This window comes from Caldalkalibacillus salinus, assembly GCF_016745835.1.
GTDB lineage: Bacteria > Bacillota > Bacilli > Caldalkalibacillales > JCM-10596 > Caldalkalibacillus_A > Caldalkalibacillus_A salinus.
On sequence record NZ_JAERVL010000007.1, the window covers coordinates 1 to 115,343 of the forward strand.

Sequence of the window (115,343 nt, forward strand, 5' to 3'; positions counted from 1 at the left end):
ACGTATGGATTTGATCTTCTGCTATATTGATTGTTGGAACAAAACTATTTTTTAGTTTCGAATCTTAGTTCCAAAATATCTCCTTTTTGAGTCTACAATTCTTTATAAACACCTTGGATATGCTTCAGCACTTCCACTTTTGTGTTTCTACATAGTGATAACATGCTTGTAAATCACTTGCTCTCCACTCGAAAGGATTCTCCACACGAATTCACGAGTTTCACCATTTTCATTTCGTGTAGTAATAATAAAAGTTTTATCTCCTATATATTCTACATTTGTTATGTTTTCTACCTTTTCTACAAAGGTCGATTCAAACATATCTTCTTCACTCATAAAAAAAATAGACTTTTCTTTCACAATTTCTTCAGCATTAAAGTAATAGTATAAATTAAATGGACCTGTTAACAAGATGCATGTCATAATTAATGCCATTGCTAAACCGATATAAAAAAATGACTTCACGTTCAATTCCTCCTATAATTTATAAATAATAAGTGTGGCCTACTTTTATAATCCAGTGTATAATACAAGGAATCAAAAACCAATGTGGTCTGTTGATTCCTTGTATTTTTCCACTGACGAATCCTCATTTAACTTTCCATATATAAGAAGTTCTTATGATATGATGGATTGTGAAACTTAACAGGGGAGCGGTAAACAGTTATGTGGAAGAATAAAAAAAGTGTTTTTATAATCTTGATTCTTTTTCTGTTAATCGTAATAATGGTTTTTTCCCCTACAATAATAGCGCAATTTAATAAGTATTTATTAGACCGTAACAAAGAAGTTGTAACTGAAACTAAAATCGTAACCACCGAAGAGTTTTTAACAATCACTTACGAACAAATGAAATTAGCACAGCAACTAGAGTCCTCAAAAAAATACTCCATGGTGGCTGAAGAAGTAAGAGATGGTTACGATAAAACGAGTAAGACTTACTACTTTTTAGATACTCATCCAGAGATTGAGAAAGTCAAGATTGAGTTATCGATTACGAAATATCATAATAATGGTGAAACAATTAAATTTATCAATGATAAAGGTCATATTATAGAAGTGTATTCAAAAGATGAATGGAAAATATACAAAGAGAGTCAGTAATTTAAAAAGAAAAGCCAGCCCTCATTGGAGCTGGCTTTTACCTATTTGCGTTCACAGAACGCTGTGCAAGTATGACTTATTCAGCTTGAGATAGATATTCATCTGGGTTAACCGCCACGCCATCTTCTCTCACTTCAAAGTGAACGTGGATACCTAAATCTTGATGAAATACGTTACGCCCTGCAGAACCAAGCAGGTCTCCTTGGTGTACTTCGTCACCCTCGGCGACTTGTAGATCTTCAAGGCTTTGATAGACAGTGACGAGCCCGTTATCATGCTCAACCTCTACATAATGACCGACAAGGGGGTCTTTGTCTGCTGCAACGACGGTGCCTGATAGAGCGGCAATCACATCAAAGCTTTCTTCATCAGATCTGGAAATACTGATGCCTTGGCTAGGATAGTACGTGCGATCATACTCTACCATCGCATTGCTTTGCTCCTCTTCAGACGCATCGTCTTCATAGAAATTAAGCACGACTTGTACTTCCTCATCCTGTGCCACCGGCCAGATCATCTCTTCTTGCTCAGACGCAACCGGTACGGCGTCTTCATCACCTTGATAGACTTGGTCTACATCTTCTTCCTGACCCGCTTCATAGTCTACGCTATCCTCAAATCCTAGCTCTTCACTATCAATGGCATAGTCATTGGGGTTCTGATACCATGTGATAAGAGCAAGGATAAGGGCTGCAGCTGCTAGGTAAACGGCTGGGAAGAACCATTTTCTGCGCAACATCTTTTTCCATCCTGAGGAAGTGGTTTTTACTTCTTCAGGATGCTGTTTGTTTTGTTCATCTTTCATTTTCATCACCTCAGCAACCATTCTTGCCAGTTTCATAGACTTTATACATGCTGAGGTAAAAATTTATTATGCCCAAACAAGGCGTCTTTATCCATAAAAAACGCCCTGTTTCTATTCGTTTTCTGTGTTTTGATTGGAAGCGATCCATTGCCTATAATCTTCAATGGCAATATTCTCATAGTAGTACTGCACAATTTCCTCGGCCGTATGCCCCTCAGCGGCCATACCGTTTGCCCCCCACTGGCTCATACCTACCCCATGGCCATATCCTGTGGTCTGTATGACAGCTGATTGATTGACGATGGATATGTCAAAATGAGAAGAGTCTAGTTCTAGTAACTCTCTTATTTCTTTACCTGTGAACGTCTGATCTCCGATGGCCACTTCACTTACTCTGTTCCCTGCCGTTCTGGAGACCACTTCCATAACCGGCTGATCTGAACTAGCGGGTACACTTATAGTCGTGTTCAGCTTGTCTTGTAATGCTTCTATGCTCATTGTGGTTTCGTTCTTATAGTGAGGAGATTCGGTATCCCAAGGGCTTTCGACACTTCTAAGATAAGGGATTTCTGCACCCCAATAGTCTTCAGAGTTCTCCGTGTAGCCATTACTGGTTGAGAAAAATGTTGCATTGATCGGGTGTCCTTGAAATGTGAGCACCAGCCCCATCGTGGCGTTTACGGCTTCGTTAATACGGCTAATTTTTCGCTCATATTCAATCCCCCAACGTGCTCGAAGTTCCTCTTCATTTTGAAATACTTGGTGCTTTATCGTGTCTGTGACCACAGACCCCTCCGGTACATCTGAGAAGTCTTTCTCCACTAAACGCCGGATAATATACGTTCGAGCGGCTAACGCTTGCGCTTTTAATGCTTCGAGCTCAAAATCTGTGGGCATTTCGGACGCCACTACCCCACGAATGTACGCTTCAAGTGGGACTTTTTCAATGTCACCTGTTTCTGTTCTATACACGGACACCATAATAACAGGCGCATTCCCCTGTTTAGCAATGGCTAGGGGAACATGTTGTTGCTCTTGAACTTGTCCAGCGCCTTTGGGCATGAATTGTACAATAACAGCGGGTACGATCAGTAGACAAAGGACTAGAACGGACGCGAGAAAAGTGATCGGTCGAATCATGGTTTATTCACTCCTATAGATATGATGTCATTTAGAACGGACAACCCTGTATGTTCCCATCCTATGACACCCGTGGCGTGAATATGATAGATTCCAAGTAAAACAGGTATTAATCTAAATCTGCTTCGTGAGCGGCTTCAAGTTCAAACAGGCGAACGTTCATCTCATGACGACTAATATCCATGTCGCTAAGTTGTTCTGGCTCTTCACCACAAAATTTAAAATATACTGTTTTGTTTCATTTGTATTAACACCAAAACCCAGTCTTGGACTTTATTTTTCAAAGACAATAAGTTAATAAGTATTTATTTCTCCTTTAAACGTCTTTTTTTGTTACTAAAACACTTATATGTTATTCTTGAATAGTAGAATATTTTCCTCGTTATACAAATACTAGGAGTGGTTATCAGTGATGAAAAACCCTTGGAAAATCGCTTTTTTTAGTTTATCCGGTGTATTTATACTCGTTATGGCAATAATGCTCTCTTTTATCAATGATATTGGACCTGGGAATCTTAAGTTGATACTCTCTTTAGATAAAACCGATCATGACTATCTCATCCCGATGCATACATTGAATACAACCGATAAACGAATCGTACCAATAGAGGTAACACCTGAAGGACATAGAATTTACCTAACCGATATAACACGTAGCACAGATGTTCAAAAACTTTTGAAGGAACGCTTAGAAAAGGAAGGTTGGACATTTACTCGACAAGAAGGATCATCCTATTTTTTTGATAAAGGGAAGGAACAAACAATTGTAGGGACTTATATATGGAATAGTGATTACGTTAGAATCTCCATTCCTAACAATGTCGTAAATATTGCGGGTTGATAAATTTGTTTCTTGTATATATGGCATACTCGACCGGAGGATCTGGTTTAATTCTTTCAGGAACCGTTTTAATAGATGTTACCCAAACGTGAGAACAACCTACGACATCAGCTTCAAGTTGTCACTCTCGATGATATAGTTACATAATCTATAACTCTTTTTTTGAAACTTTATGCCCCTCACCATACTCCTCCATTTGTTTTAATAGGTTTTTCATTAGACAACGATGTTAACTATGTATCGAATATATTCCAACAGAATCTGCATCCAGCCCTTCTTGTTACAAAGTTCGCCCATTAGTTGAAAAACTTAAAAGTATCTTTCACATCCGCTCATGTCCATTTAAGAGATGCGACCTCAAAAAATAGGCCCACCGTTAACGGAGGGCCTAAGCGTTTTTATGAAACTTTGCTTTTAAATAAGATTAAGCGAATGACGCTTGGGACATATTGATACTGTTGACTTTCTCATCTACAATTTCTCCTGCTTCATTCATGCGATCGAGCTGTGCACCGACTTTAACCAATTTGTGTACGATGTTGTCATACCCGCGATCTATGTGATGCACGGCCCCTATTTCTGTTTGGCCTTCTGCTACTAATCCGGCTAATATGAGCGCTGCACCCGCACGAAGATCCGTTGCAGAAACTTTCGCTCCTTTGAACGTGGTGTTCCCTTTGACAAAAGCTGAGCGCCCCTCAATCTTGATGCTGGCGTTCATGCGTTTGAATTCTTCAACGTGCATAAAACGGTTTTCAAATACCGTCTCTGTAATGACACCTGCGTCATTCGAGACGCACAACAGCGCCATCATTTGAGCTTGTAAATCTGTAGGGAAACCAGGATAAGGTAACGTTTTAACATCAACTGATTTGAGCTTTCGGTTACGCCCATCAACGGTAATGCCGTCCTCTAATTCTTGAACGTCAACGCCCATCTCGGTCAGTTTAGCGACAAGTGGGTATAGATGTTGAGAAATTGCCCCATCCACCTGGAGTTTGCTCTTCGTCATCGCTGCAGCGATCATATAAGTGCCAGCTTCTATTCTATCCGGTATAACGGCATGACGCGTCCCACACAGTTCCTGGACACCCTCGATTCTAATCGTACCAGTGCCTGCACCTCTTACGTTAGAACCCATAGCGTTGAGGTAATTCGCTAAATCTACAATTTCAGGTTCCTCAGCCGCATTTTCAATGACCGTTGTACCCTCTGCTAAGGTTGCAGCCATCATAATGTTTTCAGTGGCACCGACACTCGGAATGTCGAGATACACTTTTGCCCCTTTGAGACGTCCTTTTCTTTTCACTTCAACAAAGCCGTTGCCGACTGTGACTTCTCCACCAAGGGCTTCGAAGCCTTTGAGGTGCTGGTCTATGGGACGTGAACCGATGGCACAACCGCCTGGTAAAGCCACTTTTGCTCTTCCCTCTCGTGCTAAAAGGGAACCCATCACAAGTACAGACGCACGCATCTTACGCACATACTCATAAGGAGCTTCTGTGGAAACATCTTCGGACGCATTGATGGTTAAGTTTCCATCCTGATACGACGCTTTAATATTGAGATAGCGCAAAACCTCGATGATGGTAAAAACATCATCAAGCGCTGGAACTTCTTCTATTACACTTGTTCCTTTTGATCCTAATATGGATGCAGCAATTACAGGTAAAACAGCATTTTTTGCACCACTTACTTTTATTTTACCCGATAACTGCCGGCCACCATGGACAATAATTTTATCCAATGGATTCCCCTCCGCCTCATGTTCTCGTTAATGTTCCTGTAGGATCAGCGGATAACCTATCGTGACAAACGTTTGATCTTCTAATGTGTTTTGACGTGCAGACATTTGTATATTGAATTGACTATCGTCAGTCATTTGAACACGATTCTCCCATGTTGGAATATATCCTGTTTGACTTAGAAAGTTCTCATCCGTCACAATTTGTTTTTCATACCCTTGCCATTCTGTCATCCACTGACCGAATATATTTTGCTCGATAGCTTGCCTAAAAAAAGCATTCGTTGATTGTGCATGCCAAGTGATAAATTGTTCAGGCTCTTGAATAAATGACTGGAACCATTGCTCCAGTTCAACATACTCTTCGGCCCATGCTTGATCCATGACCGTAACACGGTCAGAACTAGACCAAGTGTAAATAATTTTCGTCTGATGATGACTTTTTTGGGGGTCGTTGATTAAATTAATTTTATGGGTCGTACCGTTGACTTCTTTTTCCCAGCTTTTCAGTTCAGTTATTTGCTCTGGATGCTCTTGATGTGTCAACTGTTCCTCTTTATCCAAGGTAAACGAGGAGTCTGTCGCCTGTAATGCTTGCTCTAATTGTGTGACAGTTTCCGTATCCGTACTGCCTCTCCAAACCACTTTCCAATCAGTCAAGTGAAGGTCATGATGAAGATTAATCATGCTGTCTACTTGCTGTACAACATCGACTGTCCCTAACAGATTGTCCTCATCCTCTGGAGAACCTTCATATTCAGGATGACTTGTATCCATGGTCTGCGCTACTGTCATTATATGCGGCATACTTGTCCATTGCGCTATCGTTGGATAAAGAAATAAACAAAAAATAATGGCTATTCCCGCTATGATTTCACCCTTGCTCTTAACCATAATCTCCTCACTCCCAAATGTTTATATTCCCAGTTTCTCCAGCCCGGGAGTGAGGCATACTTGTGAAATTATAACTATTCTCGACACTTATTGACCTAAAATATGTATCCTAATCGTGATGTCCAATCTATGTAAGCAATAAAGAACTGTGCCACACCATGGCCGATCCATACGGCCAAAAGCACATGTAGAATTTTTGCTTGGGCATTACTTACACTTGTGAGGAAGAGGTCAAATCTTACCGTTTGTAAAGCCCACCAACTTACGACGATTAACACGATGGTGAGCACCATATTTAACAGTGCCGTGAACCCGATTGAAGCCATTGATTCTTCCATAGGTACATCCCCTCATCATCATTTTACCGATTTCGACAAAATTTTTCAATTTCCTTTAAATGGACTTCTCCATTTTAGATGACAGTTCATACAAAAGTCCTAACTCTAAAGAGTTAGGACTAATCTTTATCATATGATATTCATACCCGATTGACAAGCACTAGCGGAAAATATCATAAATATTGAAGTTGGAGGCAAAGAAATCAAGCGCATAGGAAGGAAACACACCCAATAATAGTGTCCCAAACGTGCATAACACGATCACCGTTCCAATACCGTACGTTGTATTAAGTGACGTCTCACTCCCCGCTCGGAGATACATTTGACGTATAACCCCGAAATAATAATAGTAGGAAATGACGCTTCCAAGAACCATGACGGTCGCCAGCCACCAGTTTCCTGCATCCAAGGATCCTAGAAAGATATAAAACTTACCAAAGAACCCGGCTGTAACTGGAAGGCCAGCCAAAGAAATGAGAAAGATGGACATCGTCACAGCTTGAAAAGGCGAACGATGATACAAACCAGCGAAACCAGACAATTCTTCTGTTCCTGTGTCTTGAGACACGGCCTGTATAATCGCAAAAGCACCGATGTTCATAAAAAGGTAGGCCACGAGATAAAACAACATCATGTCTAGCATATACGGACTAAAGACGGCAAAAGGAACGAGAATGTAACCGGCCTGTGCCACACTGGAATAAGCAAACATACGCTTCACATTGGTCTGTCTGAGTGCAATCACATTACCTACTATAATGGTAATCGCAGCAATGATGCCGATAAATACTGTCGTCTGAGAAAAAACCATAATCTGACCACTCGCTGGGTCATATATATTAAAGCTGATCAGGAAAAAGCGCAAAATAAAGGCAAAGCCTGCTGCTTTTGAGACCACGGACAAGAACGCTGTAATGGGCGTTGGGGCCCCCTGGTAGACATCAGGCGTCCACATATGAAACGGAATGACGGCGATCTTGAAAGCCAAACCGACAAACGTTAGGAAAAAGGCAAAAAAGATGACGAGATCGTAACCTTGTTGCAAAGCAATAGGCAAGCGCTCAGCAACGACGTATAAGTTCGTCGTGCCCGTAAGTCCATAGACAAAAGACAAACCGTATAACGTTATAGCAGTTGCGATCCCACCGTTGACAACGTATTTAAAAGCTGATTCGTTTGACTGTAACCGTTTCTTTCTCATGCCAACTAAGATATAGGTGGATAAGGACAACAGTTCTAGACCGATAAACATGGTAATCATATCGGCTGAAGAAGCCAAAATCATGGCTCCCAACACTGCAGTCAAAATTAAGTAATAGTACTCTGCTTCGTGAGGCGTGTCTTTCTTTTTAATGTAATCCAGTGACAATAGGAAGACGAGCGCTGCACCCACAAGGAATATCAATTTAAAACCAATGGCGAACCCGTCTAACCGAAAAGTCTCATATAAAATATGCTGAATCGGTTCATTTATATTTTTGATTACAAAGAGGAGGGCAACACCGATACCCGCTAAGCCGAGCCATGCGATGATTTTCCGATCCACTTTATCCTTGAGGAATAAGTCTAATAACGACAAAAATGTGGCAACACCAAGGATGATAAATTCTGGCATCATGATCCCCCAAGGATAACTGAGTAAAGTTTCTAAATCCATTTGTTACCCCCCTATCCTTGCTAGAAATATTTGTATAGAAAGATCCAAGGTTTCACTAAGAACGCTTGGGTAAACCCCGATAAGCACAATAAAGCCTAGTAATATCGCCATCGGAACAACTTCAAATCCTCTGGCATCACTCAGGTGTGCCCACTCTTCTTTTGCCGGCCCAAAGGTGGTATTCAGAACGGCTCGTAGCAGGTAAACGGCCGTTAGAATAATCCCTAAGACACCAATAGCAGCCACGACTGGGTAGGTATTAAACAGGCCGAGGAACGATAGGAATTCACTGATAAAGCCGCTCATACCAGGCAAGCCTAAATTGGCCATGGCCCCAGCGAGAAAGACGCCACAAACAAAAGGCATATTTTTGGCTAGGCCCCCTAAATCACTGATCATGGACGTCTCAGTTCGCTCATAAATCACGCCGATGATAAAGAAGAGCAGTGATGAGATGAGGCCGTGTGAAATCACCTGAAATATGGCCCCCTGTAGACCCGAATAGTTTAAAGCGGCGATACCTAATAAGACGATCCCCATATGTGAAACGGATGAATAAGCTAGCACCTTTTTCAAATCGTTTTGTACAAAAGCCAGCACAGCTCCATACAGGATGTTAACCACACCTAATATGGCCAGGATATAGGCCACACGTTCAAACTGTTCTGGGAAGACGCCAATCCCCAAGCGGATTAAACCATATGCGCCTAATTTTAGTAAGATCCCTGAGTGAATCATGACAATAGCCGGAGGCGCCTCCACATGCACCTTCAACATCCACGAATGAAGCGGAAAGATCGGAAGCTTCACTGCAAATGCAAAGAGCAAAGCGACAAAAATGAAAAAGATGACATCTCCCGGTGGGATCGCGTATGGCCACCCACTCACACTTTGAGAGGTAAGTTGACTCACCATCACCTCTAATGCAGGTATATTTAACGTGTCCGTGATTGCGAACAGGGCGACAAATGCGATGAGCATAACCGCGGAGCCTATACCGTTATATATGAGAAACGTGTTGGCCGCACTTTCTCTATTCAGGTATCCCCATATGGCGATCAAGAAGAACATTGGGATAATGGTGAGCTCAAAGAAAATGAAGAATAGAAACAGGTTCTTGGCCATGAACACACCAAACATTCCGACCTGTAATAGGAAAAACAGAATGAAGTACGCTTTCCACCGTTTTTTGATATAAATGGAAGCCACAGCAGAGAGTGTCCCTACCACCGCTGTCAGTAGGATGAGTGATACGGACAAGCCGTCTACTCCTAACTCATAGTTGATTTGTAAGCTTTGCTGTTCCATAGACGGCATTTGTAGTTCAATCCAACTGACCTCTTCCTCGAACTGGTAACCTTGATCATTAAAGTCAAAGGCACCGAAAAGATACAACGACAAGCTCAATGGGATCAGTGTGATGACAATAGCAATCGCTTTCATCAAACCCGCTTTTTGTTTTTGAACCAAGGCAAGCACTAAAATGCCAAGTAAAGGGGAGAACGCAATAAGTGATAGTAAATGATCTTCAATAAAAGTCATCATAAGCCTGCTGCACCCCCAGTGACTATAAATGCAATAATGAGTAGGATCAATCCTAGAACAACAGTGAACCCGTACGTCTGCACTTGACCGTTTTGTAATCGTGCACCCCACTGCCCTAGTCCATTAATGAGAGCTGATACACTGTTGACGATTCCCTCGACAATGTATTTATCGAAGAATTTTAGGATAAGACCGAAGCCCTGCAACCCTCGTGTAAACGTGTAATGATACGCTTCATCAATGTAATACTTGTGGTATAACGTCTGATAGAGGGGGGTTGTTGCCTCTGCTATTGCCTTCGGTTGTACCGTTTTCTTTGCGTACATCAGGTAAGCTAATCCAATGCCACCTAGCGCCACAGCGATAGCTAAAAACATGATCCAACCGGGTCCTTCAGCCGGCATCCCGTAATTTGGCGCCGGTCCGGTCACGAGCCATTGTCCTAGATAGGTGCCAAACCAATGTGTATGAGCAAAACCAGATATGACAGCCAAAACCCCGAGTACCACCATTGGTAAAGTCATCACCACTGGGGACTCTTTTGCTTTGTTTATTTTTTGTAGCCTAGATTCCCCTCTAAATACAAGGAAGAACAGCCTGAACATATAAAAAGCGGTGAAAAACGCTGCGATTACGGCCACTGCAAACAGTCCGTAGCGTCCGTCTGCCCAAACGGCAAGCAGTATCTCTTCTTTAGAGAAAAAACCTGCAAATGGCGGAATGCCTGCGATGGCTAAGCAGCCAACAAGAAACAATGGCCACGTGATCTTCATGCGTTTGTATAAACCGCCCATATCTCTGATATCCTGCGTATGCACAGCGTGGATGACGCTTCCCGCGGCCAGGAAGAGTAAGGCTTTGAAAAAAGCATGTGTCATGAGATGAAAGACACCGGCAACATATCCCGCCGCACCTAGTGCTAACATCATAAAGCCGAGCTGAGACACTGTCGAATAGGCCAACACCCTTTTCACGTCGTTCTGCACAAGTCCGATTGAAGCGGCAAAGATAGCTGTAAAGGCGCCCACATAAGCCACTACATCAAGAGCCACAGGCGACGCTGCGAATAAAGGAAATAACAACGCGACGAGGTAAACACCAGCCGCTACCATTGTTGCAGCATGGATCAACGCACTGACAGGTGTCGGTCCTTCCATTGCGTCTGGTAACCAAGTATGTAAGGGAAACTGTCCCGACTTTCCAATCGCGCCTACGAATATCAGAATGGACACCAGCGTGATGAATCCACCTTCAAGTTGATTGGCCTCTAAGGCAGCAAAAACAACGGAAAGGTCAAAGCTCCCGACCTGCCAGAACAATAAAATAATACCGACTAAAAGCCCAATATCCCCAATTCTAGTCATGATAAAGGCTTTTTTGGCCGCCGCTCGTGCTTCCGGTTTATAGAAGTAGAAGCCCACGAGTAAAAAGGAGCAGACACCCACTAATTCCCAAAAGATATATATTTGTAATAAGTTAGGGGATAAAACGAGACCGAGCATTGAAAAGGTGAACAATGCAAGATAAGCATAAAAGACGGAAATTCGGTCGTCGCCTTCCATATATCCTCGTGCGTACACATGAACAAGCAAGCTCACGAGGGTAACGATAAACAACATTAAAGCGTTTAAAGGTGTCACTTCAAAACCCATGGTGACCAAGCGATCGCCTATTGCTAACCAATCCATGAGGACACTTGGATTCTCTTCAATACGTAACCTCTCTATTAAAGTCATTGTCGCCAAAAGGAATGACCCTACCATAAAGGTAATCCCTAACCACGCTGAGCCTTCCTTCAGCTGTCGACCGAAGGCAACAAGCAGGATAAAGGCGATAAGCGGAAAGAGAGGTATAAGCCAGGCATTTTCCATCATTCTTCTTACCTCCTATCGCTTCAACAAGTTCATTTCATCAACATTCACTGTTGTTCTGTTGCGGTATAAAGCTATGAGTATCGCTAATCCTACTGCTACCTCAGCCGCAGCAACTGAAATGGTGAATACAGTAAAGACTTGGCCAGTGATATCTGGATATAACCCTAATTTGGCAAAAGCCACGAGGTTAATGTTTACTGCATTCAACATTAACTCAATACAGATGAGGACAATAACAGCATTGCGCTTAGTGAGGGCACCGTATAGGCCAATACTGAACAATATAGCGGCCACACTTAAATACGTCCCTAAAGGTATGCTAGTCATGGGTTTCACCTTCTTTGACTTCAGGGTCTCGCCTAGCTAATATAATTGCACCAACTAAGGCTACAAGTAAGACAACGGATGTGAGTTCAAAAGGGATGACATATTTAGTGAATAGTTGGATTCCAATATTCTGTGTGTTGTCTTGATACAGTTCAGTGGCTTGTGGCTGCCAGTTAATGGTATTGACCACTCGGAGCGTAATGACAAAAAAGATAGCTACCCCCACACCGACGAATAACTTGTGCTTTGAATGTCTCGCTTCGTCTTGGTCATCATGTTTGGTCAGCATGATACCGAACAACATAATAATGGAGACGGCCCCACCGTAGATTAAGACTTGGGCAAAAGCGATAAACTCAGCATGCAACAGGATGTAAATACCCGCAATACCTATAAATGTAAAAGCAAGGGCCACAACCATATGCACAACCTTTGTCAAATTCATCATAAGTACTGCTCCACCTAGCGTGAAGAGAGCGAGAACAAAGAACGCTACCAATTCACCGGTCACGGTTTGTTCACCTCTCTTGTGCTCTCAGTATTTTCATGTAACCATTCAAGGTCTTTGAACAGTTCATCACGACTGTAAGTTGATAACTCAAAGTTATTGGACATCACGATCGCTTCTGTCGGGCAGACTTCTGTACACAAATCGCATAAAATGCAGATTTCAAAATTAATGTCATACGTATCAATTATCTTTTTCTTATTATTCGGGTCAGGGTGTGGTTTGCCTGTGAGTTGGATACAATCCGTAGGACAAACGGCCGCACATTGGTTACATACGATACACTTCTCTGGATAGAAATGCTGGATACCGCGAAAACGGTCGGGCATTTCCATTGGCTCGTCTGGATATGAATAGGTCACTTTCTTTTTTGCTAAGTTTTTGAGGGTGAACCCTAACCCTTTGACTAATCCTAGCATAGGATCACTTCCTTTTTTAGAAGAATAGTTCTTTTAGAATTGCTGTGATAAAAACATTCGCTAAGGCCAAAGGTAATAATACTTTCCAGCCGAACTCCATGAGATGGTCTGCCCGTAAACGTGGAAACGAAGCGCGTATCCAAAACATGAAGAATACGACCATAGAAAATTTGAGTAAGAACCACACCACACCCGGAATGGCACTCAGGATAGGTAATGCAAACGGGGGATGCCAGCCACCTAAGAACAAGACGGTCATCAGTGAAGCCATCGCAAACAGGTAGACATACTCTGCTAACATGAAGAAAGCAAAACGAAACCCACTATATTCCACATGATAGCCTGCGACAAGCTCTGATTCGGCCTCCGGTAAATCAAATGGGGTACGGTTGAGCTCAGCAACAGAGGCGATAAGGAATATCACGAACGCCAACGGCTGCAATAAGATAAACCAAGCATAGTCCGCTTGGGCATCAACAATCGTGATGAGATTAAGGCTACCGGAGATTAAGATGATCCCGATCACAGACATGACAAGCGGGATTTCATATGAGATCATCTGCGCAACAGCACGCATCCCCCCAAGTAGCGCATACTTGTTATTAGAAGCCCAGCCCCCCATGATGACACCAAACGTCGTCAATCCAGATATAGCGATATAATACAAGAGTCCGATCCCTATATCAGAAAAGTAGAGTCTATCCGTAAAGGGAATGACCACGATAACCATAAAAGACGGCACAAAGGCGATGACGGGTGCCATGATAAACAACGTTCGATCCGCTTTCTTGGGGATGACGTCTTCTTTTAAGAGTAATTTTAAAACGTCCGCTACGGTCTGAAGCAAGCCAAAAGGTCCACCGACTCTGTTTGGACCCGTTCTGACTTGCATAAAGCCGATCACCTTACGTTCTGCTAGAATGGCGAACGTGACAAAACCTAGCACAATACCCAAGACAGCAGCTGCTAGACCTAGAAAGGTGAGGAAGTTTAACCACGACGGAGTGGCGTACAGTAACTCTTCTATCATTTAGCCATCAACCTCCCCAAGCACAATGTCGATGCCGCCTAGTATAGTAATAAGATTGGCAATATTTTGCCCCTGTAACAATTGCGGTAACGCCTGGAGGTTATAGAAGGAGGGGCGGCGGAACTTTAAGCGATAGGGCTGTGGTTTGCCTTTACTATGAATATAGCAACCTATTTCTCCTCTAGGAGATTCTATTCTTACGTAGGTCTCACCAGCTGGCGGTTTAATGATTCTAGGCACTTTACCCATGATCTTGCCACCTTCAGGAAACTGTTCAATGGCTTGCTCTAGTATCCTTAGTGATTGGCGAATTTCTTCCATACGCACTAAATATCGTCCATAAGCATCCCCTGAAGTCTCAGTAGGGACATCAAAATCAAAGCGATCATAAATAGAATAAGGTTCATCCTTACGCAAATCCCACTTGACCCCTGTACACCGTAGATTGGCGCCACTTAAGGAGTGTTGAACGGCAAAATCAGCGTCATATGTACCCACGTCTTTGACCCGTGTGAGAAAGATCTCGTTACCTGTTACGAGGTCATGATATCCTTCTAACTGTTCTCTCATATACGGGATGAAATCCTGAACCTTCTCAATCCATCCCTCAGGTGCATCCCACTTCACACCGCCTACGCGCATGTAGTTAAATGTTAGCCTCGCACCGCAGAGCTCATTGATCAGGTTAATGATCATTTCTCTCTCTCGGAATGCATACAGAAAGGGACTCATCGCACCAATATCTAATAAATATGTGCCAAACCAAACTAAATGACTGGCCACTCGACTTAATTCCATGGCAATCACTCTAAGATACTCCGCACGTTCTGGAATGTCTGTACCCATCATCGTCTCTACGGCATGACAAATAACATAATTCCCTGTCATAGCGGACAAATAGTCCATACGATCTGTATACGGAATAATTTGCGTATAATTCAAGTCTTCAGCCAGCTTTTCCGTCCCACGATGTAAATAGCCAATGACGGGAGTGGCCTCTTTGATAATTTCTCCATCTATTTTGAGCACCACGCGGAAAACACCGTGTGTACTCGGGTGTTGAGGACCCACATTCAGTAGCATTTCTTCTGTTCTGATCATTCCTCTACACCTCCTCGTCAAATTGTTCGTAATCTTTGCGTAGAGGATACCCCACCCAGTCATCCGTTAGTAAAATGCGAGTGAGGTTCGGATGGCCTTCAAAGTGAATTCCGAGCAGGTCATACGCTTCACGCTCAGGCCAATTCGCTCCGGCCCAAATAGGTGTCACGGAAGGAATCGTTGGATGATCTCGATCTATACGCACCTTCACTGCAAGGGCATGCTTGGCTTTGTATGAATAGAAATAATAGTAGACTTCCATATGGTCTTCAAAGTCGCTGCCGTGTAATTCAGATAAATAGTCGAATGAAAGCTGTTCATTATGCTTTAGAAACTGAGCCACTTCTGACCAGTGTTCTCCTTCTATCACAAGCGTTGGAACGTCTTTGGCCAGTTCATTAATATAGGATTCCGAAATGACTTGCTTACCTATATTGTCCTCTATGACCTTCACGTACTGATCAAGAACGGGCTGGTTCTTGGAAGGCTCTTGAGGTTTTTCCTCCTCCTGATCACCTTTGGCTCGCTTTGCTTTAGCTGCAGCTGCCGCCTTCGCTTTGGCTATGGCTGCCGCTTTTGCCTTGGCGTCGTCTCCCTCTGTGCTGTCTTCTCCTTTTTCTCGGGCTGCCTTCGCCTTCGCTGCTGCGGCCGCGTTTGCTTTCGCTTTAGCCTTTGCTGCAGCTGCCGCGTTAGCCTTGTCGTCATCTCCCTCTGTGCTGCGATCTTCTCCTTTTTCTCGGGCTGCCGTCGCCTTCGCTGCTGCGGCCGCTTTTGCTTTCGCTTTAGCCTTTGCTGCAGCTGCCGCTTTCGCCTTGTCGTCATCTCCCTCTGTGCTGCTATCTTCTCCTTTTTCTCGGGCTGCCGTCGCCTTCGCTGCTGCGGCCGCGTTTGCTTTCGCTTTAGCCTTTGCTGCTGCTGCCGCTTTTGCCTTCGCGTCTTCTCCCTCTGTGCTGCTATCTTCTCGTTTTTCTCGGGCTGCCTTCGCCGTCGCTGCTGCGGCCGCTTTTGCGTTGGCTTTAGCCTTTGCTGCAGCTGCCGCGTTTGCCTTGGCGTCGTCTCCCTCGGTGCTCTCTTCTCCTTTTTCTCGGGCTGCCGTCGCCTTCGCTGCTGCGGCCGCGTTTGCTTTCGCTTTAGCCTTTGCTGCTGCTGCCGCTTTTGCCTTCGCGTCTTCTCCCTCTGTGCTGCTATCTTCTCGTTTTTCTCGGGCTGCCTTCGCCGTCGCTGCTGCGGCCGCTTTTGCTTTCGCTTTAGCCTTTGCTGCAGCTGCCGCCTTTGCCTTGGCGTCATCTCCCTCTGTGCTGCTATCTTCTCCTTTTTCTCGGGCTGCCTTCGCCGTCGCTGCTGCGGCCGCTTTTGCGTTTGCTTTCGCGTTAGCCTTTGCTGCAGCTGCCGCGTTTGCCTTAGCGTCATCTCCCTCTGTGCTGCGATCTTCTCCTTCTTCTCGGGCTGCCTTCGCCTACGCTGCTGCGGCCGCTTTTGCGTTTGCTTTCGCGTTAGCCTTTGCTGCAGCTGCCGCGTTTGCCTTAGCGTCATCTCCCTCTGTGCTGCGATCTTCTCCTTCTTCTCGGGCTGCCTTCGCCTACGCTGCTGCGGCCGCTTTTGCGTTTGCTTTCGCGTTAGCCTTTGCTGCAGCTGCCGCTTTTGCCTTAGCGTCATCTCCCTCTGTGCTGCTATCTTCTCCTTCTTCTCGGGCTGCCTTCGCCTTCGCTGCTGCGGCCGCTTGTGCTTTTGCTTTCGCTTTAGCCTTTGCTGCAGCTGCCGCGTTTGCCTTAGCGTCATCTCCCTCTGTGCTGCGATCTTCTCCTTCTTCTCGGGCTGCCTTCGCCTACGCTGCTGCGGCCGCTTTTGCTTTTGCTTTCGCTTTAGCCTTTGCTGCAGCTGCCGCTTTCGCTTTGGCTGCTGCTTTGGCTTTCTCAGCAGCTAGGCGCTTTTCCTCCGCTGTGGGGGCTGATTGTTCGCCACGGGATTGATCTTTAGATTCTTCGTTTTGTGAGTCCTTATTTTGATCTTTGTTTTCTTCACTCACTGATTCGTCACCCGCTTTCCGGTCTTCGCCTCATAACGGATCTTGTGCTGGAGTTTATTGATGCCATATATGAGTGCTGCAGGATTCGGAGGACATCCTGGTATGTATACATCAACAGGGACAATTTGGTCGACCCCTTTTACGACGGCGTAAGATTTAATATACGGACCTCCTGCTGTGGCACAAACGCCCATCGCAATCACATACTTAGGTTCGGGCATCTGATCATAGAGTCGACGTAGGATCGGGGCCATCTTCTTTGTGACCGTACCGGCCACAATCATACAGTCTGAGTGTCTTGGTGACGTGCGGAAAATGGTACCAAAACGATCTAGATCGTAATGCGAAGCGCCAGTCCCCATCATTTCAATGGCACAACAAGCTAACCCGAAGGTCATTGGCCAGATCGAGTTACTTCGTGCCCATGCTTTCACTTGTTCTAAAGTCGTGAAGAATACATTGCGTTGCATTTCTTCTTGTTCTTCTGGTGTCATACTTTCTAGCTTTAAATCCATTTTAACACCTTCTTCTTCCAGGCATAGATGAGTCCAACGAGTAATAAAACGACAAAAATGAGCATTTCAATAAGAGCAAATAATCCCAGATGTTCATACGCAACTGCCCATGGGTATAAAAAGACGGTTTCTACGTCAAAGATAACAAATAATAGGGCAATAATATAATAGCGCACATTGAAACGGACCCAACTATGTCCAATTGGGTCTATTCCACTTTCGTAAGTGGTTTGTTTCTCGTTACTGGGACGGTGTGGTCGCAAAAAGCGGCCTACAGTGAGCGCAGCTACAGGTAGAAAGACACCTAATATAAGGAAGGCCGCAACTGCCAGATAGTTGTTCTGATAAAGGTTAAGTAGATCCATCCCGATCCCCTCCAGCGTTGTTATAGCTTGTATTAAAACGCTTTCTCAAGTGTCTAAAAAAATATGTTATTTCCTATTTAGAATCCTTATCAATTATATCAAATGTCCATAATTGTGTCTAACATATGAAACGGCGTACCGACGCTCTTTTACATGACATGATCACCCTCATGCTTCCATTATTTTCCTATTCCTCTAAAATGCCCCCGGGATCTGTTCCAATAATCTTCTCATAATAACATCTTGTAAGAGTTAAACTAGAGAATGTTGGCCATCATTTTGTCTTCTTCAAAAAGACTATTCCGATTTCTCAGATGTATGAGTATGATTCATCATTTTTTTGTAACAATTACAATGACATTTTAGTGGCGTTATTAGAAATGTCCATGTTATGATATTCTCTCGAATTCTTGCCCCTGCTCAAGGGGCAGTCACAATGACGCACTGGAGGTAAACAAACATGACAGAAAATCGAAGGTTTATAGATAAATTACGGGATATTGGTCCTGCTGCGATAGTCACTGCAGCTTTCATTGGGCCAGGTACCGTTACCACAGCTTCGAGAACAGGCGCTAGTTTCGGATTCACGCTATTATGGGCCCTGTTATTTTCTATTATTGCCACTATCATCCTGCAGGAAATGAGCTCAAGACTCGGTATCGTTGCCCGTAAGCAACTAGGGGAAGCCATCCGTGAACAGTTCCAAAATCCGATCCTTAGAGTTCTGACGATCTTATTAATTATTTCGGCTGTCACGATCGGGAGTGCAGCTTATGAAACGGGAAACATCCTCGGTGGTGCACTTGGGCTTGCTGCCATAACGGGCATGTCTGTGAATACGTGGGGGCCTATCATTGGCATTACAGCTGGTCTCCTACTCTTTTTCGGCTCTTATAAGTTTATTGAAAAGGTTTTTGTTGTTTTAGTGACTCTGATGAGCATTGTCTTTGTCATTACGGCTATTGTTATTCGCCCGGATTTTAGTGCCATATTAAGCGGAACTTTTGTGCCATCCATTCCTGATGGTGCCATTTTGTTTGCTATTGCCCTCATTGGGACAACCGTTGTACCCTACAACTTATTTCTACACAGCTCAACTGTACAAGAGCGTTGGAATGGTCCTGAAGGATTGAAACAATCAAGATTCGATACAGTTTTTACCATTCTATTAGGCGGCTTGATTTCAATGGCGATCGTCGTGACAGCTGCTGTTGCTTTTCCATTAGGTACCGACCTGTCTGATGCAGGAGAAATGGCCAAGCAGTTAGAGCCTGTATTAGGTTCATGGGCCACTTACTTCTTTGCTTTAGGTTTACTCTCAGCAGGGATTACGTCTTGTATTTCAGCACCGCTTGCTGCTGCATACGCTACGGCTGGAGCACTAGGTTGGGAGAGAAATTTAAAATCTACTCGCTTTAGAGCGGTGTGGGGTAGTATTATCTTAATAGGGGTTATTTTTTCAGGAATCGGTTATAACCCCACCGAAGTGATTCTCTTTGCTCAATATGCAAACGGGTTGCTTTTACCAGTCATTGCTATATTCCTCTTGTATGTCATGAACAATAAAACGTTACTTGGGGAGTATGTTAATCGCTTTTGGACGAACTTAATCGGTGGGATTATCGTATTAGTGACCATTTTATTAGCGCTTCGTTCTTTCGGTGTTCTTGACTTCCTATTTGGATAATGGAGTTGGTGCTTATTGTTAGATCTTAAGTTTAAACCTCTTGGTGATCATGGGGTCTCTGTTATATTCGGTCATCACATCAGCCAAAGGGTCAGTGTTCACATTCGTCGTCTTAAGGACACTTTGGAGCACAGGCATGAGTTGCCCATCTTAGAGTGTGTACCCGGGTATACGACGCTCGCTATCTATTATGATGCAACCCGATGGGATTACGAGTCGTGCGTTCAGATGATTCGTGAACTTTCATCAGACGCTTACGATCAAACGGATATTCAACCTGAGGTGATTGAAATACCTGTCTTGTATGACCCCGAGGTCGGACCAGATTTGATAGAAGTCGCTCGTCATCACCAATTGTCCGTCGAAGATGTGATACACATCCATACGTCCGTTCCTTATTTTATCTATATGCTCGGTTTCAGTCCTGGTTTTCCTTATTTAGGGGGGATGTCTCAGCATATTGCAACCCCGAGATTAGCTAATCCCCGACCACATGTAGAAGCAGGTTCTGTCGGTATCGCCGGGGAACAAACAGGGATTTATTCCATTGACTCTCCAGGGGGTTGGAGAATTATAGGTCAAACGCCTTTACGTCTATACGATCCAGATGCGGATCATCCTTTTCTACTTGAGGCCGGCCATTACGTGAGGTTCATACCGATTTCAAAGCAACGTTTTTATGATTTAAAAGAGCATATTGCCCTTGGTGGGAAGGTCAACATTAACCGTTATCCGATGAGACAGATGCGTGAATGATATAGGGATTGGTTAATGGCATAGGGGAGGTTTTGTGATGAAAATTGATCTGAACTGTGATTTAGGGGAAAGCTTTGGCGTTTATGTGCTCGGCCAAGATGAGGACATCCTCACTCAGATAACATCCGCTAACATTGCTTGTGGCTTTCATGCTGGGGATCCGAGTGTCATGGTCCGAACGGTTCATAAAGCACTCGAGCAAAATGTGGCCATCGGTGCACACCCTGGCTACCCTGATTTGATGGGGTTCGGCCGTCGGGCGCTACAAGCCACACCTCAGGACGTTTACGACATGGTGTTGTATCAAGTATCTGCACTATATGGGATGACACGTGCACTTGGAGGGACCCTTCAGCACGTTAAACCGCATGGTGCCTTATATAATACTGCCGCAAAGGACCCTAACATCGCTGAAGCTATCGCGAAAGCCGTTCATGACATTGACGATGGCCTTATACTGTTTGGTTTATTTGGGAGTGCGCTCGTGCGGGCAGGCCAATCAGTGGGTTTAAGGGTCGCGCAAGAAGCCTTTGCTGACCGGACGTATCAAAAGGACGGGAGCCTCACGTCACGCCAGCAACCTCATGCTATGATTGAAGACAAAGACAAAGCGATTCAACAAGTGATTAGCATGGTACAGCGTGAAGAAGTCCTTTCTGTCGATGGTTATAAAATCCCGATGCAGGCGGACACGATATGCATTCATGGTGATCATCCATCCGCTTTGGATTTTGTTACTGAATTAAAGCAGCAACTGCTGGCTTCAGATATTGGAGTGGAGGCTGTAGCTCAATGGAAGTGATGATTGTTGAAAAACCAGGGTTATTTGACACCATACAAGATGATGGTCGGTATGGCTATCAGGCGTCCGGCATGGTTGTGGCTGGTGCTATGGACACTTATTCTTACCAGCTGGGGAATATCCTTCTAGGAAATGCCCCCTATGCCCCAAGCCTTGAGTTTACAGTATTAGGGCCTAAGGTTCGTTTCACGCAGCCCACAGTGATTGCCCTGACCGGCGCCGACTTTCATCCTATTATAAACGGTAGACCCATGCCCATGTGGCGAGCAATCGAGGTTGAAGAGGGAGACACATTAGATATAGGTTCGACAAACAAGGGCTGTCGAGGCTACCTTGCCATTAAGGGAGGATTTAAGGTACCGCCTACGTTACATAGCCGCTCAACTTATGTGAAAGGGAACATTGGGGGGTGGGGAGGACGCACACTTGAAAAAGGAGACTACATTCCTTATGAAAAGATCGATCAGGCCCCACACACTCAATTTAAGTCCCGTTTAAAGTTTTCGATTCCTTTTCCTTATCGCCCTTCGTTTCCTCGTGAGGTAACATTAAAAGTTATCATGGGCCCACAGGAAGAGGCGTTTACGCAAAAAGGGGTACATACCTTTTTAAATGAAGCGTTTGAAGTATCCCCTCAAATGGACCGTATGGGTATTAGATTGAGTGGGCCCCATGTGCGTCATAAGCAAAGTGCCGATATATTGTCCGACGCCATCCCGCTTGGTGCCGTGCAGGTCCCGGCCAACGGACAGCCTATTATTCTCATGGCTGACCGCCAACCAACAGGTGGCTACACCAAAATTGCTTGTCTTGCTACCGTTGACATACCAAAAGCCGCTCAATTACAGCCTGGACAATATGTACGCTTTAAGTCTGTTACGGTGCAGGAGGCTCAAAGGGACTTTAAAATACAAGAACAATATATGCGAACCTTACAGTTATTAATCGCACAATAAAAACACCTTCGATAAGCTTCAATCATTGTTGCTATCAAAGGTGTTTTTTCGTTATATAGTATTGCTATATGTTGTTGTCTCTTATCGCTTGGGTAGCATCAAATTGTACCATCAAGAACAGAGGCTAATCTTGATCAGAGATATTTAAACGGTTTAGGGCACGCTGTAACGCTTGCTCTTGTAAATCGTACTCGATGTCCGATTTTTGTAGCTTGGATAGTTCCTTCTCGGCCCGCTCTTTTGCAAGTTTAGCACGGTCGATGTCTATCTCATCAGGTAACTCTGCCGTTTCAGCAAGTACCGTCACTTTATCAGGGCGAACTTCTAGAAATCCACCGCTGACAGCAATAAACTCCTCTTTTTCGCCGTTCTTCACTCTTAGTGCCCCTATTTTCAATGGCGTTACGAGTGGAATATGACCCGGTTGGACACCGATTTCTCCGTCGGCACCTCTGGCCACGACCATCGTCGCTTGCCCTTCATACACTTTGCGTTCAGGTGTAACAATATCAACTGTAACTGTGTTCATCTGGATTCCTCCCCAATATTAGGGTATCCTTACATGTCCTTCGCTTTTTCAATCGCATCTTCAATCGTACCTACGAGGTAGAACGCATCTTCTGGAAGATCATCATGTTTACCATCTAGGATCTCCTTGAAGCTACGGACAGTCTCCTTAACAGGTACGTATTTACCTGGTATGTTTGTAAACTGCTCTGCAACGTGGAACGGTTGAGACAAGAACTTCTGAATTTTACGCGCACGTGCAACTGTAAGCTTGTCCTCATCAGAGAGTTCATCCATACCTAGGATGGCGATGATATCTTGCAGTTCGTTATAACGTTGTAAGATCTGCTGAACGCCACGGGCTACCTCATAATGCTCTTCTCCTACAACTGCTGGAGAGAGAATACGAGAGGTTGACGCGAGTGGGTCCACCGCTGGGTAAATCCCCATCTCAGACAATTTACGCTCTAAGTTCGTTGTGGCATCTAAGTGAGCGAATGTTGTTGCAGGTGCTGGGTCAGTATAGTCATCCGCTGGTACATAGATGGCTTGGATGGATGTAACGGAACCTTTCTTCGTTGAAGTAATACGCTCCTGCAATTGACCCATCTCAGTGGCCAATGTTGGCTGGTAACCAACGGCTGAAGGCATACGTCCTAATAAGGCGGATACCTCAGAACCTGCCTGTGTAAAGCGGAAGATGTTATCAACGAATAGAAGGACATCCTGGCCTTCTGTATCACGGAAGTATTCCGCCATCGTTAGACCTGTCAGTGCAACACGTAAACGTGCCCCTGGTGGCTCGTTCATCTGTCCGAATACCATCGCTGTTTTGGAGATAACCCCGGAATCACTCATCTCGTGGTAAAGGTCATTCCCTTCACGTGTCCGTTCTCCAACGCCCGCGAAAACGGATAAGCCACCGTGTTCTTGTGCGATGTTATTAATAAGCTCCTGAATAAGAACGGTCTTACCAACACCGGCACCACCGAATAGACCGATCTTACCCCCCTTTGCGTAAGGTGCAAGAAGGTCTACAACCTTAATACCTGTCTCTAAGATTTCATCAGCAGTGGATAGATCTTCAAATTGAGGTGAAGGACGATGAATGGGGTGCTTCTCATCCGTCTTCACTTCTCCCTGCTCGTCAATCGCGTTCCCTAGTACGTTAAAAACACGACCAAGCGTTCCATTTCCGACTGGTACAGATATGGCCGCACCCGTATCTTCAGCTTCCATTCCACGGACAAGTCCATCCGTCGATGACATCGCAACACAGCGAACCATACTGTCGCCTAGGTGTATTGATGTTTCAACAGTTAACGGATCCTGACCTTCACGAGGAATCGTGATCGCATTGTAGATTTCAGGAAGATGGCCACGTTCAAACTCTATATCTACAACTGGGCCCGTAATTTGGGCTATGCGTCCCTTACTCATGAAATTTCCCTCCTTCTATTGTGAGTGACACTACGTCGAGTTGTCCTCTTTTGCGAACGAATATCGTTGTGCGTAGTGAAGCTTTCTCCACCGCTGCCTTGCGAACGGTTGAGTGCTACTATTGTGAGTGACACTACGTCGATTTGTCTTCTTTTGCGATCGAATATCGTTGTGCTTAGTGAAACTTTCTCCACCGCTGCCGTGCGAACGGTTGAGTGCTTCTATTGTGAGTGACACTACGTCGAGTTGTCTTCTTTTGCGAACGAATATCGTTGTGCTGAGTGAAACTTTCTCCACCGCTGCCTTGCGAACGGGTGAGTGCTTCTATTGTGAGTGACACTACGTCGAGTTGTCTTCTTTTGCGAACGAATATCGTTGTGCTGAGTGAAACTTTCTCCACCGCTGCCTTGCGAACGGTTGAGTGCTTCTATTGTGAGTGACACTACGTCGATTTGTCTTCTTTTGCGAACGAATATCGTTGTGCTTAGTGAAACTTTCTCCCCCGCTGCCTTGCGACCGGTTGAGTGCTTCTATTGTGAGTGACACTACGTCGAGTTGTCTTCTTTTGCGAACGAATATCGTTGTGCTGAGTGAAACTTTCTCCACCGCTGCCTTGCGTACGGTTGAGTGCTTCTATTGTGAGTGACACTACGTCGAGTTGTCTTCTTTTGCGAACGAATATCGTTGTGCTGAGTGAAACTTTCTCCACCGCTGCCTTGCGAACGGTTGAGTGCTTCTATTGTGAGTGACACTACGTCGAATTTTTATCTCAATTTAATTGATAGCCTTGTATGACTAACTCTGTGCATTCGCACCAGCAACGATCTCGGAGATTTCTTGTGTGATAGCAGCCTGTCGAGCACGGTTAAACTCAAGCTGAAGTGAGTCGATAATGTCAGATGCATTATCTGTTGCACTTCCCATAGCCGTCATCCTTGCTCCATACTCACTGGCCTTAGCATCTAGAAGCGCACTATAGACGAGCGTTTCTGCGTACTTTGGCAGAAGCTCTTCGAGCACCGCTTCACTAGAAGGTTCGAATTCATACTGTGTCGTTGATTCCGTGATGACTTCCTCTGATGCAAGCGGCAGTAATTGCTTTTCTACAGGCGTCTGCTGGATGGCACTGATAAATTGATTATAAAATAGCTTCAATTCGTCAAATGTTTCGTCAGCGAACATATTGATCGCCGTACTGGAGATCTCTTTTATTTCAGAAAGCGTTGGATTGTCACTTATTCCAGTCACTTCCTTCACTACGGGGATATCCCGCTTGCGGAAATAGTCTCGACCCTTCTTCCCGATCACAAAGACCATGTATTCATCTTTAGATTGATGGCGCTCTTTAATCGTATTAGAAACAAGTCTAAGGATATTGGCATTATAGCCTCCTGCTAATCCACGGTCAGAGGTAATGACAAGATAGCCTGTTTTTTTAACGGGTCTGCTCTCTAACATAGGGTGGGAAAAATCCTTTGTCCCTGCCGCTATACTAGAGATCACTTCTTTGATTTTCTCCGAGTAAGGTCGAGAGCTTTCGGCTCCCTCTTGGGCACGGCGTAACTTAGCGGCGGCAACCATTTTCATCGCCTTTGTGATTTGGCGTGTGCTTTGTACACTGCGGATCCGACGCTTGATCTCTTTTGTCCCTTTAGCCACTGTTTCACCACCCTTTCTCTACCATCGTTGGATTATGCAGACGGCGTAAAACCTTTCTTGAAGTCTTCAATCGCTGAATCTAAATCGTTGGCATCAGGTAAAGCACCCGTTTCGCGGATTTGCTTTAAGATTTCAGACTTGTTACCGTCAAAGTATGAGAGTAGCTCCTCTTCAAAACGACCGACATCCTCAACCGGAATGTCATCTAAAAAGCCTTTGGTTACAGCGTAGATGCTGACAACCTGTTTCTCAACGTCCATCGGTTTATTTTCATCTTGCTTTAATAGTTCCACGGTTCTTTCCCCACGGTTCAATTTCGCTGCAGTGGCTTTATCTAGATCAGAACCAAACTGAGCGAACGCTTGAAGCTCACGATACTGCGCAAGGTCAAGACGTAATGTCCCTGCTACCTTTTTCATCGCTTTAACTTGAGCCGATCCACCGACACGAGATACGGATAACCCTACGTTAACGGCTGGGCGTACACCTGAGTAGAACAGGTCGGACTCTAGGAAAATCTGTCCATCCGTAATAGAAATGACGTTCGTTGGAATATAAGCGGACACGTCCCCGGCTTGCGTTTCAATAAATGGCAGTGCCGTTAGAGACCCGCCACCTTTTTCATCACTAAGCTTAGCCGCACGCTCTAGTAAACGGGAGTGTAGGTAGAATACATCCCCAGGGTAAGCCTCGCGTCCTGGTGGTCTTTTAAGTAGTAACGACAGCTCACGGTAAGCGGATGCCTGCTTTGTGAGGTCATCATACACAACGAGCACGTGCTTGCCGTTATACATAAAGTATTCGCCCATGGAGCAACCTGAGTACGGCGCTAAGAATAATAGCGGTGCTGGATCAGATGCCCCTGCTTGGACAACAATCGTATAATCGAGTGCGTCGTGTTGACGTAACTTCTCAACAACCCCTGCTACGGTTGATTGTTTTTGGCCGATGGCAACGTACACACAGACAACGTCTTTTCCTCTTTGGTTGATGATTGTGTCGAGCGCAATCGTTGTTTTACCCGTTTGGCGGTCACCGATGATTAACTCACGTTGTCCTCTTCCGATAGGGACCATAGAGTCAATGGCTTTAATCCCCGTTTGCATGGGCTCATGTACGGATTTACGATCCATAACACCAGGTGCTGGAGACTCAATAGGACGATATTCCGTTGTTTCTAAAGGTCCTCTACCATCTAAAGGTTGCCCTAGTGGATCAACAACACGGCCTAGAAGTTGTTCTCCTACAGGCACTTCCATGATACGTCCTGTACGCTTCACTTGGTCCCCTTCACGAATCTCAGTATATGGACCTAAGATAACGACACCCACGTTATCTTCTTCTAGGTTTAATGCCATTCCCATGACCCCGTTGCTGAACTCTAACAGCTCACCAGCCATAACGTTCTCTAGGCCGTGAACACGTGCGATACCGTCACCCACTTGAATGACCGTTCCCACATCAACAACTTCAAGGTCAGCATCATATTGTTCTATTTGCTTCTTTATGAGAGAACTTATTTCTTCTGGTCTAATACTCATTCGTTTCACCCCTATCTGTTAACTTTTAGATGTCACTAACCGACGTTTAAAACGATTCAACTTACCAGTCACACTTCCATCATAAAGACGGTCACCTATTTTAACGACAATGCCTCCAACGATACTAGCGTCTAGAACGTTGTGAACACGGATTTCACGCCCAACGATATGGTTAAAATGAGCGGTTAAGTTCTGTTTTTCTTCATCGGATAGTGGCTTGGTGGTTGTGACGACTGCATCTTCTATTCCGCGTTCCTTGTTAGCCAGCTTAACATAATATTCCTGAACTTCAGAAAGTGCCTCTTCACGGTCACGATCGATGAGGAGATGCATGAACTGTAACATCGTCTTAGACACTTGCCCTTGGAACACTGCGGAAAACACTTCTTTCTTCTGTTCTTTCTCTATTTGTGGATGCTCTAAGAACTTGAAAAATTGAGGATGATCAGCTAGCACTTCATCAATTTGATGAAGCTCTTTCTCAATGACTGAGAGCTGATCTTGTTCTTTGGCTACTTCAAAAAGGGCTTTTGCGTATCTTTTCCCTACTGCACTCATTTCTTCGTCCCTACTTCTTTAAGATAGTCTGCAATGAGCTTCTCTTGTTGCTTTTCATCAAGTTCTTTTTCAATTACTTTGGTTGCTAGCATCACTGAAAGTGAACCAACTTGAGCTCTTAACGCCTCAAGCGCCTGTTCTTTCTCCCGTTCAATCTCAGCACGTGCGACTTTTTTCATTTTCTCTGTCTCTTCATGTGCTGCACTTATAATGTTATCTGCTTGTTTCTCACTTGTGACTCGTGCATTATCTAAAATTTGTTGGGCATCTTTTTTCGCTTGATTTAAAGCTTCTTCCTGCTCCTTCATAATGCGTTGAGATTCTAAACGTCCTTTTTCAGCAGTGGCAATATCGTCTGCTATTTTTTCTTGACGCTCTTCCATCATGCGCATTAATGGACCAAATGCAAACTTGCGGAGAAGTAAAAACAATACGATGAAAATGAAGAGTGAGTAAAGCATCGTTCCCCATTCTACATTGTGTATCACAACATTCACTCCCTTCTGGGTCATTACAATTAAAGCACGGTACTTAAAAGATCACAGCCGATAATCATTCTGTAGATACACGACCGCATCGCAATCGTGACCTATCAAATCTTTTTACATATCACTTTTCATACCATGACATTCATTGTTTTTAAGGACGTATAAGTGATGAGATCATGACAGGCCATGTACTCATAAAGGAATGGCGAAGACCCCTGTAGGGCCTCGCCATGGAAAAGTTATGTTCATATCATTATTGGCCAAGTGCGATAAAGGCAATAACAACGGCAATAATCGGAATCGCCTCTACTAGACCGACACCAATAAACATCGTTGTTTGTAATACCCCACGAGATTCTGGTTGACGTGCAATACCTTCTACTGTTTTACTCACAATTAAACCGTTACCTACACCTGCTCCAATTGCAGCAAGTCCTACTGCTATAGCTGCAGCTAATGCTCCTGTCATAATTAAGTCCTCCCTTCGAATATTTAAAAGACATTTGAATGATAATATATAATTCAAACCCCAAACGAGATGCCTGAGATTCCGAATCCAATAATCCCCTGTGCATTAATGTGCACTTAAATGACGCTAGTGGTCATGTTGAACTTTCTGAGAAATATAAACGAGTGTTAATATTGTAAATACAAACGCTTGAATGGTCCCCATGAATATCCCAAACGCTTGCCATACTAACATCGGTAAAGCCGCTGCAAAGAAACCGACTGTACCGGCCGCTCCCGCTGCTGCTAACATTCCGAGCAATACTTCCTTTGCGTAAATGTTACCAAACAGACGAAGACCTAACGTTAACGTTTTGGCAAATTCCTCAATAATGTGTAAAGGGAATTGCCACGCCTGTGGCTTAAAGTAATGTACGAAATAGTCCTTGAAACCTGTCATGCGGACCCCAAAAATATGAGTTAGCACGATCATCGTGATCGCAAGCGTCATCGCTACATGTGGATCTGCGGTAGGTGACTTCCACCATAAAGTATGGTGTCCCCAAGTCTCGGTATCAACAGAAATTGCAAATGGGATACCTAAGAAGTTTCCAACAAAGATAAACATGATAATGGTCAAAGCTAAGGTTACAAACTTTTCACCCTTCTTCATATCCATGGTGCTGCCTACAACACCTCTAACAAAATCAATGACCCACTCCATAAAATTTTGCATGCCACTTGGTTTTCCTGAAGTTGCACTTCGGACACCAGCATACGCAATGAAAAACACAATAGCGGCAGTTATTGTGACCATTAGCATGGATGATAGATTCACAACTAACATACCTTCTAAGCTTGTTCCTTTAAAAAAGTCGTATATAGGATTATGATGCTCCACCTCTATTCACCCCTTTCCCTAGCTTTACCTGGTTTAAGTTGAGTATATATAGCATCGCCTAAAGCGAGTACTGGCATAGACAATAATCCTACCACGTAACCATTGACGTCAAAATGGCCTGGAAAACGCAAACAGACGATTGCACCTAAAGCTGCTAGGCTTAACCTTGTCACCATACCGAGCGTAGGTTTACGCCCCGTTTGATTCACAACGGCTTCCCCTACTGTATGTATTTTGTAAGCCGAGTAAATCGCATTCAACATCCCTATGGCGGTCCCCATTGTAAGCCCTGCAAAAAATTGAGGTATCGTACTGAAGCCCCAGCCTAGAACGGCAACCACTTGGACAAACAAGAGTAACCGTATCAGTCGTGTCACCTGTTGAGTATAAGTCATGCTTATTCCAAATCTCCTAAATATCTTTTTACGACAGGTATGATACTAAGCACACCCGCACCTAATCCAGCGAAAACACCTACAATAAGCCATAATGGGCCTGTGTCTAACCACTGATCGACTCGATTACCGATCCAAAAACCGATTAAGGTGCAAACGGCGAGATCAATACCGATGATACTGACTAATGAAAAGGCTTTCCAAGGTGGAGGTGTTGACATCCAACCTAGCCTCCTTCTGATAGGGACCTTTTTAAAAATTGTTGATAACCTTTCCTCTCTTAATATATTAAGAGTCGGATACTGAAAATTAGGACATACCTGTAATATCGTACAATAGGGCTTAGGGTTTGTCAACGCAGTGACAGCCAGTTTGAAAGCCTTTTTATACGGAAAGTGTTGCCAAACATCGTTTCAGTAAAAATTTAAAGATTTTGTGGCAAATGATATACATACTCTGCCTGTATATGAGAGGCACTACATCGGCCCTCTCATACACAAAGGATCATTCGCTATTGGGAAGAAATGTGGGGCATCTGACTCTTGCCCGGTCTGAAAGAGAGACGCTAGACTTCAAAAGGGTCAGGACGATCATGTCGACGTCCAAAATGATACAGAATTGCTTCGACTATACGGCGCGAGGCTTGTCCATCTCCATAAGGATTGGAAGCACGCGCCATGTTCTCATAGACTTCTTTATCATTTAATAGTTGTTTTGTTAACTGGTAAACATCATCTTCTTCTGTCCCTGCAAGCTTTAACGTGCCAGCTTCAACACCCTCAGGTCGCTCTGTGGTATCACGTAGAACTAATACGGGCACGCCAAGAGAGGGCGCTTCCTCTTGCACGCCACCAGAATCGGTTAATATCATATGTGCTCTAGAAGCAAAGTTATGAAAATCAATTGCGCCGAGAGGTTCTATGAGATGAACGCGAGGGTGATCGCCAAGGATATCCTGGGCAACTTCTTGTACCGCAGGATTAAGGTGGACGGGGTACACCACTTGTATGTCCTCTTGTTCTTCGACAACCCGACGTATGGCGCGGAACATTTGCTTCATCGGCTGCCCCACATTTTCACGTCTATGCGCTGTCATGAGAACCATGCGACTTCCTCTGACTTTGTCCAGTATATCATGGTGATAGCCTTCCCCAACGGTCGTTTTCAGGGCATCAATGGCCGTATTTCCAGTGATATATATTTGTTCTTCAGGCTTATTCTCTTGTAAGAGATGATCAGCCGCTTGGTTCGTTGGGGCAAAATGTAGGTCAGCTAACACCCCCGTGAGCTGTCGATTCATCTCCTCGGGAAAAGGAGAGTACTTATTATTCGTTCGTAACCCTGCTTCCACATGCCCAACGGCCACTTGGTTATAAAAAGCAGCCAGACTTGCGACAAAGGTCGTTGCCGTGTCCCCGTGTACCAAGACGAGGTCCGGTTGGACTTTTTTCATGACATCGTCTAAGCCCTCAAGTGCCCGCGTGACAACACTAGTTAGGGTTTGGCGACTCTGCATGACGTCTAAATCATAGTCCGGTGTCACATCAAAGATATCGAGAACTTGATCTAACATTTCCCGGTGTTGGGCCGTGACAGTCACATACGGTTCGATGTGTTCTGGATGTTTTTTAAGTTCGTGTACTAACGGGGCCATTTTGATAGCCTCAGGTCTTGTGCCAAAGATGGACATTACCTTGATTTTTGCCATACTATCTCCGTCTCCTTATTTTGTCCCAAACAAACGATCTCCAGCATCTCCGAGACCTGGGACAATATATCCTTTCTCGTTCAGCTTCTCGTCTACGCCAGCTACGAAAATATCCACGTCTGGGTGTGCTTGTTCCATTTTCTCGATCCCTTCTGGAGCGGCGATTAGACACATGAGCTTGATACTATTGGCACCACGGTTTTTTAGTGACTGAATCGCTTCAACCGCTGACCCTCCAGTGGCAAGCATCGGGTCAATCACGATGAAATCACGTTCCTCTACGTCACTCGGTAATTTAACGTAGTATTCAACGGGCTGTAGGGTTTTCGGGTCTCTATAAAGACCCACGTGTCCCACTTTAGCCGCAGGAATCAGCTTTAGGATACCGTCTACCATGCCGAGACCCGCACGTAGGATGGGAACCAAACCAAGTTTTTTCCCAGCCAAGCGATAGGAGCGACAAACCTCAACAGGGGTCTCCACATCCACCTCTTGTAAAGGCATATCCCGCGTGATCTCATATGCCATTAAGGCTGCCACCTCATCAACAAGCTCCCTGAACTCCTTTGTTCCTGTGTGCTTGTCTCTTATGTACGTTAACTTATGCTGTATCAAAGGATGATCAAATACGTATACTTTAGCCATGTTTATCTCCTTTTCTATTCTTTCTCATACCTTGGGGAGAAATTTGATATCAATATAGTCTTACCACAGTTGTGACCTCCCATTTTCGGGAGGTCACTCATGTCCACCACCTACAAGCATTGACGATATTGTTCGGTAGCGGATGTTTAATTAGGATACAGGTTGTGTTGTATATAGCGGAAAACGTGACGTTAATTGTTGAACGCGTGTCGCCGCTTCATTTTGTTTCTGTTCATCGTCTGGGTGCTTTAGGGTGAGGGCCATAATTTCGGCTATTTCTTGCATGTCAGCCTCCACAAAACCTCGCGTTGTCACAGCCGCCGTTCCTATTCTAATCCCACTCGTCACAAACGGACTTTCAGGGTCAAATGGAATGGTATTCTTATTACAAGTAATACCGATTTCGTCTAGTAGATGTTCTGCTTGTTTTCCTGTCAGATTGACACTCCGTACGTCCAGAAGGATAAGGTGATTGTCAGTCCCATCTGAAACAAGATTCAGACCCTCTTTTTTCAAGCTTTCTGCTAAGTGTTTTGCGTTCGCGACGATTTGCTTCGCATACGCTTTGAAGTCAGGACTAAGGGCTTCTTTGAAAGCGACCGCCTTAGCCGCAATGATATGCATTAATGGACCGCCTTGAACGCCAGGGAAGATCGACTTGTCAATCTTCTTAGCGTACGCTTCCTTGCATAAAATAAGGCCACCTCTAGGTCCGCGTAATGTTTTGTGCGTCGTTGATGTCACGAAATCTGCATAAGGGACTGGCGATGGATGCTCTCCTGTCGCGACTAAACCAGCAATATGCGCCATATCGACCATGAGGTAAGCATCGACCGCATCTGCAATGTCTTTTAACTTTTGAAAGTCAATCACACGAGGGTAAGCACTAGCACCCGCGACGATGAGCTTCGGTTGATGTTCTTTGGCTTTGGCCAGCACGTCATCGTAGTTAATGCGATGTGTCCCCTCTTCTACTCCGTAATCAACAAAGTTGTAGAGTTGTCCTGAAAAGTTAACAGGACTGCCGTGCGTCAAGTGACCCCCATGGGATAAATTCATACCTAAAACGGTATCACCGGGCTCGAGCACTGAAAAGTAAACAGCCATGTTCGCTTGAGCGCCAGAATGAGGTTGTACGTTGGCATGTTCTGCCCCAAACAAAGTCTTCACGCGCTCGCGTGCTAAATTCTCAGCCACATCAACATGTTCACAGCCGCCATAATAGCGACGACCAGGGTACCCTTCAGCATATTTATTTGTCATTATACTGCCCATGGCTTCTAAAACTGATTCTGAAACAAAATTCTCGGATGCGATGAGCTCAATCTTTTCCTTTTGTCTTTTACGTTCGTCTTCAATAGAGGCAAAAATATCAGGGTCTTTCTCTTGTAAGATGGACATTCCCTTCACTCCTTCTCTCCTCTTTTAAACCTATTTCTTTTGTTAGTTATACACCTTTAAGCGCTGCTTGTCCACAGTCTATCGTAAGAGATTTTTTAACATTTTTATTTACGGTAGATGTCCCTTTGTATACCGCCGTTTATTCTCTTTCCTGCACAAGTTCATAAGTGGCCCTGGCGCCACCGATAAGTTTAGGCCTTGTGATCGCCATGGTCACGTGAGCATGCCCTATACTCTTGATTTCACTACGAATAGGAACGGCGACACGCTTTAGATGCATGCCGATCAAGGTATCCCCTATATCAATGCCGGCCTCTGCTTGTACTTCTTCTACCATTACAGGGTCACTCAACGCATGATAGGCGTATGAGGCCATGGCACCCCCAGCCTGAGGGACAGGTACCACTGTGACTTCTTCATACCCGCGCTGGAGAGCCGTGTGCCGCTCGACCACTAGAGCTCGGTTAAGATGTTCACAGCATTGAAAGGCCATCTGAAAGCCATGTTGCTGTTGCATGTTAGCAATGGCTTGAAAGATAGCGGAGGCGACCCCTTCTGTTCCCGCTGTACCGATGCGGGCACCGAGTACTTCACTCGTACTCACACCAAAAACAATCAATTGATGGGGTTGTAAGGGGAACTGACTGTGTAAGGCCTCGAGCGCTTGCTTCGTTTGATGATAAAGCTCATCTCTGAGCGCTTGGTCTGCCATCACGTTCACCGCGCTTCTACATCGGAAACTTTTTGAATACGTCGCGCATGACGCCCGCCTTCAAATTCTGTTTCAAGCCACACCTTGGCTACTTCGCGGGCAAGTCCTGGCCCTATCACACGTTCTCCCATCGCTAAGATATTGCTGTCATTGTGCAAACGCGTAGCCTTAGCACTAAACGTGTCGTGACATAAAGCACAGCGAATACCTTGCACTTTATTAGCGGTGATACTCATACCGATGCCTGTACCACACACGAGAATCCCCCGATCAAACTCGCCGCTAGCCACTTTTTCTGCTACTGGGACGGCATAGTCAGGATAATCTACTGATTCTTCACACTCACACCCGAAGTCTTCGTATGATAACTGAAGTTCGTCAAGTAAGCCTTTTAATTCTTCTTTGATTTGATATCCACCATGGTCTGAAGCCAATGCAATTTTCAACTCTCTCACCTCTTCACCTTCATCTTCTATTTCATAGTATACCTTAAACATCCCTCAAAGGTCACAAAGGAAATCAACATGCGTGGCGGTTATTCATCCATGTGTTTGGCCTTAAGCTGTTCTAAGAGCGCATCAATCTCTTCCATCGTGAACTTATAAATATGATAGTCACCCCCAAAAGGGTCCATGATATTCACTTGTTCACAGTTTGGATCGACATACTTTTTTAACGGATAAATGGTGTCTTTTTTCTCAGGATACATGTCTTGCAGTATCGCTTGGTGGGCTGCTGTCATGGTTAGGATAAGGTCAGCCCATTCCATCAGTTCAGGGGAAACATTCTGAGATTGATGGTCGAGTTGAACCCCTTGTTCGGCTAGCAACCGTTGTACGTGTTCAGCTGCGGCTCCACCCTCGACGGCTGCAATCCCTGCAGATTGAACGTGAAATAGCTCCGGGGCTTTGTGACGCAGTAAGGATTCTGCTAAAGGGCTTCGACAAGTATTACCTGTACATACAAAGAGGATATGCTTCATGGTTCACTCCCTCATTTTTCTGTTAGCGTTATGACGTATGATACACATTTCTATTGTATCTATTCTACACTAAAAATTTCACGCCAAAAACAAGGAGCACGAACCCACCAAAAATTTCACTGTACTGTCCTATCCAACCGCCAACCTTACGCCCGATGAGTAATCCTAACGCTGTAAGAATTGACGCTGTTATACCGAATAAAGTGACCATGAGCCATAAACTAGCGGAAAACAAACCGAAAGGCAAACCGACAGAAAAAGCGTCTAGACTGACGCCAAATGCAAATAAGGCTATACCCGGTAGAGTGGTGTTTATAGAGGGTTCCTCGACGTCATCAAAAATAGATCCAAGGATCATATGTAAACCAATAAAAATAAGGATGATGCCCCCTATTGTCACAGCCAAACTACCCATATAGCCACTAAGGTACTGTCCAATAAGCGCACCTAGTAAAGGCATGAAAAAGTGAAACAAGCCGTTGATTATACTGATTTTTAACAAGTGCCTAAGCCGAATACCTCGCATTCCTAACCCAATGCTAACAGAGAAAGAATCCATGGCTAGGGCGAGAGATACAAATAGGAGTGTTAATAATTCGCCTAAAAAAATATCTGGCATGATCCATCCCCCTTGTCTCTCTCAAACATATGCATGGGATGTTTAAAAAAGTACAAGGGGTTAGGCTTGTTTGATATGACTTAAACCGGCGTTGTAAAAAGAATAGCGCCTTGAGGAGAGGATGGAATAGGCGGGACCACTAACGCTGTTACAGTTTAGAAGATGTAAAGTGAAAACGGTCTTAAGGGCAAGCTTCTAGAGACACTCGCCCCAACCACATGACTAACGTACGTCATGTACGCGCCCACCGGCAGCCTTAAGTAGACGATTCATGATGGCAGCTCCAATACCGTCCGTCGAGAAGCCTTCGCAAAAAATGAGGTCCACATGGGCAGCATCCATTTGTCGTAAGCCATCATAGATACGTCTAGCTACTGTGTGCAAATCCTCACGACTTCCAAGACTAATGACGAGGTCCGCTTCCGTGTAATCTTGCTCCCCATCATCCGTCGTTAAGACACCGACACGTGATCCCTCTCGTTTAAATTCTGTTATGTTTTGTTTGATATAGGCCCGCATTTTTGACGTACCGTTACGGTTATCTACAACCCAAAGTTCTCCCTCTGGAGCATAGTGCTTGTACTTCATACCGGGAGAAATAGGTTTAAAATCATGAGAAACATGCTCTGTAGTAGACATGCTTAACGCAGGGTCAACATTAACCTGCCCTATCACCTCAGTTAGCTCGCGCTGGGTGACACCACCCGGTCGTAGGATAACAGGGATGTCTTGGGTGATGTCTAACACAGTTGATTCCACACCAACGCCGGTCTCTCCACCATCAATGACGCCGGCTATACGTCCGTCCAAGTCATGCAAAACATGCCCAGCACTCGTGGGGCTCGGTTTTCCAGAACGGTTAGCACTTGGCGCTGCTAACGGTAGACCAGCCACCTCAATCAACGCTCGTGCGACGGGATGATCTGGCATGCGGACACCCACTGTGGAAAGATCCGCTGTCACAAGTGAACAGACCTGTTCGCTTTTTTCTAAAACTATCGTTAACGGCCCAGGCCAAAAAGCGTTCATTAAGGTGCGAGCTCTATCATCCACATTATCCACAACCCTTGATAACTGATCCACAGATGAGATGTGGACGATCAAGGGGTTGTCACTCGGTCTCCCCTTGGCTTCAAAAATCCCCTTCGTTGCCTCGTCTGACAAGGCATTAGCCCCTAATCCATACACGGTTTCAGTCGGAAATGATACCACTTCACCCTGTCTGATATACTTAGCTGCCTCGTGTATATGTGGATGTCGAATAAGTTTATCCACACAGTTATCCCCAGTTCCGTGGATAACCCAATGTTTGGTTTGTTTTTGATGTTTCATGACATTTCCCTCTTTCGTCCTTTAAGTCCTATCTATTGTAGCATGACCTCATGCTGTTTATTGTAAAATAAAAAGCCTCTATGAACTAGAGACTACGTGATGAACACTTTAGACATGTGTCGTGCGTATAACAATAACAACTACCATTTTTTCAAGCAAAGGAGGTTCTCCTCATGCAAGAAGATAACACTAGCAGGAGACAACGCTACGTACATCTTGCTAGAAGACCCTTGTTAAGCTCTCCTTCTCCTTACCCTGATGTCGACCCCTCACTTTTTAACCAGTCTATAGCGAACTTCCACACTCTGATCAATGAGGCAAGCAACGTTGTGGACACTTTATCCACTTCAAACGAGCTCAATGCTGAATTAATGAACGCCGCTCAACAATCGGACACGTCGCGCATCCATCACTTACTCGATCAGATCGGCATTCAGTCAGACTATGATGTCAGCTATACCCCTGAAAGTTTCAGGTTGGAGCTTAAAAACTCAGTTCAAGATATGGAGTGTTGTCAATTATTAATGGTGTTTCGTTGGCGTTAAGAGCCTTTAGAGAGCAAAGATGATCTTAGGCAAAGATGGCCACGACTTTATTAAAAATATCGGCCAGGAAAAAGCGGACTTCGACTTCTTCGTCTTGTGTTTGTCCAAGATCTTCTTGATCTTGTTGACTTGCTTTTTGCCCGTTCTCTGAAACGTCTCCTGTACCAAAATCGACAAAGCATAGGGGTGGGAATAAAACACACCACCAATTGTCACCTTGACCGGCACCTATCGTAATAAGTAAACCTTCATATTCACCTGCCGGATATAGACGGTTGCCATATAACTTCACTGGAAACTGTATTTGTCCATATTCTATCGAAAAATCTTTATCGTACCCTTTCGCTTCAAGTGTCTCTTGTACGATTTGATTTAAATGTGAATGGGACGCTTTTAGTTTCTGACGCGCCCCCTCTATGGTGTCGATATCCTGCGCCCAAGCGTTCATGCGGTCAACTATAACGTCACGCACTTCTCTTTTTATCAGCTGATCTTGGGGGCTGTCACTGTGGGCAAGGACTCTTAGTCGGATGGCTTCCTCAGGTATTGCTTTTTCCTCAGCGATATTTGTTTGGTTTAATAGACTTTGATTTAATAGACTAGCCGAAACTTGAGCTTGATGCTCCCAACTCATGACCAAAACGGACAAACTGACGAATAAATATAAGTATAATGTCTTCAAGACGATTTCCCCTCTCTCGTATTCTTAATATCAGCTTGGTCATGCCTGATAGGTTTTAAACGAGAAAGAGGCGGTTTTCGTTCATCAAATATCGACAGAAGCTCAACAAGACACGTCTTGTCGTTAGTATGACTTACTCAGCTTCTGGTTGTGGTAACTCGACAGGTAATACACCCTTTGCTTCAACGCCCGAGAAAAGCACATCAAACATCACTTCATAATGCACCGTTTCACTGCCATAAAGGGCAAGTGAGCGTTGTACGTTGGGTATATAACCCGCATCGTAAGGTAGCTCTAAAGCGATATGAACATAGGGTACATCTTGCATGTTCCAATGATTGACGAGTGAATTGAGACTCGTAACTAATGGCCCCCCTGCTTCGTTAAGGGATAGATTATGTGTCATGAGAATATAGTAATCATACGAATGGTTATCATTCGTTAACGAAGAGGCAACATTAGCATCGTATACACGCCAGGTCACATCCACTCCCTCTAAAGCACTTTCAGCAGACTGCATTACCTGCCAGGTCTCCTGAGCACGTGTTAAGTGATGTTGACTTGGCATCATAACAAGCACCTTGTCCCCATCATGGGGTTTATCTTCTAGCATCCAACGATTGATCCCTTTTTCATGCTTAACCCAAGTCGCACTCGCTTGAGTGATTTCGTGAATGGCCTCAGCATGGTGGGTAGCACCAACGACTTGCTGGGCATGTTCAATCTTCTCATGAATTGTCATAGTAGGCGTATCCTGCTCATCTATCTCCGCTTCTCCCACCTGTGTAAGAAGCCCCATATCCTGCTTCAGAGCAAGAATTCGTGTCACCGACTCATCAATACGCGCTTCACTGATTTCACCACTTTGGACAGCTTCAAGCAATGCCTCATACGAATCTTCTAGTTCCCTTGGCATAAGGATAATGTCAGCCCCTGCCTTTACTGCTCTGAGCACGGCGTCCGTTTCACCAAAATGATCGGCAATCGCCTTCATCGTAAACGCATCGGTGACGACAATCCCATCAAAGCCGATCTGCTCTCGTAGATAATGTTGAAGCATCGTCTCCGAAAGTGTGGCCGGTAAATGAATGTCCTTACCGTCTAGCTTAGATTTTACGGTTTGTTCGTCTAGTTGCGGAAACATCATATGGGCGGTCATGACCATTTGAAGGTCAGACTGTATCGCATGTCGAAAAGGGAACCATTCTAAATTCTCTAGTTCATCTGCCGATTTATCTAATTCAGGTAGCCCAACATGGGAATCAACATGCGTATCACCATGTCCCGGGAAATGTTTGGCTGTAGCCACAACACCCGCATCATGTAAACCTTCAATATACTTAGACCCTAGTACGGCAACCTGATTTGGGTCCTCGCCGTATGAACGAACACCAATAACAGGATTTCGAGGATTGTTGTTCACATCTAGGACGGGGGCAAAATTAACATTAATGCCTAGTGCCTTAAGCTCAGTTCCCGTCACACGACCAGCTTCATAAGCATGTCTCGGCGTTTGGCTAGCCCCTAGTGCCATATTCCCGGGCAAGTTTGTACCAAAAGGCAAACGATCAACGTTCCCTCCTTCTTGGTCAATGGCCGTGAATAAAGGGATGGACGTGTGTTCTTGTAAATCATGGGTCAGCGTGACCAGCTGTTCAGTACTTTCGATATTCTTACTAAAAAGGATCACACCGCCCACGTGTTGTTGGTCGAGCATCTCTTCTAACTTCTCATTCATTCTATGTGTCGGCGCCCCATCTAGCATTTCAATCTGGGGCATAAACATCTGGCCAATTTTTTCTTCTAAGGACATGTCTTGAACGAGGTTAGGGACAAGCGACAGTTCCGTGGCGTCTGAATCGTTCTCATCCTGTGGATTAACTGTATCCCCCTCATTAACAGGTGGCTCTTCTGAATCTGTTGACGGGGTTTGCGAACAGGCCGCCATAAACATAATCAAAAAAACGGCTAACAGGACCCATAATATTTGCTTATTCCGTAAACTAAAGCGTGTCATTCTACCATCCTTCCAGTTCCTTTTTATGGACGTTACAATGGACGTTGAACTTTACAATGTATGTTAAATTTCTACGACATGACTTATTTAGCACAGCTTTGCAAGCACCATACGCTCTAACCCTTGATAATCCTTTTTGGTTTGTATCCGTGCATCAGGGTATGCGGACCGTATCATGTCATGCACCTTCTGAGCTTGGTCAATGCCAACTTCAAAAGCGAGCCATCCTCCCGGCTGCACTAAATACTTAGATTGCTGTATAAGCTGACGGTAGTGATATAATCCGTCTTCTGCGGAGAATAAGGCCACATGAGGTTCATACTCAACCACCTGACGTTCTAGGTGCTGATCAGTTCTTGCCACATACGGCGGATTTGATACGAGTATTTGCACCGTTTCGTGAAGTGTTATAAGCGGTTCTGCTAGATCACCTTGAAAAAACTGCACGTGAGCTTCAAGTCTTTGAGCATTGCGTTTAGCTATGGCTAGCGCGTCTGAAGAGATATCTGTGGCCTTCACGCTCATTCGAGGTTCTTCTAAAGCCAAACTAACGGCGATAGCACCGCTCCCCGTACCGACATCTACAACTGTAACCTCATCATTCTCTGTCCATAGCGATGAATCCTGCTTTGCATGAGACAAAACTTGCTCGACTAACAATTCGGTCTCCGGTCGAGGGATCAGCACGGCAGGCGTTACCTCAAAGGTGCGACCGTAAAAATCTTGTTCACCGATCACATACTGATACGGCTCACCTGACAGTACGCGCTCTAGATCAGCCTGATACCCTGTCCAAGTTGTATGGTCTATGCGCTGTTCCAATAAGGTAAGCCAAGTAGAAACACCCTCGACATTTGCATGATACCGTAACAACCAATCCGCGATCTTTGGGTTTTGATTCTTCTGTTCTAATAAAGAAGAAGCCCTCCTCAGGGCTTCTCTATACGTCATCATACTCATGACTCTTCGACCTTCTTCAGCATTTCTGCTTGCTCATGTACGTTAAGAGCGTCAATAATTTCGTCCAACTCTCCATTGAGTACCTGATCAAGCTTGTGTAGGGTTAAGTTAATACGGTGATCTGTGACACGACTTTGAGGGAAGTTGTACGTCCGGATACGCTCACTACGGTCCCCAGTTCCCACCGCGGACTTACGTATACTTGCGTATTCTGACTGTGCTTCCTGCTGGTATTTATCGTAGACACGCGCACGTAACACCTTCATCGCCTTATCCTTGTTCTTATGCTGAGATTTTTCATCCTGACAGGATACAACAATACCGGTAGGCAAGTGGGTTAAACGCACAGCGGATTGTGTTGTATTGACGTGCTGCCCCCCTGCACCACTGGCATAGAACACGTCTACACGAACGTCCTTATCATGGATTTCAACATCAATGTCTTCTACCTCAGGGAGGACGGCGACCGTCGCCGTGGATGTATGAATTCGACCACCTGACTCCGTCGTAGGTATACGTTGGACACGATGGGCCCCGCTTTCGTATTTCAAACGGCTATAAGCCCCGTTACCGTTAATTTGGAAAACGACTTCTTTATAGCCACCCACATCATTCGCACTTTCCTCAATCACGTCAATCTTCCATCCTTGGCTCTCTGCATATCTGGTATACATTTTAAACAGATCCCCTGCGAACAAGGCAGCCTCGTCACCTCCGGCAGCCCCACGAATTTCAAAAATGACGTTCTTTTCATCGTTGGGGTCCTTAGGGAGGAGCAGAATCTGAAGACGTCCTTCTAATTCTTCTTTGCTTTCCGTTAGCTCTGAAATCTCGAGCTTAACCATCTCTCTCATTTCATCATCAAGCTTGTCTTCTAGCATCGACTTCGCATCATCAAGCTGCTCAGTGACTTCTTTATACTCGCGATAGGCGACAACTGTATCTTCTAAATCCGATTGTTCTTTCGAATATTCTCTCAGTTTTTTTGGATCGTTTGTTATGGCTGGATCACATAAAAGCTGGCTTAGCTCTTCGTAGCGATCCTCTAATGATTGTAATCGATCGTACACGTTTTTCCACCTCGCTTACTAAAGCCTAACATTACAATTATAGAACACTAGCGTTCTTCCGTCAAAGGTTTCCAGTCTGTTAGTGACGCCTTCCCTTTGACCTCATGACAATGGCGGCAACGAGGTTCATAGCTCTCTGATGCACCCACCATAATAACAGGGTCGTTGACGTGGGCCGGTCTACCATCAATTAACCTCTGTGTACGGCTCGCAAGTGAACCACAGGACGCACAGATGGCATGAAGTTTGGTGACATACTCGGCAATGGCGAGAAGGCCTTGTATAGGGCCAAAGGGTTCTCCTCTGAAATCCTGGTCTAACCCGGCACAGATGACTCGCAAACCTTTATCAGCTAGGGTTTGTACAACGGGTACGATACCTTCATCAAAGAATTGAACTTCATCTATCGCTATACAATCTGCATCTTCTGGTACGGCACGCAAAAGATCTGAGGAGTGCTCGACCGCTTGAGCTTCTAGGGACATGCCACTGTGAGAAACGATGGCAGCTTTACTATATCGATCATCTATGACGGGTTTGTACACGCTCACGGTCATCTTTGCTAATTCAGCTCTATGTATACGTCGAATCAGTTCTTCACTTTTACCGGAGAACATGCTTCCACAAACCAGTTCCACCCAACCATGATTCTTCACAATATGCATTACTGACACTCCTAAAATAAATATATGATGTAAAAAAACAGGCAAGAAAAGCTTGCCTGTTTTACAGCTTTGATTACAGCTTTGTTAAAGCACACCTTATTTAAGGTTATATTTTTTCTTAAAGCGATCCACACGTCCACCTGCATCCACAAACTTCTGCTTCCCAGTGAAGAATGGGTGGCATGCAGAGCAGATCTCAACGCGTAAGTCCGCTTTTACTGAACCAGTTTCAAATTCATTTCCACACGCACAAGTGACTTTAGCTACTTGATAATTTGGGTGAATTTCTGGTTTCATTTGCATTCACTCCTTTACGCCCTGAATCATATTCGAAACAGAGTTAATCGTTCGTCACACATGCCTGATTATAGCACGTGGTGACAGGAGTTGCAATAGCACCTTTTAAGGTAGGTGATTGATAGGATTAACGGGTCTATTGTTTATCCGAATCTCAAAGTGCAAATGGTAGCCTGTCGCATGTCCGGTTTGACCCATATACCCAATCGTTTCGCCTTGTGAGATGTGCATGCCTTCTGAGACGGTCATACTGCTGAGATGTGCATAATACGTTTCTAAACCATCACCATGACTAATAATGACAAGATTCCCATATCCCCCTCTATGGTAGTACGCGTCTGTTACAACACCTGATTGTGCTGCGACAATCGGTGCGTTAGCGCGCTGGGCGTTAGATATATCTATACCATTATGTGGTTTTCCCCATCTCATGCCATATGTACTGGTCAAAGTACCGTCTAAAGGCCAAATAAAAGAACCGTCTACCTTGGCATCTTGAGAACGAGAGGCCACCGTCACTTGACCCTTCTCTGCATATCGCCTCGGCGTTGAGAGGGGTTGGTGTACGGGCTCTGCTGGGGCTTGAGGCAAGTGGATTTCTTGTCCCGGATACAAAGCTGGGTTCGATTCAATTACCATGCGATTATTCGCTAGTATATCCTCTAGTGGAATGCCCTGTTCTCTGGCAATGCTTTCTACTGTTTCTCCATGTTTAACCACATATTTTCTTTCCTTCAGTGGAATCTTCAGTTTTTCTCCTATAGATAATTGGTGCTTGTTTTCAATATGATTTATTCTCATAATCTCAGACTGTTTGACATCATGGGCAACGGCAATACCTGACAGTGTGTCCCCTTCTTGTACTTCGTAAGTCAACGTATGATGATGGTCCTGATTCATCTCAGCTTTTACCCTTTTAAGGGGATTGACATAACTTCTAACGGCCTTATCAAATAGATGTGCTTCCAAATGTTCTATGTCGTCCTCAAGAAAATCTACGGATCTTCCTGTAGCAGCCCCTGCTTCAGTGACTGAAAGTGCAGTTGCACCCGTTATTAATAAAGCGGAGGTGACTACTTGCTTCGTTTTGTCCACAGATCTTCCCTCCTTCATGTCGTTCTTTTCATGTTTATGTATGTGAACATAAAAAAATACCAGAAACCTATTCATCATTACTGTGATAGGTTCCTGGTGCGGGTTAAGTTGAGCTGATGATTATGAGGCAGACGTTTTAGTGCGTGTCGTTCGCTTGCTTCTACCTTTATCTTCGTCTTCCGCTCCTTCAAAGAGCGCCATAAATTCTTCGTTCGTTTTTGTTCGTTTAATTTTACGTATAAACTGATCAGTAAAGTCAGAGGATTCGCTCATGTTCTTTCTGATCATCCAAAGCTTCTCTAGATCTTCGGTTGATAGTAGAAGTTCTTCTCTACGCGTACCGGATCGACGGATATCAATAGCTGGGTAGATTCTTCTCTCTGCTAGTTTACGATCGAGATGGAGCTCCATGTTACCAGTTCCCTTGAATTCTTCATAGATGACGTCATCCATCCGAGAACCTGTATCTACAAGGGCTGTAGCAAGAATCGTGAGGCTGCCCCCTTCCTCGATATTTCTAGCTGCACCAAAGAAACGTTTCGGTCGGTGGAAAGCGGCGGGATCAATACCGCCTGATAACGTACGACCACTTGGCGGGATTACGAGGTTGTATGCTCGAGCTAAGCGCGTAATACTATCTAGTAATATCACGACATCTCTCTTGTGTTCAATCAGACGTTGTGCCCGCTCTAAAACCAGCTCTGCCACACGTATATGATTCTCCGGAACTTCATCAAAGGTTGAGCTGACGACTTCCCCTTTAACAGAACGTTGCATGTCCGTCACTTCTTCTGGTCTCTCATCTATCAGTAAAACGATGAGCTCCGTATCAGGATGATTGGTGGATATACTGTTCGCAATTTCTTGGATTAAAACGGTTTTTCCGGCTTTGGGTGGGGCCACGATAAGACCACGTTGGCCTAAGCCTACAGGCGCGATCAGATCCATCATTCTAGAAGAGAGGTTTTTGGGTTGCGCTTCTAGCACCATCTTTTCGTTAGGATAGAGTGGCGTGAGGGCTGGGAAGTGAGGCCTTTCTTTGGCAAGCTCTGGGTCCTCCCCGTTTACGGCACTGACATGAAGGAGGCCAAAGTACCTTTCATTTTCTTTAGGGGGTCTAACCTTCCCTGATACCTTGTCGCCATTACGCAATTCAAACCTTCGAATCTGTGAAGCGGAGATGTAGATGTCCTCTGAGGATGGAAGGTAGTTAATCGGTCGTAGGAAACCGTAACCCTCTTGTAGGATTTCTAGGACACCCTCCATAAACATAAAGCCGTCTTTCTCTGCTTGTGCTTTAAGGATGGCAAAGATCAATTCCTTTTTCTTTAATTGACTGTAATACTGGATATGATAGTCTTTAGCTAGTTTGTATAAATCCTTTAAATTCATAACTTCAAGTTCTGTAATATTTACAGACATGAACGAAACACCACTTTTCTACTATATATTATGATTTAATGACCATGTTGGGTTTTTTCTCTAAGCGGTGGTCCGCGTTAATAAATCTGACAGTTCCCGACTTTGCACGCATAACGATGGATTGCGTTGTGCCCATGCTACCTTTGAACCTGACGCCACGGAGTAATTCTCCATCCGTTACACCCGTTGCGGCAAATATACAGTCATCCCCGCGAACCAAATCTTCCATGCGTAATACTTGACTAGGGTTGGTCACTCCCATTCGCAAGCAACGATCATACTCCTCTTGGGTTTGAGGTAAGAGACGCCCTTGTAATTCCCCGCCCAAACATTTTAATGCCACGGCTGCAATGACCCCTTCAGGCGCGCCACCTGAGCCAAATAAAATATCCACACCCGTGTCATCAAATGCAGTATTAATTGCGGCTGCCACGTCACCGTCTGAGATGAGCTTAATTCTAGCACCTGCTTCTCTCACATCCTCCACAATCTTTGAATGCCGGTCGCGGTCTAGTATAACAGCCACGAGATCAGTCACATCACGATTTAATGCGTGAGCGACCGCTTTTAAATTATCTTTGACTGGGGCATCAATGTCAACTCTTCCTACAGCTGCTGGCCCAACTGCAATTTTGTCCATATACATATCTGGGGCGTGTAAAAGGTTGCCTTTCTCTGCTACGGCAATAACGGAAAGCGCATTCCATGTTCCCTTTGCGACAATATTTGTCCCTTCTAATGGATCAACTGCAACATCTAATTCAGGGCCGCCGCCCATTCCGAGGTCTTCCCCGATATAAAGCATAGGGGCTTCATCCATCTCGCCCTCACCAATGACAACGGTCCCCTGCATAGGCACCGTATCAAAAACAGTTCTCATCGCTGTAGTAGCCGCCTCATCCGCCTCGTCTTTCATTCCTCTTCCCATCCAACGTGCAGACGCGAGTGCAGCTGCCTCTGTGACTCGTACCAATTCCATCGTTAAACTTCTCTCCATGTTTCTCCCTCCTATATATTCGCCATTATGTTTGTGAGGCCATTTTTAGCCACATCCATACACTTATTCTCTATTAGTATAGCATTTTATTGCAATTAGTGTATCACAAATGGTGAAAAGGCGACAAAATTGGGTGAATGAGGAGAGCGTTTTTCATAGTATTGTTGTTTGATTAATAACTTGTTTGAGGAGTAAGGAGAGAGAGGCTAATGACATGACCATTAGCCTTAATACCGATCGAGCATCACAATCTTGGAAGGTTCCTGATCTGAATTTCTCCATGTTTCTGCACCTAATGCCTTTAGTTTAGCTTCTAAATACTCGTATCCACGGTCAATGTGTTCGACACCACTGATTTCTGTAATGCCATTGGCGATGAGACCTGCTACGACGAGCGCAGCACCTGCACGTAAATCTGATGCTGTCACCTTTGTCCCTTGCAGTGGGGTTGAACCATCAATAATAGCGGACCGCCCTTCTACCTTAATATTGGCGCCCATTCTACGTAGTTCATCAACATGCTTAAAGCGTGCGCTGTAGATCGTATCTGTGACAATGCTCGTCCCTTTCGCTTGGGTGAGAAGGGTCGTCATGGGCTGTTGCAGATCCGTTGGAAACCCTGGATGTACAAGGGTCTTGATATCTACGGAGCTAAATTCACCAGCAGAACCGTCCACGAGCATTTGGTCATCCTTGGTGTCAATGCGTACACCAACCTCTCGAAGTTTAGACATGAGAGACTCCATATGTTTAGGGATCACATTATCCAGGATGACTTGACCTCGGGTAGCGGCTGACGCGATCATAAATGTACCTGTCTCAATGCGATCAGGAATAATGGTGTGTCTACATCCTTTTAAGTAATCCACACCTTCAATACGGATGACATCCGTTCCTGCTCCCTTAATCTTAGCACCCATAGATGATAATAAGGTCGCTACATCAATGATCTCAGGTTCCTTTGCTGCATTTTCAATGATGGTTCTCCCTTTTGCTCGAACAGCGGCGAGCATGATATTGATGGTCGCACCTACACTAACAACATCAAGGTAAATACGAGCACCCCGGAGTTCCTTAGCAACGATAGAGATGGCACCATGGTCATTTGTCACCTCAGCACCTAAAGCCTCAAATCCCTTGATGTGTTGGTCGATTGGGCGAGGCCCTAAATTACACCCCCCAGGCAAGCCTACACACGCTTGACCGAATTTGCCAAGCAAAGCACCCATAAGATAATAAGAAGCTCTCAGCTTTTTGACTTTGCCATTGGGTAATGGGATCTCTTTCATCTTACGTGGGTCAACGTAAAATTCACCATTGTTTAACTCCGTTTTGCCCCCCAGGTCTTGGAGCAGATCTGCAAAGATACGCACGTCACTAATACCAGGTAAGTTTTCAATCGTGGTTGGGCCATCAGCGAGGATGGTGGCTGGAATCAAGGCGACGGCACTGTTTTTTGCACCGCTGATTGTGACCTTTCCTTGCAAAGGTTTGCCACCATGAATATATAACTTGTCCATTCCTCTTCTCCTTCCTAGTCCATCTTAGCTGCTAGAAGATATTATCATCATTATTACCACTTTTACTGTATTAAAAAACCTAATCTTAAGATTTATGTTGTTATGTGTTCTTAGCGTTCTCCCAGTCGGCTAAAAACTTTTCAATACCTTGATCGGTTAAAGGGTGTTGGGTCATTTGTTCTATGACTTTCGAAGACATGGTTCCGATATGAGCGCCACTTAAAGCCGCTTGGGTCACATGTTGAGGATGGCGTATTGAGGCCGCAATGATTTGCGTTTCAATGTGGTGGACGGTGAAGAGCTCTGCAATCTCAGCAATGAGGTCTATACCGTTATGACCAATATCATCTAGTCTTCCTAAGAACGGAGATACATAAGTGGCGCCGGCTCTTGCGGCTAACAACGCTTGGTTAGCAGAGAAAATGAGTGTCACGTTCGTTTTAAGTCCTTTGCGATGAAACTCAGAGACAGCCTTGAGTCCTTCAGTAGTCATCGGGACTTTAATCGTGATCTGAGGGGCAATAGCCGCTAGCTCCTCCCCTTCCTTAACCATATCGGTGGCTTTCTCACTGACAACCTCAGCGCTCACAGAACCCTGAACGAAGGAACAGATGTCTTTCAATCTTTCTTTAAAATTTGCCCCTTCTTTGGCCACAAGACTTGGATTTGTGGTCACACCTGCCAAAATGCCCATGTCGTAAACCTTACGAATCTCTTCAAGATTCGCTGAATCAACAAAAAATTTCATAAAGAGAAACCCCTTTCGCTTCAGTATAGTCTATTTTCCACTCTGTATAAAGGTAATAACGTTAATATCTTCTGCAGTCAACCCAACCACTATGTACAAACGTATTCGTGTGCGCTCACATATATATGACGTTTGGACATCATTGATGTGTAAGCGCGCCCACGAGAAACAAACGTGTTGGCTCTTTTGAATAACCACTAAAAGATTTAAATATATAAATATGACCTTCTAGATAAAAGGGTATCGCTTCTATCATGAAGATCATATTTATCATAAGCTTATATTTGTTGTCTGAATTTAGGCTTTGTTGCTGGAGCCAAACTCACGCATCTTAGAAATAACCGTCTCCTTGATGCTGTCTCTCGCTGGCCCTAGATACTTACGTGGGTCATATAATTCAGGTTTCTCATCTAGAACTTGGCGTACAGTCTTAGCAGAAGAGATTTGGTTTTCTGTATTCACATTGATTTTCGCTGTACCTAAGGAGATCGCATGTTGAATGTCTTTTGTCGGAATCCCGGTCCCTCCATGTAGCACAAGTGGTACCCCTGTGAGCTTTTGAACTTCTTCCATGCGGTCAAACCCTAAGTTAGGTTCTCCTTTATAAGGACCGTGAACAGATCCTAAAGCTGGTGCGAAGCAGTCGACGTTCGTTTCACGTACGAGTTGTTCACATTCTGATGGTATAGCGTACGCTGCCTCAGCGTCTTCCACGACGAGGTCATCTTCTTGACCACCGATTCTGCCAAGCTCAGCTTCAACGGATACCCCAAGAATATGGGCTACTTCAACAACTTTTTTAGTTAAAGCAATATTTTCTTCTAGCGGATAGTGAGAACCGTCAATCATAACGGATGTGAATCCAGCATGAATCGCTTTTACACAACTCTCAAAAGATGAACCGTGATCGAGGTGTATCGCAACGGGTACATCAACTTCATAATGATCCATAAGCTCTTGAACCATGGATACAACAAACTTAAAGCCACCCATATAGCGCGCAGCACCTTCACTTACACCCAGAATGACCGGTGAGTTTTCCTCTTGTGCTGCTTGCAGAATCGCTTGTGTAAATTCAAGGTTGTTTAAATTGAATTGTCCCACAGCATATTGACCTTCTACTGCTGTGTTTAACATGTCTCGCATTGAAACTAATGGCATAATCTCCACCCTTTCCACTTTTTTATATCTGTTTTAGATTTAACAGCTGTCTGGCTTCCACAGGTGTGGCTACTTCTCTCCCAACTTCTTTAGCAAAGCGGACGACGCGTTCGACTAACTGAGCGTTCGAATCCGCGAGAACGCCTTTTTGAAAATAAATATTATCTTCAAACCCAACCCTCACATGTCCGCCCATGAGTAGTGCATGAAGGGCCATGGGAAGTTGGTGTCGCCCTATCCCAGCGACCGTCCATGTCGCTCCTTGGGGTAAGTTCTGTACCAATGCAAGGAGATTATGTATAGTCGCGGGTATACCGCCTGGTACGCCCATGACGAAATCAAAATGGGCATGCCCTTCAACTATTCCATCTCTCAATAAGTGCAAGGCATTGTTTATCATTCCCATTTCAAAGATTTCGAATTCAGGCTGGACTTTTTCTCTTATCATCGTCTCAGCCAATGTCTTGATATCTTCAGGTGTATTCATGAAAACACCTGAACCAAAATTAACCGTTCCGGTGGTGAGCGTGGCCATTTCAGGCTGAAGTAATAGAGGCTGCATACGTTCTTGTAGTGTCATCCCGACAGCGCCACCCGTAGAAACTTGTACTATTATATCACATCGTTTGCGGATATGATGATATATTTGCGCATAGCGTTCCCTGTCCTGTGTCGGTGTCCCATCATCAAGCCTTGCATGAATATGGGCTATAGAGGCGCCAGCGTGGTAAGCTTTCACTACCTCATCAGCCACTTCTTCAGGTGTATAGGGAATATTTGGATGATGCTCACGTGTCACTTCAGCACCATTGACAGCAGCTGTGATGATGAGTTTATCCATCCGTTTGGCCTCTCGTTTTTTGTTGTTTGTCTTTTGGAACAACGCACGTACCAGAAGCCTGGCATACTAAGATGGGGGTAGATAGTACAGTAGCAGCAGAGGGAGATTGCGGGTCACGACTGCCTTCAATCACTTTATACGCTTCAAATGTTATTTTGCGCGAAGTGTTGCCGACTTTCACAATACTCCCTTTTGCTTCTACATAATCACCGGCATATACAGGCGCTGTGAATTCTACGTTGTCATAAGCCACAAATAGACCTTCGTCCCCATCATGTCTGATGAGTAATTCTGTTGCCACATCTCCAAAAAGGGACAGCATTCTAGCTCCATCCACTAATTCTCCACCGTAATGGGCGTCTGCTTGGGACATACGTAAACGAATCATCACGTCGCTCATATCGCCTCTCCTCACTTTGGCACGGATGCCAGGTAATCTCCGACCATCTGCCTTAATTCATCAATATCAAACGGCTTTGTGAAATGCGTTAATGCACCGAGTTGCATCGCTTCTTGGATGAGGTCTAGTTCACCATATGCTGTAATCATAATCACCTGAACCTCTTGGTTATAAGCTTTGATTCGTCTTAATATTTCAAGTCCATCCATTCCCGGTATTTTCATATCTAGGATGACAAGGTCTGGCTCATTTTTTTCAACAAGTTCTAAGGCTTGTTTACCATTTGCAGCTTGAAATGTCTGATAGCCTTCTTTGCGAAAGACTTCGTCAAGTAATACACGTATTCCATACTGGTCATCAACAATGAGGATTTTGTTACTATCCAAGACCTTAAACACCTTCCTTTTAAGATGACATAATCTGACCTATTAGGTTAGATTCGCTAGATGTCAGCATATTCCTCTTAAATAACTAAAAATTCTTCGTTATTAGAGGGGTTGGGAAAGTGTTGTGACGGGAATTACACCAGTTGATTCACTTGGACTGATGCTTTCACAAATTCTCTAAACAATGGCTGTGCTCGGTTCGGCCTTGACGTAAACTCAGGATGGAACTGACTCGCAACGAACCATGGATGGTCTTGAAGCTCAATAATTTCTACTAGGCGCCCGTCAGGCGATGTCCCAGAGAAGATAAAGCCTTGGTCTTCCATTTTAGCTCGGTATTCATTGTTAAATTCGTAACGATGGCGATGACGCTCATAGATGAGTTCATCCTGATAAGCTTCGTAAGCCTTTGTCCCTTGTGCGATTTTACAAGGATACAGACCGAGTCTCATCGTGCCACCTAAATCCTCGACATCCTTCTGCTCAGGTAACAGGTCAATCACAGGATAACGTGTTTCAGGTTGTATCTCTGAGCTATTGGCCCCTTGATAATCCAGAACATGTCTTGCAAATTCTATACACGCGACCTGCATGCCTAGACAGATACCGAGGAATGGGATTTTATGCTCACGAGCAAATTGTACCGTGTCAATTTTCCCTTCTACACCTCGGTCACCGAAGCCGCCTGGTACCAAGATACCGTCAACGTCTTCTAGTGCCTCTTTCACATTTTCTTTGTTAATCTCTTCTGCGTTCACCCAGCGTATGTTCACTTCTGTATCATTGGCAATGCCAGCATGGTATAACGCCTCTGCCACAGATAAATAGGCATCCTGTAATTCAACGTACTTACCGACGAGGGCAATTGTCGTTTTGCGCTTCAAGTGCTTTACATCTTCGACTAGCTTACGCCACTCTGTCATGTCAGGCTGGGGCGCTTTGATGTTCATATGGTTTAGAACGTAGTCATCGAAACCTTGAGATTGTAACAATAAAGGGACTTCATAGAGAGTTTCTACGTCCGTGGATTCAATGACGCCCTGTTGCTCAATGTCACAGAACAACGCGAGCTTTTCTTTCATCTCTTCTGAAATTTGGTGCTCCGTACGACACACCACCACGTTCGGTTGAATCCCTAGGCTACGAAGCTCTTTAACACTATGTTGTGTCGGCTTTGTCTTCAGTTCCCCCGCAGCACGAATATACGGGATGAGCGTCACGTGAATGTACATGACATTCTCTCGCCCTATGTCACTTTTAATTTGTCTAATCGCTTCTATAAAAGGAAGGCTTTCGATATCCCCCACAGTGCCTCCAATCTCCGTAATAACAACATCAGCTTGAGTTTCTTTACCGGCGCGGAAAACACGGTCTTTGATTTCATTAGTGATGTGTGGAATAACCTGCACGGTCCCACCGAGATAGTCACCACGTCTTTCTTTGGTGATGACACTAGAATATATTTTCCCCGTCGTCACATTACTGTTTGCACTGAGGTTAATGTCAATGAAACGTTCATAGTGCCCAAGGTCTAAATCTGTCTCAGCACCGTCATTTGTCACAAAGACTTCTCCGTGCTGATAAGGACTCATTGTACCTGGGTCCACGTTAATATAAGGGTCAAACTTTTGGATGGTCACATTTAAACCACGGTTCTTCAACAAACGACCCAATGAGGCCGCTATAATTCCTTTTCCGATAGAGGAGACCACTCCTCCAGTTACAAAAATATACTTTGCCATATCGATTACCCCTCTTTCATTCCTAGTTTGGCGCAAATTTTAAAAACCATGATAAAAATATGAAAGTCTCCAAAATACAAAAAAGCAAAAGTGGCACTTATCCCAAGTAAAGGGGGCACTTTTGCTCAATGCTTGCGTTTTAACTTGTATTTAAATTTATATCTTCATCTGCATTAATCTTTTCGATTAATTTCTAAAGCCCAAAAAAAATTTTACCCCTTGAACATGAAAGTGTCAAGGGGCATTGCAATGCTTTAAGCAGAGTAACCTCGGAAATCACTCTTTTTCCGTGTCCTCCTCGTTATCGTCAATAGCTAAATCCTCTTCTTCATCTTCTTCTAGATCTTCATCTAAGTCTTCGACATCTTCAATACCCTCTAAATCTTCTTCGAAATCGTCAGCTAAATCACCAACGTCTTCAATCTCTTCTTCTATTTCTTGAATACCTTCTACATCTTCTTCTAGGAACTCGTCATCCGCCTTTTTCTTCTTTTTCTTCTTTTTCTTTGTTTCTGTAATGACGATTTCTTCAGCCTGTTCAACAGGATACCAACTGCGTAAACCCCATACATTATCACCCACAGGTTTAAAGCGACCGTCTATGTTAATTTCTGTATATAGACGTGTCATGGCAATCGCCTTATCCCCACCTTTGAAACCTTTCATTTCAACAATTTCTTCTAAGATTTCTAGGTATGGTTTTGGTTCTTTATTGTTTTCCTTTAAGATATGATACGCGATGTCCACCATAGACATTTCAGAAAGGGTTTCTCGATCAAGTTCATGGATACTACTCACACCAGCACTTCCCTTCTACTCTACTTCTTCCTATCCATTATAGACTGATCTAGAAAAAATATGCTAGCCCTATTTTTACAGTCTATCTGACAAAATTTCGTCTTTATATCCTTACATATTTCGGCGATATTGTCCACCAACTTCATACAGTGCCTGTGTGATTTGACCCAAACTGGCCACCTTGACCGTTTCCATTAACTGGGCAAAGACATTTCCGCCACCTCTTGCCGTCTCTTTCAGGCGATCGAGCGCTTGTTCAGCTTCACCCTGATGTTGTGTCTGGAACGCTTGTAGGTTTTGGATTTGCGTGTCTTTTTCTTCCTTGGTCGCCCTTGCAAGTTCCATTTCAAAAGACGTCTCTTCTGGTGGATGAGGATTCGTATAAGTGTTCACACCAATGATTGGCAGCTCACCTGAGTGTTTTTTCGTTTCGTAGTATAGAGATTCTTCCTGAATTTTGCCACGTTGATATTGCGTTTCCATGGAACCGAGCACACCACCACGATCACTAATTCGCATAAACTCTGCCAGCACGGCCTCTTCTACTAAGTCAGTCAGTTCTTCAATAATAAAGGACCCTTGTAAAGCGTTTTCATTTTTGGCCAGCCCGAGTTCTTTGGTAATAATCATCTGGATCGCCATCGCTCGGCGAACGGATTCTTCTGTCGGTGTCGTAATCGCTTCATCGTAAGCGTTCGTGTGTAGTGAGTTACAATTATCGTAGATGGCCATAAGGGCTTGGAGTGTTGTACGAATATCATTAAAGTCTATTTCTTGTGCGTGTAGGGATCGTCCTGAGGTTTGGATGTGATATTTCAACTTCTGACTTCTTTGGTTCGCTTTATACTTGTGTTTCATCACGGTCGCCCATATTCGCCGTGCCACTCTACCGATAACAGAGTATTCAGGGTCAAGGCCGTTACTGAAAAAGAAAGAGAGGTTCGGGGCAAAGTCATTAATGTCCATGCCTCGGCTCAAGTAATACTCTACATAAGTGAAACCGTTGGCTAAAGTGAAGGCCAGTTGCGTTATCGGATTGGCACCCGCTTCTGCGATATGGTAACCAGATATACTGACAGAGTAATAGTTTCTCACTTTATGATCAATAAAGTACTGTTGAATATCGCCCATCATTCTTAGGGCGAATTCGGTAGAAAAGATACATGTGTTTTGGCCTTGGTCTTCTTTTAAAATATCAGCTTGAACGGTGCCTCGTACAGTGCTTAAGGCGTAGGCCTTGAGCTGCTCACGTTCTTCCTCATTCGGCTCGCGACCTTCTTTTTCAGTGAAATACTTCACCTGTTGATCAATCGCTGTGTTCATGAACATCGCTAAGATAATCGGAGCTGGACCGTTAATGGTCATTGATACACTCGTACTTGGATCACATAAATCAAAACCAGCGTATAACTTTTTCATGTCCTCAAGCGTGCAGATGCTCACGCCACTTTCGCCAACTTTTCCATAGATATCTGGGCGGTAGTCTGGGTCTTCTCCGTATAGTGTGACACTATCAAATGCCGTGGAAAGTCGTTTGGCTGGGTCTTCTTTGGACAAATAGTGAAAGCGTTTATTCGTTCGTTCAGGTGTACCTTCACCCGCAAATTGACGTTTGGGGTCTTCACCTTTACGCTTGAACGGGAATACACCAGCTGTATAAGGAAATTCCCCCGGTACGTTCTCTGTGAGTATCCACTCTAGTATATCGCCCCAATCTTGGTATTTAGGCAGGGATATCTTCGGAATCTTAGTCCCAGACAAGGACGTCGTATATAACTCTGTCACGATCTCTTTATCTCGGATCTGAGTGACATATTGCTCCTGTCTGTAAGCTTCCTTAACCTCAGGCCACTGATCTAGCTTCTTTTTACATTCGGGGTGTAGTTGCGCTTCTAACTCTTTTTCAAGTTGTGTCAACACCCTTGATGTCTCTTCCATGTGGTTCGTCTTAGCTCCCGTATCACGATCTGTTAGGGTTTCTGAAGTCGTGCTACTTAAATCCAAATGGAGGAGGTCGTGTGAATCTTCTGTATTCTCATGCTGCTCCTCTAACGCTCGTTTCGCTCCTTGGACTTGATACAATTTTCTAGCGATGGCTGCTTGTTCTCGAGCAAAGGTTTTATAGGCGTGCACTGTCTGCACGATTTCGCCTAGGTACTGCCTTCTCTCTCCTGGAATGATGACGTTCTTCTCTGTCACTGGATTCAGTGCACTTTGTTGTATCGGCCACGCCTGCTTTAATTTCTCATTGACTGTATCCATTATGGCAAAGAATAATTGGTTTGTTCCTGGGTCATTAAATTGACTCGCGATCGTCCCGTATACAGGTAATGTCGATTCCTCACGATCAAAAAGCATACGACTTCGTTGGTACTGCTTGCGAACGTCACGCAAGGCATCCGCAGACCCTTTGCGATCGAACTTGTTAATGGCAATGATATCTGCAAAATCAATCATGTCGATTTTCTCTAACTGTGAAGGTGCACCAAACTCACTGGTCATGACATACATTGATAAGTCACATAACTCTACAATCTCAGCGTCCCCTTGCCCGATGCCACTCGTTTCTACAATGATAAAGTCATAACCCGCTGCCTTTACGACCTGAATGGCATCTTCTAACGCCGCACTTAACTCTGTCTTAGATGAACGCGTAGCGAGACTGCGCATATAGACGTTCGGATGATGGATGGCGTTCATACGTATACGGTCTCCTAACAAGGCGCCTCCCGTTTTCTGTTTGGACGGATCGATAGAGATGATCGCCAGCGTACGTTCCGGAAACTGTTGAGTATAACGGCGTACAAGCTCGTCTGTGAGGGAGCTTTTCCCCGCTCCACCCGTCCCCGTAATACCCAGAATGGGCGTCGTTCCCTCTTGTTGTTTCGCCTTTTCTCTTATGGCTTCTATCGCACTGGCCATCTCCTGCATCTGCTGCGCTTCCTTCTGTTCCACCCAATCCTCTGCGACAGTAATTAATCTGGCCACCATCTCGGGGTGGTGTACATCTAGTTTGTCTAGTGTCACTTCGCCTTGTTGCACGGTTGGAAAGTCACAAAGCTCTAACATTTGGTTAATCATACCCTGTAAACCGTACTGACGTCCGTCTTCAGGTGAAAAGATCCTCGTGATGCCGTATTCATGCAGCTCTTTGATCTCTGGAGGAACGATGACCCCCCCACCGCCTCCAAAGATCTTAATATGGCTTGCTCCTCTTTCGCGAAGCAAATCATACATATATTTAAAATATTCAATATGTCCCCCTTGATAGGAACTGATGGCAATCCCTTGCACATCCTCTTGTATCGCTGCCGTCACCACCTCATCTACTGAGCGGTTATGGCCTAGGTGAATCACTTCTGCACCAGACGCCTGAATGATACGTCGCATCACGTTAATCGAGGCGTCATGCCCGTCAAACAAACTAGACGCCGTGACAAACCTCAGCTTATGCTTCGGCATGTAAACTTCAGGATGGACTTGTTGAGCCAACATTGCTCGCCTCCTTTTTACTTCTAATTTGGTTCATGATGAGCGATGTCTGCTTTTCGATAAATTCCTCTAACGTAAACGCCTTGGCCAACGCCCATCTTCTGAATACCCACATCTCGGCTAGAACCATGATGTTATGTGCCATCAGCTTGACTTCCTTAGGATCGAGTTGAATGCTCCCATCATCAATACCCTTCTGTAACACTTGCTCAAATATATTGGTGATATCGACCTCTTTGTTTAACACGTAGGAGAGTGTGTCCTGTGGTAAAGATTTGGCTTCTTGATAGATTAGCAGGACGCGGTCTTGCATGTCATTCATCACTTGGAAAAAGTGTTGAATCGCTGCTTGCAGGGAGTCAATGCCTTGCTCCTCCTCTTGGATGGCCTGCTGAATACGATCTTCTAGCTCTTGGTGAATCGCATCACAAACAAGGTAGAGTACATCTTCCTTTGATTCAATATATTCATACAGGGTGCCAATGCTGAATCCAGCTTTTGAAGCAATTTCTCTTGTTGTTGTTTTATGAAAGCCTTTTTCTATGAAAAGAGATACGGCTGCTTCGATCATTTGCTCTCTTCTTCTTTTGACTAGTTTTTGATCTTTTACGAGTGATGGAATTGGCTTCTTTCCTTTCGCCACTTAAACTCCCCCTTCCTCTACTCTCTGATAGTCTGTTCTGTCTCCCTGGCCGGGCCATCATCCGACGAAAACCATTGCTTAAACAATGCGGTGGCGATATGATAAGGGTTATTTTTACCGTTTCTAGCCTGTTGCAACATCCTTTTCATCTCATCTTCAGCTAGACGTTCACGCATAAAAAGAGAGAGCTGATGCTGTATGGTCTCGTGTACTTCACGCACCAACCGGTCCTGTTTTCTCTTCTCTCCCTCTCCTGACGAACGGAGATAGTTTTGGTGTGCCTGCACCTCATCCCATAGCTCCGCGACACCTTCGTTCTTGGTACTCACTGACTGCACAATGGGAGGTCGCCACGTATGATCATGCTTCACTAAATCTAGCATGTGCTCTATCTCAGCAACCAGTTTAGAAGCACCCGGTATATCCGCTTTATTAATGACATAAACATCGGCAATCTCCATAATGCCGGCCTTAAACGCTTGAACCGTATCCCCACCATTGGGTGTTAGCACAACCATGGTGGTATCAGCTACATTCATAATATCGAGTTCCGTTTGGCCTACACCGACCGTTTCAATGAGAATAACATCTTTCCCGAAAGCGTCTACAGCGTGGACGGCTTCCTTTGTTGCTCTGGCCAGCCCTCCTAAGCTACCCCGGGTACTCATGCTGCGAATGAATACCTGTGGATCAACATAATGCTGTGACATGCGTACTCGATCGCCTAACAAGGCACCGCCAGTAAAAGGACTGGTCGGGTCAACGGCAATGATGCCGACACTAAGCCCTTGTTGACGAAGGAGGTGAATCAATCGATTAACCAGTGAGCTTTTACCAGCTCCAGGTGCACCAGTGATACCGACCTTAATGGCACGATCTTTGTACGGATGTAATGCTTCGAGAAGCTGCAAGCGACTGGGGTGATCATTTTCAATGTGGGAGATGGCACGGGCGAGGGCACGAACGTCGCCTTTTAATAATCTTTGAATCAATGCATCCATCATGCTTTCACTCCTGTAGAGTTAGACTTGCTTTGACCCTATTATACCGTCCGTGCTAGCCTTTATGTTGAATTTTTCAACTTCTTTGTTTGCGATGTGTATAATGGACTCTTCTCGCTTTTTCTTTTGAGTCCTTGCTCATCTGTGCTGCCTACTCTGATAATAAGTATTTAGAAATCACAAGTCTTTGAATCTCATTCGTGCCTTCATAGATTTGCGTAATTTTGGCATCTCTCATAAACCGTTCTACCGGATATTCCCTCGTGTATCCGTACCCACCAAAGACCTGGACGGCGTTGGTTGTGACCTCCATGGCAATATCCCCTGCGTATAGCTTACTCATGGCGGACGCTTTGCCGTATGGCAGACCTTCGCTTTCTAACCAAGCGGCTTGATAAGTGAGTAGTCGTGCAGCCTCGACCTGCGTCGCCATATCTGCGAGCATAAATTGCAAGGCTTGCTGGTCGGCTATCGGCTTCCCAAACTGCTTACGCTCTTTGGCATAAGCGAGGGCATGGTCTAATGCTCCCTGTGCAATCCCGACTGCTTGAGCAGAAATACCATTCCGACCACCATCCAAAGTCATCATGGCCACTTTAAACCCGTCGCCTTCTTCCCCTAATCTGTTCTCCACCGGTACTTTCACATTGTCAAAGATAATCTCCAAAGTTGGTGATGAGCGAATACCTAGCTTTTTTTCTTTTTTACCCATGCGAAAACCTTCCATTCCCTTTTCTAGAATGAAAGCACTGATGCCTTTATGTTTCTTCTCTGGGTTGGTCATGGCGAACACAATGTAGATATCCGCCTCACCTGCGTTAGTAATAAAGATTTTGTTACCATTGAGGATATAATGATCGCCTTCTCTGACGGCCGTTGTTTTCATTGCGGCAGCGTCCGACCCAGAGCCTGGTTCAGTTAGCCCGTATGCTCCAATCTTCTGACCTTCTGCTAATGGCCGTAGGTAGGTCTGCTTTTGCTCTTTGTTACCGAATTGGTGCAATGGCCAACTGGCGAGTGAGACATGGGCCGACAGTGTGACCCCAGTTGAGGCACATACTCTCGATAGTTCTTCCACAGCAATGACATAACTCAGGTAGTCTGAACCAATCCCACCGTATTGTTCATCCCACGGTATTCCTGTTAATCCCAACTCTGCCATCTGATCAAATATCGCGCGATCAAATCGTTCTTCTTCATCTCTTTCTGTCGCAGTCGGTGCCACTTCATTTTCGGCGAAGTCCCTGACCATTTTGCGTATCATTTGATGCTCTTCTGATAATTGAAAGTTCATTGTCCTCTCCCCTTATCTGGCTAATCTAGTGGGTTCTGATATCCATCACACAAGTGCCTTCATAGACACAAATGACCATGATGCTTGTTACAAGTGTTTGCTAATGACCATTCGTTGAATTTGGTTTGTGCCTTCATAGATTTGTGTAATCTTAGCGTCTCGGAAAAGGCGTTCAACAGGATACTCTTTGGTATAGCCGTATCCCCCAAAGACTTGAATGGCTTCCGTTGTCACATTCATCGCTGTATCTGAGGCGAAACGCTTGGCCATTGACGCTTCCATTCCGCATGAATCCCCTTCGGTTCTGAGGTATGCGGCACGGTATGTCAATAATTTAGCCGCTTCAGCTTGGGTGGCCATATCCGCTAGCTTAAAGGCAACGCCTTGTTGTTTGCCGATCGACCTCCCAAATTGTTGCCGCTCTTGCGCATAAGCGGTAGAGAGGTCTAAGGCGTGTTCGGCAATACCTAGTGCCTGAGCGGCAATACCGATACGCCCCACATCTAAATTGGCCATGGCGATCGTAAAGCCCTCGCCTTCTTCTCCTAAACGATTCTCTACGGGGACTTTCATATTTTCTAAAATGAGCTCAGAGGTGTTAGAACCGTTCAAGCCCATCTTCTTTTCTTTTTTACCAACGGTTAACCCCTCGAACCCTTTTTCCACTATAAACGCCGTGATGCCTTTTACGCCTTTATCGGGATCGGTCACAGCAAAGGTGATGTATATATCAGCTTCACCTGCGTTTGTGATAAAAACCTTAGATCCGTTTAGGATATAATAGTCCCCTTGACGCTCTGCGGTTGTCTTTAAATTAGATGCGTCTGACCCCGCTTGTGGTTCTGTTAAGGCAAAAGCGCCCAAATATGTACCCGAGGCCAGCTTGGGAACAAACCGTTGCTTCTGCTCCTCCGTGCCAAAGTATAGGATAGGATTAGTTCCGACTGACGTGTGAACAGATAATATCACGCCTATAGTGGCACTCACCTTAGAGAGCTCATGTATGGTAATAATGTAAGATGTGAAGTCTGCACCAACACCTCCCCATCGCTCAGGGACGGGTATGCCCATCAGCCCCAGCTCACCCATACGGTTGACGATGTCTCGTGGGAATGCGTCCGTTTCGTCCATCTCTGCAACAATCGGTTCTATTTCTTTTTGGGCAAAATCACGAACCATTTTTCTCATCATGTCCTGCTCTTCTGTCCACCTGAAGTCCATGGTGCTCCTCCTCTTCCTCCGTACAACTCATCTACCTGCGAGTTGCTTCAAGTATTAAGTGTCATAAACATAGAAACCTCGGCCCGTTTTACGTCCTAACCATCCAGCCTTTACATATTTGCGTAAAAGGGGACATGGGCGGTACTTATCATCACCGAAGCCTTCATGTAGAGTTTCCATAATATAGAGACACGTATCTAAGCCAATAAAGTCCGCCAAGGTTAGCGGTCCCATAGGGTGGTTCATCCCCAGCTGCATCACTTTATCGACGTCTTCAGGAGAAGCAACCCCCTCATAAACCGTGTAAATAGCCTCATTAATCATGGGCATAAGGACACGATTAGAAACAAAGCCTGGGAAGTCGTTCACTTCAACAGGGGTTTTGTTCAGTTGCTTCGCAAGGTCATATACGGCATCAGACACCTCATCACTCGTCGCCAAACCGCGAATCACCTCTACCAATTTCATCACTGGTACCGGATTCATAAAATGCATCCCGATGACCTTATCCGCTCGCTTCGTGGTGGCGGCAATCTCCGTGATCGGTAAAGAAGACGTATTGGTGGCTAGAATAGCGTGGGGCGGGGCGAGGTCATCTAGTCTAGCAAAAACGTTCTTCTTCACCTCCATGTTCTCAACAGCCGCTTCAATCACGATATCTGCCTCCTTGGCTGAAGCGATCTCGGTCGATGGTTTGATCCGAAGCATAGTGGCTTCTTTTTGCTCCTCGTCAATCTTGCCTTTATCCACTTGTTTGGCTAAGTTTTGTTCTATTTTTTGAATCCCGCGATTAACAAAATTGTCCTTTAAGTCTTGTAAAATGACGTCTTTACCGGCTTGGGCCATGACCTGGGCTATTCCAGATCCCATCTGACCAGCACCAATCACCATGACTTTATCTATCTTCATACTTTGACCTCCTTTTTTCATGTGTCTGCCGTTTTTGGTAATGTCCGTGGGGTAAGGGGGTAGAAGGAGTTAAGCATGACAATCCTTACCCACGGAGGCATACCAATAGATTATCCATCCACTCGCACGAGGATCGCATCTCCTTGAGCTGCGCCACTACAGATGGCGGCAACACCTAATCCTCCACCTCGACGTTGCAGCTCATAGATTAAAGTCATCAAAATCCGTGCACCGCTAGCCCCGATAGGATGCCCGAGGGCGATGGCACCCCCATTAACATTCAGCTTTTCATGTGGGATATTGGCGATGTCTGCACTCGTGAGTGTCACAGCAGCAAAAGCCTCGTTAATTTCAAATAAATCTATTTGGTCGACCGTATAACCTGTCTGGGATAGTAGTTTTTGAATGGCGAGTGCTGGGGTTTTAGCCAGATATGGCGCCTCTTCCCCAACAGCGGCATGACCTTCAATAAACGCTAGTGGTTTTTTCCCTTCCTGTTGGGCACGTTCAGCAGACATGAGTAAGAACGCCCCTGCCCCATCGTTTACGCCCGGGGCATTCCCTGCTGTAACAGACCCATTTGACGTGAATACAGGAGGGAGCTTCGCTAGTTTCTCAACACTCGTGTCCCTACGTGGGGCTTCATCTTTGTTGACCTCCACGGGCTCTCCTTTCCTTTGGGGAACGGAAACGGAGACAATTTCATCGTCTAGTACACCCTTATCAATAGCCTCAACCGCACGCTGGTGACTGCGATACGCCCACTCATCTTGCGCTTCTCTTGAAACTTGAAATTCTTCAGCCACGTTGCTGCCGTGTACAGCCATATGCACCTGATCAAAGGCACAGGTGAGGCCATCATGAATCATAAGATCCTTCACTTTTTGGTCACCCATGCGTAGTCCCCAGCGTGCTTTGGGCAGCAAGTATGGCGCATTACTCATGCTTTCCATGCCTCCCGCCGCGATCACCGTCGCATCTCCTGCACGGATAATTTGATCCGCTAAAGTCACGGCTCGCAAGCCAGAAGCACACACTTTATTAATGGTTTCACTTAAGACTTCCCAGTCATAACCAGCTTTACGCGCCGCTTGTCTTGAGGGGATTTGCCCAGCTCCACCCTGAAGCACCATCCCCATGATCACTTGTTCTACCTCTGTTTGTGGCATGTCTGCGCGTCGGGCCACTTCTTGTAATGTCGTTGCGCCGAGATCAACAGCGGGCACATCCTTGAATGCGCTACCAAATCTACCAAAAGGGGTCCTTGCTGCACTCACAATCACTGTTTTTGTCATGGCTTGTTTTCTCCTCTCTCTTCTTGTATTAATGGGGGACTTTTTCGGTCGACGTTTCAATAGCCGAGAGTAAAATCTCAGCGATGTCCTTCGTTTGTACCGATTCTTCTACTTCTAAGGCCTTGGTACCATCATTCATCATCGTTAAACAGTAAGGACAACCACTACTAATCACGGACGGATTAACCGCTAGCGCTTGCTCTGTACGCTCCAGATTGACGCGTTTGCCCTCCGTTTCTTCAAGCCACATCATACCGCCGCCAGCACCACAGCACATGCCTCTTTCTCTGTTACGTTCCATTTCGACGATATCAACACCGGGAATTGTTTTTAAAATCTCACGTGGTAATTCGTAAATGTTGTTATAACGACCCAAATAACAGGAATCATGGTACGTGATGCGCTCATCAACCGTTTTGCTTGGCTTCAGTCTGCCATCGCGTAAGCACTCAACGATCAACTCGGTATGGTGTAGGACTTCCGCCTCTAAGCCAAATTCAGGATATTCGTTCTTAAGTGTGTTGTACGTATGTGGACAAGCCGTCACAATTTTCTTAACGTCATATTTTTGCAGCGTCTCAATGTTCTCCATACACAATTGTTGGAACAGAAACTCGTTTCCCATGCGTCTGGCCGTATCTCCAGAATTCTTCTCTTCGTTTCCGAGGATGGCAAACTTCACACCGGCCTCGTTCATGAGCTTTGCAAAAGCATGTGCCACCTTTTTGTTGCGGTTATCGAAGCTACCCATAGAACCGACGAACCATAAAACGTCAAATTCTTCTGTTTCCTTCACCGTTGGCACATGGATGTCCTCAAATTGGTCACGCCACTCAATGCGCTCTTTGCGATTGATCCCCCAAGGATTGCTCTGACGTTCAATGTTATTGAAGGTCCGTTGCGCTTCCTGGGACACTTTTCCTTCTGTCAGTACGAGGTAACGACGCATATCAATGATCTTATCGACATGTTCATTCATCACAGGGCACTCATCTTCACAGTTACGACACGTCGTACACGCCCAAATCTCCTCTTCAGTGATGACGTCACCGATTAAGTCAATACTATATTCAAAGTTAGACAGCACTTCTTTCTCCGCTGTGGCAGCGGCCTCGTCATCCCCTGCTTGGCGTACCGCTTGCTTCGCTTGGGCCAACTGATTGCCTTGTGTGTCACTAAAGGCGTACGCTGGCATCCAAGGGGTTCGAGAGGTAATCGCAGCCCCTTTATCCGTTAGATGATCACGAATCTTCGTGATTAAATCCATAGGGGAGAGCATCTTACCTGTACCTGAGGCCGGACACATATTCGTACAGCGCCCACACTCAACGCAGGCGTATAAGTCAACCAACTGCTTTTGGGTGAAGTCCTCTACCTTCCCCACGCCATACTCTTCTAAAGACTCATCCTCGAAATCAATGCTCCTTAGTTTCCCTGGATGCTCCCGTCTCTTCAGGAAAATGTTAATCGGGGCCACGATAAGGTGAAAATGCTTAGACTGTGGTACATAAAGTAAAAAGGCCAGTAATACGACATTGTGCGCCCACCAGAAAACCCAAAACATCACATTCGCTGCCTCAGCACTCATCCAGGAAAAAGCCATGGCCACCATGGATGAAAAAGGGTGATAGCCATTAAAGCCTTGTGCCAGCTCTCCTTGGTGCGACAGCATCACCGCTTCAAAACCTAGGGAAAGTATAACGGTGAGCATCAAGCTAAAGATAAAAATAATGACAAGACTCGCTTTAAAGTTACGTTTTAAGCGTGGCAGCTTCTCTATAAAGCGTCGGTAACCAGCATATCCTACAGCAAGAAGGATGAGGGCCACAGTGATTTCCTGCATCAGGACGAAATAAGGATACGCTGATCCTAATGGCATCCATTCTGGGTTCCTCGTTAAACCCTTACCGATGAGATCAATGGCACCAAACTGTAATATGATAAAACCATAAAACATGAAAAAGTGCATGACCCCACTTTTCTTATCTTTCAATAATTTCTTATGTCCAAACATTTGGACGAGCAACTCATTTAAACGTTCTTTGAAAGCTTGCTTAAAATCCGTTTCCTTCCCTAGCTTGACGAATAAGTAACGACTGTAGACGATATGCACAAAAAGATATAAGGCATACGATAGTACAGCAAAAAAAGCGATTAGGTTAAGTACGGCTAACCATTCCACATTCTCTCCCCCCTACAATAGATCTAGATTTAATCCCTTGAATACTTTACACTGACTGAACGCTCGTTCAATCATATGTCACAAAAAAAGGGATTATAACCTCTCCCTCATATCTATGAAGCGCTTTCATGTTGAAGGGAGAAAAAAGAGAGCGGCTATAATATTCTCTCTTTTTCGTCAATTCAGTTAGTTTTATTATAACAAGACTGTTTGGCCCTGTCATGTATAAAGTTGTCATATTCACATAAAAAAAGCCCATCGTCTCTATGGCGACAGGCTCCCTTGAGGGCTTATTCGTGACTTGTCAAGAAATGACGGTATGTGTCAATCTTATCTGCTTCTTCTCCTTGGGGGATTCCAACAATTCGCTTAACCTCTTCTCCATTGTTGTAATGGATTAGCGTCGGCGTGTACTCTATATCAAAGTCACCCCAGGCATCCTTAAACTCTAGTAAATTCATCAGTTTTAAATCAACGTTTTCCTCTTCAGCTGTAGGGATGAGCAACGGGGATGCTTGTTTACAGTATTCACACGTTGGACTGTAAAAGTATACATAAAGATCTTCTTCAGTACTAAGCGCTTCGTCTAACTCGTCCGGCAAAATCAGATTCTGATACAAGGGATCCTCCAGCTGATTTGCAGTGGCAGGATGAAGGCTTTCTTTGCCGTAAGGGTTTCCTTCTACTTTTGTACTTTGTGAGGCATTATTCACGAAGTACAGAGCTGCAAATAATATACCGATGACGGCGCCAAAAATTACGACTTTCTTCATGGTCATCACTCCTTATACTGTTCAAAAAATAGGCCCGACGCAAACAGGTGAAAGCATAAAAATTAGTGCTTCTCTCTATTAAACCACAGGTAAAAATGAATCACCGTGATGATACTGAATGCGACAAGCGCTAAGAAAGGGATCGTAATAAAACCGAACCAATTAATATATTCAGTGGTACAGGGGACAATCCCACAAGCTTGATCAGGGTTTGTGAATAAGGTTGTTTTCTGCATCAAATAATGATAGAGAGAAATCATAAAACCTATTAAACTTAAAGGCCAAATATAAATGGCAATACGAGTGTCGTTCTTAGCGACTGCAACCGCTAATATTAGGACTAACGGATACATGACAATGCGCTGATACCAACATAACGTGCACGGTATAAACTGCCACACTTCCGAAAAAAACAGACTACCTAAGGTTGAAACCAAAGCCACAACCCAACTGATGAGTAGTGCGTTCTCTGTCATTTTGTCTTTCCCATTCATGATTATCAACTCTTTCAATTTATGCCTTGCATTACCCACATGATATAACGTGCCATACACATATAAAAATACTGATCATTAATCATAGGGGGCAAGGACATGCTTATTACATTGTACTGATAATCCTTTATACGAATCAAGTCTTTTGAATGGGAGCAGGCAAAAGTCAGCCATCCTTTTTTGGTGATAAGATGACAATCACACAGTGATAGCCCAGTATTACCAATTCTTTAAGCTATACAAAAGAGCTGTCGTCTCGGTATAATAGATATTAAATAACATTTGTGGGGGAGGCGCACATGGACCAAGAATTAACACCACAAGAATTGGATGCCCTTCGTTCACTGGCTAAAAAATTTCCACGCAAAGGCATTCGCAAACGTCGGTTTCGTCGGCCTAAAACATGGACCATCGCTAATCGTTTTTTATACGGACTGATGTTTGTCTATGACTTAAAATGTGCCGATTTGGCTGAAGCGGTCGGCGTGAGTGAACGTACCGTTAATGCCTGGGTATTTGAAGGGCGAATACCAAGCGATGAAAATAAGGAAAAAGTGGCCCAAGTCTTAGACTGTTCTGTTCACATCTTATTTAACGCAGAGGATATTAAAAAAGAGTTGAGAAAAAGCGAAGAAAGCGAATAGACTATGGGTCATATTAATTTATCGTGTCAATATGTCGTATTGTATAGTGGGTATTGATCCGAACACAAAGACATTGTGAACATAATCATACGAGTGATAAGTCCTAACAAATACATTTGTTGGGACTTTGTTTGTGCGCGGGTACTATTGTGGCTGTCTTGAGCTTCATATTAAACTTGTGGTGATTAATCATGTTATAGTAAGTAGCGGACCAATGATTTGGGGGAGTCAACATGCAAAGAATAAAAGCAAAAGGATTAACAAAAACGTTCAAGGTTCACCGAAGTCGTCCAGGCCTAAAAGGGGCTTTCAGGGACTTATTTAACCGTGAATATCGTACCATACAAGCGGTACATGACGTTGATCTCGATATAAAAGCAGGCGAAATGGTTGGTTATATTGGAGAGAACGGCGCCGGTAAATCAACAACGATTAAAATGTTAACGGGTATTCTCATGCCAACTGCTGGAGAACTAGAGGTCAATGGTATGATGCCCTATAAAAACCGTGAAGCTTTTGTGCGTACCATCGGGGTTGTCTTTGGTCAACGTAGTCAGCTGTGGTGGGATATTGCTGTGCAAGAATCTTTTAATCTATTAAAAAAGGTATACAGAGTGGAAGATGATCGCCATCTGAACCATATGATTGAGGTGCTTGGGGTGGGAGATTTCCTTGAGCAGCCTGTACGTAAGCTCAGTCTAGGTCAGCGTATGAGATGTGAGCTGATCGCGGCCCTTATCCATAATCCACCTCTCGTCTTCCTAGATGAACCGACCATCGGATTAGATGTCTTAGTGAAACTTAAAATTAGAGAGTTTCTCAAAGAAATGAATCGGGAGTATGGCACCACCATTATGTTGACCACACACGACATGTCAGATATTGAAGCGTTGTGTCAGCGTGTCGTCGTCTTAGACAAAGGTACGGTCATATACGATGGTCAACTACAAACTTTGAGAGAGAATTGGGGCGAAGGTAAAACGGCTCATATCGAGTTCGCAAAACCGGTCCAACCTGAAGCCCTACCGAAACAGTGGACTTGGGAGTCTAAGAATGCCGTTCAGTATAGTGCACTACTCAACGGGACAACTGTGTCAGAATTTCTGCAACACATGTCCCAGTTTGAAATTAAGGATTTATCTATCGACGAGACGAGTACAGAACAAATTATCAAAAAGATTTACGAAGAGGGCGTGACTTCATGAGTGCTTATCGTATGTATGTCGAAATGATTCGCATTCGCTTCCTCATGATGCTCGCCTATCGCGTCAATTACTACAGCGGCATTATTATCTATGCCATTAACATCGGTGCCTATTACTTTTTATGGATGGCCATCTATGGCCAACAGGAATCACTTGGAGGGCTATCTCCGACACAAATGACCACGTATATCGCTGTAGCATGGATGGCCCGTGCCTTTTATTTTAACAATATTGATCGAGAAATGGCGCTTGAAATAAAAGAGGGGCGTGTCGCCATCGAGCTCATTAGACCCTATCATTATTTGATGATGAAAATGATGCAAGCCCTTGGTGAAGGTATATTCCGTTTTTCCTTTTTCTCCATACCGGGTATGGTTGTGGTCTCTTTTATATTTCCAATTGTCTTGCCGATGGAGGCCAGCACCTTTGCTCTCTACTTACTCAGCTTGACGCTGGCGTTTGTGATCAATACTCAGATTAACTTAATCACAGGTGTGCTCACGTTTTTCTTTTTCAATAACGACGGTTTGATGCAGACCAAACGTGTGGTCGTTGATCTATTCTCCGGCCTGCTCATCCCGATTGCACTCTATCCGGAATGGGCCATTAAAATTTTAGAGTATCTTCCCTTCCAGGCCATTGCGTATCTCCCAGCCATGATATTTACAGGGGGCGTGAGTGGGAACGAGATCTATCAAGCCTTATTCTTACAACTGTTCTGGGTTGTCGTCCTGATCGTGCCTATACAGTTATTATGGAAAAAAGCGAAACAAAGCATGATTATACAAGGAGGATAGTATGGGGAATATTGATGTATTTTGGAATTATATTAAACAGTACTTTAAATCGAGACTCATATACCGCATGGATTTTGTCAACGAGATTTTCTCCGATCTGTGTATGCAAGCGGTCAGCCTGATTTTTATCCTCGTTGTTTTCCAACACACACCTGCTATGGCCGGCTGGACAAAGGAGGAAGTGATTTTCATCTATGGCTATTTTCTCGTGCCATTCTCTATATTTCAAACGTTTTTTAACTTATGGGATTTTAACGAGAGATACATCATTAAGGGAGAAATGGACCGTGTCCTCACGCGGCCGCTTCATAATTTAGCCCAGATTGTGCTTGAACGCACGCAGCCAGAGTCCTTATTCGGCATCATGACGGGTATGTTTATTATGGGATATGCGGCCGTTCAGCTTGATTTAAGCTTTGCTTGGTACGATCCTCTCATTTTTATTGTGCTCGTGTTAGGCAGTGTGGGGATTTACGCTGGCGTCTATGTGGCCATAGCTTCAATCGGTTTTTATTCAGACTCCCGTACCGGAATTGCTCCGATGATCTTTAACATCCAGAATTACGGGCGTTATCCGTTAGATGTCTATAACAAAGCGATTCGTTTCATCCTGACGTGGATTTTACCTTTCGCCTATGTCGGGATGTACCCTTCGGCGTACTTTTTGGAGCGTAAGATGTGGTACGTGTACACCTTCGCCACACCGTTTGTGGGTGGATTCGTGTTTATCTTGGGCATTGCCATTTGGAATTTTGGTGTGAAACAGTACAGAGGGGCGGGGTCTTAAGTCTTGGCCTTTACTCCTAGAAATCAATAAGGGAGGGTGATCAGGTCCATTTATCTGCTGCGGCTAGCAATCCTGCTGCCCCTCCCGTATGCCAGAATAACACTTTGTCCTTCGGTTTTATGAGTCCTCTGTGTACATAATCTATTAATCCTGCCATCGCTTTACCCGTGTAGACATGATCTAAGATAATGGCTTCTGACTGCGCCATGCGGTCGATCGCTTGCTGTGCCTCTGTGGTCAGCTTGCCATAGCCTCTACCGAGATACGCATCATCAATCATGACATCATCGATGTGCCATTGGGGCTCTAAACCTTTGATACAGTCTCGTACTCGACTGGTGATATCCTCACGTTTTAACCAGGGGCTGATGCCTAAAAGTTTTGTCCTGTGTCTAGCACGGTGCTTTGCAATGTACAGACCTGCATACGTTCCACCTGAACCGGCCGTAACAACAATCCAATCAAAGTCATGCTCTCCAAGCTCCTCGTATGCATCAATATACCCTCGTGTGCCTAAAGGGTTTGATCCGCCAATGGGAATAAGGTAAGGCTTCCTCCCATCCTGCTTAAGTTCGTCGTACGTTGAGAATAGGGCCGCCTCCATTTGCTCGGGAGTGTACGCGCCGCTAAAGCGAATCTCCGCCCCTACTCGTTCATCTAGAAATAAGTTGGCCTGCTTCTTCTCTGGTTCTCGACCCGCAAACACAAGCACAGCGTTTAAACCGGCCTGAGCCGCTAAGGCAGCCGTTGCTTTACAATGATTAGACTGAGGACCGCCTGTGGTTAGCACTGTATCCGCCCCTCGATCGATGGCGTCAGCTAGAATGTACTCTAATTTCCTGATTTTATTCCCACCTGTAGCAATATCACCGGTGAGATCATCACGCTTGATCCACAAATCGATGCCAAGTTCATCACTCATGCGGCTAAGAGGATGCATCGGCGTCGGTGTAAAGCTGAGCGAAAGCTTGTGCGGCATATGAACCCCTCCATTCCGGTTACTCCTTTTATCTCACAGATTACTATTCGTTACCATGGCGCATTACACTAGGTCTTAATGATTGACTATTCTTTTCTCGTACGCCATGTAGAGACCAAACGCTCCGCTTGTAAAGCGGGGACGGGTGTACCGAATAGAAAACCTTGGTAGTATTCACACTGTAAGTCTTGTAGCACTTGCCACTGTGCTTCGTTCTCTACCCCTTCGGCTAGAACTGTAAAATTCAAAGATTGACTGATGTCGATAATCGAGCGACAAATACTTAAGCTATAATGATCTTCTAGGATGTCTTTCACAAAGGTACGGTCAATTTTGACAATATCAATCGGATATTCCTTCAAATAACTGAGGGATGAATAGCCTGTACCGAAGTCATCTAAGGCGACCCTAACGCCCAGTTCTTTCATATGCTGTAAGACTGTCATCGCCGACTCAACGCCATACAGACTAATGCTTTCGGTAATTTCAAAACCTATGCGCGAGGGATCTACGCCCGTCTGTTCGATGATTTTTTTAACCCTCGGTACAAAATCATAGTGTACAAGCTGATAAGCGGACAGATTAATCATCATGTGGAAAGCGTACCCCGCTTCCTGCCATGTCTTCATCTGGGTACACGCTTCTTCAAGCACCCAATACCCGATAGGGATAATCAAGCCTGTATCCTCAATTAAAGGTATAAAGGTGCGAGGCGGAATCATGCCTTCACCGTTAGGCTGCCATCTCACTAACGCCTCCCACCCTACTAGTTCGCCCTTTCCGTTAACCTGAGGTTGGTAGAATAACTGAAATTCATCTTTCTCTAGGGCACGATGTAGTTTTTTCTCCAAGTTTAAAAAAGCGGACGCATGGACTTGTAGAATAGGCGTGTAGAACTTGTACGTGTGACCGAAGTCTTTTTTCGCTTGGTTTAAAGCCCAATCTGCGTTTTGTATGAGCTTTCTCTCATCATGGCCATCCACAGGATAAACACTAATGCCCATGCTCACATTCACAAAATACTCGTTATCTTCATCCGTTAAGGGTTCCTTCATAACGGTAATGAGCTGAACGGCCCTCATCTCAAGCTGCTCTTTGGTCTCAATTTGTGTCATGAGGCATGAGAATTTGTCACCTCCAACGCGTGACAGCACCTCCCCTTCAAGCAGTTGAGATTGTATACGAGCGGCAATCAAGCACAGTAATCGGTCTCCTACTTCATAACCTTCGACTTCATTGATCTTTTGGAAACGATCGAGGTCAATAGATAACACAGCTAATAAATCAGTGTCCTCCTCAGCTTTGGACACGGCCTGTTTGACTTGTTCATTAAAATGGTTCCGATTCGGTAGGCCCGTAAGTGCATCGTAGTATGCCAAGCGTTTAATTTTATCCTCGTATACCTTTCGTTCGAGCTCCATAGAAGCTCGGGCAGCGAAGATATGCTGTACGGATTTCAGTGTAGACAGGTTGGCGAAGGCCTCATGATGAAGAAGAACGAGGAGGCCCACTAGGTGTTGGTCACGATTGAATAATGGGTACCCTGAATAAGCGTGCTCCCCCCCCATACGTTCATGTGGCAATGCCACACCTTGCTCTACGTAGTGAGGCACGCCAGTAGCGAACACTTGCTCACAAGGTGCCCCCTGAAGAGGATAGGTGATGTTCTCCTGTACATGGCCCCGATGAGCGAGAGCCACAGTTTTAATCTCCTGGTGTCCGACTTCTCCTTCCATGATTTGTCCAATGTAAGCCCAATCTACATCAAGCTGCTCCGTTAGCGTTAATGTAAGGGACTGAAAGAAAGCATCGCCAGACTGTAAATAAACGGCCTGTTGTATATTTTCTATGACTTTCTCCAGTCTTGGCTTTATCCTTTCTTTCGCGTTCGGTAAGTGCTTCTCCATTATTATCCCTTCTCCTTCTTATACCATGGAAAAAGAAGCCTATCTTATACCCAAAGAATGATAGGCTTCTTCCTCTTACAACGCCTAAGAAAGATACAATCTTTCGCGGCTCGTTGCCATGCCACAACTAGTCGGACGCTTCTTTGGATTATAACGTACCATTTATTTCTACCTTAATAGGGTGTCTATCCATTATACTCTTCGTATCCTTTTCTCTATTTCATAAGGGCTTAGCCTTCATTTTTGCTCCGTAAAGCTTTAAAATGGTAGTGGTAAAATAAACGACTTGAAGCTAAGGTGATTAATCATGAAACATCAAACAGACTTACGCCACATTGATGATGACCCAGCAAAACTGCAAAGCTTAGCGGACAAGTTATCTCAGCACTTCTGGGAAAAGCCCTGCTCAGTTCCTGTAACCTGGAATGGTCGACTTCAAAAGTCTATGGGACGCTTTCTATTTACAGCTCATGGTAAAAAAAAGACGCCAATCCGGATCGAGCTGAGTAAACACGCTGCACACTTTATTACACGAGAGATTTTTATTGCGGTCCTCCTTCATGAGCTTTGCCATTACCATTTGTTTATCCAAAATAAACCTTATGAAGATCATCACCCTGTCTTTGAGAAAGAACTGAGGCGTGTGGGGGCCATCTCCACAAACTCCGTTCAAATCCCTCAAAAGGGTTTCGATCTATACTGTTCTCAATGTCAAGGCAAGCTAGGGACGAGAAAAAGGTTCAACACCCAAAAGTACCTCAGTGGCTGTTGCAAAGCAAAAGTGATTAAGGAAGACACGTTGATTGGCTCTTTTCAGTACAGCGGTCAAATATTACGTCATAGTAAAATTAATTTTCTCAATGACTCACAATCAAATGACTGAATGAGGGTCGAAGGACTCATCCTAATAAAGGGTCATATAGAACAAAATATTTATATTAAAACATTCGCTCTAGTCTAGATTTTTCCTCTTTTATTTGACAAATTCATATATTTCTACCCCAAACGATGACAAAAAAAGACACCGTTTTTGGTGTCGAGTGTCGAATTGACATGATTAGGTGTGTCTACTAAGGAGCTCGTGGACGATAAAGGAAGCCACGTCCGGTGCGAGTGAGCCAGGCCCAAATCCCGCATCAAAGCCTAGCTCTAACGCCATTTCATGGTTGATTCTAGGGCCGCCACAGATCAGGATAAAACGCTCTCTCATGTTCTCTGCTTCAAGCAGCTCAACGAGTTCCGTTAAGTTCTTGATGTGGGACCCCTTTTGGGTGACCACTTGGGAGACAAGCAGTGCATCAGCATCCCGTTCGATCGCCTTGGCAATGAGTGTTTCATTGGGAATTTGACTTCCCATGTTTAAGGCGTCTATCTCCGGATAACGTTCTAAACCGTATTCACCGTTGTAACCTTTCATATTCATAATCGCGTCTATGCCTACCGTGTGCGCGTCTGTACCGGTACAGGCCCCAATGACCACTACTTTACGTCCTATCTTTTCTTTTATCAATGCGTTGATGTCTTTGTAATTCATCGTCGTCGATTCAACTTTGGGTACATGGATAGAAGTAAAGTCGATGTACTGTAGAAACTGACCATATACAATATAATAGCTAAAGCCCTCACCTAAGTCTTTGGCGTCATACACTTGTACGTCTTGTAAGCCCATCTTCTGTGCCAGCTGCCGTGCCGCCTCTTTTCCTTCTTCACCGTAAGGGACAGGTAAGGAGAAGCTCAGTTGTATCATGCCATCATTGAACGTATCACCGTAAGCCGTTACTCTGGATAAATCCATTTTTTCTAAGATACTCATTGTCTTACCCCTCTAAGCTCAGATAATTTTAGACGTGAACGTAGCTCATCCTCAAAAGGATTAGCATAATCAGGAGATTTCAGAAAAACACCAGACAACCCTCTCCCACCGTCCCGTGGTCGTTTGACATCAGCAAATTTCCCTTCTTCTAATGTCTCGAATAATCCGCGTTGGGCCATCTCTTCTAACAACTGTACGGCTTGATCTAGGACGTCATGAGCCCGCTGCTCTATTTTGCCACCAGGCTTGAACGTGATTTCATCGGAAAGGTGACGCATATTGTTAAAAATATATTGGGCATTCTCAATCGCAAGCTGACGATCATGCATATGCGGCGTGTGCATCGCTTCAGTCATCATCCCTAGAAGCTGGACCCCTTGGTTCGTCATGATGGAGACCACGTTAAATAGAGCGTCTTGTATATGACCTTTGAAAATGTTACCCGTCATATGCTTCGTCGGTGGCATATATTTCAACGGCGCCTCAGGGAATATTTGCCGTGCCATTTGCGCTTGGGCCAGTTCGAGTAAGAAACCATCCTTTATATCGGGGCTCATCTCGAAAGCGTGGCCGAGGCCAAGCTGTTGGGATGGTAAACCGGAGTAATAAGCAAACTGTTCGTTCATGAATTGTGACGCCAATACGGTATGAGCAGCTTCAACGGCATCGGCTGTCGTGAGGTAGTTGTCCTCTCCTGTATTAATCATAATCCCGGCATAAGCATTGATCATACGCGAAAAGTATTGGTCAACTAAGGTGCGCTGCATGTTAATATCTCGAAAAAGGATCCCGTATAACGCGTCATTTAACATCACGTCCAACCGTTCAAACGCACCTGCCACCGCAATTTCAGGCATGCATAAACCTGAGCAATAGTTACAAAGTCGAATATAGCGGCCGACTTCTTCACCGACATCATCTAGGGCCTCACGCATCGCTTTAAAGTTTGCTTGAGTGGCGTAGGTACCCCCATACCCTTCTCGGGTGATGCCATAGGGAACATAATCGAGTAGGCTTTGTCCTGTGGAACGGATGACCGCAACGATATCCGCTCCTTGGCGCGCAGCCACCCTCGCTTGGCGAATATCTTCATAAATATCACCCGTGGCGACGATCACATAGAGATAAGGCTGTTGCCCTTCCCCCAAAGTTTGAATGAATTGATCTCGTTCCTCTCGTTTGCCCTGAATGATGTCGAGTTGCTTTTTCACCCATCGTGTCGATTCCTGCTCATAACGCTCGGGGGCGGGTTGAGGTATGTTCGCAAGTGAAAGCTCACCCTGAGCCACCGCCTCTGCTATCTCTTGTGGTGTTTTATGATAAGCCATACAAGCTTTCATAATGGGGGTGAATGCACCTCCCTCTAGCATTCCTGAAGATTGTAGTTGCTCGACGATGATATTAACGTACGGAATATCGTCATACACACCATCGATCCCAAGGAGGCGTAACACTGTCCGTTCTGTTGCCACGGTTGATCGTTGACTGATAAACTGGTCCATTGACTGAGCGATGTTTTGGGCCGCCTCACGCGCTCTGTTTATCTTATGAGTATCTAAGTTTAAACACCCCATTGACCCTCCTCCTTCCTTTCACAAGATAATCTATTTTTGACTCATACTATTTGAGTTTGCGAGTGTCCTTGGTAAGGTACTTGGTAAGGTACGCCTCCGCTTTTGAGACAATATCTCGATGTAAACCTAAGCGTTCTGCCACTCGAATGGCGTAATCCTCAGGGGCATCATTCTCTCGTAAGGTCAATGTATAGGAAAATTTCCCTTTATCAGTAGGGCTCTTGACTTGGTAGTGTACGGCTGTTTCTATTGCCGTTACCTGAGAAAAATGCGTGATTAAGAGTGAAAAGCAGGTTTTATTCTGGGCAAGATATTCTGCTACGGCGTACGCTAACGCTTCCCCCTCTCTCGGATTCGTTCCTTTCATCAGTTCGTCTAGTAGCAGGAGGTCACTTCCTTGGCTTAAAGCATCAGTGAGACGGGTAATTTCAGCCCCGAATGTACTCAAGCCATGCTCATGTGTTTGGTGGTCACCCGCAATGATCGTCAATCGTTGAAACAATGGACATTGCACTTGCTTTGCCGGGACAGGTAGGCCGTATTGCGCTGCAGTAATAAGAGAAGCCGTCGTTTTCAGCGCCATACTTTTGCCCCCCATATTAGAGCCGGTCAGTGTCGTTAGCCCTTTATGCAGCGTAAGAGAAATCGGTACGTATGGCGTTTGGCCCCCTTCCCGTTGTAAACGCTGAAATAAGGGCAGGAAGGTCCCTTGTTCTATAGATATCTTGTTCTGTGTGATGACGGGCCAGCATACCTCAGTTTCTTGAGACAGTTGTTGGTATAAACGTCCTTTAGCCCACCGCCAATCCCATTCGGCTATCCACTTTATCCATGTCTCTACAGTTGATGTCATGGGCCGTAACCGGTTGGCGAGCCGCCGTAACACGGCCTGCTCTAACGCCTGTATATCTGCTTCTATCTGCGCTATTTGTTGCTGAAGGTTTACGATGTCGTCCGCTTCTAACAGCTGAAAAACAGTTTCAAAAGGGGTCTCCCGTACCCTTTGCAGGCTAGGATGTTGATCACATTGCTTACACCATTCTTTATGGTCAGACGGAATGTACACATAATCACCATTCACATGCCATGACCTTCCTCCACTTAACGTTTGTAACACACTCTCTTTAAAGGTCTCACGACGCTGTAACAAGGTCTGTTGGAGATGCAAGAGGTGTTCTCTCTCTTCTCTTAGTTGCATGGAAAGCGTATCAAGTTGAAAAGCCCTTTCTTCGGTCCCCAGTGCTTGTAACCAGCCTTTGATCTTCTCGTTGGCCAGTCGGATGTCTTGGAGGTGATTCCGGAGCGTCTGTTTGGCCTGAGCCTCTATTAATAGGTGTCGCTCCGTTTCTGCGATGCTGTCAGGCTTGATTTGCGTGATATAGTCAAGAATGGTACGCGCGTCCCATAACCATTGCTTAAAGTTGTACCAGTCCTCCACAGACCCTGAGCTGCCTTTATTAATGAGGGCGAGAAAATGGGTGATATCCCTGAGGCCTTGTAGCGCATCGACCATACGCTGATCATGGTGGTCTGGGAGATATGGGACGCTACACTGCGTCAAAAAAAGCTCATACTCCCAAGCCTCTATTTTACTGTCATCATGAGATGAACCTGTGTGATGATCAGAAAAGGCGTTGTAAACAGTCTGTTGAAACATCCTCCCTACATGTGATAGAGGCTGGCACCGACGCCAATACCATAAAAACTCAATCCATTCCTGCGTCCACTGATCCATCTTCATGCTTAGACCTCCTGTCTGTCTATAAAACTTGGGCGCGCTTGACATCGATGGTCGGAAGATGACCGGCCACCGCTTTCATTTCATGGAGCCAAACGTCTGCTTGGGCCTCTATTTGCATTGAAAATGGACTCACAGTGAGGGCCAGAACCTCACTCCTCTTTTTGACGAATATGTCCCCTCCGGCACGATACCAGTGCCGCATGCTGCTCATCGTTAAAAAATTACGCGATGGCTCCTCCATGAGCCAGGAAAATGGGGGATCGTGATGCTTGAAAGCGGTGACCAGTCGTTCTGTCCATGCGCCGGGTATATAGAGGGCTTCTGTTTGACGATCCACTTGCCGTCTGATGTCATCGCTATGTCCTAACGCTGAAGCGTAAGAGGTGATGGACCAGGGTTTCCCTTTTTGTTTGAACGCTACTTTTTTTGCGGATGGCTGAGGCCCTTGCCACTCCGGTATCGTCCACTTCATAACCACCTCACGTGTTTTTTCCCGTGCCTGCTGCAAGTCAGGCGATACGGCTGCCCCCGTACAGAGAAAGAAGCCGTCGGCCACCCGCTTTTGACTTGAGGCTATCCTGTCATACGCCCCGTCAACAAAGATATAATCGATATGGAGCCCTAGCGACTCACATACCTCTTGCGCATGGCGTAAGTCCTCATTATGGTGGGTCCCCCCTAATTTTACGTATCCGGCTTGAATACACTGTAAAAGGTAGACCGGTCCGGCTGGTGATGTGGGCTTCAGTTCTTTTAACACCTTAAATTTAGCTGAGGAGGCCGAGGCTAATCCTTGAGCTGTAGCCACATAATGCCCTGTAGAGATATAGATGCGAGGCTTCTGGTGATGGTCCCACACGTCTTTTTGCTCCCCATCCACTCCAATACTGGTGATGAGGATGCGTTTATGACGTTGAGACGCTTCTGCAATGAGCTGATTAAGCACTGTGGTCTTACCCACATTCTTTGCTAGGCCTACAACTGCAATCCGTCTCATACCGGAGGGGATGTGGGGAAGGAGAATAGCCCTTCCCTCAACTTCTTGCCCCGTCATTAGGCGCCACTCTTTTCCTCTTCTTCCGGAGTATCCTCAGGCTGTTTCTTATCCTCTTGCGCTTTTTTCTCATAATTGGAGATCAGTTTCTCTTTCATTTGATCCCGTTTATCTCTGCGATCCTTCAGACTTTCTCTTCCGGCCTCTTCGTACGTCTCCCTTTTCTTCATGCGTTGTAAGCCTTTGGGCACGAGGTTGAATTCTGTCTCATCCATAATGGCACTCACGCCAACTGATCGCTCATCTGATGGCCCGTAAACGTCATCAAAATAGGCGTCCGCTTGACCTGGGGTGTAGTGCTCCGGTTCAGGGTAAGAGGTGATCACGCCTTCAAAGTTACGCAAAACAACTTTATCTGCTGAGTGTGACACGATATAGTTCGGCGCCACAGGGATCTTACCGCCTCCGCCGGGTGCGTCTACTACAAAGGTGGGAACGGCATAACCTGACGTATGTCCACGAAGCCCTTCCATGATTTCTAGGCCTTTTGAAATTGGAGCTCTAAAGTGCCCAATACCTTCAGATAAATCACATTGGTAGATATAGTACGGGCGTATTCTCGTCATCACGAGGTCATGCATCAGCTTTTTCATGATGCGTACACTATCATTAATCCCCGCCAAAATCACGGCCTGGTTGCCAACGGGCACCCCGCTATTCACGAGCATTTCACACGCCTTTTTCGCTTCGGGGGTTAGTTCTAGGGAATGGTTAAAGTGCGTATTCAGCCACACCGGATGGTATTTTTTCAAAATGTTACATAGATTCTCAGTGATGCGCTGAGGGAAGACCACGGGTGCGCGTGTTCCTATACGGATAATTTCCACATGTTCAATCTCTCTTAAATTGCGAAGAATATATTCTAAAATTCTATCGTTGATCAATAAGCCGTCGCCGCCTGAGATCAGGACATCACGCACCTCAGGTGTGCGGCGTATATAGTCAATGGCACCGTCCAATTGTTTCTTGGGTACCCCCATGCCTACCTGACCGGAGAAACGGCGCCGTGTACAGTAACGGCAGTACATGGAGCATTGGTTGGTTACAAGAAAGAGTACACGATCAGGATAACGGTGTGTCAGTCCTGGTACCGGTGAATCTTCATCTTCGTGCAAAGGGTCTTCTAGGTCGTAAGGGGTTTTGTCAATCTCAGATGATATCGGCACTGATTGCATTCGGATAGGACACCTAGGGTCATCCGGGTCCATAATAGAAGCGTAGTAAGGTGTGATGTTCAAGGGGATGGTCTTCATGGACACGCGTACCCCTTCTTCTTCTTCAGGGGTCAGGTTAATGACTTGCTTCAGGTCTTCTACAGTGCGTATGGTGTTCGTTAATTGCCACATCCAATCGTTCCACTGTTCATCCGTGACATCCTTCCACATCTCTACTTCTTTCCAATGTCTGATGGTCCTTGGCATACGATCATCATCCTCTCACTCATTTTTAGTCAGTCGTCTCACGATTAAAGGCCGATGGTGCATAAGTCTCTAATAAAACTTGCTTCATCTGCGGATGTTCTCTGATGAGCTCAAGTGTCAGTTCCGCATGACCGCTAGCATAACCATTACCCATCATGAGTTTAATATCTTTGCCTACGCCTTCGGCGCCTAAAGCAGCCGCTGTAAAGGAAGTGGCCATACTGAAGAAATAAGCCGTTCCACCGTCCTTGGTACATAGGATGGACGACATCTCCGTTTGGTCCACATTCACGCAGTTAATGACGACATCTGCCAGTCTTTCAGCCGTTTCATCCACCACCTTTTCATACACTTGAAGACTATCTCTGGCATCACCCTGCCACACGGTATCCGCGATGCCCAGCTTTTGCACTGTCTCGACTTGGGCTGAATCGTACTCCAAGGCCAGCACCTTACCAGTGCGACCTGCGCTCTTTTGCGCTTGATACGTACTTAGTAGCCCTGATTTCCCTCCAGCGCCAAGCACCAGGACAGTGTCACCCGTTTGAACAAGACGTTCAACTTGGGCGGGGGCCCCGCATACGTCTAATAAAGCTAGACTTAACGGGTCGAGCAAGTCTGACGGTAGCTTCGCTAACGGGCTGGACTCAAATAAAATGGCGTAGCCTCGCACGTGTATTTGACCCGTACGCAGGTTCATATCGACAATCTCATCGATGTGTAGCGGCGTTAATGTGAGTGACACGAGGGAGGCGACACGGTCCCCAATGTCCCACCGGTGGGGATACGACGCGCCTCTTTCCTGCACTTTTCCAATCAGCATACCGCCTGAACCCGTCACTGGATTGTGTAATTTGCCACGAGTTTGAATAAGGTTCATCACATTCTGTTTCAATTGCGATTCGTCGCCCTGCGCCTCTTCCTTAAGTTGTTTGAAGGAAGCAGAATCCACATTGAGTGCTTCCACGTCAATGAGGAGCTCATTATCGTAAAGCGGCAGGCGTGTATCCAGTTTCCACGCCGGTTGAGGTAATACGTTTTGAGGTTCAATGCTGCGATGACTGCCAAAAGGGTGACCCTGCATGCACGTTCCTCCTTCATATTGACTTTGTTAATGCTATTGCAATTCTCATGCCAACAAAAAAATACGAAGCGTCGCACGGCGGTAAAATGCGGTCAGCCTCGTATTTTCCTGGTTCTATGTCAAGTTAATTTAAAGTTATAATGGCTTTGATATTTTATTTTTTTGTTAAAAAGTGCCCAAATACCGGCACATGGCTCTTTTTATCGAGCGACTTTTTTCCAACATCTCCTTTACTTTGAATATAGGGAGGAAACGACTTCCCATCCTATATGAGGCCGTATTTTTTTATTTTATACTGTAAGGTCTGACGCGGGACCGAAAGCAGATGGGCTGCCCGCTTGATATTACCGTTCGTTTCTTCTAGTGCTTTTTGTATCCAATATTTTTCCTCGGCTTCGAGATGTTCTTGTAAGGAGGGAATGTTAAAGGCATCCTCTTCTCTCTGTGGCTCATCTGTTACGATGGTAACCATACGCGGGGGACGAGGTGCCGATATTTTGTCTTGGTCCATTCCACCCCACTGCCGTTGAAGACTATCTGGAAAGTGGTGTGTTTCTAGATATGACTCGTCGGCCATATGAATCGCCGCCTCTAAGGCATGTTCAAGCTCTCTTACATTCCCTGGCCAGTCATATTGTTGGAAGCATGTTTGGGCCTTGGGTGAAAGCCTTACCTTTTCCTTTTGGCGTTGACAGAACGACTCAATAAAGTAGGAGGTCAGCAACGGAATATCCGCTTTTCTCTCTCTCAAAGGGGTCAGATACAGCGACATAACGTGAATCCGATAGAATAGATCTGCACGTAAACGACCCTCTTTGACCGCTTCCCACGGATCCTCATTCATAGCAACCACGATCCTTACATTAACAGCTACCGGTTTGTTCCCCCCTACAGGGCGTACGTACCCTTCTTGTAATACACGGAGGAGCTTCGCTTGTAATTCCATAGGCATCGCATTTAACTCATCTAGAAATAACGTTCCTTCATTCGCTAATTCAAACAGCCCTTTGCGGTCCATGGCACCAGTGAATGACCCTTTTTTTGTCCCAAATAGTAGGCTTTCAAGAAGTGTCGATGGTAGGGCTGCACAATTTTGGGCAATAAATGGGTTTTCTTTGCGTGGGGATGCTTGGTGTAGGGATTGGGCGATAATCTCTTTACCTGTGCCTGTTTCGCCATAGACGAGTACAGGTGCCGAACTTTCGGCCATCTTGAGGACATTTTTTTTCATGTCTAACATCACGGGGTCTTGGGTGATGAAATGCTCAATGTGAAAGGTACATCCCCCTTTTTGCAGCGCAGCATTGGATTGTTTCGTTCTTTGGAAAATCTGGGCTTGGAGATCGAGTACTCTTTCAGACAATCCTTTGATTTTGGATATATCTTTGGCCACCTCTAAGGCACCGACCCGTTTACCATCGACGTGTATGGGCAGGGTTGTATTAATTGTTTCGACCCGTTTGCCCTTAAGATTGGTATACGATTGCGGTTCGTTTACGATCGATTCACCCGTTTTGATCACCTGTAGCAGTGTACTCGTGTGCTCATTTAAGGAAGGGAAAATATCTAAAACATGTTTGCCGATCACTTCCTCTTCCGTTAACCCGTCAAGCTGAGCCACCACGTGGTTATAATAAATGGTTTTTCCTTCAGCATTAATGACGTGAATCCCTTCATCAATAGAGGACAGAATGGCGCGTAACATTTCTGGAGAATTGATCCATTGTCCCATCGCTCCACCTCCCATCGGTGCGTTTGAAAATGATTTGACGGTAACGCTCTCAACATTCACCTATATGTGAGCCATGATGCTCAAAATTCGTCACTTATTGATTACAACGTCAGGAAGCAAAATCCTTTAAAATATTGCCATTATTTTGTACATTTGATACAGTCTCATTGAAGTTACATTCTGATACATCACACTAAATAAGAGGAGAAGATCTCGTTTGAAGAAAGCATTTGTTTTATTCATCGTTTTTACTTTACCCTTTGTTTCTCTTCCTGTTAGGGACATTGAGGCCTCCAATCACAGTCGTCCCTGGGTGAGCCATGCATGGAAAATAATAAGCAAAACAGGTGACTGGTGGTTTGATACAAGACCAAAAACACAGAATGGGCCAAATGCTGACCTTTTTTCCTCAGGTAGCCTGATGTTCAACTCTAACCAACATGGCCCTCTCGCTAGGCATGATGTTGAAATCCAGAGTGTCCAGTCCGAGTCTATTGAAGCTTTTGCTCAAACGAGTGCGGTGAACTGGCCAGGGAATATAACGATTATCATCTCAGACCCTGATAACAACGATGTGGTAAGTCAGACTGTAACGAGTCATGAGTTTGTCTATCACGAGCCCGATAAGTTAGGGAGCTACACGGTACGCTACGTTCAAAACCATAGAGAAACCTGGGATGCCCAATTATATCACTGGCACTCTCATAAAGAAGATGGTCAGCCATGCGCACCTCATGGAGAGTGTGTGAGTCCCGATGGGCTTACACTAAAGGAAGTGGACGATGGTAAATTTTATATTGTGCCATCAGAATTCCATATGAATGCACGAAACACGCAGAATTTCGGGAGAAGCATGACTTTATCAACGCTACAAGAACAAAATTATGATCAAGCGCTCGGCGCACACGTCAGGTATTTTAAGAACTTTGATATTGGTGATGACGTTATCTTTGAAGATATGATCTTGGACATCACGTATGATCCTGGAAGTGATGAGACGCGATTTGCATTTGAAGATAGACTTGGCGGTATCTCAGAATATCCTTTCAAAGGTGACTTAAGACAACGTTATGATGTGGGTCAAACACTGAAACTGGCCTTCACAGTCGTGAGTGAATATGATAGCGAGCCGTTTGAAGTCTTGAATTATATCAAGTATGGTTTAGACAATGATGGAGAGGCACCAGAAATAGACGATTATTTAGTTGATAACAGTCGCAAATGAGTAAGTGGAGGATATGAAGCGGTTGAAAAGTTAAGAAAGTGTTATTCGACTTGTGTCAATTAAAAAGCCAAGAACTCCCGCCTTACTTGGGATTCCTGGCTTATTTTTTATTGGTAATAGCTTAAGAAAATTTCACAGAGTTAGGTCGATCCCTCTAAATGTGGCTTATACATGTGATTGTACGCTTATTGTTTGTGGATACGGATATCCAAGGTGAGATGGTCAATGAAGGCGTTATTCATCTTTAAATCATAGCCTAGAGTCAGTTGCCCCGTATCTTCGTTCCAATTAAAGGTCAGCTTTGTCGTCTTGGTTTCCATAGGCATCATTCCGTAAGGGGTGTGGTAGCGCCCTTCCGTTGTTTTTCCTTTCACGTAGGTGTGGTTCATCTGTACGGTCCCGTGTCGGATTAATTTGATCTCTTCACCTTTGATTTTTAATGTGGTATGTGTGGGCTGATCCTCACCCTCGTCTCCAATCTGTTCTTCATAACGCAGGATATATTCTTGATCACCGTCATGGTAAAGGTAACCTTGGCGCTGTGTTTGCGTATCTTTGGTCTTATTTTCCTTTGAGATGGTCGTTACGTCGATCAGGACTTCAATCTTGGCAAACGGTTTAGCCATGCCTAACCCATCCTAACAGTATTTCGCGTACGAGCTTGGCAGCGACGATTTGCGTTTGCTCTGAAGGGTCGTACACGGGCGCTACTTCTACAACGTCAGCCCCGACAACCTGAATATCAGACTGAGCCATAAACACGATCGATTCGAGAAGCTCTTTGGAGGTGATGCCACCCGGTTCGGCGGTGCCTGTCCCTGGGGCCGCTGCAGGGTCGAGTACATCAATATCGATTGTCACATAAACGGGGCGCCCAGCTAAGGAAGGTAATATCTTTTTTAACGGTTCTAGCACGTCAAACTTGTACAGGTGCATCCCCGACTCACGAGCATATTGGAATTCCTCTTGCATACCTGAGCGAATCCCGAAGGAGTACACGTTCTCTGGCCCTAGGAGGTCACACGCTTTTCTGATCGGTGTCGCATGAGACAAAGGCTCACCCTCGTAATCTGAGCGTAAATCTGTATGCGCATCAATATGAATAATCGCGAGATCATCGTGCTTCTTGTACATTTCTTGAATCACGGGCCAGGTCACAAGGTGCTCCCCTCCGAGCCCTAAAGGGAACTTGTCATCTGACACGACTTTTCTGACATAATCGGAAATGAGAGATAAACTACGCTCTGGATTACCAAAGGCAAGGGGGATGTCTCCGGCATCAAAATATCTGACTGAATCTAGGTTGCGGTCAAGATAAGGACTATATTCCTCTAGCACGAGGGAAACCTCGCGTATACGTGCTGGGCCAAAACGTGACCCTGGCCGAAAGCTAGCGGTATAATCCATCGGCATGCCGTAGATCACCGCTTCACTGGAGGCATAATCTTCCTGACTGGCTATAAAGACGTTTCCGGAATAAGCTTCATCAAATTTCATTTTCAGGGTTCCTCCTATCTATCCTCCGTCAAGTCCTTGACGAATTTGGGCAAAGCAAACGCTGCATGGTGTATTTCTGGGGTGTAGTATTGGGTCTCTATATCTGGAATATCACTGATATTGACCGCTAGCGGATCATGTTTCTTAGATCCTAAGGTAAACGTCCACAAGCCACTCGGATACGTTGGAATGTTACACGTGTATAGTCGCGTAATAGGGAAAATCGCTTTGACGTCTCCAAAGACTTGTCTGATTAAATGGTCATGGAACCAGGGATTGTCCGTCTGGGCCACAAAAATACCCTCTGCCGTTAAGGCATCGTATATCCCTTGATAAAAACCTTTCTCAAACAGCTTCGCCGCTGGACCTACGGGTTCAGTGGAATCAACCATAATCACGTCATACTCATCTTTATGGTCATGAATATGCATAAAGCCGTCAGCTACTTGTACGTCGACTCGGGGGTCCTCTAGTTGACCAGCAATCTGAGGAAGATACTTTTTAGAGTACTCGATCACTTTGCCATCAATCTCGACGAGTACGGCTTTTTCAACTGTCGGGTGCTTCAGAATCTCCCGGATGGCACCCCCGTCTCCTCCGCCGACCACTAACACTTTCTTTGGGTGGGGATGGGTGAACAGGGGCACGTGGGCCACCATTTCATGATAGACAAACTCGTCCATCTCAGTTGTCATGACCATGCCATCTAAAACAAGCATATTGCCAAATTGCTCCGTCTCAATCATATCAAGCTTTTGAAAATCTGTTTGTTCTGTATGTAAACTTTGTTTAACTTTACTCGTAATCCCATGTGTAGGTGTTTGCTTCTCTGTAAACCATAGTTCCATACTCACTCACCTCTTTTTCTATTCCTAGCGTACCCTTTGTCTTAAAAGTTAAAAACGAGTCAAGAGTCCCCGTGTTGCTACACTTTGAACTTCCATTCATTTTTAATGGTTTAACTGAACATATCTATTATTTATGATGACTTTACCTCATCTGCAAGCCAAGGTAGATGTGAAGCCATTGCAACACACAAATTATAACCAAACATGATGAAAATGCAAGAGAAAAATTCTGGCCTGCCCACTATCATCTCGCTTATAGCATTTTTTTATTGTTGCCACATTTAGTATAAAAAGCTTGCACACAACCGATACTGCTTAACAGATGAGATAGTGGGGGTGTTGTGATTGGAAGTCATACAAGAATCTAGATTTGTTCTATTTGTACGTCGATTGACACGTCTATTATTTATGATGTGTTTACTTTCGTTAGCTCTTATTATGTTATCCATTCTCGGGTTGCTCTATCTGCGTTCCCAGCCTTTACCCCCGGTGACGATTCATGAGAATACCACGATATACGCTGAAGATGGTAAAGTCATAGACACTGTGAACAGAGGACAGAACCGTACTTATGTCCCTATGGATGATGTTCCTATGGAAGTGGTACAAGCAGCACTCGCGGTGGAAGACCAACGCTTCTATCAGCATTATGGGATTGATTTCCGGCGGGTAGCAGGGGCGATGCTGGTCAACATCAAGCAAGGGGCGTTAGCAGAGGGCGCCAGTACGATTACGCAACAGCTAGCGAGAAATTTATATCTGACACACGACAAAACGTGGATGCGCAAAATTAAAGAAGCCATTTACGCCTTACAATTAGAGATGCATTATTCCAAGTCTCAAATCCTAGAGCGATATTTGAATCAGATTTACTTTGGTCACTCCGCGTATGGCGTCGAGTCAGCCTCTCGCTTATTTTTTGGAAAACACGTCAGTGAACTAAGCTTAGCGGAGAGCGCCATGCTAGTGGGTATACCGAAAGGTCCTCGTTATTATTCCCCTTTTCTCAATGAGGACAATGCGCGGGATAGACAGCATCTTATCCTTAATCTCATGTTTCAGCAAGGATTCATTACTGAACAGAAGATGAAAGAAGCCTTAGCAGAGGAAATGACGATATTAGATCCTGACGCTTATGCCAATCGTACGGCCGAAATGGCACCATACTTCACCGACTACGTGCGTAAACTTGCCGTACAACGGTACGGCATAGAAGAGGAAATGTTTGATCATGGTGGTCTCAGCATTTATACAACCTTGGACCCGGCGATGCAAGAAGCAGCTGAGGAGATTGTGGAAGAACAACTCCCGGAGGATCGGCCCTTACAAACCGCTTTATACGCGATGGACCCACGTAATGGACATATTAAAGCAATGGTGGGGGGAAAAGATCATACAACGTCACAGTATAACCGCGTATTCGCTGCCCGTCATCCAGGGTCTTCGATTAAACCTTTCCTCTATTATGCTGCCTTAGAGCAAGGCATGACACCATTGACGCTCATGAAGAGTGAACCGACGACCTTTACTTACGATGATGGCCGGCGAACGTATACACCACAGAATTTTAATAATGTATACCCTAACGATTATATTACGATGGAGAGAGCTATCGCTAAATCAGACAACATATATGCCGTTAAAACCATGATGTTCTTAGGAGAAGAGATGATGGTCGATACGCTACACCGCTTTGGTATAGAACGTCCATTCCAGCCACTGCCTTCCTTAGCTTTAGGGGCTCAAAATGTGACTTTGGCTGAGATGGTAAGAGGGTACGGCGCATTAGCCAACGAAGGGAAACTAACAGAACCGGTTGCCATCCTTAGAATAGAAGATCGCCATGGTGAAGTACTTGTGAACGAGGAACCGGAAGAAACTCAGGTCCTCGATCCTGGCCAGACGTTTATTCTTAATCGCATGCTAAGAAGTGTATTTGAACCGGGGGGTACAGGACACCGTGTATCCAGTTTATTAGATCGTCCCGTAGCTGGGAAAACGGGATCAACCGACACTGACTCATGGATGATTGGACACGCTCCGCAACTTGTGACCGGTGTATGGGTGGGATATGATCAGAACGAATTTATTAATCATAACAATGATGGGAGAATAGCAGCTCAAATATGGGCCACTTTTATGGAGGAAGCATTGAAGGAAGACATGCCAGCCCTGTTTCCCGTCCCTGACGGTGTTGTCGGCGCCTATGTCAACCCGGATAACGGCATGTTAGCGACAGAACATTGTCCGGTCACACGTCTTCTGTATTTCAAGGAAGGGACGGAACCGACTGAGTACTGCCATGACCATCTCCCAAATCCTGATACGGCACCAAAGCCTGTAGAAGTTGAAGAGCCCTCCTCCTTCTGGCAAAAGATTAAACAGTGGTGGGAGCATTAAAACATGAAGATAGATTAGATTACACTTAAAAAATGGACTGTCCCTTTATTGATTTGTTTAAAGGGTATAGGCAAAGAACGCAAAAAGGTAGGGAAGCTTCCCTACCTTTTTGCTGTCCTAGTATATGTACCTCATGTACAGACTCTATTTTACTGCTTTCCCGTGCGATAGACAATACGCGTTTTCCTCGTCACAAAAAGTTCACACTTTAGTTTTGAGGGACAAGGCTTTTGAGATGGCTGATAAATGCATTCGCTTTTTCTAGTTCCTCTACACTATAGTTCTGTTTACTTTTGACACGCTGGACTTTCTCTGTTAAATGGTCGCCTTGAAGCTTATCGAAATATAACATCGTGGAGACCAATTCTAAAAACCTAGAACTCTCTTGGTTAAGAGTATCGACAAACGATTCGTAGGCTAGCATGTCCGTGGGATAGTGTTCAAGGTACTCTTTCCCCTTCCCACTCAGCTCATACTTATACTGCGTATATCCGCTTTTGGTTTCTTTTACTTCCTGAATGAATCCTAAGTTATACAACTCTTCAATCTGTAAACTCAGTTCCTCAGAATAAGGTCCATAAAAATGGAAATTAAACCTTTCTTGAAAATCATATTTAAATTTCTTGGAAATATAAACAATCTTTTGTAGTTTTTTCCTTCCAGTCACCTGACCAGCAGTCTGAAACAAATACAATAGCTTTGCATGTTCTTTCAGCATATGACCCCTCCTCATATACACCTCGTTTCAAAGTACGTCCATCTCCATTGGTTACCTATTAACCCCTTCTACATTTATCTATACGCAATGTATTAAGTGATATCTAGTAGCGTCTTAATCTTGGCTACCGTTTCTCTATACTTAAGGTCTTGTTCTTTTTCTAAAATCAAATCTAAGGCGAAGTATAGTTTATGGTCTGTTCTTTTCTTGCCTGTGATGGCTTCAACTATATCCGACTGAGTTGAAAGTTCGGCCAATTTTCCGTCCGGCATCTGAAGATAGATTGGTATGCGCTCTCCGTCTTCTCCAGGGCGATAGAAATCATACGGTAAATCGGATGAGGAGTCAATTTCCAAATAATAGTCTGTATCTAGTCCAAGCTCCTCAAAGCACTCTACAAGCTCTTTCCACAGTGTCATCTGCTCCGAAGGATGGTACTCAATATATTTGAAAAGTTTCCGGTTCATAAAACGCTCACAAAGGTCACTAAGTATCGGATCATTTTCATTCTTCCACACTTGGAAGTAATACAGAATAATAGACTCGTCAAGCTGTAAATACGCGTCTAAGTCGATATCCTGTTCAATCACTGGCATCAATAATGTAGGTGTGTCCTTGAATGAGTAGCCACTGTGAAAAAGTTCAGTGGCACGTTGAAAGATCTTTCTTAGGATGACTTCAGAACTTCTGGTGACGGGATGAAAATACACCTGCCAGTACATTTGGTAACGAGACATGATATAGTCTTCCACAGCGTGCATGCCGCTATATTTAATAACGGCATAATCCTCATGCGGGCGCATCACACGCAGGATACGCTCCATATCAAAGTTACCGTAGTTGACACCTGTATAGTAGGCATCCCTTAAAAGGTAATCCATGCGGTCAGCGTCAATTTGGCTTGAGATAAGGCTGATAATAAACTTATTCTCATGCGTTTTCGCGATGACTTCGCTCACTTTCTGTGGAAAGTCAGGGGAAGCTTTACGCAATACTCGGTTAATCTCCGTCTCTCCCGTTACAATCGCTTGCGTCCACTCTTCATGATCCGTATCAAACACTTTTTCAAAACTATGAGAAAAGGGTCCATGTCCAACGTCATGCAATAAAGCTGCGCTTAAACATAAAAGTCGATCTCGTTGTTCCCATTGCAGCGAATCCATGACTTGCTCCACTATGCGTCGCATAATCTCATATACCCCTAAGGAATGATTAAAGCGACTATGCTCTGCGCCATGAAACGTAATAAAGGTTGTCCCAAGCTGACGTATACGACGCAAACGTTGAAACTCTGGGGTGTTAATGAGCTCCCAGATTAACTGGTCTTTGACGTGAACATAACGGTGGACAGGGTCTTTGAACACCTTTTCCTCATCCAGTGTTTGATATAATATGTTTGACACCACGCTACCCCTTTCTTTCCAGCACCGTTTTCTCTATTAGTTCTATTGTAATCCAAAATGCTTCTCAATAAAATACACGTATGTACAGTGGATTTTCGGTTTCCGTTGTCCCCGTTAGCCTCCCGGGTTTTTAATTTTTTATACCCCTCCTTACATGTCCACTACATAAGCACAATGCCTCAAGGATGGTAAGGAAAAAGACGCTCCTTATGTTGGGGTTTACTCTAGCAAAAAGGTTAATATTAATCTTCGCCGATGCAGACATGCAATTAGAACCAATAACGCTATAAGGCAGGACTGCACTGTTTGAGTAGCAAGTGATAGCCTATCTAAGCTCTCCAAAAATCAGCACCAATCCGACATTATTGCGGGTCATAGGAATATGTATCACGTGTGGTCATAGCGGTGCGATGAGCTGAAATATTGTACTCACAACATGGACAATTGTAATATATGGTTTCTTTATATGAGCCACAGCATTTATGTGGTAGTGGTGGTATTTACAAGCGGAATGGTTTTAAAAATTGGCGTAATTGAAAAGACGTGATGAACGCATATGTCTGATCAAATGGGTGGTCGTTTATTCTGATGTTAAGTCCAGTAAACAAAATAAGTCGAACATAATGAAAAATTTGGAGAAATACCGAAGAAAATATGAATCGAAATGAGATGAAATAAGTAGAGCTATCGTTTCACGTGTCAATCCCGCACACATTTTGTAGAAGGGAGGGAATAACGTGGACATATGTTCATTTACAATGGACAGGTAATGATATTTATTAATTAACGAAAATCTAGTACAATTAAGTAGCGTATTCGTGTAAATCGTTATAGACAAACGAGATGTTGAAACGATACGTAGAAAATATGGTTAGAGAAATTGGAGCGGAGGAAACAATAATTCAATGAGCTTACAAACAAGACATGATACTGAATTGGATATCAATACAGAGGGGAATCATACAGGTTTAAAAGCACGTATAAAGGCCTTTGTCGATCACCGTTACTTTATGGCCACCATTATGGTGCTCATTCTCATTAACGCCATCATTGTGGGGATCGAAACCTACCCACACATGTATGATGCTTATGGTCAATGGTTGCATGTAGCGGATCGAGTGTTGTTATGGCTGTTTACGCTTGAGATTATTTTGCGTCTCATTACAGCGATACCGACGTGGCATTATTTTAAAGATCCATGGAATATATTCGACTTTTTAATCGTGGCAAGTGGACACTTATTCGTAGGCGCACACTTCGTTACGGTGTTGCGTATACTCCGTGTCCTACGATTACTACGGGCTATTAGTATTATTCCTTCACTACGGCGGATTGTAAACGCACTGTTAATGACTATTCCAGCCCTAGGGAATATTATGCTTTTATTAAGCTTATTATTTTATATTTTTGCTGTCATAGGGACCATGTTGTTTGGGGACATTGCACCTGATCATTTCGGTTCCTTACACGCCACGTTGCTCACGTTATTCCAAGTGGTTACGTTAGAGTCATGGGCGAGTGGTGTTATGAGACCTCTATTAGATCAATCGCCTTTTGCTTGGATGTACTTTGTTTCCTTCATTCTTGTCGGGACGTTTGTCATCTTCAACTTATTTGTGGGTGTTATTGTCAGTAACGTGGAAAAAGTGGACGAATTAGAAGAAGAAAAAGAGAAAGCAGCACGCAAAGCGGTTGAGATAAATAAACAAAGCCCGGGAGATTTGACAGAGCAGAAACAAGAAATGAGAGAAAAAGGACAGAATGAAGAGGCCTCGTTGAATGTTGAAATAAATGCCTTGCGTGAAGAATTGAGAGAGATCAAGGCGCTTTTAAGAGAGCAACAACGGGGTTCAAAATAACGCAAACCTCAGCCCTTTTAGGGTTGAGGTTTTTTGTTTTGTATTATGACGGATATTATGACGGACCTGAATTAAGACGTACCTGGTATTCTACAGCCATCAGGTCCACAATCCCTCTCCTCCTCTGCTTTTTCCTTTTCTAATTGTTCCTGCTGCCAAGCGATATCAATGGTTGGAGAAAAGCGTTCTGGATGACGGATATACCATCTTTGCTTTCGTATGAGAAAGTTTTCAGGGTCGAGCTTTAAAGCCTCATCTAGTTCTTTTAAAGCTTCTTCCTTTCTATCTTGCTGCAGATACTCATGTGCAAGCTTAAACTTGGTTTCCGCTAACTGCCTCTCAATCGTGGAGTCCCGCTGTTGAACATGGTACTCATCATCGAGTGTCACCGTATTCGCTTGATCGGTTACAATCTGCTTGACTGCATTGACATGGTCTTCGTTGTTCACGCTAAAGCCTTGTTTGACTAGACGCACACGACCTTCTTCATCTAAGACGATCCCGTTCGGTACAATATTAAAACCGAACAGAGACGCTAGTTTGTTTTCTGAATCCACAAGGGTGGTCATACTGTATGGCCGTCCATATGGTTGGGCTGCCTGAACTCCCTGCACATCATTCGCAACAGTGACAACTTCAAAGCCTAGATGTGAGAACTGGTCGTGAAATGTTTGCCATCCTGGCAACTGATCACGGCAACGTCACCAAGAAGACCACATGTACAATAAGATCTTTTTCCCTTGCCATTGAGAGAGAGAAAAATCCTCTTCGTTTATTGACTTAAACGTAAGGTTTGGCATCTTTTCTCCTATTTTCATATAGAGCCCTCCTATAATAAAGATCATACTGACGAACATTTGCTATGCTTTGTATTAAAACATATTAATCTTGCCATGGCAAAAATGCATGATTTTACTCTTGTTTGGATAGTATATAGGTCATTAATAGTCATGATTGACAAAGTGATTGCCACTTTATATAATGTTTCAACAATACAGAAACTTCGAAAAACGCGGTTGAATGTATTCATTTTTTATTCCAACATAATGACGTTTTCATATCCTGTATACGTAAGAACGTGTCTTTTTTATGTCATGTCATGAATAAAGTTTTAGTTGAATATCTAAGTATGCGAGGAAAAGGACAAGTAGATTAAGGCCCTGATGTCAGAGAGCGATCCCAAGTGCTGCGAGGGTCGCCATCACCCTTATTTGAATATCACCTTGGAGCATTTTTTCTGAAACGGAGTAGGGCGTAACAAGGACCAAACTTTCACGTTTTATATATACTCATCAAACGTGACCAACCTACTGCGCATTAAGAAAAACGGTTCGTCCCGTTATGAAACGATGAACCTCAGTGTTCAGTGAGGCTTCCTTATACTTTAGGATGTGGGGAAGCAAAAGCGAAGTGGTACCGCGTGAAGACGCCTTGGCAACGAACGAGTTGTTCGTGACAACCAAGGCTTTTTATATGCACATTTAGCTCGTTATAACTGGCATTTTAAAAAAATAGAAAAAGAAATGGATAAGGAGTGCTTCAAAATGAGTTGTATCAGTATGGAGGATATCATTGTCGCTAATCACACACTAAAAGATGTCGTGATTCAAACCCCTTTACAGAAGAACAGACTGTTGTCAGAACGCTATCAGTGCAACGTGTACCTTAAACGAGAGGATTTACAAATAGTAAGATCATTTAAAATACGCGGCGCATACCATTTTATCAACAGTCTCTCAACAGAAGAAAGACAGAGAGGGGTCGTATGTGCCAGTGCAGGTAACCATGCTCAGGGGGTTGCCTACGCCTGTCAGCAATTAGATATTAAAGGTAAAATATTCATGCCCACAACCACCCCGAGGCAAAAAGTGGATCAAGTCAAATTTTTCGGAGGACCAAACGTGGACGTGATGCTAATAGGGGACACGTTTGATGACGCGTATGAGGAAGCGATGAAAGTCTGTGCTGAAGAAGGCGCGACATTTGTCCATCCCTTTGACGATCCTAAAGTCATTGCTGGACAAGGCACCGTTGGGCTAGAAGTGATGAATGAGGTTCATGACCCTTTAGATTATGTATTTGTAAGTGTTGGCGGTGGGGGGCTCGTGTCAGGCGTGGGCACGTATATTAAGGGCGTCAGTCCGGAGACGAAGATCATCGGGGCTGAGCCTTCAGGTGCACCGTCAATGAGAGAGTCCATCGCCAAGCAACAAGTGGTGATGCTAGATGACATTGAAAAGTTCGTCGATGGTGCGGCAGTCAAACAAGTAGGCAAGCAAACATTTGACATTTGCCGTGGTCTATTAGATGACATGATCGATATACCCGAGGGGAAAGTATGCACCACAATTCTTAATCTCTATAACGAGAACGCGATTGTTGCTGAGCCTGCCGGTGCTTTACCGATTGCAGCCCTAGATGCCTACAAGGATGAAATCGTAGGCAAGAATGTGGTCTGCATTGTCAGTGGCGGAAACAACGATATCGATCGCATGCAGGAAATCAAGGAACGTTCTCTCGTCTACGAGGGATTGAAGCATTACTTTATCATTACATTCCCACAACGTGCGGGGGCGCTCAGACAATTTATTAACCAAGTCCTGGGTCAGGATGATGATATCATTTATTTCGAGTATACGAAAAAGAACAACAAGGATAATGGACCGGCTGTGGTCGGTATTGAACTCAAAGACAGACAAGACTATCACCAGCTTATTGATAGGATGAAGACACACGACGTTCAATTTACCGAAATTAATGAAGACCCTGCACTCTTCCATGTTCTCGTTTAAATCTCTGTATCTTCACTCGTCTTTATTAATCAGAAGATAGCCCGCTTCGTGTAAGGTTTGGTAGGCTTCCTGAAGTTGCTGCTCTGTGTCCGCCTCCATCGTATGGAGGTGGACGCCTTCAGTTAATTCAGATAAAAGAGAAGCATTCGTCTGATCCATTTTTTCTATAAAGCGCCTCACATCTTTGCGGTTCCGTAACATCAGAGAGCCCGTTAACTGTCCGTAAATGGGATGTTCAACGGTCACGTCAACAACGGTCACGCCATGATCGACAATGATATTGAGTTCATGCTCCGTCTCATCAGGTTTATGTTGACAGGCAATGACCTGTTGTGGTTTCTTCTGGGCCATTTTTTGAACATATATATAACCCTGTGCCGTTGCGATAATCGGTTCATCTTTTGCTTTGAGAAGTGAGATATCTTGGACAATAACTTGGCGGCTTACATTTGTCTTCTCAGCCAACGCTCGGGCGGGAACAGGGTCTGTACTTTCCTGCAAGGACTGTAATATATACGCTCGGCGTTGGTCCCCGTATAACTTTCTTGGTTCGCTCACGTTCCTATTCTCTCCTTCTGTTCGTTGTAGTCATCTATGATTGTACCAAAGGAGTGCAGGGCTTGACGAATATCTACCTCCGATGTGTGTTTGCCTATCGTGACCCGAAAAAATTCGTCCGCCTCTTCTCTCGTTAAACCCAGAGCACTTAAGGCTAAAGAGGCACCTGTATGACGTGCTAAACAGGCGGTACCAGTTGAAATAGCGATCTGTCTGCGATTACACTCTAACATGACGTATTGACCTTCCATGCCTCTTATTCTTAATCCCAAATGATGGGGAAGTCTCTCCTCAGTAGGCCCAACAAGACGACAGTCTGTTAATGCCTGTAACCCGTTCAAAAAAGTAGTCGTTAAGCGTCGGCACCGCTGTTGTTCCTCCCGCATGTGGTTTAACGTCTCTTCTGCCGCTGTGGCAAAGGCAGCGATGCCCGGAACGTCAAGCGTACCTGGACGGAAACCGTTCTCTTGTGTCGTATGTGGCATGACGCTTTTCCACTGCACTTGAGGGTCAATATAAACGGCACCGACCCCCTTCGGACCATACATTTTATGAGCTGAAAGACTGATGCTATGGACACCAAGCTGTTGAACATTGACTTCAATCTTTCCAAAACTCTGTACAGCATCCATGTGAAAAAGGACACCATGTTGACGTAAAATATGGGCAATATCAGTCACCGGTTGAATCGTTCCAATGTCTGAACTAGCATGATGAATTGAAACAAGAATGGTGTCTGGGCGAATGAGAGTAGGAAGGGTACCCACATCGATACGTCCCTGATCATCAACTGGTATATAGTCAACCTCAAAACCCTCTTGCTCCAAGGAAGAAAAGGTGTTCAATACTGACGCATGCTCAAGCATCGTCGTCAACACGTGCTTACCCTTGTGTTGGTGTGCTTTGACCATCGAACGGATGGCGAGGGCGTTAGCTTCAGAGCCACTTCCTGTAAAATATAGCCCTTCAGTTGCACCACCAATCAGTTTGGCTAAAACGCGTCGACTATACGTGGCCACATCATGGGCATAAGTGCCTGTGTCATGTAAGCTGTTCACATTTCCAAACGCTTTTTTGGCCACCTGTTCATATGTGGCGAGGGCGTCTTCTGACATCGGCGTTGTAGCTGAGTAATCCAAATATATCATAGGCTTAAAACCTCCTCTCACACTTGTTAATCAAGTTTACCTATACTCCTTTATAACGTACGCTTCTACAACGAAAATCAATCGAGTGATAAATCTTTTCCTATTGTCATTATTTTAGTTTTATGTCAATATAGGTGTCAAGACACATGTTAAGTTATGTTGTATATATAAAAGGAGATGATCAGCATGACCGTGCTCGATTTTCTTTCTGCGTCCACAGCCTTACCTGAAGCGTATACTCGTTTGTCTATGACCGATATGGAAGATCGTGTACGCCGCTTGAAGCAGCAGTTTGGGCCCTCATTATTTATCCCTGGACACCACTACCAAAAAAATGAAGTGATACAGTTTGCCGACGCCACTGGTGACTCACTCCAGTTAGCTCAACTATCGGCTCAGAACACACAAGCCGATTATATTGTGTTTTGCGGTGTTCATTTTATGGCAGAAACAGCCGATATTTTGACTGGACCTGAGCAAAAAGTGATCCTTCCCGATTTACGTGCCGGTTGTTCTATGGCCGATATGGCGGACATTACTCAAACGGAAAAAGCGTGGGAGGCTTTGCAAACACGCTTTGGAAACACGATACTCCCGCTGACTTATGTCAACTCCACAGCGGCTATTAAAGCGTTCTGTGGTCGTCACGGCGGTGCAACAGTGACATCATCCAACGCTAAGAAAATGATAGAATGGGCCTTTACACAAAAAGAACGTATGATGTTCCTGCCTGACCAGCATTTAGGACGTAACACCTGCTATGACTTGGGTATACCATTAGATCAAATGGCTGTGTGGGACCCAATAGAAGAAAAGCTCATCGTGGAAGATGAGACTAAGGAAGTAAGAGTGATCCTATGGAAAGGTCACTGTTCGGTCCATGAAAAGTTTACCGCCGCACACATTCATCAGCTACGTGAAGAAGAGCCAGAAGTGAAAGTGATCGTACACCCCGAATGTACTCACGACGTGGTCCAATTGGCAGATGACGCTGGGTCAACGAACCATATTATTCAGACCCTTAAAAACGCACCGGCGGGGACCAAATGGGCTGTTGGAACGGAGATGAATCTCGTTAATCGACTCGCTCAGGAGCTGTCACACATATCTGTTCGATCGCTGAACCCAAATCTCTGCCCTTGCTTAACGATGAATCGCATTGATCTCCCCCATCTCTTATGGATATTGGATAGCCTTAACGAAGGAGATCTCAGACATCAGATTACCGTTGAGCCACACACAGCGGAAGAGGCAAGATGGGCTCTTAACCGCATGTTAGACCGCGCCTAAAAATAAAGACCAAATAAAATAACCTTCAGGCGGCCTTAATATGGTCACCTGAAGGTCTCACAAGTCTGATATTACTATCTGTTGTCTGTTGTGCGACTTGCTTACCTTAGTTGTTCAACGCGTCGATGACTTTCCTTGCGTTAAGATATCCTCTTCCTTGGTCGTTAGGGGATAGACCCCTGTCATCTGTGGCGTTCAGCATGTGATACTTCACTTCATTTGGTGTGAGGTTTGGATGCTTTTGAAGGAGCTGGGCCACAACGCCAGCGCAGATGGGTGTGGCCATAGACGTGCCTGAGAGTCGCATATACATCTCGTTGACACGGTTAGATTTTTGAGTTTTGTCAATCAGGGAGTAAGGCGCGTTTAGCGAAACGACATCAACCCCTGGTGCGAGTAGGTCCGGCTTCGTTAACCCATCAATCGTTGGACCACGACTGGAAAAAGAAGCAATGTCATCATCTTCCCTTACAATGGTATCTTGATCATCCATCGCCCCCACTGTTATCACTTTCGGGCTGATCCCAGGACTCGCGATGGTCTGTCTTTCAGGTCCACTATTTCCTGCTGCTACGACAACAACAATCCCTTCATCCCACGCTTGTTCTACCATTTGTACAACAGGGTCTTCCTCTGCTGGTTGTTGCGCTTGACTCCCTAGAGACATAGATATAATGCGGATATTGTATCTCTCCTTGTGATCAATACACCATTGTATACCATCCATGACAGTAGATAACGACCCTGAACCTAAGCGGTCCAATACTTTAACGCCTACAACGTTAGCCTCTGGGGCAGGACCCGCAATGCGACCTTGGGATAAATGACCGTTTCCGGCAGCATCACCTGCACAATGCGTGCCGTGGCCATTATCGTCATATGGGTCTTGACGATGGTTAACAAAGTCTTTGAATGCGACGATACGGTTATGAGGCTCTGTAAGATCCTCATGTGGATGAACCCCTGTATCTACAATGGCGATGGTGACGTCTTTCCCCGTTAGTCCTTCTTCTTTTAATAGGTCTGCATTAATGGCTGGCACACTGGTATCTAAACACGTTTGTACCCGTCTATCTAAATGAATCTTTTTAACATAGGGGCTCTGAGTCAGTAGCTCTTCAATCGCTGTAGCTGACAGTTCAGCTGAACAGCAGGACACTCGCGGAAAGTCTGAGTGCAAACGGCAACGGAAACGGTGATTAATCCGTTGCTTCAAATCCTGTCTTCCGGCATGGAAGGCCGTTGGCGTATGAGCCATTTCAATGATGACCGGATATCTGCGCCATGTCTTGACTAAACGCTCTAGCTGTCTGTGTAGGAAACAAGGCACCCACTTAAATGGTTTATATTGCTGGACTAGCTGCTGACGCAATTCTGAATCCAGCTTCTTTGTGTACTGCCTCACAACTCCTAACATTGAGAAACCTAACATGATAATCCTCCTTTGGTAAATCAGAAGATACAGCATCATATGAGCTTGTTCACCAAAGGGAAACGGTGTTTGTCCACCTTTTAAAACAATGTCTTAAGTTAAGGCTCATGTTATGAAAATATAAAAAGCTCAAGTGGAAAGCAGCTGATTCCACTTGAGCTAATGAATACTAGTCGCTTGAGTCTTGCCTGTTTATGCTTCGCTTGTCTTATTCAGCATTGACGCCATCTAACATGTCGTTAACAAGCTTTTCGTTATTCTCGATCCATTCACGTGCCACATCGTCAGGATCTTGATCTTCATCTTCGATTTTAACAATCATCTGTTCGATATCATCTACAGGTATTTGCCAGTTGCTGAGAAATTCAAACGCTTCTGGCGAATGCTCGCTAACCTCTTCATGGGTTATCACGTGTACTTCAGACTCCTCAAAATATTTTTTAGGATCTTCGAGAAGTTTGAGGTCCCAGTTCGCAAACATAGGGTGTGGGCGCCATCCTAGGAAAATGACCGGCTCCTCTTTATCGATAAGACGCTGCGCTTGCGTTAACATCCCTGGTTCACTAGAGGCTACATACTCTAGGTCAAGGCCATAACCCTCAATCATCTCTCTAGACGTCACTGTCATCCCTGCTCCTTCTTCAATGCCATACATCTTATGTTCAAATGGTTCTAAGTTTCCCGCAAGCTCCTCAATTGAATCATACTCAACATAGGTTGGTACAACCCATCCGAGCTCTCCGTCCGGGTAGCTCATAGAAGTTTGGACGATGGTGTCTCCATACTCTTCTATATAATTGGCATGCATATTAGGTAGCCAAGCATCCATAAATATGTCGATATCACCATTAGATAGGGCTGCATAGACCATACCAGCATCTCCATTTTGAAGGTTAACTTCATATCCCATATCCTCTAGTATATTCTTAGCGACGTATGTCGGTGGTACTGTGCTCGTCCATGGCGTGACACCAAATGTTAGTTCACCCTTGGATTCTACTTCTCCTTCTGATGTACCTTCATTCTCCCCTTGATTGTCCGAATCGACTTGGGCACCTCCACAACCAGCTAAAACGAATGATAAAATGAGTACAATAAACATACCTTGACGTAAAAATTTCATTAAATAAGAACACTCCTTAATGTATTTTTAAAAACATCACTAAACGTCTTTACTAATCTCACTTACTTTTTGCCAATACCTTCGGTGATTCTATCTAATATAATCGCTAATACGACAATACCTAAACCACCTACAAGCCCAAGGCCAACATCTACTCTAGAAATACCAGACATGACGATTGAGCCCAAACCGGGTGCCCCGATCATAGAAGCAATAACAGCCATAGACAGCGCTAACATGATCGTTTGGTTAATCCCAGCCATAATAGTTGACGTCGCCATTGGTAACTGTACTTTGACCAACATCTGCATCGGTGTTGATCCAAAAGCTTTAGCGGCTTCAATAACATCCGTTGGCACTTGACGAATCCCTAAGTTAGTCAGACGTACAGCTGGTGGTGTGGCAAAGATAAACGTCGCTACAACAGCGGGTACACCACCGATACCAAACAGTAATATCGTTGGGATAAGATACACAAAACTCGGTAGTGTCTGCATGAAATCTAGTATGGGCCTGACCACCCGATCAACTTGATTAGATCTGGCACTCAATATGCCCACAGGCAGACCTATAATAATCGCTAAAAATGTTGCTGTTAATACAATGGCGAGTGTTTGCATGCCTGCTGCCCATACATCTGTGTTAGATAAATCGACACTCCCAAGATAGAGTAAGCCTAAAAAGCTAAAAACCGCGACGCCCTTTCCTGCATATCGCCATGCTAAGAATACGATTAAAATGGTCATCACTTCTGGTGGCACCCACAGCAAAAGATCGGTTAAACTGTCAAGGAATAAGCCAATAATGTCCGCTAACGTATCAAACAGGGGACCAAACGTAGGTATAAACCATTCTTTGACGAACGTGTTCGTCCATTCTTGTAATGGAAATGAGAAATAATTCATGCCTCATGCACCTCCTCTATATCGACAGAGGACGGTTCTTCGTCTTCCTCTTTTCCTAAAGCAAGACCTGAAAGAATAGACACACGAACAATAATACCTTTTAGTTTCTCTCCCTCAACAACGGCAATAGGATACTTTGTTTCAGCTGCGATTCCAATCAGTTCATGTAAAGGTGTATCGGGGCTAGTTGTGGGATAATCATTAATAAGTAGATCTTCAACCCATCCACCCTCTTTTACAGCTTTAACAGCGGCATCTATAGTCAGAAGACCTTTGAGATTTTTCTCTTTATCTACGACAAAGATACTAGATAAGCCCTTCTCCTCCATTTTTCTAATCGCCACGCGCGGGCCGTCTTTCATAGTCGTTAATACGTCTGGACGTTTCATAATGTTTGAGGCAAGCAGCACCTTTGAACGGTCTACATCCTGTACAAATGTAGAAACGTACTCGTTTGCTGGTTCAGTGAGGATTTCTTCAGGTGTACCGATCTGTACGATTTTTCCGTCCTTCATCATGGCAATCCGATCACCAAGTTTTAAGGCTTCATCGAGATCGTGGGTAATAAATAGGATGGTTTTCTTCAAGGTGCTCTGAAGCTGGAGTAATTCATCTTGAATTTCTTTGCGGATTAATGGATCGAGCGCACTAAAGGCTTCATCCATCAAGAGGATATCGGCATCGTTCGCTAATGCCCGCGCTAAGCCTACCCGTTGTTGCATCCCACCACTTAATTGGTCAGGCTTGTTGTCCTCTTGACCCTTCAGACCCACAACTTCTAATGACTGTCTCGCTTTTTCTTCACGCTCTTCTTTATCGACGCCTTGGATCTCTAGACCATATTCGACGTTCTTGAGGACAGAGCGGTGAGGAAACAAGGCAAAACGTTGGAACACCATGCCTAGCTTCTTCCTTCGAGTGTTCATTAAATCAGTCTTATCCATGTTCACAATGTTCTCACCGTCGATATGTATCTCTCCGTTTGTAGGCTCAATAAGGCGATTAATGAGGCGTATAAGGGTCGATTTTCCACTACCGGATAGACCCATAATAACAAACAATTCGCCTTCCTTCACATCAAAATTCGCCTGGTTGACACCTACAGTCATCCCTGTTTCTGCGAATATCTTCTCTTTAGACTCCCCTTTTTCTAAACGTTTGATGGCTTCTTTTGGTTTGGAGCCAAATATTTTGGTGACTCCTTTCACTTCAATCTTATTCATGGTAAATCTCCTCTCTTCTTTCACAAGCCCAATTATATTAATAGATGTATGTATGACACAAAACGCATTTGTTGCGAAATACGTTCTTTATTGTTCGTACAGTATAATCTGTACAGACCAAACGAATTGATAACGTACAATTCCGCGCAAATACTCTCTCGTTATATTAGATAACGTGCTTTACGAGTCAACACTTCTTTATATACAATGTGAGTTGTCAGCTAGGTCTAAGCTGACTTGGAGGTGTGATTGATTGCAGGACAATCATGAATGGCTAGAGAGGAAACTAGATAAAGCACGTGGTCGTGTCATTGAATCTATTTCAAATAATATTGATTTATATGGCGTGACCCCTTCTATCGGGCGGCTTTATGCAACGATGTATTTTCAAGATCAACCGATGACACTCGATCATATGAAACAAGCGCTAGGCATGAGCAAGACAAGCATGAGTACAGGGGTCAGAACGTTATCGGATTTGAAGATGGTAGAAAAGGTTTGGCAGAAAGGCGTTCGAAAGGATTTGTATCGAGTGGAAGAAGACTGGTATCAGTCACTCATAGATTATTTTTCTATCAAATGGCGTAAGAACATCGAGCTGAATGTTAAGGCGGCCAAAAAATCAAGAGCGGAAATAAAAGAGCTGATTGAAAGCAATCTTTTAAATGATAAACTTAAAAAACAAGCCCAAGATGACCTACACAAAATTGAGTACGCGCTAGAATACTACGACTGGTTAGAGGATCTGGTGGCCTGCTTTGAGTCAGAAGACATTTATCAATTAGTACCTAAAAAACGAGCAACGGATGGTTAAACGACATCCGTTGCTACTATTTTTAAGTTATCCACCACGATCCATATACCCGTTTCAATTTAAAGCGAAACATTCTTGAGAACTTGATTTTCGGCCGATGGGCATCGTTTACGTCTGGACTTGTTATTGCTCCCCGAGGTAGGGTGCGAGTTTGTCCTGACAGACGCGTTCTAAGTAAGGTTTAAGTCGAGGGTGGAGGCAAAAGCAATAGTCTTCTCGCTCTTCCCCTTTTTGAAAAGCTTTAATCTATACGCCAGTCGATCGGTTCCTGTCCACTTTCTTGAAGATAATGATTAACACGAGAGAATGGGCGACTGCCAAAAAACCCCCTGTTCGCCGAAAATGGACTCGGATGAGGAGATTCGATGATATCATGACGTTCAGTGTTAATGAACGCTTTTTTTTGCTGAGCATGACGTCCCCAAAGTATAAAGACGATCGGTTCGCTCCGGTCGCTAAGCGTTTCTATCACACGATTTGTAAACGTTTCCCATCCGATTCCTCTATGAGATTGAGGTTGCCCTTGTCGTACCGTTAAAACCGTATTCAATAAAAGTACGCCCTGCTGCGCCCAGGAGGTTAGGCAACCGTGCGCCGGTGTCTCTATGCCAAGGTCTGCTTGTAGTTCCTTATAAATGTTTTGTAAAGAAGGTGGCAAGGGTACATCCGGCTGTACAGAGAAGCTAAGACCGTGGGCTTGGCCTGGGCCATGATACGGGTCTTGTCCTAATATAACCACTTTAACCTTCTCATAAGGGGTATAGTGTAACGCATTGTAGATATCATACATGTCCGGGTAGACGGGATAAGACTGATACTCCTTTTTGAGAAACGCTCTCAGTTCTAGGTAGTAGGGCTTCTCAAACTCTCCTTGAAGCAAAGAAGCCCAGTCGTTTTTGAGAATGGGCATCTGAGATCATCCTTTTATTTTTTATATATGTAACTCGCATGATTTTTTTTTGGTTCATTCTCTATTATTCTAGCACAAAATATTCAAGCGTGACATAAAGAAAAGAAGCCTACGTCATGTTATACATAGGCTTCTGAAAGGTATTTGATGTTCTAAAATAAGATTAAGCCTGTAGCGCATCAATGAGGTCATTAATCGTTTGCACTAATTCCTCTTTATCTTCTCTAGATAGACCACGATTGTCTTTGGACTGTAAATCTTGCTTGATTTTTTCTAGTTGAGCCATCGCTTTGTTATTGTTTTCTTTATGCCACTCACGCGCTGCTTTTTCAATATGGCGCTGTAGAGATTTTTTGGCGCCCTTATTGCGATATGACACACGGTCGACCACTTCATATAGTGTCTCGAATGTGGTTGTGTTTGGTTGATCTTCCTCTACAAATAATGTTATATCTCCCGTTCCCCGGGGCTTGAGCTGATAAGTGCCTTGGTACTGACTGGACACTCCAGTAACATTCACGATTTCACCATTCTTAAAGGTGAAATCCTCATAGGCTAATCCTGTACGATTATCCACTCTGACGAGAACGGATTCATCCTCCTGTGCAGCTACAAACTCAAATGTTCCGAAGTCGTTCACTTGTTGTAAATCGGTGATTTCCACTTCTGTAAGGCAGACTAACTCACCTTCATTTTCTTTTGTGATTTGAGCAGGTGTGACTTCAATAGGTGTTGGAAGTGTGTCTCCTTCCTCTAGAACGTCCACTTGAGATACGTTTGAAATCTGGAATTCACCTTGGTATTGTGACGTGGTCCCCGTGAGCTGTATACGGTCACCTTTTTGAACGTCATATGCGGACTGGTACACATACGTGCCTGCCGTCTCGTCTTGAAGGTAAAAACCTCGCGCTCCCCAAGCACCAGGGTCTGTCGTGACCACACCCGTTACGGTCACATCACGGTCAAAACCACCGTCTCTCGCCTCTCTTATCGTGACTTCAGGTGCCTCCTGTTCCTCTAAGGTAATACGCTCACCTTCGTGATAATCAATGGGACCATCATGCTGTTTGATGTATGCGACAGTGGCTTCCCATACCTTACCGTCGTCCGCGTCGCTAACTGCCTGGCCTAAATTGTAGAAATCCCTGCCATGCATGTAATCGTTGTATGCCACTGTATAGGTCTCATTCAGATCAAAATCAGAACCGTCTATCTGCTGGATATCCACAGCACCAAATGGCCCATCTTCTGCTTCATCGTCAGCGACAAGGGTGTAAGTCAATCCGGATACCTGTAAATCTACCCCCCGATGATAGTTAGACTGACTGAGGATAACATCATAGATGCGCTGTCCTGTTGTTTCCACCACGACAATGTCATTTTTATACGGATCGAGGCTTTCGATTTGCTCGTCGGTAATGTCCCCAGCAGGAATCTCACCTAGCACAGAGGAGTTGTTAATCAGAGCCACGTCTACTTGTGTTTGATCACGTAATGCATCCGTATAAAGGTTGCCCAACCCAGCATCAGTTCGCGTTTTGTTCTGAGAATATAGCCCGTGCTCAGTCTCCCCAATAACTTCACCAGGAAAAGGTGCCTCCTCATCTACTTCAACACTGATTCTACCCTCCGTTTCATAGTCTAAATACTGACCACTGTCCGTCAGAAATTGAGCATAGCCAAGCATCGCATTGGTGACAAAACCTGCTCCTGCTTGCACCACTTCACCTTGGAAATCATAACCCGACCCACCAGAGCCGATATAATCTGTTACTGCCACAACGTAGGTTTCTTCCGGATCAATGGGCTCATCATTCACGATTAACTCCGCGTCTAAATATTCTCCGGTCGCATTCGTTATTATTTTATATTCCAAACCAGACGTTTGGAGGTCAATTTGATTACGTCGCTCATAAGAGTACTGAATGACGTCTCGTATCGCTTGGCCCGTCATACGGATCTCCATTATTTCATTCGCAAATGGTTCCACAGTATAAATATCACGTGCGGTGACTTCACCCGGGTCAATACTAGCTCGAATGCCTCCGTTGTTTGTTAAGGCAATATCCGCTTGAATATATTCTCGCATCGCATCCGTCCAGAAATTACCGAGAGGCACGTCCCTTACAGTACGGCCTTCGCGTGTAAGACCGGTGTGACTATAACCGATGACTTGACCTAACATTTCCTCGGCTTCTTCATAGTAAGCATCGACTTTAGCTTGTATCGCTTCATCCACGTCTGTTAGTTCGTCTACCGGCTGTACAAAACCAGTGACATCAATATCCCCAGTGTCTACATTTACGTTAAACGACAAGTGACCAACGTGACTGGCATTGGCCCCCGCTTGGGCGATTGGTGTACCATTAACAACGGCTGGTTGGGTTAACAAGGTGTGGGAATGACCACCAATAATCGCATCAAAGAAGGTCACTTCCTCAGCTAATTGACGATCAAGGTGATAACCATTGTGAGATAAGGCAATGAACACGTCCACTTCGTCACGTAAGTATTCATACTGCTTAGCCGTTTCAATCGGATCATCAAACGCTATGCCTTCAATATTGGCCGGTGCTGTAGACGGTGGTGTTTCTGTGAGCCCGAGTACACCCACACTGAGTCCATTGACATCATAGATCTCAAATGGCTCTGGTTGTTCGATCGGATGCTCCTCGTTTACGATTCTAGTGTTTGCACTGAGCCAATCGAAGTTAGACTCCTCCATTCTAGCTTGGAAGTGTTCAGGCCCATAATCAAATTCATGGTTACCAATGGTCAATGTTTGTAATCCCATATCGTTCAGTAAGTCAACAATCGGTTGACCATGCTGCAAATCAACAACGGGATTACCACTAAAAATATCACCCGCATCTAAGTAAAGATAATGCGATGATTCACGCTGTACATACTGTAAATACGCTGCAATTTTACCAAAATCTTCAATTTGGGCGTGGATGTCATTCGTATGTACGACTGTAAGTGTGACTGTGTCGTTGTCTTGAGCGAAAGCAGGCGATCCTGCTGTACCAACAAATAAAGACGATACGACTAAAGCAAAAATAACGACGATCGATATCGCTTTCTTGCCATACACGTTCATCAGCATCTCATAAGCCTCCCCATTCATGTTTTCCTTACAAAGACATTATAACGTAAAATTATTAATTTTTCGTAAATAGTTTTAAAAATATCGGCTACTCTGTCTTGCTTTCCATCATATTGTATAATGTCAATGAGTCTTTTCACATGAAGGCATTCCGACTTAATTGTTATATTCGTTTGTCGCTTATTTTTTTACGAGGAGGGGTCACATGATTGTAACAGTAAATGACATAGAAGTAAGGCTATTTCGAGGGGCCACTTTAAAGCATGCACTACTCAAAGCGGATGACACTTTATATCATCAGGTTCAAAGAGGAGAGGCTCAGATCCAAGATTACGAAGGCAACCTTGTCGGTATTAATGGTGCAGTGGCCAATGGCTGGCGTTACCAAGTGGTGAAAAGATAGATAGTACGGCCTATTTTTGCTTTCGTAAATATCCTTCATCCTTCATGAAAAGTTTCCAGAAGTATATAAAGCCTGGCAGAAGGATGGCAAACCCGACAATATACATGATAAATAACGCACGAAACGTATTAGGGTGTGTAAATCCTGACGCCAAGGTGACGTGAGGATAAACGAGATAAGGCAAATGCGCCGCCCCATAAGCGTAGCTAGCAAACAAGTATTGGAGTATCGCTGCTACCACAGCTACACGTGGTAAGTTGAATTCCGTCTTTTTTTTGGTGGAGGAGATACAGATGTACCCTAGGGCAAAAAAGACGAAGGACAGTATAAGCCACCCTATGTACTCTATAATATTCTCATACAACCATGTGGATTCTGATCTCATGGACAATAGCGTCAATAAGGCAAAGAAAAAGGCAATTGGACCCACTGCAATGGCATCTCTCTGATATATCTTAAACGCATCGTAACGATGACTGACACGGGCATAATCTGCTAAGAGCAAAGACGACATGAACAAAGTACTAGAGATTGCTAAGCCCATAAAGGCGTATAGCTGGGGGCTTGTTAATAGTTTACCGTAATTCAATTGTTCAAATCCGTTGACAATATCCACATATCCCCCTTGAGAGATGGGTAAGACGCTAATGAGTAAGGCCGGGATTAACAGGCCAGTCACACCGGAAACCATTGTAAGTAACTTACGATACTCGTGCACCTGATTAGAGAAAACGAGGAGAGCACTTCTTATAAGCAGGAGTAAGACAACTAAACTCCCTGGCACAAGCAGAACGGTTCCTAGTGTAAATGTAGCCCCTGGAAAGAAGCTCACGAGCCCAATGACGATCAATACAACGAAAACGTTGGTCACTTCCCAAGATGGCGATAAATATTTATTGGCAATATCCGTTGCTTTATGCCCCTTTTGGTTCATGTACAGCATCGACCAAAAACCGGCCCCAAAGTCAATAGACCCCGCAATAGCGTAAATAAACACAAAAATCCATAGTAGCGTAATGGCGATAAGCATATCAGTCATGATTCCCTGAGCCACCATACTATTCAACCTCCATCTCTTTTCAATAGGATGCGATTCTTAGGATTCAATCGTTTGTTTCATAAGTTCTTTTTTCAATGGCTTACGGCCGAAATAATACTTAAACACGAGTGCCGTAATCACACCAAGGATGACATACACTAGCGCGAAAAGCGCAAACAGGGGCCCAAGACCAGCCGTTCGTGTAGCGGCTTCAGAAGTTAACATGGTGTGATAGATGACCCAGGGCTGCCTTCCGGTGCAGGAGAAAATCCACCCAAATTCTATCCCAATCATGGCTAAGGGACCCGTGGTTACAAATAGCCACTTCACTTTACGTGAAAATGGAGACTTCCTATATAAGATCTTCCATCCAAAACCGACAAAGCCTATAAATATAAGCAGCATCCCTATGCCCACCATGGCGTTGAACAGTACGTGTATATATAAGGGGGGCCAGTGCTCCTTCGGAAATTCATTTAGCCCTACGACAACTTCATCGAAGCGGTCACCTGCTAAAAAACTTAAGGCCCAAGGGATTTCGATACCGAACCTGACAGCCTCTTCATCAGGATCGGTGATTCCCCCAATGGTAAGCGGTGCGTAATCTTGGGTTTCAAAAAGGCCTTCAGCAGCGGCTAGTTTCTCTGGCTGGTACTGGTGCAGCATTTGAGCTGCCCCATGGCCATTCCACGCGGTCGCTAGAGAAAATATACCTCCAACGATCAGCCCCATCATCAACGCTTTTTGATGAAAGCGGTACTCTCTAGATTGAGGTCCGTCCGTTTTCAACATCTTGTACGCCGCTATAGACACAATAATAAAAGCACCTGTCATATAGGCAGAGGCCACGACGTGTGCTGCATTTGTGTAAAAACCGGGGTTAAAAAATGCCGCCCAAGGGTCCACATTCACGACTTCTCCTTCCTGTAAGGCAAAACCGGCTGGTGTGCCGGTAAAAGAGTGAACACTCGTGATTAATACAGCAGAAGCGGTCGCCCCTAGTAAGACGAAAAAAACACTCACAATCCGCATCATAGGTGATAAACGATCTGCCGCATATACATAAATAGACAAAAATAATGCTTCTAAAAAGAAAGCAAAAATTTCAATCTGAAAGGGTAAAGCGACGACCTTCCCCACAATCTCCATGAAGCCAGGCCATAGTAGGGAGAGCTGCACCCCTGCAATTGTACCTGATGGTATGGCCACCCCTAACAAAATCGCTTGTCCCTTAATCCAACGATTAGCCATGAGTGCATAGTCTGGGTCTTTTGTCCTTTGGTACATAATCTCTGAAATTAATATCATTAACGGGAGAGAGACCCCTAATGTAGCGAAAATAATATGAAACGCCATGGTTGTCCCAAAAGTTGATCTCGCAAGCAAAACGCTATCAGAGAAAAATTGTTCCACGCTCATCGATTCCTTTCTGCTGGTCCTACTAAGAGTTTGCCTTCCTGATGACTCTTATGTTACAACCTGAAACATTGTTTAAAAACATTAAGGGTATTTTTTCCACATCAGCATTTTTTATGAATGGCGCCTTCAATTTTTTCTGTGCATACTTTTGACATTATTGGGGATGCTACCTTTTGAAGTAAATATTGGTAACTGAAAGGAGTCTTTAACCTTTATGCGTAAGATCACAATGATATTATTGCTTAGTATGTTGTTAGGTACGTGCACCTTACCAGCTATGGCCATCTCTGAAGAGTCTCAAGATGTCATTCAAGAAGCACAGCAAGACTATGAAAAGTGGGGTAGAGTGGCTGTACGCACAATCGGAGAGGCCTATGAAGGGTACGATGTTTATGACTATGAATATGAAGGCAGAGAAACCCCAACTGATACGATTGCAGAGGATACCTTTGAGTTAAAGATTAGATCTGATGGACAAGAAATCACAAAGAACGTGCGTGTGCGATTTAACACACAAACGGGCGACCTGTTGCAAATCACTGTTGTTGAAGAGTAAAACGTCATTTGAAGACATTTTTCTACCAAAAAAGAAAGGGACTTCACTTTTAAGGAGAAGCCCCTTTCTTTTTGCATGTTATTATCTTCATGGTCCCCATCTCATATCTTTTTAACTACAGAGAAAGCCAATGCATTCAGTTCATGACACTATATAGCTCTATGTCTCATTAGTGAGTAACCTACAGTTCATTTCAATAAACGTTGTCAGCTGATAAACCACCTCATGTAAATCATCCGATAAGGGCGAATGCCCGCAATGTGGTAAACGTACATGTTTCGCCTCCGGCCCTAAGTCCTTAACTAGCTCATGTGACATTTCCCTAGGAATGACCCGATCCTCTTCTCCAGTAATCACCAAAACGGGCGCCTTTATGTGATTAACGTCACCCGACCCTTTCATAAGCCCATTGTCATATTCACTTATATTAAACGTATTAATGGCATCATAAATATCAATCAAATTTCGTTGCTTACACATTTCTTCAAGGTATTGATGATACCTGTCCTTATGGGGTCTGCCATTCTGGTATACGAGGAGGTTCCATAAAACCTTAAGAATCAAGTGGTTATGTTCTTCATACGCCTTTAAGACCAATTGTGTTTTCAATAAGTTACGCTCAATCTCTTCCTTGGTGGTTAAACGTTTGCCTCTTATTGGTTTAGGAAGGCCATACGTTATCTTATATATCGGATATCCTCTCGTTGATATCGAACACATCAGCGTTAATGTTTTGACGATCTGGGGGTGCCGCGCCGCTAGACACATGGCCACACCACCACCGGTAGACCAGCCCACTACATGAGCGTTAGATAGGCCCATTTGCACCACAAACTGAAAGATGTCTTCAGCTAGCTCATACAGTGAATCAAAGGGTTGCTTGTAGCTTGATTCCCCACATCCCCGCAAATCAATAGCATATATTTTATATTCAACGGGCATATGCTCCATTAGTATATCCCAGTGTGTTGAAGAAGACATATTACCGTGAATTAGTAATAGCGGTGTAACGCCCCCTTCCCTTTCACGATAGGCCATAATCTCTCCATTCGGTATGAACACCTTCTTAAGGACGACGTTCGAACTCAATCGACTTCCCTCCTCTAAGCCTGACATACCATTTGACTGGTCTATTCATTTACATTTTACGCTCGTATCAACCAAACATGAATCATTTTGCTTTGGTGTACCATTTTCGGCAACGATTTATCATATCCATACAAACGAGATGCTAAAAAACCCTCCAGTTAACATTGGAGGGTTCGTTGTGTGTTTTATTCATTTTTTCTTATAAGAGAGATGCTTGGCATCAACCTGTCATGTCAGCGTCAGTAGACGTTAAAACATTGTCCTCGCACTCTCTCTGTATCGATTTATGATTCGTTCATCTCTACTCTTTGAGGTTTCGTGAGCTTAGACTCTTCCATTGCTTCTTCCACTTCTATCTTACGGTACTCAATATTGTTAGGATCTAACCCATTGCCTAAAGAGGCGTAAACAGTGCTTCGTCGCGGATCT

At 44.7% G+C, this 115,343-nt stretch carries 111 protein-coding genes and 2 pseudogenes (1 of these 113 running past the window's edge); 20 read left to right on the forward strand and 93 right to left on the reverse strand.

Going from position 1 to position 115,343, the window contains the following annotated elements; all coding sequences use genetic code 11:
• Nucleotides 1-147 precede the first annotated feature (147 nt).
• Nucleotides 148-465 carry a hypothetical protein gene (locus tag JKM87_RS07320; RefSeq protein ID WP_202079572.1) on the reverse strand — a complete coding sequence of 106 codons (318 nt, stop codon included), beginning with the start codon at nucleotides 463-465 and terminating at the stop codon, nucleotides 148-150.
• A 201-nt stretch (nucleotides 466-666) separates the two neighbouring features.
• Between JKM87_RS07320 and JKM87_RS07325 the strand changes: the two genes are divergently transcribed.
• The gene (locus JKM87_RS07325) at nucleotides 667-1,104 is read left to right on the forward strand and encodes a hypothetical protein (protein ID WP_202079574.1); all 438 of its coding nucleotides are present in this window, start codon (nucleotides 667-669) and stop codon (nucleotides 1,102-1,104) included.
• Nucleotides 1,105-1,180: 76 nt separating this feature from the next.
• On the opposite strand, the gene JKM87_RS07330 is transcribed toward JKM87_RS07325, so the two are convergent.
• Together JKM87_RS07330 and spoIID are read right to left on the reverse strand one after the other, a co-directional pair.
• Nucleotides 1,181-1,915 carry a stage II sporulation protein SpoIIQ gene (locus JKM87_RS07330; RefSeq protein WP_202079577.1) on the reverse strand — a complete coding sequence of 245 codons (735 nt, stop codon included), beginning with the start codon at nucleotides 1,913-1,915 and terminating at the stop codon, nucleotides 1,181-1,183.
• 105 nt (nucleotides 1,916-2,020) lie between these two features.
• Nucleotides 2,021-3,049, reverse strand: a complete 1,029-nt coding sequence (gene spoIID / locus JKM87_RS07335; RefSeq protein WP_202079579.1) for a stage II sporulation protein D — start codon at nucleotides 3,047-3,049, stop codon at nucleotides 2,021-2,023.
• A gap of 409 nt (nucleotides 3,050-3,458) precedes the next feature.
• Between spoIID and JKM87_RS07340 the strand changes: the two genes are divergently transcribed.
• Nucleotides 3,459-3,890 (forward strand): hypothetical protein, encoded by a 432-nt coding sequence (locus tag JKM87_RS07340; RefSeq protein WP_202079581.1) that lies wholly within the window; start codon nucleotides 3,459-3,461, stop codon nucleotides 3,888-3,890.
• Between the two features lie 424 nt (nucleotides 3,891-4,314).
• On the opposite strand, the gene murA is transcribed toward JKM87_RS07340, so the two are convergent.
• The 15 genes and pseudogenes from murA to JKM87_RS07415 form a co-directional block, all read right to left on the reverse strand.
• Nucleotides 4,315-5,637 carry a UDP-N-acetylglucosamine 1-carboxyvinyltransferase gene (gene murA, locus JKM87_RS07345; protein WP_202079583.1) on the reverse strand — a complete coding sequence of 441 codons (1,323 nt, stop codon included), beginning with the start codon at nucleotides 5,635-5,637 and terminating at the stop codon, nucleotides 4,315-4,317.
• Nucleotides 5,638-5,664: 27 nt separating this feature from the next.
• A complete protein-coding gene (locus JKM87_RS07350; RefSeq protein ID WP_202079585.1) occupies nucleotides 5,665-6,528 on the reverse strand; it encodes a YwmB family TATA-box binding protein in 864 nt (287 codons plus the stop codon).
• Between the two features lie 95 nt (nucleotides 6,529-6,623).
• A complete protein-coding gene (locus tag JKM87_RS07355; RefSeq protein WP_202079587.1) occupies nucleotides 6,624-6,866 on the reverse strand; it encodes a DUF1146 domain-containing protein in 243 nt (80 codons plus the stop codon).
• A 160-nt stretch (nucleotides 6,867-7,026) separates the two neighbouring features.
• Nucleotides 7,027-8,523 (reverse strand): NADH-quinone oxidoreductase subunit NuoN, encoded by a 1,497-nt coding sequence (gene nuoN / locus JKM87_RS07360; protein ID WP_202079589.1) that lies wholly within the window; start codon nucleotides 8,521-8,523, stop codon nucleotides 7,027-7,029.
• A gap of 3 nt (nucleotides 8,524-8,526) precedes the next feature.
• Nucleotides 8,527-10,068: a complex I subunit 4 family protein gene (locus tag JKM87_RS07365; protein WP_236838679.1), complete on the reverse strand. Its 1,542-nt coding sequence runs from the start codon at nucleotides 10,066-10,068 to the stop codon at nucleotides 8,527-8,529.
• Nucleotides 10,065-11,942 (reverse strand): NADH-quinone oxidoreductase subunit L, encoded by a 1,878-nt coding sequence (gene nuoL / locus JKM87_RS07370; RefSeq protein ID WP_202079592.1) that lies wholly within the window; start codon nucleotides 11,940-11,942, stop codon nucleotides 10,065-10,067. Before nuoL ends, JKM87_RS07365 begins: the two co-directional genes overlap by 4 nt.
• 12 nt (nucleotides 11,943-11,954) lie before the next feature.
• Complete coding sequence (gene nuoK, locus JKM87_RS07375) at nucleotides 11,955-12,269, reverse strand: NADH-quinone oxidoreductase subunit NuoK (protein ID WP_202079594.1); 315 nt, start codon at nucleotides 12,267-12,269, stop codon at nucleotides 11,955-11,957.
• Nucleotides 12,262-12,780, reverse strand: a complete 519-nt coding sequence (locus tag JKM87_RS07380) for an NADH-quinone oxidoreductase subunit J (protein WP_202079596.1) — start codon at nucleotides 12,778-12,780, stop codon at nucleotides 12,262-12,264. The genes nuoK and JKM87_RS07380 overlap by 8 nt, the downstream gene beginning before the upstream one ends.
• Nucleotides 12,777-13,196: an NADH-quinone oxidoreductase subunit NuoI gene (gene nuoI, locus JKM87_RS07385; RefSeq protein WP_202079598.1), complete on the reverse strand. Its 420-nt coding sequence runs from the start codon at nucleotides 13,194-13,196 to the stop codon at nucleotides 12,777-12,779. Before nuoI ends, JKM87_RS07380 begins: the two co-directional genes overlap by 4 nt.
• A 16-nt stretch (nucleotides 13,197-13,212) precedes the next feature.
• Nucleotides 13,213-14,226, reverse strand: coding sequence for an NADH-quinone oxidoreductase subunit NuoH (nuoH, locus tag JKM87_RS07390; protein WP_202079600.1), 1,014 nt, complete (start codon nucleotides 14,224-14,226; stop codon nucleotides 13,213-13,215).
• Nucleotides 14,227-15,327 carry an NADH-quinone oxidoreductase subunit D gene (locus JKM87_RS07395; protein WP_202079602.1) on the reverse strand — a complete coding sequence of 367 codons (1,101 nt, stop codon included), beginning with the start codon at nucleotides 15,325-15,327 and terminating at the stop codon, nucleotides 14,227-14,229. It abuts the gene before it with no gap.
• Between the two features lie 4 nt (nucleotides 15,328-15,331).
• Nucleotides 15,332-16,333: pseudogene (locus JKM87_RS18250) on the reverse strand (NADH-quinone oxidoreductase subunit C); the annotation flags it as partial.
• A 576-nt stretch (nucleotides 16,334-16,909) separates the two neighbouring features.
• A pseudogene (locus JKM87_RS18290) lies at nucleotides 16,910-17,353 on the reverse strand (hypothetical protein); the annotation flags it as partial.
• Nucleotides 17,350-17,868, reverse strand: coding sequence for a NuoB/complex I 20 kDa subunit family protein (locus JKM87_RS07410; protein WP_202079607.1), 519 nt, complete (start codon nucleotides 17,866-17,868; stop codon nucleotides 17,350-17,352). The gene JKM87_RS07410 and the pseudogene JKM87_RS18290, both read right to left, overlap by 4 nt.
• The gene (locus JKM87_RS07415) at nucleotides 17,859-18,233 is read right to left on the reverse strand and encodes an NADH-quinone oxidoreductase subunit A (protein ID WP_202079609.1); all 375 of its coding nucleotides are present in this window, start codon (nucleotides 18,231-18,233) and stop codon (nucleotides 17,859-17,861) included. Before JKM87_RS07415 ends, JKM87_RS07410 begins: the two co-directional genes overlap by 10 nt.
• Nucleotides 18,234-18,693: 460 nt before the next feature.
• Here JKM87_RS07415 and JKM87_RS07420 point away from each other — a divergent pair, with 460 nt between their 5' ends.
• Genes JKM87_RS07420 through JKM87_RS07435 form a run of 4 tightly spaced genes read left to right on the forward strand, consistent with a single transcriptional unit; the run spans nucleotide 18,694 to nucleotide 22,434 of the window.
• Entirely contained in the window at nucleotides 18,694-19,920 is a 1,227-nt protein-coding gene (locus JKM87_RS07420) for an Nramp family divalent metal transporter (RefSeq protein ID WP_202079611.1), read from the forward strand.
• 15 nt (nucleotides 19,921-19,935) lie between these two features.
• Nucleotides 19,936-20,676 carry a 5-oxoprolinase subunit PxpB gene (gene pxpB, locus JKM87_RS07425; protein WP_202079613.1) on the forward strand — a complete coding sequence of 247 codons (741 nt, stop codon included), beginning with the start codon at nucleotides 19,936-19,938 and terminating at the stop codon, nucleotides 20,674-20,676.
• A gap of 34 nt (nucleotides 20,677-20,710) precedes the next feature.
• The gene (locus JKM87_RS07430) at nucleotides 20,711-21,478 is read left to right on the forward strand and encodes a 5-oxoprolinase subunit PxpA (protein WP_202079615.1); all 768 of its coding nucleotides are present in this window, start codon (nucleotides 20,711-20,713) and stop codon (nucleotides 21,476-21,478) included.
• Nucleotides 21,469-22,434: a 5-oxoprolinase subunit C family protein gene (locus tag JKM87_RS07435; protein WP_202079617.1), complete on the forward strand. Its 966-nt coding sequence runs from the start codon at nucleotides 21,469-21,471 to the stop codon at nucleotides 22,432-22,434. The genes JKM87_RS07430 and JKM87_RS07435 overlap by 10 nt, the downstream gene beginning before the upstream one ends.
• Before the next feature lie 124 nt (nucleotides 22,435-22,558).
• On the opposite strand, the gene JKM87_RS07440 is transcribed toward JKM87_RS07435, so the two are convergent.
• From JKM87_RS07440 to JKM87_RS07535, 20 genes are all read right to left on the reverse strand, one after another.
• Nucleotides 22,559-22,963 carry a F0F1 ATP synthase subunit epsilon gene (locus JKM87_RS07440; protein WP_202079619.1) on the reverse strand — a complete coding sequence of 135 codons (405 nt, stop codon included), beginning with the start codon at nucleotides 22,961-22,963 and terminating at the stop codon, nucleotides 22,559-22,561.
• A gap of 29 nt (nucleotides 22,964-22,992) precedes the next feature.
• On the reverse strand, nucleotides 22,993-24,381 hold the full coding sequence (gene atpD, locus JKM87_RS07445; RefSeq protein ID WP_202079621.1) for a F0F1 ATP synthase subunit beta: 1,389 nt from the start codon (nucleotides 24,379-24,381) through the stop codon (nucleotides 22,993-22,995).
• Nucleotides 24,382-24,556: 175 nt separating this feature from the next.
• Nucleotides 24,557-24,781, reverse strand: a complete 225-nt coding sequence (locus JKM87_RS07450; protein ID WP_202079623.1) for a hypothetical protein — start codon at nucleotides 24,779-24,781, stop codon at nucleotides 24,557-24,559.
• Between the two features lie 84 nt (nucleotides 24,782-24,865).
• On the reverse strand, nucleotides 24,866-25,090 hold the full coding sequence (locus JKM87_RS07455) for a hypothetical protein (protein ID WP_202079625.1): 225 nt from the start codon (nucleotides 25,088-25,090) through the stop codon (nucleotides 24,866-24,868).
• A gap of 86 nt (nucleotides 25,091-25,176) precedes the next feature.
• Nucleotides 25,177-26,040 (reverse strand): ATP synthase F1 subunit gamma, encoded by an 864-nt coding sequence (atpG, locus tag JKM87_RS07460; RefSeq protein WP_202079627.1) that lies wholly within the window; start codon nucleotides 26,038-26,040, stop codon nucleotides 25,177-25,179.
• A gap of 32 nt (nucleotides 26,041-26,072) precedes the next feature.
• Entirely contained in the window at nucleotides 26,073-27,581 is a 1,509-nt protein-coding gene (gene atpA, locus JKM87_RS07465; RefSeq protein ID WP_202079629.1) for a F0F1 ATP synthase subunit alpha, read from the reverse strand.
• 18 nt (nucleotides 27,582-27,599) lie between these two features.
• Nucleotides 27,600-28,139 (reverse strand): F0F1 ATP synthase subunit delta, encoded by a 540-nt coding sequence (locus tag JKM87_RS07470; RefSeq protein WP_202079631.1) that lies wholly within the window; start codon nucleotides 28,137-28,139, stop codon nucleotides 27,600-27,602.
• The gene (atpF, locus tag JKM87_RS07475; protein WP_419761842.1) at nucleotides 28,136-28,600 is read right to left on the reverse strand and encodes a F0F1 ATP synthase subunit B; all 465 of its coding nucleotides are present in this window, start codon (nucleotides 28,598-28,600) and stop codon (nucleotides 28,136-28,138) included. The genes JKM87_RS07470 and atpF overlap by 4 nt, the downstream gene beginning before the upstream one ends.
• Nucleotides 28,601-28,880: 280 nt before the next feature.
• Nucleotides 28,881-29,096, reverse strand: a complete 216-nt coding sequence (gene atpE / locus JKM87_RS07480; RefSeq protein ID WP_202079635.1) for a F0F1 ATP synthase subunit C — start codon at nucleotides 29,094-29,096, stop codon at nucleotides 28,881-28,883.
• Nucleotides 29,097-29,222: 126 nt separating this feature from the next.
• The gene (gene atpB, locus JKM87_RS07485) at nucleotides 29,223-29,921 is read right to left on the reverse strand and encodes a F0F1 ATP synthase subunit A (protein ID WP_202079785.1); all 699 of its coding nucleotides are present in this window, start codon (nucleotides 29,919-29,921) and stop codon (nucleotides 29,223-29,225) included.
• A 56-nt stretch (nucleotides 29,922-29,977) separates the two neighbouring features.
• Nucleotides 29,978-30,370, reverse strand: coding sequence for an ATP synthase subunit I (locus tag JKM87_RS07490; protein ID WP_202079637.1), 393 nt, complete (start codon nucleotides 30,368-30,370; stop codon nucleotides 29,978-29,980).
• Nucleotides 30,371-30,372: 2 nt separating this feature from the next.
• A complete protein-coding gene (locus JKM87_RS07495; protein ID WP_202079639.1) occupies nucleotides 30,373-30,591 on the reverse strand; it encodes an AtpZ/AtpI family protein in 219 nt (72 codons plus the stop codon).
• Between the two features lie 344 nt (nucleotides 30,592-30,935).
• Nucleotides 30,936-32,078, reverse strand: coding sequence for a non-hydrolyzing UDP-N-acetylglucosamine 2-epimerase (gene wecB / locus JKM87_RS07500; protein ID WP_202079640.1), 1,143 nt, complete (start codon nucleotides 32,076-32,078; stop codon nucleotides 30,936-30,938).
• Nucleotides 32,079-32,093: 15 nt separating this feature from the next.
• Complete coding sequence (upp, locus tag JKM87_RS07505; RefSeq protein WP_202079641.1) at nucleotides 32,094-32,723, reverse strand: uracil phosphoribosyltransferase; 630 nt, start codon at nucleotides 32,721-32,723, stop codon at nucleotides 32,094-32,096.
• Nucleotides 32,724-32,873: 150 nt separating this feature from the next.
• Entirely contained in the window at nucleotides 32,874-34,124 is a 1,251-nt protein-coding gene (locus tag JKM87_RS07510) for a serine hydroxymethyltransferase (RefSeq protein WP_202079642.1), read from the reverse strand.
• 139 nt (nucleotides 34,125-34,263) lie between these two features.
• Nucleotides 34,264-34,836, reverse strand: coding sequence for a TIGR01440 family protein (locus JKM87_RS07515; protein ID WP_202079643.1), 573 nt, complete (start codon nucleotides 34,834-34,836; stop codon nucleotides 34,264-34,266).
• A gap of 5 nt (nucleotides 34,837-34,841) precedes the next feature.
• Complete coding sequence (gene rpiB / locus JKM87_RS07520; RefSeq protein WP_419761839.1) at nucleotides 34,842-35,333, reverse strand: ribose 5-phosphate isomerase B; 492 nt, start codon at nucleotides 35,331-35,333, stop codon at nucleotides 34,842-34,844.
• Nucleotides 35,334-35,371: 38 nt separating this feature from the next.
• The gene (locus tag JKM87_RS07525; protein ID WP_202079644.1) at nucleotides 35,372-35,818 is read right to left on the reverse strand and encodes an arsenate reductase/protein-tyrosine-phosphatase family protein; all 447 of its coding nucleotides are present in this window, start codon (nucleotides 35,816-35,818) and stop codon (nucleotides 35,372-35,374) included.
• Nucleotides 35,819-35,882: 64 nt separating this feature from the next.
• Nucleotides 35,883-36,437: a manganese efflux pump MntP gene (locus tag JKM87_RS07530; protein WP_236838681.1), complete on the reverse strand. Its 555-nt coding sequence runs from the start codon at nucleotides 36,435-36,437 to the stop codon at nucleotides 35,883-35,885.
• 222 nt (nucleotides 36,438-36,659) lie between these two features.
• Complete coding sequence (locus JKM87_RS07535; RefSeq protein ID WP_202079645.1) at nucleotides 36,660-37,769, reverse strand: L-threonylcarbamoyladenylate synthase; 1,110 nt, start codon at nucleotides 37,767-37,769, stop codon at nucleotides 36,660-36,662.
• Nucleotides 37,770-37,942: 173 nt separating this feature from the next.
• Here JKM87_RS07535 and JKM87_RS07540 point away from each other — a divergent pair, with 173 nt between their 5' ends.
• Complete coding sequence (locus JKM87_RS07540; RefSeq protein WP_202079646.1) at nucleotides 37,943-38,314, forward strand: YuzC family spore coat inner layer protein; 372 nt, start codon at nucleotides 37,943-37,945, stop codon at nucleotides 38,312-38,314.
• Between the two features lie 25 nt (nucleotides 38,315-38,339).
• Here JKM87_RS07540 and spoIIR read toward each other — a convergent pair whose 3' ends face one another.
• From spoIIR to JKM87_RS07675, 27 genes are all read right to left on the reverse strand, one after another.
• Entirely contained in the window at nucleotides 38,340-38,996 is a 657-nt protein-coding gene (gene spoIIR / locus JKM87_RS07545; RefSeq protein WP_236838682.1) for a stage II sporulation protein R, read from the reverse strand.
• A gap of 133 nt (nucleotides 38,997-39,129) precedes the next feature.
• Complete coding sequence (gene nagZ, locus JKM87_RS07550; RefSeq protein ID WP_202079648.1) at nucleotides 39,130-41,013, reverse strand: beta-N-acetylhexosaminidase; 1,884 nt, start codon at nucleotides 41,011-41,013, stop codon at nucleotides 39,130-39,132.
• 87 nt (nucleotides 41,014-41,100) lie between these two features.
• Nucleotides 41,101-41,973: a peptide chain release factor N(5)-glutamine methyltransferase gene (gene prmC / locus JKM87_RS07555; protein WP_202079650.1), complete on the reverse strand. Its 873-nt coding sequence runs from the start codon at nucleotides 41,971-41,973 to the stop codon at nucleotides 41,101-41,103.
• Nucleotides 41,970-43,043 (reverse strand): peptide chain release factor 1, encoded by a 1,074-nt coding sequence (gene prfA, locus JKM87_RS07560; RefSeq protein ID WP_202079652.1) that lies wholly within the window; start codon nucleotides 43,041-43,043, stop codon nucleotides 41,970-41,972. The genes prmC and prfA overlap by 4 nt, the downstream gene beginning before the upstream one ends.
• 47 nt (nucleotides 43,044-43,090) lie before the next feature.
• On the reverse strand, nucleotides 43,091-43,708 hold the full coding sequence (locus tag JKM87_RS07565) for a thymidine kinase (protein WP_202079654.1): 618 nt from the start codon (nucleotides 43,706-43,708) through the stop codon (nucleotides 43,091-43,093).
• Nucleotides 43,709-43,804: 96 nt separating this feature from the next.
• Nucleotides 43,805-44,005: a 50S ribosomal protein L31 gene (gene rpmE, locus JKM87_RS07570; RefSeq protein WP_202079657.1), complete on the reverse strand. Its 201-nt coding sequence runs from the start codon at nucleotides 44,003-44,005 to the stop codon at nucleotides 43,805-43,807.
• A gap of 105 nt (nucleotides 44,006-44,110) precedes the next feature.
• Entirely contained in the window at nucleotides 44,111-45,100 is a 990-nt protein-coding gene (locus tag JKM87_RS07575; RefSeq protein WP_202079659.1) for a peptidoglycan DD-metalloendopeptidase family protein, read from the reverse strand.
• Nucleotides 45,101-45,220: 120 nt separating this feature from the next.
• Nucleotides 45,221-46,522: a transcription termination factor Rho gene (gene rho / locus JKM87_RS07580; RefSeq protein ID WP_202079661.1), complete on the reverse strand. Its 1,302-nt coding sequence runs from the start codon at nucleotides 46,520-46,522 to the stop codon at nucleotides 45,221-45,223.
• A 28-nt stretch (nucleotides 46,523-46,550) separates the two neighbouring features.
• The gene (glpX, locus tag JKM87_RS07585; RefSeq protein ID WP_202079663.1) at nucleotides 46,551-47,519 is read right to left on the reverse strand and encodes a class II fructose-bisphosphatase; all 969 of its coding nucleotides are present in this window, start codon (nucleotides 47,517-47,519) and stop codon (nucleotides 46,551-46,553) included.
• A gap of 227 nt (nucleotides 47,520-47,746) precedes the next feature.
• Complete coding sequence (locus JKM87_RS07590) at nucleotides 47,747-49,039, reverse strand: UDP-N-acetylglucosamine 1-carboxyvinyltransferase (RefSeq protein ID WP_202079665.1); 1,293 nt, start codon at nucleotides 49,037-49,039, stop codon at nucleotides 47,747-47,749.
• Nucleotides 49,040-49,139: 100 nt separating this feature from the next.
• The gene (gene fsa, locus JKM87_RS07595; protein WP_202079667.1) at nucleotides 49,140-49,787 is read right to left on the reverse strand and encodes a fructose-6-phosphate aldolase; all 648 of its coding nucleotides are present in this window, start codon (nucleotides 49,785-49,787) and stop codon (nucleotides 49,140-49,142) included.
• 297 nt (nucleotides 49,788-50,084) lie between these two features.
• Nucleotides 50,085-50,948: a class II fructose-1,6-bisphosphate aldolase gene (gene fba / locus JKM87_RS07600; protein WP_202079669.1), complete on the reverse strand. Its 864-nt coding sequence runs from the start codon at nucleotides 50,946-50,948 to the stop codon at nucleotides 50,085-50,087.
• A 22-nt stretch (nucleotides 50,949-50,970) separates the two neighbouring features.
• Nucleotides 50,971-51,789, reverse strand: coding sequence for a 3-keto-5-aminohexanoate cleavage enzyme (gene kce, locus JKM87_RS07605; RefSeq protein WP_202079671.1), 819 nt, complete (start codon nucleotides 51,787-51,789; stop codon nucleotides 50,971-50,973).
• On the reverse strand, nucleotides 51,782-52,189 hold the full coding sequence (gene kal / locus JKM87_RS07610) for a 3-aminobutyryl-CoA ammonia lyase (protein ID WP_202079673.1): 408 nt from the start codon (nucleotides 52,187-52,189) through the stop codon (nucleotides 51,782-51,784). Before kal ends, kce begins: the two co-directional genes overlap by 8 nt.
• Before the next feature lie 11 nt (nucleotides 52,190-52,200).
• Complete coding sequence (locus JKM87_RS07615; protein WP_202079675.1) at nucleotides 52,201-52,575, reverse strand: response regulator; 375 nt, start codon at nucleotides 52,573-52,575, stop codon at nucleotides 52,201-52,203.
• A gap of 134 nt (nucleotides 52,576-52,709) precedes the next feature.
• Nucleotides 52,710-54,317, reverse strand: a complete 1,608-nt coding sequence (locus JKM87_RS07620) for a CTP synthase (protein ID WP_202079677.1) — start codon at nucleotides 54,315-54,317, stop codon at nucleotides 52,710-52,712.
• A 276-nt stretch (nucleotides 54,318-54,593) separates the two neighbouring features.
• Entirely contained in the window at nucleotides 54,594-55,115 is a 522-nt protein-coding gene (rpoE, locus tag JKM87_RS07625) for a DNA-directed RNA polymerase subunit delta (protein WP_202079679.1), read from the reverse strand.
• Nucleotides 55,116-55,226: 111 nt separating this feature from the next.
• Nucleotides 55,227-58,610 carry a methylmalonyl-CoA mutase family protein gene (locus JKM87_RS07630; RefSeq protein ID WP_202079681.1) on the reverse strand — a complete coding sequence of 1,128 codons (3,384 nt, stop codon included), beginning with the start codon at nucleotides 58,608-58,610 and terminating at the stop codon, nucleotides 55,227-55,229.
• Nucleotides 58,585-59,250: a TetR family transcriptional regulator gene (locus tag JKM87_RS07635; protein ID WP_202079683.1), complete on the reverse strand. Its 666-nt coding sequence runs from the start codon at nucleotides 59,248-59,250 to the stop codon at nucleotides 58,585-58,587. The genes JKM87_RS07630 and JKM87_RS07635 overlap by 26 nt, the downstream gene beginning before the upstream one ends.
• Nucleotides 59,251-59,267: 17 nt before the next feature.
• On the reverse strand, nucleotides 59,268-60,254 hold the full coding sequence (gene meaB / locus JKM87_RS07640) for a methylmalonyl Co-A mutase-associated GTPase MeaB (RefSeq protein ID WP_419761840.1): 987 nt from the start codon (nucleotides 60,252-60,254) through the stop codon (nucleotides 59,268-59,270).
• 148 nt (nucleotides 60,255-60,402) lie between these two features.
• Nucleotides 60,403-61,545: an acyl-CoA dehydrogenase gene (locus JKM87_RS07645; RefSeq protein WP_202079685.1), complete on the reverse strand. Its 1,143-nt coding sequence runs from the start codon at nucleotides 61,543-61,545 to the stop codon at nucleotides 60,403-60,405.
• Between the two features lie 87 nt (nucleotides 61,546-61,632).
• Complete coding sequence (locus tag JKM87_RS07650; protein ID WP_202079687.1) at nucleotides 61,633-62,766, reverse strand: acyl-CoA dehydrogenase; 1,134 nt, start codon at nucleotides 62,764-62,766, stop codon at nucleotides 61,633-61,635.
• Nucleotides 62,767-62,820: 54 nt separating this feature from the next.
• Nucleotides 62,821-63,675, reverse strand: coding sequence for a 3-hydroxybutyryl-CoA dehydrogenase (locus JKM87_RS07655; protein WP_202079689.1), 855 nt, complete (start codon nucleotides 63,673-63,675; stop codon nucleotides 62,821-62,823).
• Nucleotides 63,676-63,785: 110 nt separating this feature from the next.
• Nucleotides 63,786-64,970: an acetyl-CoA C-acetyltransferase gene (locus JKM87_RS07660; RefSeq protein WP_202079691.1), complete on the reverse strand. Its 1,185-nt coding sequence runs from the start codon at nucleotides 64,968-64,970 to the stop codon at nucleotides 63,786-63,788.
• A gap of 28 nt (nucleotides 64,971-64,998) precedes the next feature.
• Complete coding sequence (locus JKM87_RS07665) at nucleotides 64,999-67,152, reverse strand: heterodisulfide reductase-related iron-sulfur binding cluster (RefSeq protein WP_202079693.1); 2,154 nt, start codon at nucleotides 67,150-67,152, stop codon at nucleotides 64,999-65,001.
• 290 nt (nucleotides 67,153-67,442) lie between these two features.
• A complete protein-coding gene (locus JKM87_RS07670; RefSeq protein ID WP_202079695.1) occupies nucleotides 67,443-67,925 on the reverse strand; it encodes a thioredoxin family protein in 483 nt (160 codons plus the stop codon).
• 62 nt (nucleotides 67,926-67,987) lie between these two features.
• The gene (locus tag JKM87_RS07675) at nucleotides 67,988-68,419 is read right to left on the reverse strand and encodes a disulfide oxidoreductase (RefSeq protein ID WP_202079697.1); all 432 of its coding nucleotides are present in this window, start codon (nucleotides 68,417-68,419) and stop codon (nucleotides 67,988-67,990) included.
• A 299-nt stretch (nucleotides 68,420-68,718) separates the two neighbouring features.
• On the opposite strand from JKM87_RS07675, the gene JKM87_RS07680 reads away from it, so the two are divergent.
• The 4 genes from JKM87_RS07680 to JKM87_RS07695 all read left to right on the forward strand — a co-directional run bounded on the left by JKM87_RS07680 (nucleotide 68,719) and on the right by JKM87_RS07695 (nucleotide 71,852).
• Nucleotides 68,719-69,063: a helix-turn-helix transcriptional regulator gene (locus JKM87_RS07680; protein WP_202079699.1), complete on the forward strand. Its 345-nt coding sequence runs from the start codon at nucleotides 68,719-68,721 to the stop codon at nucleotides 69,061-69,063.
• Between the two features lie 233 nt (nucleotides 69,064-69,296).
• Nucleotides 69,297-70,268, forward strand: coding sequence for an ABC transporter ATP-binding protein (locus JKM87_RS07685; protein ID WP_202079701.1), 972 nt, complete (start codon nucleotides 69,297-69,299; stop codon nucleotides 70,266-70,268).
• Nucleotides 70,265-71,065, forward strand: a complete 801-nt coding sequence (locus JKM87_RS07690; protein ID WP_202079703.1) for an ABC transporter permease — start codon at nucleotides 70,265-70,267, stop codon at nucleotides 71,063-71,065. The genes JKM87_RS07685 and JKM87_RS07690 overlap by 4 nt, the downstream gene beginning before the upstream one ends.
• 1 nt (nucleotide 71,066) lies before the next feature.
• Nucleotides 71,067-71,852 (forward strand): ABC transporter permease, encoded by a 786-nt coding sequence (locus tag JKM87_RS07695; RefSeq protein WP_202079705.1) that lies wholly within the window; start codon nucleotides 71,067-71,069, stop codon nucleotides 71,850-71,852.
• Between the two features lie 40 nt (nucleotides 71,853-71,892).
• Here the strand turns inward: JKM87_RS07695 and JKM87_RS07700 are convergent, their stop codons facing one another.
• Nucleotides 71,893-72,831 carry a 1-aminocyclopropane-1-carboxylate deaminase/D-cysteine desulfhydrase gene (locus tag JKM87_RS07700; RefSeq protein WP_202079707.1) on the reverse strand — a complete coding sequence of 313 codons (939 nt, stop codon included), beginning with the start codon at nucleotides 72,829-72,831 and terminating at the stop codon, nucleotides 71,893-71,895.
• Between the two features lie 86 nt (nucleotides 72,832-72,917).
• A complete protein-coding gene (locus JKM87_RS07705) occupies nucleotides 72,918-74,738 on the reverse strand; it encodes a putative bifunctional diguanylate cyclase/phosphodiesterase (RefSeq protein ID WP_202079709.1) in 1,821 nt (606 codons plus the stop codon).
• 307 nt (nucleotides 74,739-75,045) lie between these two features.
• Between JKM87_RS07705 and JKM87_RS07710 the strand changes: the two genes are divergently transcribed.
• Nucleotides 75,046-75,621 carry a SprT-like domain-containing protein gene (locus JKM87_RS07710; protein WP_202079711.1) on the forward strand — a complete coding sequence of 192 codons (576 nt, stop codon included), beginning with the start codon at nucleotides 75,046-75,048 and terminating at the stop codon, nucleotides 75,619-75,621.
• A gap of 174 nt (nucleotides 75,622-75,795) precedes the next feature.
• Here the strand turns inward: JKM87_RS07710 and kamE are convergent, their stop codons facing one another.
• The 7 genes from kamE to JKM87_RS07745 form a co-directional block, all read right to left on the reverse strand.
• Nucleotides 75,796-76,551, reverse strand: coding sequence for a lysine 5,6-aminomutase subunit beta (kamE, locus tag JKM87_RS07715; protein ID WP_202079714.1), 756 nt, complete (start codon nucleotides 76,549-76,551; stop codon nucleotides 75,796-75,798).
• Nucleotides 76,548-78,125, reverse strand: a complete 1,578-nt coding sequence (kamD, locus tag JKM87_RS07720) for a lysine 5,6-aminomutase subunit alpha (RefSeq protein WP_202079717.1) — start codon at nucleotides 78,123-78,125, stop codon at nucleotides 76,548-76,550. The genes kamE and kamD overlap by 4 nt, the downstream gene beginning before the upstream one ends.
• A 46-nt stretch (nucleotides 78,126-78,171) precedes the next feature.
• Nucleotides 78,172-79,866, reverse strand: a complete 1,695-nt coding sequence (locus JKM87_RS07725) for a MutS-related protein (protein ID WP_202079719.1) — start codon at nucleotides 79,864-79,866, stop codon at nucleotides 78,172-78,174.
• A 19-nt stretch (nucleotides 79,867-79,885) separates the two neighbouring features.
• Nucleotides 79,886-80,920, reverse strand: a complete 1,035-nt coding sequence (gene kamB, locus JKM87_RS07730) for a lysine 5,6-aminomutase reactivase subunit KamB (protein ID WP_202079721.1) — start codon at nucleotides 80,918-80,920, stop codon at nucleotides 79,886-79,888.
• The gene (kamA, locus tag JKM87_RS07735) at nucleotides 80,920-82,341 is read right to left on the reverse strand and encodes a lysine 2,3-aminomutase (RefSeq protein WP_202079723.1); all 1,422 of its coding nucleotides are present in this window, start codon (nucleotides 82,339-82,341) and stop codon (nucleotides 80,920-80,922) included. Before kamA ends, kamB begins: the two co-directional genes overlap by 1 nt.
• Before the next feature lie 25 nt (nucleotides 82,342-82,366).
• Nucleotides 82,367-83,425, reverse strand: a complete 1,059-nt coding sequence (gene kdd / locus JKM87_RS07740) for an L-erythro-3,5-diaminohexanoate dehydrogenase (protein WP_202079725.1) — start codon at nucleotides 83,423-83,425, stop codon at nucleotides 82,367-82,369.
• 265 nt (nucleotides 83,426-83,690) lie between these two features.
• On the reverse strand, nucleotides 83,691-85,157 hold the full coding sequence (locus tag JKM87_RS07745) for a sigma-54 interaction domain-containing protein (RefSeq protein ID WP_236838683.1): 1,467 nt from the start codon (nucleotides 85,155-85,157) through the stop codon (nucleotides 83,691-83,693).
• A 217-nt stretch (nucleotides 85,158-85,374) separates the two neighbouring features.
• Here JKM87_RS07745 and JKM87_RS07750 point away from each other — a divergent pair, with 217 nt between their 5' ends.
• Nucleotides 85,375-86,382: a hypothetical protein gene (locus JKM87_RS07750; protein ID WP_202079727.1), complete on the forward strand. Its 1,008-nt coding sequence runs from the start codon at nucleotides 85,375-85,377 to the stop codon at nucleotides 86,380-86,382.
• A gap of 185 nt (nucleotides 86,383-86,567) precedes the next feature.
• Here JKM87_RS07750 and JKM87_RS07755 read toward each other — a convergent pair whose 3' ends face one another.
• From JKM87_RS07755 to speE, 3 genes are read right to left on the reverse strand one after another with little or no spacing between them, the layout of a single operon-like run.
• Nucleotides 86,568-87,008, reverse strand: a complete 441-nt coding sequence (locus JKM87_RS07755; RefSeq protein ID WP_202079729.1) for a YwiB family protein — start codon at nucleotides 87,006-87,008, stop codon at nucleotides 86,568-86,570.
• The gene (speB, locus tag JKM87_RS07760) at nucleotides 87,001-87,879 is read right to left on the reverse strand and encodes an agmatinase (protein WP_202079731.1); all 879 of its coding nucleotides are present in this window, start codon (nucleotides 87,877-87,879) and stop codon (nucleotides 87,001-87,003) included. The genes JKM87_RS07755 and speB overlap by 8 nt, the downstream gene beginning before the upstream one ends.
• 14 nt (nucleotides 87,880-87,893) lie before the next feature.
• On the reverse strand, nucleotides 87,894-88,727 hold the full coding sequence (speE, locus tag JKM87_RS07765) for a polyamine aminopropyltransferase (RefSeq protein ID WP_202079733.1): 834 nt from the start codon (nucleotides 88,725-88,727) through the stop codon (nucleotides 87,894-87,896).
• 345 nt (nucleotides 88,728-89,072) lie between these two features.
• On the opposite strand from speE, the gene JKM87_RS07770 reads away from it, so the two are divergent.
• The gene (locus tag JKM87_RS07770) at nucleotides 89,073-91,127 is read left to right on the forward strand and encodes a transglycosylase domain-containing protein (RefSeq protein ID WP_202079735.1); all 2,055 of its coding nucleotides are present in this window, start codon (nucleotides 89,073-89,075) and stop codon (nucleotides 91,125-91,127) included.
• A gap of 208 nt (nucleotides 91,128-91,335) precedes the next feature.
• On the opposite strand, the gene JKM87_RS07775 is transcribed toward JKM87_RS07770, so the two are convergent.
• Entirely contained in the window at nucleotides 91,336-91,845 is a 510-nt protein-coding gene (locus JKM87_RS07775) for a YwgA family protein (protein WP_202079737.1), read from the reverse strand.
• Between the two features lie 92 nt (nucleotides 91,846-91,937).
• Complete coding sequence (locus JKM87_RS07780; RefSeq protein ID WP_419761841.1) at nucleotides 91,938-93,248, reverse strand: HD domain-containing protein; 1,311 nt, start codon at nucleotides 93,246-93,248, stop codon at nucleotides 91,938-91,940.
• 905 nt (nucleotides 93,249-94,153) lie between these two features.
• Between JKM87_RS07780 and JKM87_RS07785 the strand changes: the two genes are divergently transcribed.
• Nucleotides 94,154-95,107, forward strand: a complete 954-nt coding sequence (locus tag JKM87_RS07785; RefSeq protein WP_202079741.1) for an ion transporter — start codon at nucleotides 94,154-94,156, stop codon at nucleotides 95,105-95,107.
• Nucleotides 95,108-95,178: 71 nt separating this feature from the next.
• Here JKM87_RS07785 and JKM87_RS07790 read toward each other — a convergent pair whose 3' ends face one another.
• Both JKM87_RS07790 and JKM87_RS07795 read right to left on the reverse strand, forming a co-directional pair.
• On the reverse strand, nucleotides 95,179-95,793 hold the full coding sequence (locus JKM87_RS07790) for a thioredoxin family protein (protein ID WP_236838684.1): 615 nt from the start codon (nucleotides 95,791-95,793) through the stop codon (nucleotides 95,179-95,181).
• Nucleotides 95,794-95,808: 15 nt separating this feature from the next.
• On the reverse strand, nucleotides 95,809-95,925 hold the full coding sequence (locus JKM87_RS07795; protein WP_202079743.1) for a TlpA family protein disulfide reductase: 117 nt from the start codon (nucleotides 95,923-95,925) through the stop codon (nucleotides 95,809-95,811).
• A gap of 726 nt (nucleotides 95,926-96,651) precedes the next feature.
• Between JKM87_RS07795 and ilvA the strand changes: the two genes are divergently transcribed.
• Nucleotides 96,652-97,899 carry a threonine ammonia-lyase IlvA gene (ilvA, locus tag JKM87_RS07800; RefSeq protein WP_202079745.1) on the forward strand — a complete coding sequence of 416 codons (1,248 nt, stop codon included), beginning with the start codon at nucleotides 96,652-96,654 and terminating at the stop codon, nucleotides 97,897-97,899.
• 12 nt (nucleotides 97,900-97,911) lie between these two features.
• On the opposite strand, the gene JKM87_RS07805 is transcribed toward ilvA, so the two are convergent.
• Nucleotides 97,912-98,457 (reverse strand): 3H domain-containing protein, encoded by a 546-nt coding sequence (locus JKM87_RS07805; protein WP_202079747.1) that lies wholly within the window; start codon nucleotides 98,455-98,457, stop codon nucleotides 97,912-97,914.
• Nucleotides 98,454-99,605: an IscS subfamily cysteine desulfurase gene (locus tag JKM87_RS07810; protein WP_202079749.1), complete on the reverse strand. Its 1,152-nt coding sequence runs from the start codon at nucleotides 99,603-99,605 to the stop codon at nucleotides 98,454-98,456. Before JKM87_RS07810 ends, JKM87_RS07805 begins: the two co-directional genes overlap by 4 nt.
• A gap of 186 nt (nucleotides 99,606-99,791) precedes the next feature.
• Here JKM87_RS07810 and nadA point away from each other — a divergent pair, with 186 nt between their 5' ends.
• A complete protein-coding gene (nadA, locus tag JKM87_RS07815; RefSeq protein WP_202079752.1) occupies nucleotides 99,792-100,895 on the forward strand; it encodes a quinolinate synthase NadA in 1,104 nt (367 codons plus the stop codon).
• 106 nt (nucleotides 100,896-101,001) lie between these two features.
• Here the strand turns inward: nadA and JKM87_RS07820 are convergent, their stop codons facing one another.
• The 4 genes from JKM87_RS07820 to JKM87_RS07835 form a co-directional block, all read right to left on the reverse strand.
• Nucleotides 101,002-102,327, reverse strand: coding sequence for a S8 family peptidase (locus tag JKM87_RS07820; protein ID WP_202079753.1), 1,326 nt, complete (start codon nucleotides 102,325-102,327; stop codon nucleotides 101,002-101,004).
• A 208-nt stretch (nucleotides 102,328-102,535) separates the two neighbouring features.
• Nucleotides 102,536-103,450 (reverse strand): glycine betaine ABC transporter substrate-binding protein, encoded by a 915-nt coding sequence (locus tag JKM87_RS07825; protein WP_202079755.1) that lies wholly within the window; start codon nucleotides 103,448-103,450, stop codon nucleotides 102,536-102,538.
• A 62-nt stretch (nucleotides 103,451-103,512) separates the two neighbouring features.
• A complete protein-coding gene (locus JKM87_RS07830; protein WP_202079757.1) occupies nucleotides 103,513-104,355 on the reverse strand; it encodes an ABC transporter permease in 843 nt (280 codons plus the stop codon).
• Nucleotides 104,352-105,578, reverse strand: a complete 1,227-nt coding sequence (locus JKM87_RS07835; RefSeq protein ID WP_202079759.1) for a quaternary amine ABC transporter ATP-binding protein — start codon at nucleotides 105,576-105,578, stop codon at nucleotides 104,352-104,354. Before JKM87_RS07835 ends, JKM87_RS07830 begins: the two co-directional genes overlap by 4 nt.
• A gap of 253 nt (nucleotides 105,579-105,831) precedes the next feature.
• Between JKM87_RS07835 and JKM87_RS07840 the strand changes: the two genes are divergently transcribed.
• Nucleotides 105,832-106,392, forward strand: a complete 561-nt coding sequence (locus tag JKM87_RS07840; RefSeq protein ID WP_202079761.1) for a GbsR/MarR family transcriptional regulator — start codon at nucleotides 105,832-105,834, stop codon at nucleotides 106,390-106,392.
• Between the two features lie 241 nt (nucleotides 106,393-106,633).
• Here the strand turns inward: JKM87_RS07840 and JKM87_RS07845 are convergent, their stop codons facing one another.
• Together JKM87_RS07845 and JKM87_RS07850 are read right to left on the reverse strand one after the other, a co-directional pair.
• Nucleotides 106,634-107,302 carry a uracil-DNA glycosylase gene (locus tag JKM87_RS07845; protein ID WP_202079763.1) on the reverse strand — a complete coding sequence of 223 codons (669 nt, stop codon included), beginning with the start codon at nucleotides 107,300-107,302 and terminating at the stop codon, nucleotides 106,634-106,636.
• A gap of 163 nt (nucleotides 107,303-107,465) precedes the next feature.
• Nucleotides 107,466-110,408, reverse strand: coding sequence for a 5'-nucleotidase C-terminal domain-containing protein (locus JKM87_RS07850; RefSeq protein ID WP_202079764.1), 2,943 nt, complete (start codon nucleotides 110,406-110,408; stop codon nucleotides 107,466-107,468).
• 205 nt (nucleotides 110,409-110,613) lie between these two features.
• Here JKM87_RS07850 and JKM87_RS07855 point away from each other — a divergent pair, with 205 nt between their 5' ends.
• Nucleotides 110,614-110,811, forward strand: coding sequence for a hypothetical protein (locus tag JKM87_RS07855; protein WP_202079766.1), 198 nt, complete (start codon nucleotides 110,614-110,616; stop codon nucleotides 110,809-110,811).
• Between the two features lie 10 nt (nucleotides 110,812-110,821).
• Here the strand turns inward: JKM87_RS07855 and JKM87_RS07860 are convergent, their stop codons facing one another.
• Complete coding sequence (locus JKM87_RS07860; protein ID WP_202079796.1) at nucleotides 110,822-111,850, reverse strand: cytochrome d ubiquinol oxidase subunit II; 1,029 nt, start codon at nucleotides 111,848-111,850, stop codon at nucleotides 110,822-110,824.
• A gap of 57 nt (nucleotides 111,851-111,907) precedes the next feature.
• A complete protein-coding gene (locus tag JKM87_RS07865; RefSeq protein ID WP_202079768.1) occupies nucleotides 111,908-113,269 on the reverse strand; it encodes a cytochrome ubiquinol oxidase subunit I in 1,362 nt (453 codons plus the stop codon).
• A gap of 214 nt (nucleotides 113,270-113,483) precedes the next feature.
• Between JKM87_RS07865 and JKM87_RS07870 the strand changes: the two genes are divergently transcribed.
• Nucleotides 113,484-113,825, forward strand: coding sequence for a DUF3889 domain-containing protein (locus JKM87_RS07870; protein WP_202079770.1), 342 nt, complete (start codon nucleotides 113,484-113,486; stop codon nucleotides 113,823-113,825).
• A gap of 159 nt (nucleotides 113,826-113,984) precedes the next feature.
• Here JKM87_RS07870 and phaZ read toward each other — a convergent pair whose 3' ends face one another.
• Entirely contained in the window at nucleotides 113,985-114,914 is a 930-nt protein-coding gene (phaZ, locus tag JKM87_RS07875) for an intracellular short-chain-length polyhydroxyalkanoate depolymerase (protein WP_202079772.1), read from the reverse strand.
• Between the two features lie 284 nt (nucleotides 114,915-115,198).
• Nucleotides 115,199-115,343: the 3' end of a Delta(10) desaturase DesB gene (desB, locus tag JKM87_RS07880; protein WP_202079775.1), read on the reverse strand. It continues 968 nt past the right edge of the window; the window shows 145 of its 1,113 coding nt (coding positions 969-1,113); its start codon lies beyond the right edge, outside the window; the stop codon is at nucleotides 115,199-115,201.

Excerpts from the sequence above, each read along its gene's own strand:
- JKM87_RS07725 (WP_202079719.1), bottom strand. The coding sequence starts at position 79,866 with ATGAAGATGGATCAGTGGACGCAGGAATGGATTGAGTTTTTATGGTAT.
- JKM87_RS07620 (WP_202079677.1), bottom strand. The coding sequence starts at position 54,317 with ATGGCAAAGTATATTTTTGTAACTGGAGGAGTGGTCTCCTCTATCGGA.
- atpA (WP_202079629.1), bottom strand. The coding sequence starts at position 27,581 with ATGAGTATTAGACCAGAAGAAATAAGTTCTCTCATAAAGAAGCAAATA.
- JKM87_RS07785 (WP_202079741.1), top strand. The coding sequence starts at position 94,154 with ATGAGCTTACAAACAAGACATGATACTGAATTGGATATCAATACAGAG.
- JKM87_RS07845 (WP_202079763.1), bottom strand. The coding sequence starts at position 107,302 with ATGCCCATTCTCAAAAACGACTGGGCTTCTTTGCTTCAAGGAGAGTTT.
- JKM87_RS07420 (WP_202079611.1), top strand. The coding sequence starts at position 18,694 with ATGACAGAAAATCGAAGGTTTATAGATAAATTACGGGATATTGGTCCT.
- JKM87_RS07645 (WP_202079685.1), bottom strand. The coding sequence starts at position 61,545 with ATGAACTTTCAATTATCAGAAGAGCATCAAATGATACGCAAAATGGTC.
- meaB (WP_419761840.1), bottom strand. The coding sequence starts at position 60,254 with ATGATGGATGCATTGATTCAAAGATTATTAAAAGGCGACGTTCGTGCC.
- JKM87_RS07695 (WP_202079705.1), top strand. The coding sequence starts at position 71,067 with ATGGGGAATATTGATGTATTTTGGAATTATATTAAACAGTACTTTAAA.
- JKM87_RS07795 (WP_202079743.1), bottom strand. The coding sequence starts at position 95,925 with ATGAAAATAGGAGAAAAGATGCCAAACCTTACGTTTAAGTCAATAAAC.
- JKM87_RS07655 (WP_202079689.1), bottom strand. The coding sequence starts at position 63,675 with ATGAAGATAGATAAAGTCATGGTGATTGGTGCTGGTCAGATGGGATCT.
- JKM87_RS07830 (WP_202079757.1), bottom strand. The coding sequence starts at position 104,355 with ATGAATTATTTCTCATTTCCATTACAAGAATGGACGAACACGTTCGTC.
- atpD (WP_202079621.1), bottom strand. The coding sequence starts at position 24,381 with ATGAGTAAGGGACGCATAGCCCAAATTACGGGCCCAGTTGTAGATATA.
- fba (WP_202079669.1), bottom strand. The coding sequence starts at position 50,948 with ATGCCATTAGTTTCAATGCGAGACATGTTAAACACAGCAGTAGAAGGT.
- kal (WP_202079673.1), bottom strand. The coding sequence starts at position 52,189 with ATGAGCGACGTGATGATTCGTTTACGTATGTCCCAAGCAGACGCCCAT.
- kamE (WP_202079714.1), bottom strand. The coding sequence starts at position 76,551 with ATGAGTATCTTAGAAAAAATGGATTTATCCAGAGTAACGGCTTACGGT.
- JKM87_RS07530 (WP_236838681.1), bottom strand. The coding sequence starts at position 36,437 with ATGCCAGATATTTTTTTAGGCGAATTATTAACACTCCTATTTGTATCT.
- atpB (WP_202079785.1), bottom strand. The coding sequence starts at position 29,921 with ATGTTAGTTGTGAATCTATCATCCATGCTAATGGTCACAATAACTGCC.
- wecB (WP_202079640.1), bottom strand. The coding sequence starts at position 32,078 with ATGGCAAAAATCAAGGTAATGTCCATCTTTGGCACAAGACCTGAGGCT.
- JKM87_RS07490 (WP_202079637.1), bottom strand. The coding sequence starts at position 30,370 with ATGACTTATACTCAACAGGTGACACGACTGATACGGTTACTCTTGTTT.
- JKM87_RS07810 (WP_202079749.1), bottom strand. The coding sequence starts at position 99,605 with ATGATATATTTGGATTACTCAGCTACAACGCCGATGTCAGAAGACGCC.
- JKM87_RS07680 (WP_202079699.1), top strand. The coding sequence starts at position 68,719 with ATGGACCAAGAATTAACACCACAAGAATTGGATGCCCTTCGTTCACTG.
- kamA (WP_202079723.1), bottom strand. The coding sequence starts at position 82,341 with ATGCCAAGGACCATCAGACATTGGAAAGAAGTAGAGATGTGGAAGGAT.
- kamB (WP_202079721.1), bottom strand. The coding sequence starts at position 80,920 with ATGACGGGGCAAGAAGTTGAGGGAAGGGCTATTCTCCTTCCCCACATC.
- kdd (WP_202079725.1), bottom strand. The coding sequence starts at position 83,425 with ATGCAGGGTCACCCTTTTGGCAGTCATCGCAGCATTGAACCTCAAAAC.
- JKM87_RS07540 (WP_202079646.1), top strand. The coding sequence starts at position 37,943 with ATGCAAGAAGATAACACTAGCAGGAGACAACGCTACGTACATCTTGCT.
- nuoN (WP_202079589.1), bottom strand. The coding sequence starts at position 8,523 with ATGGATTTAGAAACTTTACTCAGTTATCCTTGGGGGATCATGATGCCA.
- JKM87_RS07365 (WP_236838679.1), bottom strand. The coding sequence starts at position 10,068 with ATGATGACTTTTATTGAAGATCATTTACTATCACTTATTGCGTTCTCC.
- JKM87_RS07650 (WP_202079687.1), bottom strand. The coding sequence starts at position 62,766 with ATGGACTTCAGGTGGACAGAAGAGCAGGACATGATGAGAAAAATGGTT.
- JKM87_RS07710 (WP_202079711.1), top strand. The coding sequence starts at position 75,046 with ATGAAACATCAAACAGACTTACGCCACATTGATGATGACCCAGCAAAA.
- JKM87_RS07440 (WP_202079619.1), bottom strand. The coding sequence starts at position 22,963 with ATGAACACAGTTACAGTTGATATTGTTACACCTGAACGCAAAGTGTAT.
- JKM87_RS07660 (WP_202079691.1), bottom strand. The coding sequence starts at position 64,970 with ATGACAAAAACAGTGATTGTGAGTGCAGCAAGGACCCCTTTTGGTAGA.
- atpF (WP_419761842.1), bottom strand. The coding sequence starts at position 28,600 with ATGCTTTACTCACTCTTCATTTTCATCGTATTGTTTTTACTTCTCCGC.
- JKM87_RS07870 (WP_202079770.1), top strand. The coding sequence starts at position 113,484 with ATGCGTAAGATCACAATGATATTATTGCTTAGTATGTTGTTAGGTACG.
- JKM87_RS07705 (WP_202079709.1), bottom strand. The coding sequence starts at position 74,738 with ATGGAGAAGCACTTACCGAACGCGAAAGAAAGGATAAAGCCAAGACTG.
- JKM87_RS07745 (WP_236838683.1), bottom strand. The coding sequence starts at position 85,157 with ATGGGACAATGGATCAATTCTCCAGAAATGTTACGCGCCATTCTGTCC.
- JKM87_RS07670 (WP_202079695.1), bottom strand. The coding sequence starts at position 67,925 with ATGAAGAAAGTCGTAATTTTTGGCGCCGTCATCGGTATATTATTTGCA.
- JKM87_RS07630 (WP_202079681.1), bottom strand. The coding sequence starts at position 58,610 with ATGTTGGCTCAACAAGTCCATCCTGAAGTTTACATGCCGAAGCATAAG.
- upp (WP_202079641.1), bottom strand. The coding sequence starts at position 32,723 with ATGGCTAAAGTATACGTATTTGATCATCCTTTGATACAGCATAAGTTA.
- JKM87_RS07470 (WP_202079631.1), bottom strand. The coding sequence starts at position 28,139 with ATGAGTGCAGTAGGGAAAAGATACGCAAAAGCCCTTTTTGAAGTAGCC.
- nuoI (WP_202079598.1), bottom strand. The coding sequence starts at position 13,196 with ATGCTAGGATTAGTCAAAGGGTTAGGGTTCACCCTCAAAAACTTAGCA.
- JKM87_RS07415 (WP_202079609.1), bottom strand. The coding sequence starts at position 18,233 with ATGGATCTACTTAACCTTTATCAGAACAACTATCTGGCAGTTGCGGCC.
- JKM87_RS07590 (WP_202079665.1), bottom strand. The coding sequence starts at position 49,039 with ATGGACAAGTTATATATTCATGGTGGCAAACCTTTGCAAGGAAAGGTC.
- nagZ (WP_202079648.1), bottom strand. The coding sequence starts at position 41,013 with ATGACACGCTTTAGTTTACGGAATAAGCAAATATTATGGGTCCTGTTA.
- JKM87_RS07820 (WP_202079753.1), bottom strand. The coding sequence starts at position 102,327 with ATGTTAGGTTTCTCAATGTTAGGAGTTGTGAGGCAGTACACAAAGAAG.
- glpX (WP_202079663.1), bottom strand. The coding sequence starts at position 47,519 with ATGGAGAGAAGTTTAACGATGGAATTGGTACGAGTCACAGAGGCAGCT.
- JKM87_RS07860 (WP_202079796.1), bottom strand. The coding sequence starts at position 111,850 with ATGACTGATATGCTTATCGCCATTACGCTACTATGGATTTTTGTGTTT.
- JKM87_RS07395 (WP_202079602.1), bottom strand. The coding sequence starts at position 15,327 with ATGATCAGAACAGAAGAAATGCTACTGAATGTGGGTCCTCAACACCCG.
- JKM87_RS07755 (WP_202079729.1), bottom strand. The coding sequence starts at position 87,008 with ATGGCTAAACCGTTTGCCAAGATTGAAGTCCTGATCGACGTAACGACC.
- JKM87_RS07435 (WP_202079617.1), top strand. The coding sequence starts at position 21,469 with ATGGAAGTGATGATTGTTGAAAAACCAGGGTTATTTGACACCATACAA.
- JKM87_RS07525 (WP_202079644.1), bottom strand. The coding sequence starts at position 35,818 with ATGAAGCATATCCTCTTTGTATGTACAGGTAATACTTGTCGAAGCCCT.
- JKM87_RS07775 (WP_202079737.1), bottom strand. The coding sequence starts at position 91,845 with ATGCTGAAAGAACATGCAAAGCTATTGTATTTGTTTCAGACTGCTGGT.
- JKM87_RS07700 (WP_202079707.1), bottom strand. The coding sequence starts at position 72,831 with ATGCCGCACAAGCTTTCGCTCAGCTTTACACCGACGCCGATGCATCCT.
- JKM87_RS07690 (WP_202079703.1), top strand. The coding sequence starts at position 70,265 with ATGAGTGCTTATCGTATGTATGTCGAAATGATTCGCATTCGCTTCCTC.
- JKM87_RS07355 (WP_202079587.1), bottom strand. The coding sequence starts at position 6,866 with ATGGAAGAATCAATGGCTTCAATCGGGTTCACGGCACTGTTAAATATG.
- JKM87_RS07330 (WP_202079577.1), bottom strand. The coding sequence starts at position 1,915 with ATGAAAATGAAAGATGAACAAAACAAACAGCATCCTGAAGAAGTAAAA.
- rho (WP_202079661.1), bottom strand. The coding sequence starts at position 46,522 with ATGTCTGTAAATATTACAGAACTTGAAGTTATGAATTTAAAGGATTTA.
- JKM87_RS07865 (WP_202079768.1), bottom strand. The coding sequence starts at position 113,269 with ATGAGCGTGGAACAATTTTTCTCTGATAGCGTTTTGCTTGCGAGATCA.
- ilvA (WP_202079745.1), top strand. The coding sequence starts at position 96,652 with ATGAGTTGTATCAGTATGGAGGATATCATTGTCGCTAATCACACACTA.
- speE (WP_202079733.1), bottom strand. The coding sequence starts at position 88,727 with ATGGAACTATGGTTTACAGAGAAGCAAACACCTACACATGGGATTACG.
- JKM87_RS07350 (WP_202079585.1), bottom strand. The coding sequence starts at position 6,528 with ATGGTTAAGAGCAAGGGTGAAATCATAGCGGGAATAGCCATTATTTTT.
- spoIID (WP_202079579.1), bottom strand. The coding sequence starts at position 3,049 with ATGATTCGACCGATCACTTTTCTCGCGTCCGTTCTAGTCCTTTGTCTA.
- speB (WP_202079731.1), bottom strand. The coding sequence starts at position 87,879 with ATGAAATTTGATGAAGCTTATTCCGGAAACGTCTTTATAGCCAGTCAG.
- nuoK (WP_202079594.1), bottom strand. The coding sequence starts at position 12,269 with ATGACTAGCATACCTTTAGGGACGTATTTAAGTGTGGCCGCTATATTG.
- JKM87_RS07410 (WP_202079607.1), bottom strand. The coding sequence starts at position 17,868 with ATGGATTTAAAGCTAGAAAGTATGACACCAGAAGAACAAGAAGAAATG.
- JKM87_RS07855 (WP_202079766.1), top strand. The coding sequence starts at position 110,614 with ATGATTGTAACAGTAAATGACATAGAAGTAAGGCTATTTCGAGGGGCC.
- JKM87_RS07835 (WP_202079759.1), bottom strand. The coding sequence starts at position 105,578 with ATGAATAAGATTGAAGTGAAAGGAGTCACCAAAATATTTGGCTCCAAA.
- JKM87_RS07675 (WP_202079697.1), bottom strand. The coding sequence starts at position 68,419 with ATGAATGGGAAAGACAAAATGACAGAGAACGCACTACTCATCAGTTGG.
- JKM87_RS07850 (WP_202079764.1), bottom strand. The coding sequence starts at position 110,408 with ATGCTGATGAACGTGTATGGCAAGAAAGCGATATCGATCGTCGTTATT.
- JKM87_RS07325 (WP_202079574.1), top strand. The coding sequence starts at position 667 with ATGTGGAAGAATAAAAAAAGTGTTTTTATAATCTTGATTCTTTTTCTG.
- JKM87_RS07495 (WP_202079639.1), bottom strand. The coding sequence starts at position 30,591 with ATGTCAACACCTCCACCTTGGAAAGCCTTTTCATTAGTCAGTATCATC.
- atpE (WP_202079635.1), bottom strand. The coding sequence starts at position 29,096 with ATGACAGGAGCATTAGCTGCAGCTATAGCAGTAGGACTTGCTGCAATT.
- JKM87_RS07515 (WP_202079643.1), bottom strand. The coding sequence starts at position 34,836 with ATGGCAGACCAAGCGCTCAGAGATGAGCTTTATCATCAAACGAAGCAA.
- JKM87_RS07510 (WP_202079642.1), bottom strand. The coding sequence starts at position 34,124 with ATGTCCATCTTACAAGAGAAAGACCCTGATATTTTTGCCTCTATTGAA.
- fsa (WP_202079667.1), bottom strand. The coding sequence starts at position 49,787 with ATGAAATTTTTTGTTGATTCAGCGAATCTTGAAGAGATTCGTAAGGTT.
- JKM87_RS07825 (WP_202079755.1), bottom strand. The coding sequence starts at position 103,450 with ATGAAATTTTTACGTCAAGGTATGTTTATTGTACTCATTTTATCATTC.
- JKM87_RS07565 (WP_202079654.1), bottom strand. The coding sequence starts at position 43,708 with ATGCATATTGTGAAGAATCATGGTTGGGTGGAACTGGTTTGTGGAAGC.
- kamD (WP_202079717.1), bottom strand. The coding sequence starts at position 78,125 with ATGGGGTGTTTAAACTTAGATACTCATAAGATAAACAGAGCGCGTGAG.
- nadA (WP_202079752.1), top strand. The coding sequence starts at position 99,792 with ATGACCGTGCTCGATTTTCTTTCTGCGTCCACAGCCTTACCTGAAGCG.
- JKM87_RS07685 (WP_202079701.1), top strand. The coding sequence starts at position 69,297 with ATGCAAAGAATAAAAGCAAAAGGATTAACAAAAACGTTCAAGGTTCAC.
- nuoH (WP_202079600.1), bottom strand. The coding sequence starts at position 14,226 with ATGATAGAAGAGTTACTGTACGCCACTCCGTCGTGGTTAAACTTCCTC.
- kce (WP_202079671.1), bottom strand. The coding sequence starts at position 51,789 with ATGGATAAACTCATCATCACAGCTGCTGTCAATGGTGCTGAAGTGACA.
- rpmE (WP_202079657.1), bottom strand. The coding sequence starts at position 44,005 with ATGAAACCAGAAATTCACCCAAATTATCAAGTAGCTAAAGTCACTTGT.
- JKM87_RS07535 (WP_202079645.1), bottom strand. The coding sequence starts at position 37,769 with ATGAAACATCAAAAACAAACCAAACATTGGGTTATCCACGGAACTGGG.
- prmC (WP_202079650.1), bottom strand. The coding sequence starts at position 41,973 with ATGAGTATGATGACGTATAGAGAAGCCCTGAGGAGGGCTTCTTCTTTA.
- rpiB (WP_419761839.1), bottom strand. The coding sequence starts at position 35,333 with ATGTTTAAGGTATACTATGAAATAGAAGATGAAGGTGAAGAGGTGAGA.
- nuoL (WP_202079592.1), bottom strand. The coding sequence starts at position 11,942 with ATGATGGAAAATGCCTGGCTTATACCTCTCTTTCCGCTTATCGCCTTT.